General features: G+C 72.0%; 73 protein-coding genes and 1 pseudogene. 35 read left to right on the forward strand and 39 right to left on the reverse strand.

Annotation, left to right across the window (positions count from 1 at the left end):
• Nucleotides 1-401 precede the first annotated feature (401 nt).
• Genes IEZ31_RS09915 through IEZ31_RS09930 form a run of 4 tightly spaced genes read right to left on the reverse strand, consistent with a single transcriptional unit; the run spans nt 402 to nt 4593 of the window.
• Complete coding sequence (locus IEZ31_RS09915; RefSeq protein ID WP_190249480.1) at nt 402-704, reverse strand: hypothetical protein; 303 nt, start codon at nt 702-704, stop codon at nt 402-404.
• Nucleotides 705-726: 22 nt separating this feature from the next.
• Nucleotides 727-2928, reverse strand: coding sequence for an ATP-binding protein (locus IEZ31_RS09920; RefSeq protein ID WP_190249481.1), 2202 nt, complete (start codon nt 2926-2928; stop codon nt 727-729).
• 40 nt (nt 2929-2968) lie between these two features.
• Nucleotides 2969-3754 carry an ABC transporter permease gene (locus IEZ31_RS09925; RefSeq protein ID WP_190249482.1) on the reverse strand — a complete coding sequence of 262 codons (786 nt, stop codon included), beginning with the start codon at nt 3752-3754 and terminating at the stop codon, nt 2969-2971.
• Nucleotides 3751-4593, reverse strand: coding sequence for an ABC transporter ATP-binding protein (locus tag IEZ31_RS09930; protein ID WP_190249483.1), 843 nt, complete (start codon nt 4591-4593; stop codon nt 3751-3753). The genes IEZ31_RS09925 and IEZ31_RS09930 overlap by 4 nt, the downstream gene beginning before the upstream one ends.
• 69 nt (nt 4594-4662) lie before the next feature.
• Here IEZ31_RS09930 and IEZ31_RS09935 point away from each other — a divergent pair, with 69 nt between their 5' ends.
• The gene (locus IEZ31_RS09935; RefSeq protein ID WP_190249484.1) at nt 4663-6636 is read left to right on the forward strand and encodes an ethylmalonyl-CoA mutase; all 1974 of its coding nucleotides are present in this window, start codon (nt 4663-4665) and stop codon (nt 6634-6636) included.
• Between the two features lies 1 nt (nt 6637).
• Here IEZ31_RS09935 and IEZ31_RS09940 read toward each other — a convergent pair whose 3' ends face one another.
• On the reverse strand, nt 6638-7270 hold the full coding sequence (locus tag IEZ31_RS09940; RefSeq protein ID WP_190249485.1) for a DUF4126 domain-containing protein: 633 nt from the start codon (nt 7268-7270) through the stop codon (nt 6638-6640).
• 51 nt (nt 7271-7321) lie between these two features.
• Here IEZ31_RS09940 and nucS point away from each other — a divergent pair, with 51 nt between their 5' ends.
• Nucleotides 7322-7981, forward strand: coding sequence for an endonuclease NucS (gene nucS, locus IEZ31_RS09945; protein ID WP_190249486.1), 660 nt, complete (start codon nt 7322-7324; stop codon nt 7979-7981).
• A 92-nt stretch (nt 7982-8073) separates the two neighbouring features.
• On the opposite strand, the gene IEZ31_RS09950 is transcribed toward nucS, so the two are convergent.
• A complete protein-coding gene (locus tag IEZ31_RS09950) occupies nt 8074-9579 on the reverse strand; it encodes an aldehyde dehydrogenase family protein (protein ID WP_190249487.1) in 1506 nt (501 codons plus the stop codon).
• Between the two features lie 96 nt (nt 9580-9675).
• Here IEZ31_RS09950 and IEZ31_RS09955 point away from each other — a divergent pair, with 96 nt between their 5' ends.
• Nucleotides 9676-10485 (forward strand): alpha/beta fold hydrolase, encoded by an 810-nt coding sequence (locus IEZ31_RS09955; protein WP_229834607.1) that lies wholly within the window; start codon nt 9676-9678, stop codon nt 10483-10485.
• Here the strand turns inward: IEZ31_RS09955 and IEZ31_RS09960 are convergent.
• The 3 genes from IEZ31_RS09960 to IEZ31_RS09970 form a co-directional block, all read right to left on the reverse strand.
• The gene (locus tag IEZ31_RS09960; RefSeq protein ID WP_190249489.1) at nt 10482-11183 is read right to left on the reverse strand and encodes an SDR family NAD(P)-dependent oxidoreductase; all 702 of its coding nucleotides are present in this window, start codon (nt 11181-11183) and stop codon (nt 10482-10484) included. The genes IEZ31_RS09955 and IEZ31_RS09960 overlap by 4 nt on opposite strands.
• Before the next feature lie 192 nt (nt 11184-11375).
• The gene (locus IEZ31_RS09965) at nt 11376-11870 is read right to left on the reverse strand and encodes a MarR family winged helix-turn-helix transcriptional regulator (RefSeq protein WP_190249490.1); all 495 of its coding nucleotides are present in this window, start codon (nt 11868-11870) and stop codon (nt 11376-11378) included.
• Between the two features lie 56 nt (nt 11871-11926).
• A complete protein-coding gene (locus tag IEZ31_RS09970; RefSeq protein ID WP_190249491.1) occupies nt 11927-12283 on the reverse strand; it encodes a DoxX family protein in 357 nt (118 codons plus the stop codon).
• Nucleotides 12284-12407: 124 nt separating this feature from the next.
• On the opposite strand from IEZ31_RS09970, the gene IEZ31_RS09975 reads away from it, so the two are divergent.
• From IEZ31_RS09975 to IEZ31_RS10005, 7 genes are all read left to right on the forward strand, one after another.
• Complete coding sequence (locus tag IEZ31_RS09975) at nt 12408-12815, forward strand: DUF7144 family membrane protein (protein WP_190249492.1); 408 nt, start codon at nt 12408-12410, stop codon at nt 12813-12815.
• 94 nt (nt 12816-12909) lie between these two features.
• Nucleotides 12910-13851, forward strand: coding sequence for an alpha/beta hydrolase (locus tag IEZ31_RS09980; RefSeq protein WP_229834610.1), 942 nt, complete (start codon nt 12910-12912; stop codon nt 13849-13851).
• 19 nt (nt 13852-13870) lie between these two features.
• Nucleotides 13871-14371, forward strand: a complete 501-nt coding sequence (locus IEZ31_RS09985) for a DUF456 domain-containing protein (RefSeq protein WP_190249494.1) — start codon at nt 13871-13873, stop codon at nt 14369-14371.
• Between the two features lie 22 nt (nt 14372-14393).
• Nucleotides 14394-15164, forward strand: a complete 771-nt coding sequence (locus IEZ31_RS09990) for a maleylpyruvate isomerase family mycothiol-dependent enzyme (protein ID WP_190249495.1) — start codon at nt 14394-14396, stop codon at nt 15162-15164.
• A 45-nt stretch (nt 15165-15209) separates the two neighbouring features.
• The gene (locus tag IEZ31_RS09995) at nt 15210-15722 is read left to right on the forward strand and encodes a hypothetical protein (RefSeq protein ID WP_190249496.1); all 513 of its coding nucleotides are present in this window, start codon (nt 15210-15212) and stop codon (nt 15720-15722) included.
• Nucleotides 15723-15751: 29 nt separating this feature from the next.
• The gene (locus IEZ31_RS10000; RefSeq protein WP_190249497.1) at nt 15752-17539 is read left to right on the forward strand and encodes a 3-hydroxyacyl-CoA dehydrogenase family protein; all 1788 of its coding nucleotides are present in this window, start codon (nt 15752-15754) and stop codon (nt 17537-17539) included.
• 72 nt (nt 17540-17611) lie between these two features.
• Complete coding sequence (locus tag IEZ31_RS10005) at nt 17612-17941, forward strand: Rv1322 family protein (protein ID WP_190249498.1); 330 nt, start codon at nt 17612-17614, stop codon at nt 17939-17941.
• Nucleotides 17942-18030: 89 nt separating this feature from the next.
• Here IEZ31_RS10005 and IEZ31_RS10010 read toward each other — a convergent pair whose 3' ends face one another.
• The 14 genes from IEZ31_RS10010 to IEZ31_RS10075 form a co-directional block, all read right to left on the reverse strand.
• A complete protein-coding gene (locus tag IEZ31_RS10010) occupies nt 18031-19035 on the reverse strand; it encodes a glycosyltransferase family 2 protein (RefSeq protein ID WP_190249499.1) in 1005 nt (334 codons plus the stop codon).
• Nucleotides 19032-19853 (reverse strand): glycosyltransferase, encoded by an 822-nt coding sequence (locus tag IEZ31_RS10015; protein ID WP_190249500.1) that lies wholly within the window; start codon nt 19851-19853, stop codon nt 19032-19034. The genes IEZ31_RS10010 and IEZ31_RS10015 overlap by 4 nt, the downstream gene beginning before the upstream one ends.
• Before the next feature lie 22 nt (nt 19854-19875).
• Nucleotides 19876-21360 carry an O-antigen ligase family protein gene (locus IEZ31_RS10020; protein WP_190249501.1) on the reverse strand — a complete coding sequence of 495 codons (1485 nt, stop codon included), beginning with the start codon at nt 21358-21360 and terminating at the stop codon, nt 19876-19878.
• Complete coding sequence (locus tag IEZ31_RS10025) at nt 21357-22340, reverse strand: hypothetical protein (protein ID WP_190249502.1); 984 nt, start codon at nt 22338-22340, stop codon at nt 21357-21359. Before IEZ31_RS10025 ends, IEZ31_RS10020 begins: the two co-directional genes overlap by 4 nt.
• A gap of 30 nt (nt 22341-22370) precedes the next feature.
• Nucleotides 22371-23654, reverse strand: a complete 1284-nt coding sequence (locus tag IEZ31_RS10030; RefSeq protein ID WP_190249503.1) for a glycosyltransferase family 4 protein — start codon at nt 23652-23654, stop codon at nt 22371-22373.
• A gap of 63 nt (nt 23655-23717) precedes the next feature.
• A complete protein-coding gene (locus IEZ31_RS10035) occupies nt 23718-24545 on the reverse strand; it encodes a sugar transferase (RefSeq protein WP_229834613.1) in 828 nt (275 codons plus the stop codon).
• A gap of 105 nt (nt 24546-24650) precedes the next feature.
• Nucleotides 24651-25778: a DegT/DnrJ/EryC1/StrS family aminotransferase gene (locus IEZ31_RS10040; protein WP_190249504.1), complete on the reverse strand. Its 1128-nt coding sequence runs from the start codon at nt 25776-25778 to the stop codon at nt 24651-24653.
• Nucleotides 25779-25809: 31 nt separating this feature from the next.
• Nucleotides 25810-26838, reverse strand: a complete 1029-nt coding sequence (locus IEZ31_RS10045; protein ID WP_190249505.1) for a Gfo/Idh/MocA family protein — start codon at nt 26836-26838, stop codon at nt 25810-25812.
• Between the two features lie 407 nt (nt 26839-27245).
• Nucleotides 27246-28526, reverse strand: a complete 1281-nt coding sequence (locus IEZ31_RS10050) for a hypothetical protein (RefSeq protein ID WP_190249506.1) — start codon at nt 28524-28526, stop codon at nt 27246-27248.
• Nucleotides 28527-28579: 53 nt separating this feature from the next.
• Complete coding sequence (locus IEZ31_RS10055) at nt 28580-29890, reverse strand: glutamate-1-semialdehyde 2,1-aminomutase (protein WP_190249507.1); 1311 nt, start codon at nt 29888-29890, stop codon at nt 28580-28582.
• Nucleotides 29891-29897: 7 nt separating this feature from the next.
• Nucleotides 29898-31475 carry a lipopolysaccharide biosynthesis protein gene (locus tag IEZ31_RS10060; protein WP_190249508.1) on the reverse strand — a complete coding sequence of 526 codons (1578 nt, stop codon included), beginning with the start codon at nt 31473-31475 and terminating at the stop codon, nt 29898-29900.
• Between the two features lie 19 nt (nt 31476-31494).
• Nucleotides 31495-32454 (reverse strand): glycosyltransferase family 2 protein, encoded by a 960-nt coding sequence (locus tag IEZ31_RS10065; RefSeq protein WP_190249509.1) that lies wholly within the window; start codon nt 32452-32454, stop codon nt 31495-31497.
• Between the two features lie 2 nt (nt 32455-32456).
• A complete protein-coding gene (locus IEZ31_RS10070) occupies nt 32457-33641 on the reverse strand; it encodes a class I SAM-dependent methyltransferase (RefSeq protein WP_190249510.1) in 1185 nt (394 codons plus the stop codon).
• Nucleotides 33638-34669 carry an NAD-dependent epimerase/dehydratase family protein gene (locus IEZ31_RS10075; RefSeq protein WP_190249511.1) on the reverse strand — a complete coding sequence of 344 codons (1032 nt, stop codon included), beginning with the start codon at nt 34667-34669 and terminating at the stop codon, nt 33638-33640. Before IEZ31_RS10075 ends, IEZ31_RS10070 begins: the two co-directional genes overlap by 4 nt.
• 219 nt (nt 34670-34888) lie before the next feature.
• Between IEZ31_RS10075 and IEZ31_RS10080 the strand changes: the two genes are divergently transcribed.
• Genes IEZ31_RS10080 through IEZ31_RS10090 form a run of 3 tightly spaced genes read left to right on the forward strand, consistent with a single transcriptional unit; the run spans nt 34889 to nt 37567 of the window.
• Nucleotides 34889-36121 carry a class I SAM-dependent methyltransferase gene (locus IEZ31_RS10080; RefSeq protein WP_190249512.1) on the forward strand — a complete coding sequence of 411 codons (1233 nt, stop codon included), beginning with the start codon at nt 34889-34891 and terminating at the stop codon, nt 36119-36121.
• Between the two features lie 7 nt (nt 36122-36128).
• Complete coding sequence (locus IEZ31_RS10085; protein ID WP_190249513.1) at nt 36129-36938, forward strand: sugar phosphate nucleotidyltransferase; 810 nt, start codon at nt 36129-36131, stop codon at nt 36936-36938.
• The gene (locus IEZ31_RS10090) at nt 36935-37567 is read left to right on the forward strand and encodes a PIG-L deacetylase family protein (RefSeq protein ID WP_190249514.1); all 633 of its coding nucleotides are present in this window, start codon (nt 36935-36937) and stop codon (nt 37565-37567) included. Before IEZ31_RS10085 ends, IEZ31_RS10090 begins: the two co-directional genes overlap by 4 nt.
• A gap of 94 nt (nt 37568-37661) precedes the next feature.
• On the opposite strand, the gene IEZ31_RS10095 is transcribed toward IEZ31_RS10090, so the two are convergent.
• From IEZ31_RS10095 to mce, 5 genes are all read right to left on the reverse strand, one after another.
• Nucleotides 37662-39014, reverse strand: a complete 1353-nt coding sequence (locus tag IEZ31_RS10095; RefSeq protein WP_190249515.1) for a right-handed parallel beta-helix repeat-containing protein — start codon at nt 39012-39014, stop codon at nt 37662-37664.
• Between the two features lie 104 nt (nt 39015-39118).
• Nucleotides 39119-40924 carry a coiled-coil domain-containing protein gene (locus IEZ31_RS10100; protein ID WP_190249516.1) on the reverse strand — a complete coding sequence of 602 codons (1806 nt, stop codon included), beginning with the start codon at nt 40922-40924 and terminating at the stop codon, nt 39119-39121.
• A 123-nt stretch (nt 40925-41047) separates the two neighbouring features.
• Entirely contained in the window at nt 41048-42289 is a 1242-nt protein-coding gene (locus IEZ31_RS10105) for a coiled-coil domain-containing protein (protein WP_190249517.1), read from the reverse strand.
• Nucleotides 42290-42510: 221 nt separating this feature from the next.
• Complete coding sequence (gene ccrA, locus IEZ31_RS10110) at nt 42511-43860, reverse strand: crotonyl-CoA carboxylase/reductase (RefSeq protein ID WP_190249518.1); 1350 nt, start codon at nt 43858-43860, stop codon at nt 42511-42513.
• Between the two features lie 149 nt (nt 43861-44009).
• On the reverse strand, nt 44010-44471 hold the full coding sequence (gene mce / locus IEZ31_RS10115) for a methylmalonyl-CoA epimerase (RefSeq protein ID WP_190249519.1): 462 nt from the start codon (nt 44469-44471) through the stop codon (nt 44010-44012).
• Nucleotides 44472-44543: 72 nt separating this feature from the next.
• Here mce and IEZ31_RS10120 point away from each other — a divergent pair, with 72 nt between their 5' ends.
• The 12 genes and pseudogenes from IEZ31_RS10120 to IEZ31_RS56215 all read left to right on the forward strand — a co-directional run.
• Nucleotides 44544-45731 carry an acetyl-CoA C-acetyltransferase gene (locus IEZ31_RS10120; protein ID WP_190249520.1) on the forward strand — a complete coding sequence of 396 codons (1188 nt, stop codon included), beginning with the start codon at nt 44544-44546 and terminating at the stop codon, nt 45729-45731.
• Complete coding sequence (meaB, locus tag IEZ31_RS10125; RefSeq protein WP_190249521.1) at nt 45728-46699, forward strand: methylmalonyl Co-A mutase-associated GTPase MeaB; 972 nt, start codon at nt 45728-45730, stop codon at nt 46697-46699. The genes IEZ31_RS10120 and meaB overlap by 4 nt, the downstream gene beginning before the upstream one ends.
• A 57-nt stretch (nt 46700-46756) precedes the next feature.
• Nucleotides 46757-49795, forward strand: a complete 3039-nt coding sequence (locus IEZ31_RS10130; RefSeq protein WP_190249522.1) for an FtsX-like permease family protein — start codon at nt 46757-46759, stop codon at nt 49793-49795.
• Nucleotides 49792-50634 carry an ABC transporter ATP-binding protein gene (locus IEZ31_RS10135; protein WP_190249523.1) on the forward strand — a complete coding sequence of 281 codons (843 nt, stop codon included), beginning with the start codon at nt 49792-49794 and terminating at the stop codon, nt 50632-50634. Before IEZ31_RS10130 ends, IEZ31_RS10135 begins: the two co-directional genes overlap by 4 nt.
• Nucleotides 50631-51281, forward strand: a complete 651-nt coding sequence (locus IEZ31_RS10140; RefSeq protein ID WP_190249524.1) for an ATP-binding cassette domain-containing protein — start codon at nt 50631-50633, stop codon at nt 51279-51281. Before IEZ31_RS10135 ends, IEZ31_RS10140 begins: the two co-directional genes overlap by 4 nt.
• Nucleotides 51282-52336: 1055 nt before the next feature.
• Entirely contained in the window at nt 52337-53053 is a 717-nt protein-coding gene (locus tag IEZ31_RS10145; protein WP_190249525.1) for an Asp23/Gls24 family envelope stress response protein, read from the forward strand.
• A 116-nt stretch (nt 53054-53169) separates the two neighbouring features.
• Nucleotides 53170-54843 carry a coenzyme B12-dependent isobutyryl-CoA mutase large subunit gene (gene icmA, locus IEZ31_RS10150; RefSeq protein ID WP_190249526.1) on the forward strand — a complete coding sequence of 558 codons (1674 nt, stop codon included), beginning with the start codon at nt 53170-53172 and terminating at the stop codon, nt 54841-54843.
• 85 nt (nt 54844-54928) lie between these two features.
• Nucleotides 54929-57892 (forward strand): FtsX-like permease family protein, encoded by a 2964-nt coding sequence (locus IEZ31_RS10155; protein ID WP_190249527.1) that lies wholly within the window; start codon nt 54929-54931, stop codon nt 57890-57892.
• Nucleotides 57889-60915: an FtsX-like permease family protein gene (locus IEZ31_RS10160; protein ID WP_190249528.1), complete on the forward strand. Its 3027-nt coding sequence runs from the start codon at nt 57889-57891 to the stop codon at nt 60913-60915. The genes IEZ31_RS10155 and IEZ31_RS10160 overlap by 4 nt, the downstream gene beginning before the upstream one ends.
• Nucleotides 60912-61784, forward strand: coding sequence for an ABC transporter ATP-binding protein (locus tag IEZ31_RS10165; protein WP_190249529.1), 873 nt, complete (start codon nt 60912-60914; stop codon nt 61782-61784). The genes IEZ31_RS10160 and IEZ31_RS10165 overlap by 4 nt, the downstream gene beginning before the upstream one ends.
• Nucleotides 61785-61788: 4 nt before the next feature.
• Nucleotides 61789-62679, forward strand: coding sequence for a tetratricopeptide repeat protein (locus IEZ31_RS10170; RefSeq protein ID WP_190249530.1), 891 nt, complete (start codon nt 61789-61791; stop codon nt 62677-62679).
• A gap of 11 nt (nt 62680-62690) precedes the next feature.
• Nucleotides 62691-63591, forward strand: a pseudogene (locus IEZ31_RS56215) (arginase family protein); the annotation flags it as partial.
• Nucleotides 63592-64493: 902 nt separating this feature from the next.
• On the opposite strand, the gene IEZ31_RS10180 reads toward IEZ31_RS56215, so the two are convergent.
• Entirely contained in the window at nt 64494-69356 is a 4863-nt protein-coding gene (locus IEZ31_RS10180; RefSeq protein ID WP_229834659.1) for an NAD-glutamate dehydrogenase, read from the reverse strand.
• 206 nt (nt 69357-69562) lie between these two features.
• Between IEZ31_RS10180 and IEZ31_RS10185 the strand changes: the two genes are divergently transcribed.
• Nucleotides 69563-71452, forward strand: coding sequence for a penicillin-binding transpeptidase domain-containing protein (locus IEZ31_RS10185; protein ID WP_190249533.1), 1890 nt, complete (start codon nt 69563-69565; stop codon nt 71450-71452).
• Between the two features lie 231 nt (nt 71453-71683).
• On the opposite strand, the gene IEZ31_RS10190 is transcribed toward IEZ31_RS10185, so the two are convergent.
• On the reverse strand, nt 71684-73135 hold the full coding sequence (locus IEZ31_RS10190; protein WP_190249534.1) for a glycoside hydrolase family 3 protein: 1452 nt from the start codon (nt 73133-73135) through the stop codon (nt 71684-71686).
• A 182-nt stretch (nt 73136-73317) separates the two neighbouring features.
• On the opposite strand from IEZ31_RS10190, the gene IEZ31_RS10195 reads away from it, so the two are divergent.
• Nucleotides 73318-74490 carry an ROK family transcriptional regulator gene (locus IEZ31_RS10195; RefSeq protein WP_190249535.1) on the forward strand — a complete coding sequence of 391 codons (1173 nt, stop codon included), beginning with the start codon at nt 73318-73320 and terminating at the stop codon, nt 74488-74490.
• Nucleotides 74491-74550: 60 nt separating this feature from the next.
• Here IEZ31_RS10195 and IEZ31_RS10200 read toward each other — a convergent pair whose 3' ends face one another.
• Both IEZ31_RS10200 and IEZ31_RS10205 read right to left on the reverse strand, forming a co-directional pair.
• The gene (locus IEZ31_RS10200; protein WP_190249536.1) at nt 74551-75549 is read right to left on the reverse strand and encodes an ABC transporter permease subunit; all 999 of its coding nucleotides are present in this window, start codon (nt 75547-75549) and stop codon (nt 74551-74553) included.
• Nucleotides 75546-76553 (reverse strand): ABC transporter ATP-binding protein, encoded by a 1008-nt coding sequence (locus IEZ31_RS10205; RefSeq protein ID WP_190249537.1) that lies wholly within the window; start codon nt 76551-76553, stop codon nt 75546-75548. The genes IEZ31_RS10200 and IEZ31_RS10205 overlap by 4 nt, the downstream gene beginning before the upstream one ends.
• 79 nt (nt 76554-76632) lie before the next feature.
• Here IEZ31_RS10205 and IEZ31_RS10210 point away from each other — a divergent pair, with 79 nt between their 5' ends.
• Nucleotides 76633-77415 carry an ABC transporter ATP-binding protein gene (locus tag IEZ31_RS10210; RefSeq protein ID WP_190249538.1) on the forward strand — a complete coding sequence of 261 codons (783 nt, stop codon included), beginning with the start codon at nt 76633-76635 and terminating at the stop codon, nt 77413-77415.
• A gap of 438 nt (nt 77416-77853) precedes the next feature.
• Here the strand turns inward: IEZ31_RS10210 and IEZ31_RS10215 are convergent, their stop codons facing one another.
• A complete protein-coding gene (locus IEZ31_RS10215) occupies nt 77854-78639 on the reverse strand; it encodes an enoyl-CoA hydratase/isomerase family protein (protein ID WP_190249539.1) in 786 nt (261 codons plus the stop codon).
• A gap of 64 nt (nt 78640-78703) precedes the next feature.
• On the opposite strand from IEZ31_RS10215, the gene IEZ31_RS10220 reads away from it, so the two are divergent.
• The 4 genes from IEZ31_RS10220 (at nt 78704) to IEZ31_RS10235 (ending at nt 85024) form a co-directional block, all read left to right on the forward strand.
• The gene (locus tag IEZ31_RS10220; protein WP_190249540.1) at nt 78704-79174 is read left to right on the forward strand and encodes a DUF6232 family protein; all 471 of its coding nucleotides are present in this window, start codon (nt 78704-78706) and stop codon (nt 79172-79174) included.
• A gap of 209 nt (nt 79175-79383) precedes the next feature.
• Nucleotides 79384-81357 (forward strand): Hsp70 family protein, encoded by a 1974-nt coding sequence (locus IEZ31_RS56220; RefSeq protein WP_229834616.1) that lies wholly within the window; start codon nt 79384-79386, stop codon nt 81355-81357.
• Nucleotides 81358-81381: 24 nt separating this feature from the next.
• On the forward strand, nt 81382-83382 hold the full coding sequence (locus IEZ31_RS10230; RefSeq protein ID WP_190249541.1) for an Hsp70 family protein: 2001 nt from the start codon (nt 81382-81384) through the stop codon (nt 83380-83382).
• A 19-nt stretch (nt 83383-83401) separates the two neighbouring features.
• The gene (locus IEZ31_RS10235; protein ID WP_190249542.1) at nt 83402-85024 is read left to right on the forward strand and encodes an acetolactate synthase; all 1623 of its coding nucleotides are present in this window, start codon (nt 83402-83404) and stop codon (nt 85022-85024) included.
• 13 nt (nt 85025-85037) lie between these two features.
• On the opposite strand, the gene IEZ31_RS10240 is transcribed toward IEZ31_RS10235, so the two are convergent.
• From IEZ31_RS10240 to IEZ31_RS10250, 3 genes are read right to left on the reverse strand one after another with little or no spacing between them, the layout of a single operon-like run.
• Complete coding sequence (locus IEZ31_RS10240; RefSeq protein ID WP_190249543.1) at nt 85038-85718, reverse strand: phosphonatase-like hydrolase; 681 nt, start codon at nt 85716-85718, stop codon at nt 85038-85040.
• Nucleotides 85719-85769: 51 nt separating this feature from the next.
• Nucleotides 85770-87284 (reverse strand): phospholipase D family protein, encoded by a 1515-nt coding sequence (locus tag IEZ31_RS10245; protein WP_190249544.1) that lies wholly within the window; start codon nt 87282-87284, stop codon nt 85770-85772.
• Nucleotides 87281-88702, reverse strand: coding sequence for a phosphatase PAP2 family protein (locus tag IEZ31_RS10250; protein ID WP_190249545.1), 1422 nt, complete (start codon nt 88700-88702; stop codon nt 87281-87283). Before IEZ31_RS10250 ends, IEZ31_RS10245 begins: the two co-directional genes overlap by 4 nt.
• Nucleotides 88703-88786: 84 nt before the next feature.
• Here IEZ31_RS10250 and IEZ31_RS10255 point away from each other — a divergent pair, with 84 nt between their 5' ends.
• Entirely contained in the window at nt 88787-89530 is a 744-nt protein-coding gene (locus IEZ31_RS10255) for a DUF1206 domain-containing protein (protein ID WP_190249546.1), read from the forward strand.
• Complete coding sequence (locus IEZ31_RS10260; RefSeq protein WP_229834620.1) at nt 89527-90435, forward strand: diacylglycerol/lipid kinase family protein; 909 nt, start codon at nt 89527-89529, stop codon at nt 90433-90435. The genes IEZ31_RS10255 and IEZ31_RS10260 overlap by 4 nt, the downstream gene beginning before the upstream one ends.
• Here the strand turns inward: IEZ31_RS10260 and IEZ31_RS10265 are convergent.
• Genes IEZ31_RS10265 through IEZ31_RS10275 form a run of 3 tightly spaced genes read right to left on the reverse strand, consistent with a single transcriptional unit; the run spans nt 90410 to nt 91476 of the window.
• Complete coding sequence (locus IEZ31_RS10265) at nt 90410-90751, reverse strand: PLD nuclease N-terminal domain-containing protein (protein WP_190249547.1); 342 nt, start codon at nt 90749-90751, stop codon at nt 90410-90412. The two genes, IEZ31_RS10260 and IEZ31_RS10265, sit on opposite strands and share 26 nt — an antisense overlap.
• Nucleotides 90752-90778: 27 nt before the next feature.
• Entirely contained in the window at nt 90779-91060 is a 282-nt protein-coding gene (locus tag IEZ31_RS10270; protein ID WP_190249548.1) for a DUF202 domain-containing protein, read from the reverse strand.
• Between the two features lie 50 nt (nt 91061-91110).
• Nucleotides 91111-91476, reverse strand: coding sequence for a YidH family protein (locus tag IEZ31_RS10275; protein ID WP_229834663.1), 366 nt, complete (start codon nt 91474-91476; stop codon nt 91111-91113).
• A gap of 39 nt (nt 91477-91515) precedes the next feature.
• Between IEZ31_RS10275 and IEZ31_RS10280 the strand changes: the two genes are divergently transcribed.
• Nucleotides 91516-94050: an ABC transporter permease gene (locus IEZ31_RS10280; RefSeq protein WP_190249549.1), complete on the forward strand. Its 2535-nt coding sequence runs from the start codon at nt 91516-91518 to the stop codon at nt 94048-94050.
• The last annotated feature ends 713 nt before the right edge of the window (nt 94051-94763 follow it).

Below are 94763 nucleotides of genomic sequence, written 5' to 3' on the forward strand. Positions count from 1 at the left end.
GCGCTTTCCTCTGCTCCGCGATCTTGGACTTGTGGCGCGAAATATACGGCAAATTGGGCGCCACAACTCCAAGATCGCGGAGCAGAGGAAAGCGGGTGCGGAGCGCGGGTGGCGTGGTGCTGGGGCGGGTGCCGAGGGTGAGCGGCGCGGCGTAAGGGCGGGGTGTGGACTGGGTTCGCGGACTGACGCTGGCGCAGTGTGGGGGCGGCCCGACGTGAGGGCGGGTGCGCAGTGGGGCGGCAGCGGCGTTGGGGGCGGCGCGCAGTGGGGACGGCCCAGTGCGGGGGCGGGTGCGCAGTGGAGACGGCGCGGCGTGGGGACCACGCGCAGTGGGGGCGGCCCCAGCGTGGGGGCGGGTGCGGCGTGGGGCTGGTGTGGAGGTGGTGGGTGCGGGTGGGGGGCTAGAAGTTGATGAGGCGGCGGGCGCGGTCCAGCTCGTCGGCGAAGACCAGGACCCGCACCATGCCGTCGTGGCCCGTGGCCAGGGTGGCGCGGACGCCGTTGCGGCGGAGGCGGTCGCGTACGTCGCGGGCGAAGGCCAGGTCGCCCACCGCCGAGACCGAGCGGAGCAGGCCGTAATCATCGTCGCCGAAGGAGTCGTAGGCGCTCGGGGCGCCGCCGCGGTGCAGGAGCCGGATGATGAGGACGAGGGCGGCCAGCACGCCGGCCGACGCGGACCATCCCGCGAGGTACATGAGGGGCACGTCGACAGTGTGCCACCATCCGTTAACGCAACGTTGCCAGTTCGGACTCCTCGGCGGAGGTCGAGGAGGAGGCGGGCAGCGCCGGAGGCAGCGTTGTCGCGGCCGGCACCGTGAACGAGAAGCGGCTGCCGCCACCCGGGTTGTCGGCGACCGTGATCGAGCCGCCGTGCCGGTCGACGATCCGGCGGCAGATCGCCAAGCCCAGGCCGGTGCCGCCGTAGGGCTGGCCGGCGTGCGCGCGGTGGAACGATTCGAACACGTGCGGCTTGTCGGCGTCGGGGATGCCGATGCCGCGGTCGGCGACCTCGACCCGGACCCAGCCGGGGCCCGCGCTGCCGGCGCTGATGTCGATTTTCGGTATGCGGCCCGGGGTCACGTACTTCAGCGCGTTGCCCACCAGGTTGTCCAGGACGTGCCGCAGCATGGCCGGGTCGGCCTCGACGCGGGGGAGCGGCCCGACGTACACGTCCGGCCGCACCCGCAGGTGGTTCACCCGCTGGCCGACCACGTCGGTGACCAGCTCGGCCAGGTCGAGCGGCTGCGGCTTCAGCGCCGCGTCCCGCGCCGTCGTGTATGCGAGCAGGTCGTCGATGAGCCGGCGCATCCGTACCACGCCGTTGCTGACCCGCTCGATGCTGTCGATCGCCTCGCCCGGGTGTGGCGGGAGGGCGCTCAGCGCGTCGCGGGCCATCTCGGCGTGCGCGGCGATCACGGTCAGCGGGTTCTTCAGGTCGTGCGCGACGATCCCGGCGAACGCGGTCAGGTCGGCCTCCCGCTCGCGGGTCGCCGTGACGTCGTGGAACACCGCGATGGCGCCCCGGCGGCCGTCGACCTCCAGCGGGCGGCCGCTCACCGACAGCCACACACCCTCGGGCCGCCCGGGGTTGCGGATCACCATCTCGATTCGGTCGGTCGACCGACCGGCAAGCGCCAGCACGAGCGGCAGCTCCGCGGGCGGGAAGGGTGTCACGCCGTCGGGGCGGTAGATGCCGTAGTGCGCCTGCCAGTGCTCCGGGCCGTCGATGTCGGCAGCAACGCCGAGCATCGCCCGCGCGGCCGGGTTGTGGACCAGGAACGCGCCGTCCTCGTCGACCACGCCGACGCCGTCGCTGATGCGCTCCAGGATGCCGTTGAGCAGCGCCACCTGCCGGCGCGCGGTCCGCTCGGCCTCCCGCAGCTCGGCGGTGGCCGCCACGACCCGCGCCTCGGCCCGCCGCCGGCCGCCGGCGAGGGCCCACAGCATCGCGCCGACGAGCGCGGTGAGCCCGGTGCCGCCCGCCCCGACCAGCCACGGCAGCGCGAGTGAGGTGCCGCCCAGCTGGGCCGGGTCGGCCGACACCACCAGCCGCCACTCGCGGTTGGCGAGCGGGATGGCGATCTCCCGGCGCATGTCCAGCTCTCCCGGGTGGTCCAGGCGCGCGACCAGGGTGGCCCGGCCGCCGCCGTTGTCGGCCCACAGCCGCGCGTCGACCTGCCCCTGCACGGCCGCGCTGAGCACGCCGCCGACGAAGTCCTGCCCGCGCAGGCCCATGACCACCCAGCCCTTGAAGGCCCGCCGGCCGTCGGCGCCCGGGACGCCGTACACGGGCGCCGCGAGGACGAAGGACAGCTGCTGCTCGGCCGCCGGCAGGCCGCGGTCGCGCAGCAGGATGTACGTGTCGGAGACGGCCGGCGCGCCGGCGCGCCGGGCCTCGTTGAGCGCGGTCGTCGGCTCCGCCAGCTGCGAGAGGTCGGTGCCCGGCGGCACTCCCGAGCCGTTGGACAGCGGCCGGGTGAAGATCGTGAACTGGTGCTCGCGGCCGGTGCCCTGCGGGGCGAGCCGCAGGTCGGTCGCGCCGCGTTCTCGCCAGTACCGCTGGACCTCGGCCAGCTGCCCGTCCTCCGCCGGCACCGTGAAGACGAGCGACGTGGCCCCGGCCAGGCCCGCCTCCCGCAGCGGGAGCGTGATCGCGTCGAAGTCGCCCATCGTGAGCGTCTCGTGCGAGCCGATGGCCGACGCGACGGTGCGCAGCGTGTCGAGGTACCGGTGAATCTCCGTCCGGACGGCGATCTCGGACAGCGACGCGTCCCGGTCCAGGACGGCCTGCGCCCGCTCCCGCTGGCCGTCGTGGATGGTCTGGGCCGCGTGCCACGACGCCGCCAGCCCGAGCGCGACGACAACGGCGATCGCCAGGCTCCCGCGCGTGCCGGCCTGGCGGACCGCCCTGCCCAGCCGACCCGTCACCCCGCACTGTTCGGCAACCGGCCGGCAACCCTGAGAAGAATCAGTCCCGTTCCGTCCAGCGGAAGGTCAGCAGGCACAGGGCCAGGCCCACCACGACCCACCCGCCGAGCACCAGCGCGATCGTGCCGTGCTGCCAGGCGCCGCCGACCTCCCGCGCGGCGTACGAGTCGGGCAGGAACACCGAGCGCATGCCCTGGGTCATCCACTTCAGCGGGAACACCGCGGCGATGTCGCGCATCCAGGCCGGCAGGTCGGAGTACACGAAGAAGACGCCCGAGATGAACTGCAGCACGATCGCCACCGGCGTCACCACGGCCGGGCCGCTGCGCCCGGTGCGGGCCAGCGACGAGAACGCGATGCCGCACAGCGTGCAGGCGCTGATGCCGAGCAGCGTGACCCAGGCGAACGTGGCCCAGCGGGCCGCCGTCGAGGGCAGGTCGAGGTCGAAGAACAGCGCGGCCGTGCCCAGCAGCACCACGGTCTCGACGGCGCCGATGGCCAGGACCATGACGACCTTGCCGATGAAGTACGCCGTGCGGGGCATCGGGGTGCCGCGCAGCCGCTTGAGGATGCCCTTCTCCCGCTCCATCGGGATCTGGATCGCCAGCGACTGGAACCCGGTCGACAGCAGGCCGGCGGCGACCATGCCGGCGGCGAAATACTGCGTGAACGAAACCCCGGGCGCGATCTCGCCGCCGAAGATGGCCCCGAAGATGCCCAGCAGGATCAGCGGGAACAGCAGCGTGAACACCACCGACTCGCGGCTGCGCAGGAACTGCTTGATCTCCAGGCCGCCGCGCAGGAGGCCGAGCCGCAGGGTGTTCATTCGCCGACGCCGATCATCCGCAGGTACACGTCCTCGAGGCTGGGTCGGGTGACGGTCAGGCCCGGCACCTCGCCGCCGAACTGGGCGGCGAGCCGGGTCACGACCGCGGTCGGGGCGTCGGTCTGCTCGCTGGCCGGCCCGTCGGGCCCGAGCCAGCTCACGGTCGCCGCGCCCGTGCCGCGGTCGCCGAGCCGGTCCGGCGCGTCGACGGCGATGAGCCGGCCGCCGGAGAGCACGCCGACCCGGTCCGCGAGCGCCTCCGCCTCGTCCAGATAGTGCGTGGTGAGCAGGATCGTCGTGCCGGCCGCGGCCAGGCCGCGGATCAGGCCCCAGAACTCGCGGCGCGCCTCGGGGTCGAAGCCCGTCGTCGGCTCGTCGAGGAACAGCAGCTCCGGCCGGCCGATGATGCCGAGCGCGACGTCCAGCCGCCGCTTCTGGCCGCCGGACAGCACGCGGGTGCGGTCGTCCTGCTTCTCCGTCAGGCCGACGCGGGCGAGGACCTCGTCGGGATCGGCGGCGTCGGGGTAGTACTGCGCGAAATGATGCACCACCTCGCGCGCCGTGAGGTCGTCGAACTCGCCGGTGCTCTGCAGCACCACGCCCACCCGGCCGCGCCAGGCCGCGTCGGCGTGCTGCGGGTCGAGCCCGAGCACCGAGACCTCGCCGGAGGTCCGCTTGCGGAAGCCCTCCAGGATCTCGACGGTCGTCGTCTTGCCGGCGCCGTTGGGCCCGAGCAGCGCGAACACCTCGCCGGCGTGGACGTCGAGATCCACCCCGTCGACGGCGACAGCGCTGCGGTAGCGCTTGTGGAGCCCGCGCACAGTGATCGCATCCGCCACGGCGTACACACTAACCCCGTGACAACTTTCATTGTCCGGGTGTAGTTACCCTTCAGTAAGGTGCTGGTCATGAGGCTCCCCGAGCGCGATCGTCCGTGGGTCATGCGTACGTACGCCGGCCACTCGTCGGCTGCCGCGTCGAACGCCCTCTTCCGGCGCAACCTCGCGAAGGGGCAGACCGGGCTCTCGGTCGCCTTCGACCTGCCCACGCAGACCGGCTACGACCCCGACGCCGAGCTCGCCAACGGCGAGGTGGGGCGGGTCGGCGTGCCGGTCGCGCACCTCGGTGACATGCGGACCCTGTTCGACGGCATCGACCTCGGCCGGGCCAACACCTCGATGACGATCAACGCCACGGCGATGTGGCTGCTCGCGTTGTACGTCACGTGCGCCCGCGAGCAGGGCGTGCCGATCGAGACGCTGGCGGGCACCACGCAGAACGACATCGTCAAGGAGTACCTGTCGCGCGGGACCCACATCTTCCCGCCCGGGCCGTCGCTGCGCCTGACGACCGACACGATCGCCTGGACCGTCGCCAACTGCCCGAAGTGGAACCCGGTCAACATCTGCTCGTACCACCTCCAGGAGGCCGGGGCGACGCCGGTGCAGGAGGTCGCGTTCGCGCTCGCGACGGCGATCGCCGTGCTGGACGCCGTCCGCGACTCCGGCCAGGTTCCGTCGGAGCGCTTCCCCGACGTGGTCGCGCGCATCTCGTTCTTCGTCAACGCCTCCGTGCGGTTCGTGGAGGAGACGGCGAAGATGCGGGCGTTCACGGCGATGTGGGACGGCATCACCAGGGAGCGCTACGGGGTCGAGTCGGCGGGCGCGCGCCGGTTCCGCTACGGGGTGCAGGTCAACTCGCTGGGGCTCACCGAGGCGCAGCCGGAGAACAACGTCCAGCGGATCGTGCTGGAGATGCTCGGCGTGACGCTGTCGCGGTCGGCGCGGGCTCGCGCGGTACAACTGCCCGCTTGGAACGAAGCACTCGGCCTGCCGCGGCCCTGGGACCAGCAGTGGTCGCTGCGCATGCAGCAGGTGCTGGCGTTCGAGTCGGACCTGCTGGAGTACCCGGACCTGTTCGAGGGCTCGCACGTGATGACCGCGCTCGTCGACGAGATCGTCACCGGGGCGACGGCGGAGCTCGACCGGGTGCTGGAGCTGGGCGGGGTGGTGGCCGCGGTGGAGTCCGGCTACCTGAAGAGCGCGCTGGTGACCTCGCTGGCCGAGCGGCGCTCGCGCATGGAGCGCGGCGACGACGTGGTGGTGGGCGTCAACCGCTTCACCGAGACCGAGGCGTCGCCGCTGACGGGTGCGGGCGCCATCGAGCAGATCGACCCGGCGGTGGAGGCGGCGGCGGTCTCGTCGGTGGCGTCGTGGCGGGCGTCGCGGGGCGACGTGTCGGACGCGCTCGACCGGCTCCGTGAGGCGGCGGCCGGCTCCGCGAACCTCATGGAGGCGACGTTGGCGTGTGTCGATGCCGGCGTGACGACGGGGGAGTGGGCCTCCGTGCTGCGTTCGGTGTTCGGCGAGTACCGCGCGCCGACCGGTCTGTCCGGTTCGACGGTGTCGTCGCCGTCCGGGAACCTGGACAAGGTTCGCGAACGGGTCCGGTCCACCGCCGCCGAGCTGGGCAGCGGGCGGTTGCGGATGCTCGTCGGCAAGCCCGGCCTCGACGGTCACTCCAACGGGGCCGAGCAGATCGCCGTCCGCGCCCGCGATGCCGGGTTCGAGGTGGTGTACCAAGGGATCCGGCTGACACCGGCGCAGATCGTCGCCGCGGCGGTCGAGGAGGACGTGGACCTGGTCGGCCTCTCGGTGCTGTCCGGTTCGCATCTCGCGGCGGTGGCGTCGGTACTGCAGGGACTGCGCGCCGAGGGCCTGACCGAACTGCCGGTGGTCGTGGGCGGGATCATCCCGCCCGACGACGCGGAGGTGCTGCGGTCGTCGGGCGTGGCGCGGGTGTTCACGCCGAAGGACTTCGCCATCACCGACGTGGTGAACGAGCTGGTCACCGTCGTCCGCGAGGCGCACCACCTGCCGTAGTTCAGGGCGCTGGTCGCCAGCCTTGCGACTGGGCCCACCTGGCGGCTTCCTTCTCCTGCTTGCGGCGCTTGCGGCGGCGCATCAGCCAGCCGAACGTGAGGAACATCAGGAGCAGGAAGAACAGCACCAGCACCGGCAGGATGATCGCGACCAGCGAGAGCACCGCACTGATCCCGTCCTCGATGGTGCTGGCCACGGGGGCGCCGAAGCCGGCCGTCGTCGCGTTGATGACCGGGCGGGAGGCCGCCTTCATGCCGTGCACGCCGAGCGAGACCGCGCCGCCGACCACGATGGGTATCCACTGGTTGCTGGAGAAGAACGACCCGGGATCGGTGACCGTCACTGTCGAGGCGCTCGACGCGGCGCCGAACGCCAGGCCGCCGGCGGTCGGCCGCACGAACGTCTGGATCACGTCGTTGACGTGGTCGACGATCGGCACCTTGTCGGCGACGAACTCGATCGCGAGCAGTGCCGCGACGATCAGGATGGTCCAGCCGTTCTCCATCCACTGCCAGTTCGACGGCAGCGTGATGAGCTCGGTGTACCGCGCGAGCACACCGATGGCGAGCAGCGGGATGTACGCGTTCAGCCCGGCCGATGTGGCCAGGCCGAGACCCGTCAATGCTTCCAACACGCCCCTAGCATGACATCAGCCCGCCAATCGGGCCGGGATAGGCTGTCCGCCGTGCGTCTCGTCATCGCCAAGTGTTCGGTCGACTACGTCGGCCGGCTCACGGCCCACCTCCCGCTCGCGACCCGCCTCCTGCTGATCAAGGCCGATGGCTCGATCTCGATCCACGCCGATGACCGGGCATACAAGCCGCTCAACTGGATGAGTCCGCCGTGCCGCCTGGAGGAGGCCGACGGCCTGTGGCGCGTGGTCAACAAGGGCGGCGAGGAGCTGCGGATCACGATCGAGGAGATCCTGCACGACACGTCGCACGAGCTGGGCGTCGACCCGGGCCTGGTGAAGGACGGCGTGGAGGCCCACCTGCAGGAGCTGCTGGCGGCGGCCCCGCAGACGCTGGGCACGGGCTTCACGCTGATCCGCCGCGAGTACATGACCGCGATCGGCCCGGTCGACCTGCTGTGCAAGGACGGCGAGGGCGCCACGGTCGCGGTCGAGATCAAGCGGCGGGGCGAGATCGACGGGGTGGAGCAGCTGACCCGCTACCTGGAGCTGCTCGGCCGGGATCCGCTGCTGGCGCCGGTGAGCGGCATCTTCGCGGCCCAGGAGATCAAGCCCCAGGCCCGGGTGCTGGCCGAGGACCGCGGCATCCGCTGCGTGGTGCTGGACTACAACGCGCTCCGCGGCATCGAGCGCGACGAGCTCACCCTGTTCTAACCCCGTCGATCTTGCACTTGTGGTGCCCGGAAACTCCGTGAATGCGCGGGTTTGTCAGGCACCACAAGTGCAAGATCGACGAGGAAGCGGGGTCAGCGGGAGCGGCCGTGGACCAGGCGGACCACCTTCACGATCTGCGCCATCGTCTTCTCGGTGCGGTCGAACGTCGCCGCCGCCAGGACCGTCGGGCCGCGGCGCTTCACGATCGCCTTCGGGCGGGTGAACTCCCGCAGGCCGTCCTCGCCGTGGATGCGGCCGAAGCCCGAGCCGCCCACCCCGCCGAACGGCAGCGACGGCATGCCGGCGAAGGTCAGCGCCGAGTTGACCGAGGTCATGCCCGAGCGGACCCGGCGGGCCAGGTCCAGCGCGCCCGACTTGGCGAAGATGGCGCCGCCCAGGCCGTAGCCGGTGCCGTTGGTCAGCCGGAGCGCCTCCTCGGCGTCGCGGACCTTCGTGACCGTCAGCGTCGGGCCGAACGTCTCCTCCTGGACCGCGGCCGCGTTCTCCGGCACGTCGACCAGGATGGTCGGGCTGACGAACGGCGGCTGCACCGCCTCCGCGCCGCCCAGGACCGCCCGGCCACCCCGGGTCAGGGCGTCCTCGATGTGCCGGCGGATGATCTCGACCTGCGACGGCATGGTGATCGGGCCGATGTCGGAGTCCGCGTCGGCGCCGACCGTCAGCTTCGCGGCGCGCGCGACGATCCTGCCGAGGAACTCGTCGTAGACGGGGGCGGCGACGTACACGCGCTCGATGCCGACGCAGGTCTGGCCCGCGTTCGTCAGGCCGCCCCACACGCAGGCGGCCGCGGCGGCGTCGAGGTCGGCGTCGGCGGCCACGATCATGGAGTCCTTGCCGCCGCACTCCAGCAGGACCGGGGTCAGCGACTCGGCGGCCGCGGCCATGACCTTCTTGCCGGTCGCGGTCGAGCCGGTGAACGCGATCTTGTCCACGCCCGACCGGCAGAGCAGTGCGCCGACGTCGCCCACGCCGTGGACGATCTGCAGAACCGGATGCTCCGGAACGACCTCGTTGAACCGGTCGACCAGCCACTGGCCGACGGCCGGGGTGTACTCGCTCGGCTTGAAGACGACCGCGTTGCCGGCGGCCAGCGCGTAGGCGATCGAGCCCATCGGCGTGAGCACCGGGTAGTTCCACGGTCCGATCACGCCGACCACGCCGAAGGGCAGGTACTCGAGGTACGACGTGTGCTCCTTGAGCAGCAGGGAACTGCTGACCCGCCGGCGGCCCAGCACCTTCCGGGCGTGCTGCGCGGCCCACGCGATGTGGTCGACCGCGGCGATGGCCTCGACCAGGGCGTCGGCCGTCGGCTTGCCGCCCTCGCGGTGCATGAGATCGGTGAGCTCGTCCAGCCGGTTGGCCAGCAGGCTGCGGTAGGCCAGGAGGCGGCGCTTGCGTCCCGCGAAGTCCAGGCCGGCCCACCACGCCGCCGCATCCCGGGCCCGCGCGACGGTGCCGGTGAGATGATCGGCCGAGGCGACCGGGAAGCGGCCGACCTCCTCGCCGGTGGCCGGGCTGGTCGAGATCAGCGAGCCCTCGTCGACGGCGGGGACGCCGGGCGTTCGCGTGGCGGTCATGGCGCGAGTCTAAACCCGGAAATTACTGACGAGTAGATGTCGAGGACCGGGGGAATGCTCCGACCGGTCGGCAGAACAACGAGTCAGGAGGACCCGATGAGGACCGAGACCCTTGCCGTGCCGGGCGCCGCGCTGCACTACGAGGTCCGCGGCAGCGGCCCCGTGCTCCTGCTGGTCTGCGGCGGCATCTACGACGCCGAGGGCTTCGCCGGGCTGGCCGAGGAACTCGCCGCCGAGCGGACCGTCGTCACGTACGACCGCCGCGGCAACTCCCGGAGCCCGCTCGCCGGCCCGCCCGCGCCGCAGCGCGTCGAGGAGCACGCCGACGACGCGTACCGGCTGCTCGCCGCGGTCGGGGCGAGCGAGGACGAGCCCGCCGACGTGTTCGGCAACAGCTCGGGCGCCACGATCGCGCTCGAACTGGCCGCCCGTCATCCGGAGGTACTGCGGGCGGTCGTCGCCCACGAGCCGCCGGTCTTCGAGCTGCTGCCCGACTTCGAGCGGTTCCGCGCGCTGATGGCCTCGGTCGAGCAGACCAACAAGCAGGCCGGCTGGGGCGCGGCGATGGGTGTGTTCGGCGCCGGCCTGGGCATGGGCGAGGAGCCGTCGCCGGGCGCGCCGCCGTCGCCCGGGTTCGCCGCCCGGATGCAGCAGAACCTGCCGTTCTTCGTCACGTACGAGGTGCCGCCTTTCGGCGGGAACGTGCCCGACCTCGACGCGCTGCGGTCGGGCACCGTGCGGATCGTTCCCGCCGCGGGCGCGGCGAGCGTCGGCGAGCCGGCCAACCGGGCTGCGCTGGAGCTGGCGACCCGCCTCGACACGACCGCCGCGACGTTCCCGGGTGGGCACGGCGGCTTCGGCAACGCCAAGCCCTTCGCCGAGCGCCTGCGCGACGCCCTGCGCTAGGAAGCGTGCTCCTTGAGGATCCGCTCGGCCACGGCGATCGGGTCGGCGAGCCTGCCCTCGGCGGGTGCGTCGACCCAGTGCTGCTGGCCGGGGAAGTAGGCGCCCGAGGACGCCGCCCGGCGGATGTTCTCCTGCATGCCGGTGTCCATCTGGCCGGGGTCGATGTTGACGACGCTGATCCGGTCGTCGTCGCGCACCTGCGAGGCCACGGCGTCGAAGAACGTCTCGCCGCCGGCCTTCGTCGTGCAGTACAGCGCCCAGCCGTCGATGATGCGGTGCGCCGCGCCCGACGAGACGAACAGCACCCGGACCCGGGCGTCGTGCGGTGCCGCGCGCAGGAACGTGTTGGTGAGCACGATCGGCGCGGTGAGGTTGACCGCGATGGCGTTGGTGATCGCCTCGGTGGTGAGCTTGCCGACGGCGCCGATCGGCTCGACGACGGCCGCGTTGTGGATCAGCACGACGTCCTCGCTGCCGCGCAGGAAGCCGCGGAGCGTGTCGTTGTCGGGCAGCCAGTGCGCGTCGGCGATGTCGGTGGAGAACAGCGTGACGTCCTCGGGCCGCTCGTCGCGGAGTTGTTGCTGTTCGGCCGTGAAGTGGCGGCCGACCGCGAAGATCCGGTCGCCCCGTCCGGTGGACACGTCGAACAGTGCGGCACCCAGGCCGCGGGACACCCCGGTGATCACGACGGCACGCATGCGGTCACTCTATTCCTGTCGCAAGGTCATTCATACGGACCGAGCGCCTAACGCCTGTTTCACGACTGAGGTCGGAGCGAGGCGGAGTCCAGATTTCGTCTGGCGTCGCCCCGCGGAACTCTGGCTACCGGTGTTGTAACCCGGCTTTCGCGGGGTGGCGCCAGGCGGAATCTGGGCCCGCCGCAGCCGGCCTCAGTCATGAACAGGCCTTAGCCCCTTCGGTGCCCCCGGACAGGTGTCACCGAGCTTGCCCGCGACGGCGCCGAGCGCGTCGGCGAGCGCCTCGGTCTGCTCGCGGTCGAGGTGGTCGAAGATGAGCCGCCGGACGTCGGCGACGTGCGCCGGGGCGACCTGCTCGGCGAACCGCCGGCCGGCCTGCGTGATCCGGGCGATGCTGACGCGGCCGTCGCACGCGTCGCCGCTGATCTCGACATACCCCAGATCGACCAGCTTGCGCATCCGGTGGCTGAGCCGGCTGGGCGACATGTTCATCTGACCGGCCAGGTCGGACAGCCGCAGCCCGTCCTCGACGTTGCTCAGGGCGGCGAGCAGCCCATACTCGACGTGCACGAGCCCGTGCGGGCGGAACGTGCGCTCCAGTTCCGGGAAGCCGACGAGCACGACGGCCAGGAGCGACAGCCAAGCGCGCTGCTCGGTGTCGTCCAACCATCGTGGCTCGTCGTTCATGTCGTCCATGGTGCCCGGATCTTGCCCCGCGGAGCCAACAAGGGGTCCGAAACGCGTCAGAAGCGGCCGATCGCGATCACCACGGCAAGGGCGCCGAGGACCAGGTTGATCGGGATCACGGGGTACTCCTTGGCGCGCACGTGGTCGCCGATGGCGAGCACCATGACGAGGGCGAGACCGACGGCCGCGAGCGGCGTCAGGATCGTCGCGATGCCGGTGGCCCGGGGCAGGATCAGGCCCAGCCCGCCGAGGATCTCCATGACGCCGATGAACTTGACGGTGCCGGCGGAGCGCCGGTTGACCCAGGTCATGTTCCCCGCGAGCTTCTCCTTGGGCTGGGTGGACTTCATGACGCCGGCGCCCAGGAAGGCCACGCCCAGCACGATCTGCAGGACCCACAGGAACACGTTCACGGCGACTCCTTATGCTTGAAGCTTCAAATGAATGGGCGCACTGTACTTGAAGCATCAAGTACCTCGCAATGTCCTGACCGGCGGGTGACGGACCTTCACCCGCGACCGGCCGACCGTGGCGGGCATGGAGACTGGAATTCGCCGGTCCTCGCCCTGGGTCACCGGGTTCGCGGTGTTCGGCGGCAGCATGATGCTCGTCATCGGCATCTTCCAGATCGTGGTCGGGCTGACCGCGATCTTCGAGGACACGTTCTACGTGATGAGCGACAACTACCTGTTCGGCTTCGACGTGAGCACCTGGGGATGGATCCACCTGGCGCTGGGCGTCCTGGTCGCGGTCGGTGGCGGGGCGGTGCTCGCGGGGCAGCTGTGGGGCCGCATCCTGGGCATCGTGCTGGCCGCGCTGAGCGCGATCGCGAACTTCCTGTTCCTGCCCTACTACCCGCTGTGGTCAATGTTGATCATCGCCGCCGACGTCGCGGTCATCTGGGCCCTGACGAAGTATGGGCGCGAGGACGCCATCGCGCCCTAGGACAGTGTGGGTGGACCACATGTGACCGGGGCCCAGCCGGTGCGACCATGCGGTGATGCACGTCACCAGCCGCGGGCCCATCGACGGTCCACCCGTGTTGCTCATCCATGGCAACTGCTCTTCCTCGGGCTTCTGGGAGCCCCTTGTCCGGCACCTTCCGGCGCACTGGCGGATCGTCGCGCCCGACCTGCGCGGCTACGGCGATTCGCCGGCGCTGCCGGTGGATGCCACGCGCGGTGTGCGCGACTACGCCGACGACGTCGCTCCACTGTTGGCTTCGTTTGCCACCAAACCGGTCGTGGTCGGTCACTCCCTCGGCGGGGGTGTCGCCATGCAGCTTCTTCTCGACCATCCCGACTCCATCGCGGCCCTGGTCCTGGAGGCTCCGGTGTCGCCGTACGGTTTCGGTGGCACGAGGGATCTTGACGGTACCCCGACCACGCCCGACTTCGCCGGCACCGGCGGTGGCGCGGCCAATCCCGACTTCGTCCGCCTGCTGGCGGCGAAGGACCGCGGCACCGACGAGCAGGCCAGCCCGCGCAACGTGATGCGGGCCTTCTACGTCGCCTCGCCGGAGTCGTTCGGCGACGACGAGGAGCTGCTGCTCGACACGATGCTGTCGACGGCCACCGGCGAGGACAACTACCCGGGCGACGGCTCGGCCAGCGAGAACTGGCCGGGTGTCGGCCCCGGCACGCGCGGCGTGCTCAACACGCTGTCGCCGCGCTGGCTCAACCTGACCGGCATCGTCGACCTGCCGGCGAAGCCGCCGATCACCTGGATCCGCGGCGACAAGGACGCGATCGTGTCCGACGGCTCGTTCTTCGACCTCGCGCAGCTGGGCAAGCTGGGTCTGGTCCCCGGCTGGCCGGGCGAGGAGGCGTGCCCGCCGCAGCCGATGATCGGCCAGACCCGGGCGGTGTTCGAGCGGTACGGCAACTACCGCGAGGTGGTCTTCGACGACTGCGGCCACTCGCCGCACGTCGAGCGGGCCGCCGAGTTCGCCGGCATTCTGCAGGAGATCGTGGGGGCCTAGAGGCCCTAAAGTCGTCGGCGTGGACGTCACCGACAGCAGCGGGCTCGTCTCGTTCATCTCCGCCGTCGCCGTGATCGTCGGCGTCGTCGGCGTCCTCGTCCCCATGCTCCCCGGCCTGGTCCTGTGCTGGGCCGGGGTCATGGTGTGGGCGCTGTTCGGCGGGCACGGCGCGGTGGGCTGGACCGTCGCGGTGGCGGCCACCGTCGTGCTGGCCCTCGGCTTCACGGCGAAGTACCTGGTGCCCGGCCGCAACCTCAAGCGGGCCGGGGTGTCCAACCTGAGCCTGCTGCTCGGCGGCGTCTGCGGCATCGTCGGCTTCTTCCTGATTCCGGTCGTCGGGCTCGTCATCGGCTTCGTGCTCGGCATCTACCTGGTCGAGCAGGTGCGGCTCCGCGACGCCAGGCGGGCGTGGACCGCGACGAAGCACGCGCTCAAGGCGGCCGGCGTCTCGATGCTCATCGAGCTGGCGACGGCGCTGGTCATCGCCGGCATCTGGGTGGCGGGTCTGTTCGTCGCCTGACGTGGTCTGGCACAGTTTCAGGATGGAGATCGGTCGGCACATCGATGCGCTGGAGCGCGCCGGGCTGGACTTCGTCGATGCCGCGGAGAAGGCCGGGCTCGACGCGCCCGTGCCGACCTGCCCGGAGTGGACCGTTCGCGATCTGGTGCAGCACCTGGGGTATGTCCACCGCTGGGCCGCCACCTACGTCCGCGAGTGCCGCGCCGTCATCCTGACCGACGACGAGGAGGAGGCCGCGGTCGGGGGGATGCCCGGCGACGCCGACCTCGTCGAGTGGTTCCAGGCCGGGCACACCGCGCTCGTCGACACGCTGCGCGCCGCCCCGCCGTCGCTGGACTGCTGGCACTTCCTGCCGGCCGAGTCGCCGCTGGCGTTCTGGGCCCGGCGGCAGGCCCATGAGACCACCATCCACCGGGCCGACCTGCAGGGCGCGGTGGGCTCGATCGGCGGGGTCGAGGCCGACGTCGGCATCGACGGCATCGACGAGCTCCTCATGGGCTTCTACGGCGCGCGCGGCGGTCGGCTGCGCTCCGACTCGCCCCGCACGCTGGCGGTGGACGTGACGGACGGCGCCGCGTGCGAGGGGCCGCGGTCGTGGACGGTCCAGATGGGCCCGTCGGGGGCCGCCATCAGCCGCGGCGCGCCCGCCGCGGCGGACTGCACGCTGCGCGGCCCGGCGGGGGAGCTCTACCTGGCGCTGTGGAACCGCCGGCCGGCCGACGAGCTGGTCGTGGCCGGCGATCCGGCCGTGCTCGGCGTGTGGCGGGAGCGGGCGACGATCCGCTGGACCTGATCTTGGGCGTTTTTTTGTCGTACCCCGGTGGCAGTATGCCGGGGCATGAGGGACTTCGACTTCCTGTTCGGGACCTGGAACATCCACAACCGTAAGCTCCGTGACACCATCGACCCGGCCTGCGACGAGTGGGTCGAGTTCGCGACGCAGTCGGCCGCCGAGCCGATCTTCGGCGGCCTGGGCAACGTCGACCGGATCTGGGCGGACGACTTCGAGGGCTTCACGCTCCGGCAATACGATCCGGCCGAGGACGTGTGGCGCATCTGGTGGGCCTCGACCCGCAATCCCGGCCACCTCGACCCGCCCGTCGTCGGCCGCTGGTCCGGCGGGCGCGGCGTGTTCGAGTGCGACGACGTGCTCGGCGGCCACCCGGTGCGGGTCCGCTTCACCTGGACCCATGACGGGCCCGACAAGGCCCGCTGGGAGCAGGCCTTCTCCTACGACGCTGGCGCGTCCTGGCGCACCAACTGGATCATGGAGTTCACGCGCTCGGTGAGCGGTATTGCACAGGACGAGGCCGCGCGTCGATTCGGGCCGGCGTGGGAGACTCGCCGGTAACTTGACCGGTCGTTCAGAAGGGTCGTGCGATGGGGCGCGAGTTTGCATCGGTGGGCGTGGTGGGGCTGGGCACCATGGGCGCGGGCATCGTCGAGGTCTTCGCGCGCAGCGGGCTCAGCGTGACCGCGGTCGAGGTGAGCGACGGCGCGCTGCAGCGGGGCGAGGAGACCCTCCGCGGCTCGATCGACCGCGCGGTCAAGCGGGGCAAGCTCTCGGCCGACGACCGCGACACCCTGCTCGGCCGGGTGACCTTCGCCGTCGGCCTCGACGCGCTGCACGACGCCGACCTCGTCATCGAGGCCGTCCCCGAGCGCCTCGACCTCAAGCAGCGGCTTTTCGCCGAGCTCGACCGGGTCTGCAAGCCCGAGGCGATCCTCGCCACCAACACCTCGAGCCTCTCGGTCACCGAGATCTCGGTCGCCACGGGCCGGCCCAACCAGGTCATCGGCATGCACTTCTTCAACCCGGCGCCGATCATGAAGCTCGTCGAGGTGGTCCGCACGGTGGTCACCGCCGAGGACGTGGTCACCGACATCGAGGCCCTGTGCGCCCGGCTGGGCAAGGTCGACGTCACGATCAACGACCGGGCCGGCTTCATCGCCAACGCGCTCCTGTTCGGCTATCTCAACCAGGCCGTGTCGATGGTCGAGGCGAGGTATGCGTCGCGCGAGGACATCGACGCCGCCATGAAGCTGGGCTGCGGCCTGCCGATGGGGCCGCTCGCGCTGATGGACCTCATCGGTCTGGACACGGCCTACGAGATCCTCGACACCATGTATCGGCGGGGTGGCCGCGACCGCCGTCACGCCCCCGTGCCGCTCATCAAGCAGATGGTCACCGCCGGCCTGCTGGGGCGGAAGTCGGGCCGGGGCTTCTACACCTACGAGAAGCCCGGCTCGCCCGTCGTGGTGCCCGACGAGTTCACGCCCCGCGGCGACGCCGAGGCGGGCACGGCCGCGCGCACGGTCGCCAAGGTCGGCGTCGTCGGCTCGGGCACGATGGCGACCGGCATCATCGAGGTCTTCGCCCGGGCCGGCTTCGAGGTCGTCTCGGTGACCCGCGGCGCCGAGAAGTCCGCCGCCGTCTGCGAGACCCTGAAGACGTCGCTGAACAAGGGCGTGGTCCGCGGCAAGCTGACCGAGGAGCAGCGCGACGCGGCCATCGGCCGGGTGACCTGGTCGGCGACCCTGGAGCACCTGTCCGACGTCGACCTGGTGGTCGAGGCGGTGGTCGAGGAGCTGTCGGTCAAGAAGGCCCTGTTCGCGTCGCTCGACGAGATCTGCAAGCCGGGTGTCGTCCTGGCCACCACCACGTCGAGCCTCCCGGTCATCGCCTGTGCGGTGGCGACCGAGCGCCCCGCCGACGTGGTCGGCCTGCACTTCTTCAACCCGGCCCCGGTCATGGGCCTGGTCGAGGTGGTTCGCACGATCCGCACGTCCGACGAGACGGTCGCGACGGCCCAGGCGGTCTGCCAGGCGCTGGGCAAGCACGCGGTGGTCTGCGCCGACCGCTCGGGCTTCGTGGTCAACGCGCTGCTGTTCCCCTACCTGAACGACGCCGTCAAGATGGTCGAGGCCTCGTATTCGACGGCCGACGACATCGACCACGCCATGAAGCTCGGCTGCGGCTACCCGATGGGCCCCTTCGAGCTGCTCGACGTGGTCGGCCTGGACGTGTCGCTGGCCATCCAGCGCGAGCTCTACCTGGAGCTCCGCGAGCCCGGCTTCGCCCCGGCCCCGCTCCTCGAACACCTGGTGACCGCCGGCTACCTGGGTCGCAAGGTGACCCGCGGCTTCCGCGACTACTCCAAGCGCTGACCTCCCCGTCCGCCCGTCCTGGGCTGCTGTTGGGCTCGGTCAGCAGTGGTGGGGCGCCGGTAGGGTGAAGGTATGAGTCCCCGCCGCAACCACTCGCGCCGCGACGACGAGCCGGAGCCGCTCGACGTCGAGCGGCTGAAGCGTGGGGTCGGGGGCGTGCAGGCGTGGAGCGACGGGGATTGGCAGGTTCGGAACATTCCGGCGGGGGCGGCCGTCAAGGCGTACCGGTGCCCGGGCTGCGACCAGGAGATCGCCCCCGGCGTGCCGCACGTGGTCGCCTGGCCGGCCGACGGGCGGGGCGACCTCGGGGATCGGCGGCACTGGCATGCCGGGTGCTGGCGGGCCCGCGATCGGCGCACGCCCAACGTCCAGCGCTCCCGCAGCGCCCCCCGCTACGGCTGACCGCGACCCGGTCCGCCGCGGACCGCCGCGGTTGGACGAGGGGAGTGCCGACGGAGGCGGCGGCATCCCCGTGCGATGCGTCCGGTGGGTCAGGTGCGGTTGGCGGGCTGGGTGTCCGGCTGGGCCGGGGCCGCTGAGATCGGGGACGGCAACGACGGGGCCGGGATCGTGGGCGTCGGGGACGGCGCCGGGGTGGGCCAGCCGGCCAGCCACGTGGCCCGCTGGCGCCAGACCTCGCGCCAGCTCTTGCCGGCCAGGGCACGCAGGAGGACGCCCGCGGAGAGGAGGAGGCGCGCCGTGCGGGCGCGGGCGGACGGCCAGCGGAGGCGGACGTACGTCGTCTTGCCGCGCAGGACCATGATGCGCTTGTTCACCGTGCTGGAGGCGGCGCCGCCGACGTGCAGGAGCTGGGCGTCCGGGACCAGGAACGGGCGGGCGCCGGCCTCGCGTGCCCGCGCGCTGAGGTCGATGTCCTCGCTGTACATGAAGTAGTCGGGCGTGAAGCCGCCGAGCTGCTCCCAGAACGGGCGGTCGATGAGCAGCAGGCAGCCCGACACCGCGGGGACCTCGCCGCCGATCGCGCGCTCCAGGCCCGGCAGCTCGTCCGGGTTGAAGCGCGGCGACTTGCGGAAGACCGACGACAGGGCCGTCGCGAAGCAGACGTAGCCCCACAGGCTGGGCAGCGCGTGGACCGAGTGGCCGTCGTCGGTGCGGTCGGCGCGCAGGGTGCGGCCGGTGTAGATGCGGTGGTCGGGGTGCGTTGCCGCGAACTCGACCAGGGTGCGGATCACGTCGCCGATCGGCTCGGTGTCCGGGTTGATGAGCAGGATCCAGCGGCCGCGGGCGTACGAGGCGCCCAGGTTGACCGCGTTGCCGAAGCCGACGTTCGTCGGGTGCTGGATGACGCGCACCTCCGGGTACGCGTGCTGGATCGCCGCCGCCGAGTTGTCGGTCGACGCGTTGTCGACCACGATCACCTCGATCGGGACCACCGTGCCCGCCTGCAGAGCGGCGAGGTTCTTGAGCGTGTGTTCGCGGGTGTTGTACGAGACGAGGACGACGCTGACGAGCGGGTCCTGCTTGCTGGTGTTCACTGCGAGACTCCGACGCTTGTGCGGGTGGACGAGTCGTGGCCCCAGCCGACCTGGCTCCGGCGGGCGGCACGCGAAGCAGCGAAGGTCAGAGCGACGTAGCCGACGGCCGCCGGCAGAAGCCAGGGCCGGGGAAGGACCACGTCGCGCAGCCACGAGGAGCGCGCCGCCGGGCGGGCGGCACCCGCGGCGCGCAGGGCCGCATTACCCGCGCGCACCCGGGCCAAACGTCGAACCAGGTCGGACGTGCGGCGCGGGGTCTCGACCACGGCCACGACCGCCGGGGTCTCGGCCTTCTCGCCCGGCCCGAAGAGGCCGTCGAGGAACAGGTCGTCGGCGACGACCTCCGGGAAGGCGCCGAAGCGGGCGCGCCCCTCCTCCGACAGCATCGAGATCCCGCGGCCGTAGAGGGCGTTCCGGTACACCGGGAGCCGCCCGTTGATGGCACTGTGCGCCCTCACGAGCAGCGGCCGCCCGCGCGTGTCGAGCTTCCGGCTCGCGGTCACGGCCAGCAACCCCGGCGTCGACGTCAGGAACGCCGCCAGCGCGCGGACGTCGTCCGCGGTCAGCGGGATGTCGGCGTCGAGGTACACCCGCGGAAAACCCACCGCGACCGCGTCGCCGGCATTGAGGGCGGCGGACTTGCCCGGCTCGGGGCGGTCGACCACCCGCACCCCGGGACGGGACGCGGCCACGGCGGCGGTGTCGTCGGTGCAGCCGTTGGCCACGACCGTGATGTCCAGGTCGGGGGCGAGCAGCCCGTCCAGGCAGCGGCCGATGACCGCGGCCTCGTTGTGGGCGGCGATGACAACCGAGATCACGCGAGGCTCCAGGGGAAGAGAGTCAGCGATTGAGCGCGCCCACCGCCGCGCCGCGGGTCGTGCGCGCCGGGTGGGTGAACCGCCACATCGCGCCGGCGGCGCCGAGTTGCAGGCCGAGCACCACGACGAACGTGCTGAACGAGAACGAGTCGAACGTGAGGCCGGTCAGGGCCGCGACGAGCGGGACCGACGCGATCGCCGCGCACAGGTGGCGGTCGACCTCGGTCTCGGCCCGGCGGAACGCGATGATGGCCAGGAAGACGCCGGCGAAGTGCAGGACGACCATGGCGGCGATGCCGAGGTAGCCGTTGTTCATCAGCGTCATCAGCCACTGGTTGTCGAGGTAGCGGTACAGCTCGGGAATGAACGTGCCGGTGCCCCGGCCCAGCCATGGTCGCTCGGAGGCGTACTGGAAGACGACGTCGTAGTCCTCCGTGCGGCCCTTGATCGACGGATCGTCCTCCGCGTTGCTGAACAGCGATCGCAGCGTGCCGAGCAGTCCCGGCCGTACCACGGACAGCACCGCCAGCAGGCCCATCGTCACGACCAGGACGTTGAACCGGAAGCGCCAGTTCCAGGCCGGCCACATGCACACGATGGCGACGGCCACGGCCAGGATGCCGGTGCGGGACAGCGCCAGCGGGATCGACCCGGCGATGACGAGCGTGCAGAGCAGGAACAGCCGGCGCTCGACCTTGCGGGCGGCGTACCGGGCGTAGTGGATGCCCAGCGGGACCGCGAACGCCATCACCACGCTGAACTCGATGTAGTGCCCGGTGGTGCCGGCGACCCGGATCAGGCCGCCCCCGCCGCGGTCGGCCAGGCCGACCAGCTCGCCCTGCAACGTCAGGCCGGGGATGACGATGTTCTGGGTCAGGTCCTTCTTGGTGATGAACTGCAGGATGCCGAGCAGCGAGTTGATGGCGGTGCAGTACACCAGCACCCGCTGCACGTCGTCGAGCCGCTCCCGGGTGGGCACGCCGTCGGCGGTCATGAAGATGATGCCCATGAACGCGAGCGCGCCGAGCAGGGCGCGGTCGGCCGAGTTGGCCTCCAGCGTCGGCATGCCGCGGAACTGGCCGGCGGCATACGACAGCAGCAGCGAGAGCGCGTAGACGACGAACGCCCAGCGCATCGGCTGCGGGCCGACCATGGCCAGCCGCGGGTGCAGCTTCGACAGCAGCCACCAGACGGCCAGCAGCAGCCCGACGAGCAGGCCGGGCCGGCCGACCGAGGTGAGGTCGGGCACCACCAGCCGCGAGGGGAGCAGCTGGATGAGCACGACGATCAGGATCAGCAGCGACGCGGCGTCGACGTGGCTGTGCCGCCGGCGCGACGCGTAGGTGCCTTCGTCGACGAGGACCGGCAGCAGGTCCGGGGACGGGCGGTACGCATTCGGCCGATTCCGCTTCGGCTTGCGCTTGAAGATCCGCAGATCGTCCGGCGCCACCGGCTTCGGTGGCGCCTGCGCGGTGCGGGTCTGCCCGGCCATCGTGCTCGAGGTCAACGCTTCCGCGTCTCGGCGTCCGCGTCCCGGCCCTCACGGCCGGCCCACGGGGTGTTGCCGAGCGGCAGGATGATCGTCGCGTCGTCGGGCTCGACCCCGCGCCGGTCGTCGTCGGGCTCGGCCGACTTGTACGAGACCGTGAGGCCGGAGCCGTTGGTGTCCGTCGTGGCCGGCGCCTTCTTCCCCCTGCCGTTGGTCGTGACCACGGTCGTCGGGTCGTCGGAGACGTTGATCGCCCGTCGTGGCTCGGCACCGTTGACCGGCGCCGGTATCCGGTTCCTGCCGGAGCGGTCGCTGTCGGCGATGACGTCGGTGTCGCCGTCCGGCTCCAGGTCGCCCTGCGCGGCCAGCGCGGCGGCGATCTGGCGGGCCCGGGCCCGGCGGCGCAGGATGTTGTCGCCCACGATCGTCACCGCGGCGGTGAGCAGCAGACCGACACCGACGATGACGACGGCGGCGCGCTTGACCTTCGACGAGACGACCTCGATCGTGTCACCCGGGTCGAGCACCTGCGTGGTGATGGCGCGGCCGGGCTTCGGCTTGTAGCGCGCCTGCATGTTCTCGACCTCTTGGGTGATCTGCTTCTCCAGCCGCTGCACGGCCGCCTTGGCCGCCTCCGGAGTGGCGGCGGTCGCGGTCACCGTGAGGATGCTGGAGCGGTCCTGGGCGGCCACCTCGAACGCGGGGGAGAAGCCCTCCGAGGCGATCTCCTTCTTGGTGGCGTCGGTGTTGAGCGAGATCGACACCGCCGTGGCCATGATGTCCTCGCCGACCTCGACCCAGGTGTTGGTCGAGGCCAGCTCGGCCTGGGTCAGCGGCGTGCGGTCGGCGGGCGGGATGAGCATGATCGTGCCGGTCGACGTGTAGTCCGGTTTGATCGTGACAAGGGCCCAGGTGGTGGCGGCCAGTGTCAGCAGGATCATCGGTGCCATCAGGTACCACCGGCGACCCATGAGCTTGGCGAGATCCCAGAGGTCCACGTCATCCCCTCACACAAGCGCTGGCGCTTGTCACTGTCGGTGCTCTGCCTGACTGACCTCGACGGGTCCGCCGGGCCCAGCTTGCCGAACGATTGAAGTCGTTTTGTACCTGGCCCGGCGGGTCGACAGCAAGTCGTCCCAGAGCCGGACGTAGGCCGCTGCCTGGTGTTCCCAGGCGAGGGTGTTTCGGAACCGGGCCAGCGCGACATTTCGCATCGACGCGCGAGCCACGGGGTCGTCGAGGAGGCGGTGCAGGACGGCGGCGAACTCTTCGGGGGTGCCGTGTTCAACGTAGACCCCCGCGTCTCCGGCGCTGCGGCGGGTCTCCCGCATGTCGACGCCGACGACCGGGAGACCGCGCGCCAGGTACTCGACAGTCTTGGCCATTGTGGACACCTCGGCGTGGGCGCTGCGCGGATCTGGCTGTAATCCGACGGATGCGGTGCGGAGCAGCCGATCGATCTCCTCGACGCCCAGCCAACCGGTGAACTCGACCACGTCGTCGAGCTTCCGTTCGGTGGTCAGTGCCCGCAAACTCTCCAAACATTCCCCGTCACCGGCGACAACCAGCCGCCAGCCCAGCCGGCCGCGCAGCTCGACGAGCTTCTCGGCGGCCAGGATCGCGTTGTCGACGCCGTCCTGCGCGCCGAGAACGCCGAGGTACACGATGGTGTGGTCGTCGACGTCGGCGGGTGCGGCGTCGACCGGCTTGACCTCGCTCGCGGACGGGCCGTTGCGCACGACCACGACCCGCGACGGGTCGCAGCCGCCGCGGCTGATGGCCAGCTCACGGTAGGACTCGTTGGTGGAGACGACGGCCGAGGCGCTGCGCTGCGACCACTTCTCCAGCTTGAGCAGGATCCGGTCCAGGGCGGAGCCGGGGCGGCCCCCACGCGCCTGGTAGACCTCGGGCGACAGGTCGTGGTGGTCGAAGACCCACGGCCGGCCGATCGCGCGCATCGCCAGGGCCAGCGGCCAGAAGACGTCCGGCGGGTTGCAGACCTGGGCCGCGACGGCCTTGTCCCGCAGTACCGCGGCCGCCAGATGCCAGCCGATGCACATGAACGACCAGGCGAACTCGACCGCGAACGAGACGGCGCCGCCGGTCGACTCGTACATCTTGTACGAGCGGATGCGCGCGTCGAGCGTGCCGGGCACCTGCGTGAGCTTCTGCTTGCCCCGCGGGCAGATGACCGTCACCCGGTAACCGGCCGCCTCCAGCGCCTTGACCTCGCGGATGACCCGCCGGTCGCGCTCGACCGGCAGGTTCGCCACCGCGATGACGACGTGGAGACGAGGGTCCTTCTTGCTCACGCTTCTCCTCCGCTGCGCTCCGGACCGCTCACCGCGCTTCTCCTCCGCTTCGCTCCGGACCGCTCACCGTGCCACCGATCGGTTGAAGACCACGCCGACCGTGCGGCAGAGGATCTTGATGTCGTACCACAGCGACTTGTTCTCGACGTACAACACGTCGAGGTCCAGCGCGGCCTTGAAGTCCAGGGTGCTGCGGCCGGAGACCTGCCAGAGACCGGTCATGCCGGGGCGGGCCGCGAAGCGGCGCTCGGCCTCCGGCGGGAACAGGTCGGCCTCCCAGGCCAGCACCGGCCGCGGGCCGACGAGCGACATCTCGCCGCGCACCACGTTCCACAGCTGGGGCAGCTCGTCGATGCTCGTGCGACGCAGGAAGCCGCCGATCGGCGTGATCCGCGGGTCGTTCACGAGCTTGTAGACGCCCTGCTCGCCGCCGTCGACGTCGTCGTTGGTCGTGAGCATCTTCTTGACGAACTCGCGGTGCTGGGCGTCGCTGTTCTTGTTCGACATCGTGCGGAACTTGATGATCTTGAAGGTGCTGCGGTGCAGGCCCAGCCGCTCCTGCCGGAACAGGATCGGCCCGGGGCTGGTCCACTTCACCGCCAGCGCCACCACGATCAGCACCGGCGACAGCGCGATGAGGATGCACAGCGCGGCGAAGCCCTCGACCAGCTGCCGCAGCGAGCGCCGCGGGATGAGCGAGCGGCTGTCGCGGTGGCCCTGGATCAGGCCCCAGCCACTGCCCACGACCCGCAGGACGCGCTGCGGCATCGGGATCTCGATGGTCGCGTCGTCGGCGAGCTCGACGGTGGGTTGCTTGGGAAGGGACGAGATCTCAACGGTTGCGTCGCCAGTGTCGACGACTGAGTCGGGAACAGCCTGGGGCGCTGTCAACAGCGACACCTCCTCACTGCGCGTTGGTGCGACAACGAACGAGCGAGCACATGGAGCCTGCGGGCTTCGACCGGGTGCGGAGCCGATCGGCCCCGACCAGATCAGCTAGACGGTGGCGATCGCCTTCGCGAGGTTGTCCGCGACGTAGGCGATTTCGTCATCCCGCATATGTGGGAAGAACGGCAGGGACAGGATCTCGGTGGCGGCCCGTTCGGCCACCGGCAGGTCGGGCGTACGGTCGGTCAGGTAGGCAAGCTGGCGGTGGCACGGCACCGGGTAGTGCACGCCCGTGCCGATGCCGGCCTCGTTCAGCAGGCCGCGAACGGTCTCGCGGCTCGGGACGCGGACGACCAGCAGGTGCCAGGCGCTGTCCACGCCGGACAACGGCGAGACCAGCGGGATGCCGTGCGCGGCCAGGGCCTCCGAGTAGAGCGACGCGACGCGCCGGCGCTGCACGTTGGCCTCCGGCAGGTCGGCCAGCTTCCGCCGCAGAACCATGGCCTGCAGGGCGTCGAGCCGGCTGTTCCGCCCGATGTACCGGTGTTCGTAGTGGTCCGTTCCCTCGGTGCGGCCGTGGTTGGCCAGCGACCGGATCCGCGAGGCGAGTTCCGCGTCGTCGGTGACGACGGCGCCGCCGTCGCCCCACGCGCCGAGGTTCTTCCCGGGATAGAAGCTAAACGTCCCCGCGACCCCGTAGGACCCGGCCCGGACCTTCTCACCCGAGCCGTCATTCGGGGCGTCGGCGCCGTGCGCCTGCGCCGAGTCCTCGACGACGACCAGGTTGTGCCGCTCGGCGAAGGCGAGCACGTCCGCCGGCGGGACCATGTGCCCGAAGAGGTGCACCGGCATGACCGCGCGCGTGCGCTCGGTGAGCCCGGCCTCCAGCGTCTCCGGCGTGATGAGCAGGCTTTCCGGGTCGACGTCGACGAAGATCGGCGTCGCGCCGGCCGCCGCCACCGCCGAGGCGGTCGCGATGAACGTGTTGGCCGGGACGAGCACCTCGTCGCCGCCCCCGACGCCGAGCGCGCGCAGGGTCAGTTCGATCGCGTCGGTGCCGTTGGCCACGCCGACCGCGTGCGCGGTGTTGCAGAAGGCCGCGTACTCCTGCTCGAAGGCCTCCACCGCCGGCCCGCCGATGAACCGCGAGTTGGCGGCCACGGCCCGGACCTCGGCCACGACCTCCTCGACGATCGACGCGTGGGGTGTGGCGAGGTCGTTGAACGGGATGCGCACGAAGAAGGTCCTTTCCAGCTGGTTCAGCAGATTACGCGAGGACGGCGTCGGAGGCAGCGGTCAGCTGGGCGGTCAGCTGCACGGTCCGGCCGGTGGCCATGGACTCGGCGGCCGCCTCCAGGACCTCCACGACGGCCAGCCCGCGCTGCCCGTCGACGGCCGGCCGGCGGCCGGTGACGGCCGACTCCACGAAGTCGCGGTCGACCTCGGCGAGCGGCTCGGTCATCGGGATGTGCGGCGAGACGATGCCGCCGTAGCGATACGACATCGGCACCGTCCCGTCAAGGGGTGCGCCCTGCACGCCCTTGTCGTAGATGCGGAGCCGGCCCTCGTCCAGCATGTCGTCGTAGACGGCCATCCGCTGGCTGCCCACGACCGTCACGCGGCGCACCTTCGAGGGGTCGAGCCAGCTGACGTGGATGTTCGCGGTCGCGCCGATGTTGCCGTACTCCAGGCGCAGGTAGGCGACGTCCTCGAACGGCGTGCCGGCGTGGCTGGCGCCCCAGGCGCTCACCGCGGTGGGCGTGCTGCCGAGGACCATGTTGATGATCGAGATGTCGTGCGGCGCGAGGTCCCAGACGACGTTGACGTCCGGCTGGTACAGCCCGAGGTTCAGTCGCGCGGTGTCGATGTAGTAGATCTTGCCGAGCTCGCCGCCGGCGACCATGTCGCGCAGGTGCTTCACCACGGCGTTGTGCTCGAAGGTGTGACCGGTGGCCAGCGTCAGGCCGTTGCCATCGGCCAGCGCGACCAGCTCGCGCGCCTCCGCGGTGGAGGCCGTCATCGGCTTCTCCACCATGACGTGCTTGCCGGCCTGCAGCAGCCGCTTGGCCAGCGGCGCGTGCGACCGGGGCGGCGTGGCGATGATGGCCGCGTCGATGAGGTCGATGACCTCGTCGAGGCTGGTGACGCACAGGGCACTGGGATACATCCGGCGCAGCGGCTCGATCCGCTCGGCCTGGGCGTCGATCGCGACCACCAGTGATACGTCTGGTAACGACGACAGCACGCGAACGTGCTTGGCTCCCCAGTAACCGCAGCCGATGACGCCAACCTTCATGACCGACCCTGCTCCCGAAGAAGAAATCATCGCGCGCCCCCCACGGGCAGTCGCCTAGGAACCCTCGCGGATGACGCAGTCGCGAGGCAAGTGGGCTACGGCAATCTCGCCGTGTCGCATTTTTTACAACGCGTCTTTTAACTCAGCATGAAATGCCGCGAGCGCCTTATCAAATCGTCCAACCATGGCAATTCACATATTTGTTACCTTTACCCCGAACCGGACAGCAGTGATCTTTCTTCGCACTGCTCAGGGCGCATGTGGCCCAGGGTTCACTCGTGTTCCGTCAGGTTGGCGCCACCTCGATCGTTCCGTCGGCCAGGACTGGCCGAACGGACGACTAAATAGAGTCTTTAAACCGCTGGACGCCGTTCGGATGGATCATAAACGCACGCGGAAATGTCCCGTCAATTTCTGTCTACATAGTCACAGGGCAGAGTGGCGTGCCAGCCGGGCGCGGCCAGCGGCGGCACTTCGATCTCCACTGAGCCGCCGGATCGTTGCGCGCACGCCACCTGAGCTGATTCAAGCCCGTCATCCCACGCCGGACCGTTGGCCCGGGCGTTGCCCACCCGGAAGTTCACCACCAGCACGACGGCGAACAGCAGCGCGAACACGGCCAGCGGCGTGCCCTCGCCGGTCTCGTGCGGCAGCAGCAGGCTCGCCACGGCGACGAGCAGCAGCAGCGCCGGCGCCACGTTGTAGCGGGGCGTTGCGACGCCGCTCAGCGCCACGGGCAGCACGTAGAGGCCGACGCTGTGCAGAGCCGCGGCCAGGGCGAACCACCAACGGGCCGTCGTGAACCCGCGCCAGGCCAGCAGCAGCACGGCCGCGAGGACCAGCAGGGACAGGCCGGTGAAGATGAGGCTGTGCGTGGTGACCTGGGCGCCGACCCACCGCTCGCCGAAGAAGGTGCTGGGAATCGCGCGGAACACGTAGCCCTTGACGCCCAAGACCGGGGCCGGCGCCAGCCCCTCGCGCTCGCTCTGCCCGGTGAGCAGGCCGAGGACCTGCAACCCGAACGGCACGGCGAAGGCGACGGCCTTCACCACGGCGTAGCGGTCCCGGTGGAACCAGATGATGAAGGCGGCCAGCGGCACGTAGATGGCGGTGAGGATGTCGCTGCCGGCGACCAGCACGATGCCGGCACACGCGAACACCTTGCCGGTCATCGTCGGCGGGCGGGACACGAGGAGCCAGAACAGCAGGTACAGCCCGGTCCAGTGCAGGTTCGCCGGCGAGTTCAGCACGTCGCCCTGCGACATCGGCAGCAGCGCGACCGGGACCGACACGAGCAGCCGGGCGAGCGGCGACGGCAGGTACTCGCCGCTGAGCCGGTAGACGGCGATCGCGAACAGCGTCGTGACCAGCGCGGCACCGAGCGCGAGCGTGGCCGCCGCCCAGCTCGCCGGCAGCGCGGCCGCGATCGCGGCCACGATCCGCGCGACGAGGTGGTAGTAGCCGGCGTACGAGGTGGTGAAGGCGCCGACGCCCTTGTCGACGGCCTGGGTCAGGAAGATCTGCCCGTCCTCGGCCCAGATCGTGTTCAGGGCACCGGCGCCGCCCTGGCGCAGGATGCCGGCCGCCGTCCCCACGACGGCCACAGCGGTGATGCCGAGCGCCGTCCGCCAGGGCCTGGCGGGCGGTGCGGTGGTCGATTGGGCCTGTTCCCGCTCGGTCAGGGCCATCTGCACCAGTTCCTTAGCTTTCCCTCGGGTCGCGGCCTTCGGCTCTTGGCCGGCTAGACGTACGGGCGGAAGACCGGCTTCACCGGCCGACCGACGAGATACCCTTCGACGCCGTCGCTGAGCGCCTTCGCGTAGACGGCGAGCGCGCCGTCGACGGCCTCGATCGTGCGGTCGATGTCGGCGTCGGTGTGCGAGTAGCTCATCACGAACGACGGCGCGATGACCCCGCGGCGGATGAGCTCCTGCAGGAACAGCGTCCGGAACGCCTGCGACCGCTCGCCGTCGGCGTCCTTCGTCATGTAGATGAGGTTGCTGTCGCGGCCGGCGATGTCGACGAACTCGCTGACGCCGTGCGCCCGCGCCGCCGCCCGGACGCCCGCGGCCAGCCGCGCGCCCTGCCGGTGCAGGTGCTCGATGACCGGCTCCTGCTCGTACACGTCGAGCACCGCCATCGTCGCGGCCAGCGTGTGCGTGTCGGCACCGTAGGTGGTCGACAGCAGGAACACCCGCTCGCGGTCGGTGCGCAGGCCGCCGAGCTCCATCAGCTCCGGCGTGCCGACGAGCGCGGCCACCGCGAAGCCGTTGCCGAGCGCCTTGCCGTAGGTGGTCAGGTCGGCGAGGACGCCGTGGACGTGCGAGGCGCCGCGGACGTGCCAGCGGAAGCCGGTGATGATCTCGTCGAAGATGAGCACGATGCCGTGCCGGTCGCAGAGCGCCCGCAGGCCCTCCAGGAAGCCCGGGGCCGGCGGCTCGGTCGTCTCGACCTCCTGGACCAGGCAGGCGATGCGGCCGGGGTGCTCGGCGATGAGCGCTTCCACGCTCGCGAGGTCGTTGTAGCGGTACTTCAGGGTCAGCGCCCGGATCGCGTCCGGGATGCCGCCGGGCATGCCGGTGGTACCGATGAACCAATCGTCAGTGGAGAAGAACGGGTGGTCGCCGCAGACCGCGACCAGGTCGCGACCCGTCGCCGCCCGGGCGAGCTTGACCGCGGCGCTCGTCACGTCGGAGCCGTTCTTGGCGAACTTCACCATGCGGTCGCCCTGGCCCAGCGCGCTTCGCAGCCGCTCGGCCGCGGTCAGCTCGATCGCGCCGGGTCGGCTGAAGTTCAGGCCGTGCTCCAGCTGCGCCGCGGCCGCCGCGACGACCGGCGCGAAGGCGTGGCCGAGCGTGACCGCGCGCAGCCCCATGCCGTACTCGACGAACTCGTTGCCGTCCACGTCCCATACGTGGCAGCCCGCGCCGCGGACGATGAAGCCGGGCGCCTCCTCCGGGAACTGGTCGTCACCCTTGGCATACGTGTGGGCACCGCCGGGGATGACCGCGTGCGCCAGTGGCCGCAGGCGGTTGGACTCCTGGAACTGCAACGCTCTCCTACGCTTTCTTCAGCAGGGGCCGGATCTTGCCCATGACCATCCCGGACAGGCGCCGGTCGAGCGCCAGCAGCACGCCGCCGGAGATCGCCGTGGCGAGGACCCCGTAGATCACGAACTTGAGCGTCCACGGGCCGTCGACGAGGCCGAAGCGGTCGACGCTCCAGGTGATGCCGAAGCCGAGCAGGCTCGCGAACAGCGCCGGCATGGTCGGCCGGACGACCCGCCAGCTGCTGACCTTCAGCACGCGGTTGAAGGTGATGTACGCCATGACGACGGTGATCGTGAACTCCAGGCCCGCCATGCCGAGCGCGATGGCGGCCACCTGCTTCCGGTCGTCGGCGGAGCCGTTGAGCAGCTGCCCGATGACGTAGAACGTGGCGATGCCGACGGCGAGCTGGATCCAGGCGAGCGCGGTGTTGATGCCGACCCGCCCGACAGCCTGCAGGGCCGGGCCGAGCAGCACGCCGTAGACGTTGACCGCGCCGACGATGCACAGCAGCTGCATGCCGACGCCGGCCGGCGACCACTCCGGGCCGAGCAGCGCGACGAGCGGCTTGGCGTCGGCGGCCAGGATGCCCAGGGCGGGCAGGCCGACGACGGCCGAGACGTGCAGCATCTTGGCGAGCCGGTCGGCGAGCACGTCCGGCTCGCGCTGCAGGCGGGCCAGCTCGGGCAGCGACACCTGCTGCAGGGAACGGCTGGTCACCTCGGTCAGCATGTCGGGCAGGCGCTGGGCGATGCGGTACAGACCGACCGCGACCGGGCCGAACCACTTGGCCAGCACGAGCAGGTCGATGCGGATGGCGAGGAAGACGCCGATGCCGCCGAGCGCGGACTGGGCCGAGAAGCCGCGCAGGTCCCGCCAGGCCTGCCGGGGGAACCTCCACCGCGGCCGCCAGTCGGTGACCGTCCAGAGCACGATCGCGCCGATGACGCCGGTGACCAGCTGCTGGGCGACCAGGGCCCAGGCCTGGAAGCCGGCGAACGCGAGCGCGATGCCGACGACGCCGCCGATCGCGGTGGCGATCAGGGTCCGGATCGCGAGCGGCCGGAAGGTCATCTTCCGGCGCAGGATCGCCTCCGGTACCACGGTGAGGCCCTGCAGCAGGATCATCGGGGTCAGCGCGATGCAGATCCAGGTGATCTCGGGCTGGTCGTTGAACCAGGCCCACAGGGGCGCGGCGCCGGCGGCCAGCCCGGTGAGGCCCAGGCTGCCGCCGATGACGACCCAGAACCCGGCGTCGAGGTGGTCCTCGTCGAGCTGCTCGCGCTGGATGATCGTGGTGAGCAGGGTCTGCTGCAGCAGCATCTGCGTGATCATCACGAAGAGCAGCGCCGTGGCCACGACGCCGAAGGCGTGCGGGCCGAGCATGCTTGCGAGCACGAACGTGACGATCGTGGTGGTGCCCAGTCGTCCCGCGGTCAGCGCGTACGACCAGAAGATGGCGGACTTGAGCCGTTTCCGCGGCGCCTCTTCGCGCTCAGGCTGGTGCTCGGGTGCCTTGATCTCGACGGTGCGGTCCAGTTCGACGGTCCGGTCAAGTGGATCGACGGACTGGTCGACGGTCTGGCTCATGCAGGCTCCGCTCGCTGCGTCAGGACTGCGGGGACTCGCCCGCCCGAGGCTCTTCCCACGGGGGCGGAGCGATGGGCGTGCGGGTGATGGTGCGCCGGATCCGGCCCAGCTTGGCGCGCCCGCGACGGGAGCCCCAGGAGGTCAGGAACGCGGCCGTGCCGGCCGCCCGCTCGGCGACCGGGAGCTCGTTGTTCATGAGCGCCTTGGTGATCTCCCAGGTCATGCGGGTGTGGTGGCTCTGGTCGGAGGCGGGCTTGCGCTTCTTGGACTTCTTCGCGCCCGGCTCCAGCCACTCCAGCACCTCGTCGGTGTCGCGGCTGGCGCCGAAGGTGTTCGTCGCGTGCATGCGCCGGAAGAACAGCCGCTCCGGCACCTGGACGAACTCGCCCCGCAGGGCCAGCTCGTGCAGCATCCGCACGTCGCTGGAGAGGAAGGGGCCGAGCAGCCGGGTCCTGCGCAGCACGTCGGTGCGAACGACGCCGAAGACCTCGTTGCAGAGGTTCCATTTCCGGGCGTACCACGAGACCCGGCTCCGGGAGCGCAGGTCCGCGGTGTTCATGTTGTCGTCCCACGGGCCGATCTCGTAGCCGTCGCTGTCGATCAGCATGGTCTGCGGGAACGCCAGGATCGCGGTCGGGTGCGCGTCGAGCGCGGCCACGCACCGGCTGATGAGCGTCGGCGCGGCCAGGTCGTCGTGCGCGGCGAGGCGGAACAGCTCGCCGCGCGCGAGCGAGACGACCCGCCGGAAGTTGCCGGCTTCGCCCAGATTCTCCGGGTTGCGGTAGATCCGCATCCGGTCGTCCTTGCGCGCGTAGGTCTCCAGGATCTCCCACGTGCTGTCGGTCGAGAGGTTGTCGCACACGACGATCTCGAAGTCGCCGTAGTCCTGCGCGAGCATCGACTCCAACGCCTGCGGCAGGTACCGCTCGACGTTGTACGTCGTCATGCCGATGGTCACGCGAGGCGCGGTGTCAGCCATGGTCAGGCCACCAGGATCTCTGCTGTCACGCCGAGGTCGGCGAGCGACTTGGCGATCTCTTCCTTGTATGCGGGGTTCGTGATGACTACGGCCTTGGGCTGCAGCGCCGTCAGCGTCGACGGCGGATCGACCCGGTGGCCGGTGACCGGCAGGAACCGTCCCCACTTGCGCGGGTTGAGGTCGACCACACCGTGCAGGCCGAGCTCGCGGTCGGCGAGCGTCAGGAACTGCACGCCGCGCGAACCCGCGCCCCACAGCACCGGCTTGGCGCCCTCGGCGTTGAGCCGGGCGATCGTCGACCGCCAGCGCTCGCGCTCGGCGTGGTGCCGCTCGGCGAAGCCGGCGATCGCGGCCAGTTGCTTGTCGCGGGCCCGCAGCGACGGCAGCTCACCGGTGTGGGCGACATGGCCTCCTGCCCGCGGGCGGTTCGCCGAAACCTCGATGTATCGGAACATTCCCTGGAACAGCGTGCCGGTCGACTCGACCGTCCAGCCGGCGCGGCCGAAGATGCTGGCCAGCGAGTAGGCGTCGAAGTACGACACGTGCGGGTAGATGACCTCCCAGCCCGCGGTGGCCAGGTCGTAGACCGCGTCCGGCACCTCGACGTAGCCGAACACCTCGCGCCCCTTGGCCTGCTCGCGCAGGTCGACCAGGAACTCGTAGGGGTCGTCGAGGTGCTCGAACCAGTGCCGGGACGTGAAGAAGTCGTACTCCGGCAGGCCGCTGCCCCGCGGCGCCAGTCCACTGTGGAACGTCGTGACGCCCTGCTCGCCCTCCTCGCCGGCATACATCGCGTCGTAGCCGACGCCCCGGGCGCCGCCGACGTGGGTGAGCTCGCGAAGGAACTCGCCCTGCCCGCAGCCGATGTCCAGCACGAGCTTGCCGCTCAGGTCGTACCGCTCGCTCAGACTGTGCACGAGGTCGCTCGAGAACCGCTGGAAGGCGGGGGAGAAGTGCAGGTTGGTGTCCATCGCCGTGTCGTAGACGAGCTTGTCCTGCTCGAACGCGACATTGCGGACGTAGGCGCAGGTGGGGCAGTTGGCCAAAACCATCTTGCCGACCGGCGAGGCCACGGCGTCGCCGTGATCCTCCCAGTGCACGCCGCACAGGACCGGGATCTCGCCGAGGTCGGCGAACTCGACCAGCCGGTCCTCGCCGCAGGCGTCGCAGATGCGCCCGGTCGTCATGCGGTCACCCACCGCAGCTCGTTGTCCAGCTTGCCCTGCTCCATCAGCGAGCGGATGCGCTTGATCCGCATGTGGTTCTCGCTGCCGAACTGCTCGATGGTGAGCCCGTGCCGCTGGTAGGCCTCGACGAGCTGCTCGACGCCGAGCTTCACCGTCCACTTCGGCTGGAACTCGGGCACCTCGGTCGCGATCAGGTCGCAGGTGACCCGGTAGTTGCGCAGGTCGGTGCCGGCACCCTCGGCGAACGTGACCTCGCTGCCGGGCACGACCTCGGCGACCAGGTTGGCGACCTCGCGGATCAGGTAGTTCTCGGTGGACCGCCCGACGTTGTAGGCCTTCGCGTGCACGCGCTCGCGCGGGACCTCCAGCAGCGCCAGGAAGGCGGCGGAGATGTCCTCGATGTGCACCAGCGGCCGCCAGGCCTTGCCGTCCGACAGCAGCCGGACCTGGCCGGTGAGCAGCGCGTGGGCGGCGAGGTCGTTGACCACCAGGTCGCCGCGCAGGCGCGGGGAGAACCCGTAGGCCGTGGCGTTGCGCAGGAACGTCGGCGAGAAGTCGTCGTCGGCCAGCTCCAGCAGCCCCTGCTCCGAGAGGATCTTGGACTCGCCGTAGGGCGTCACCGGCTGGAAGCCGGCCGTCTCGTCGAGCGGGGTGTCGTCCTCGCCCTTGCCGTACAGCGAGCACGACGACGAGAACAGGAACCGCTGGACGCCGGCGGCCTTGGCGGCCCGGGCCAGGCGGAGCGTCGAGCGGTGGTTGACGTCGTAGGTCAGGTCCGGGTTGAGGTTGCCCAGCGGGTCGTTGCAGAGCGCCGCGAGGTGCAGCACCGCGTCGAAGCCGGTGACGTGCTCCGGCTCGACGTCCCGCAGGTCGACGCGGAGCGTCTTGACCTCCTCGGGGGCCGGGCCGAGGACGCAGTCCGCGAACAGCCCGGTGTCCAGACCGACCACCTCGTGCCCGGCTTGACGAAGTATCGGCACCAGCACGCTGCCGATGTATCCGTCGTGACCAGTGACGAGTACGCGCATGGCAAAGCTCCCGAACGCTCGGCGGGTGGAAGGCGAGTCTATGAGGACGCCAAAACGCCCTCGGTGGTGTGTCGGACTTCTTACTCTGGCGTTTACCGGAAGGACCTGGTGACCGCTAGCTTCTTGCCTTGGATTTTGCCTTAGGCTGACGCGTCGGTGATCAGAAAATCTGCGGTTTCCGTGATGGAGCCTAGCGCCAGCGACAATTTGGGGGGACGCATGCCCGTAGTCTCGTGCCGGCTGTGTGGGGCCGAGCTGACCGAGACCTTTGTCGACCTTGGGATGTCCCCGCTCTGCGAGAGCTACGTCCCCGCGGAGAAGGTCGACGCGCCGGAAACGTTCTACCCGCTGCACGTGCGGATCTGCTCGGACTGCCTCTTGGTGCAGCTCCCGGCGTACGTGGCGGGTGAGGAGATCTTCTCCGACTACCTGTACTTCTCCTCCTACTCCACGTCATGGGTGGAGCACGCGCGCCGCTACGCGGTCGCGATGACGGAGAAGCTCAACCTAACGGCCGACAGCCTGGTCGCCGAAGTGGCCAGTAACGACGGATACCTTCTGCAGCATTTTGTGGCCGCGGGTATCCCGGTCATCGGCGTTGAGCCAGCCGGAAATGTCGCAGCGGTCGCCCGGGAAAAGGGCGTCCGGACCGAGGTGTGCTTTCTCGGACCGGAAACGGGCGCGGCGGTCGCGACGCAATACGGCCGGGCCGACCTTGTCGCGGCAAATAACGTCTATGCCCACATTCCGGACATTATTGGCTTCTCGCAAGGTCTCGCAAACCTGGTTAAATCGGACGGATTGGTCACGCTGGAGTTCCCGCACCTGCTCCGCCTGATCGAGCGCCGCCAGTTCGACACGATCTACCACGAGCACTACCAGTACCTGTCGCTGCTCACCGCGTCGCGGGCGCTGGCCAAGGGGGGCCTCAGCGTCGTCGATGTCGAGGAGCTCAGCACGCACGGCGGGTCGCTGCGGGTGCACGCTCGTCATGCCGACACGGCGGGTGAGCCGTCACTTGCCGTGAAGACCCTGCTGGAGGCGGAGGCCGCGGCCGGGCTGCACACGTTCGAGGGGCACAAGGGCTTCGCCGACGCCGTCTTCCAGATCAAGAAGAACCTGCTCGACTTCCTGATGACGGCCCGCGCCGAGGGCAAGCGGGTCGTGGGCTACGGTGCTCCTGGGAAGGGCAACACGCTGCTGAACCACTGCGGCATCCGTGAGGACCTGCTGGAGTACACGGTCGACCGCTCGCCGCACAAGCAGGGCATGTTCCTGCCCGGCACCCACATCCCGATCCACGCGCCGGAGCGCATCGCCGCGGACCGGCCCGACTACGTCCTGGTCCTGCCGTGGAACCTGCGCACGGAGATCAGCGCGCAGCTGTCGTACGTGCGCGACTGGGGCGGCAAGCTGGTGTACCCGATTCCGGCCCTGGATGTAGAGGGGTAGCCCGTTCATGAAGGTTGTGCTGTTCTGCGGCGGTCTCGGCATGCGGATGCGCGAGGGCACCAACAACGCGCCCAAGCCCATGGCCATGATCGGTGACCGTCCGCTGCTGTGGCACGTCATGCGCTACTACGCACACTTCGGACACACCGACTTCATCCTCGCCCTCGGCTACGGCGCCGCCGTGGTCAAGGACTACTTCCTGCACTACGACGAGACCCTGTCCAACGACTTCACGCTCGTCGGCGGCAACCGCGACGTGCAGCTCTTCTCGACGGACATCACCGACTGGAACATCACGTTCATCGACACGGGTCTCAAGGCCACGATCGGCGAGCGGCTCATGCGCGTGCGCAAGTACGTCGAGGACGAGCCGATGTTCCTGGCCAACTACGCCGACACGCTCACCGACGCGCCGCTGCCCGAGATGGTGGAGCGGTTCCGCAACTCCGAGGCCGCGGTGAGCATGCTGGCGGTACCGCCGGTGTCGACCCACCACGTCGTGGAGATGGGCCCCGACGGCTCGGTCTCGCGGGTCCGGGACTTCCGCGAGCTGATGACGTGGGAGAACGGCGGCTACTTCATCATGCGGCCGGAGATCTTCGACGTGCTGCGCGAGGGCGAGGACATGGTGCCGCACGCCTTCGACCGGCTGATCCCGAACCGCAAGTTGCTGGCGCAGCAGTACGACGGCTTCTGGCGCGCGGTCGACACCTTCAAGGACCGCGCGGAGATGGAGGAGGCCTACAACCACGGCAACTGCCCGTGGATGCTGTGGGACTCGGCCCGCCGCCCGATCGTGCCGGCGCAGCGTTCATGATCGGCTTCAGCCTCGCCGGCGTGCGGTCCGTCGTCGCCCTGGGTGCCCACCCGGACGACATCGAGATCGCCGCCGGCGGCCTGCTGCTGTCCCTGCCCGCGGGCGTCGCGGTGGACTACGTCCTGGCCACCGGCGTGCCGGCCCGCCAGGACGAGGCCCGCTCGGCCGCCGCCGCGTTCCTGTCGCAGGCGGCGGCGTTGCGGTTCCACCTGCACGACCTGCCCGACGGTCGCCTTCCCGCACACTGGAACGCGACGAAGGAGATCGTCGAGGCGGCCGCCCGGCTGGGCAAGCCCGACCTGGTGCTGGCGCCGTCGCGCGAGGACGCGCACCAGGATCACCGCCTGCTGGGGCAGTTGGCGTCGACGGCGTTCCGGGACTCGCTCGTCCTGCACTACGAGATCCCGAAGTGGGACGGCGACCTGTCCCGCCGCAACGTCTACGTGCCGCTGACGGTCGAGCAGGGCCGCCGGAAGGTGGCGCTGCTGCACGAGCACTTCCCGTCGCAGAAGGCGCGCGACTGGTGGGACGACGAGATGTTCCTGGGGCTGGCTCGCGTTCGCGGGATGGAGTGCCGGGCGCACTACGCCGAGGCGTACACGGTCGACAAGGCCGTGCTGACCTTCTGAGGCGCGCTGGTGGTCGGAGTGCTTCCATGATCAAGGGAAACTTCTGGCTGTCAGGGCAGCCAGAAGTCTCCCTTGATCAAGGCGCCCCGGCGCGTCAGCCGTGCGTCACCGGCTTGCCGCCGTCGGCGTAGACGTTCGACGGGTCCCAGGTGACGCCGGGCAGGTCCTCGTTCGAGGATGCGCCGTAGCGCGAGTTCTGCACGAACACGTTGTTGCGGAAGACCACCTTCTCGGCCTTCGTGTCCGGGCGGAAGTTCACCGTGTAGTTGCCGCCCGTGAACAGGTTGTCCTCGACCAGCAGGTCGGTCAGGCTCGGCGCCGTCTCCGAGCCGAGCTGGAAGCCCGCGTTGAACGGGTCGTTCGTGGCCGGGTTGAAGGCCTCCAGCGTGTTGTGCCGGACCACCATGCCCGTGCCGCCCGTGGTCTGCAGGATGTCCTGGTGGTCCTTCTCGTCGGTGAAGATGAGGTCGTGGATCCAGCTGTCCTCGATCAGGGCGCCGTCGGAGACGCGCGGGCCCTCGTTCAGCGTGTGCATGTTGACCCGGCGCATCGTGTAGTGGCCGAAGCCCAGGCCCAGGCCCTCGCCCTCGCCCTGGATCTCGGAGTCCTCGACGAGCAGGCTCGCGTCGGGGACGACGTCGTCGAACACCCGGATGATCATGCCGCCCTTGTTCTTGCAGGTGATCTTCGAGCGCTTGATCGTGACGTTCTTCGCCTTGATGTCCAGGCAGTCCGTGAGGATCTTGCCGTCGATCACCGTGTTGGGCTCGGTGATCGCATATGGGCCGGCATACGGCGTGAGATCCGTCCCCGCCGGGACGCCCGTGTTCTCCGGTCCCGGCCACGGCTTGCCCGACGGCGCCCTGACCGGGCCGGGCACCAGGCCGGCGCCCGCGGTCGGGTGCGCCTTGCCCGGCTCGTCGAAGCTGTACTTCGCCTTGTAGGGCTTGTCGTCCACCGACGAGTCGGTGACGAGCGCCGGCGCGGCCGCCGAGTGTGAGAAGCCCTTCGCGCAGCCGTGGACCTTGACCTTCGTGGCGGTGTAGTTACCGTACCCCAACCCGGTCATCTCCGGCCGGCCGCAGAACACCTCGGTGTTCTCGACGACCGTGCCCGTGAAGCCCGCGAAGACCTTGATCCCGACCGCGCCGGAGTGCCGGACGGTCGTGTTGGTCACCTTGACGTTGTTCGCCTTGATGTACAGCGCGGTCGTGAGCTGCTGACCGTCGACCGTGGCGCCGTCGGTGCTGATCACCGTCGCGTCCTCGTCCCGGTCGGCGTCGCTGTCCTTGCCGCTCAGGTTGAGCACGACCACGACCGCGCCGGCGATGATTGCGAGTCCGCCCCCGATGGCCGTCGGCAGAATCCAGCGGCGCCGTTTGCGGTTGGTGGCCTGCCCTGAGGCATGGCGCCCGGGTTGCCTCCGTTCGACCTGCTCAGTGCTCACGCCGCCTCCGCTTCGCTCCGGCGGCGCTCACTTGCGCAGAGCCCCTGGTGAGCGGCCTCTCCGCTCCGAACCGCTCACGCCGTCTCCCCCCAAAAAGCCCGGCCTCAGCGCGGGCTGCCGTTCGCCTCCACAGTTACCTTGCCATTCGACGCGGTCGCCGTGGCGGGTTCTTCGAGTTCCTTGGCCTTCTGTTCGGCCGCGCGCAACCGCTCCTCGGCGGCGGTCGCCTTCGCGGCCAGGGCCTCGGCGCCGGCGGCCTGCTGCTGCAGCTCGGCCAGGCGCACCTCGGCCGCGGTCACCTGGCTGGTCAGCTCGGTCTCCTGCGCACGCAGGTCGGTGAGCTGGGCGCTGAGCGCCGACTCCGACTCGCGCAGCTCGGCGGCGCGGGCCTCGGCGGCGCTCGCCTGCTCCTCCAGCTCGGTGGCGCGGGACTCGGCCGCGGCGGCCCGCTCCAGCAGCTCGCGGGCGCCGGCCTCCTTGGCCGCCAGCTCGGCGAGCCGGGCCTCGGCGGTCTCCTGCTCCCGCTGGAGCTCGGCGAGGCGGGCCTCGGTCGCGGCCGCCTCCTTGAGCTGCTCGCGGAGCTCGGCCTCCTCGGCCTGGGCCCGGGCAACGCGGGCCTCGGCGTCGGCCGCCTTCGAGGTGGCCTCGGTCGCCGCGGCGACCTCGGCGCGGGCGGCGGCGGTGAGCGAGTCGGCCTCGGCCTTGGCGGTCGCGCGCAGCTCGTCGGCCTCGGTCGTGACCGCGGCCCGGGCCGCGGTCACCTCCCGCTCGGCGGTGGCGCGCAGCTCGGCGAGCTCGGCGTCGTGGATGGTGCGCAGGTCGCGCAGATCCTGCTCGACCAGCACGCGGCGGGCGGCGGCCTGCTCGTCGGCCGCGGCGCGGGCCTGGCCGGTCTCCTGCTCCAGCTGCTGCTGGGCCTGGATGGCCTGCTGCCGGGACTGCTCGGCGAGGGCGGCGGCCGACTGCTGGGCCTGCGCGGCGACGGCGTCGGCCGCCTCCCGCGCCTGGGTGGTGACGGTGGCCGCGTGCTGCTCGGCCTGGGCGGCGACCGCGTTCGCGGCCTCCTGCGCCTTGGCGGCCACGGCCGCGGCGGCCTGCTGGGCCTGTGCGTTGAGCGCCTCGGCCTGCTGCTGGGCCTGGGCGACGACCGTGGTGGCCTGCTGCTGCGCGGCGGCGGCGTGCTGGTCGGCCTGCGCGCGCACCTGCGCCGCGTGCTGCTCGGCCTCGGCGCGGAACGCCGCGGCCTGCTGCTCGGCCTGCGTGCGGACGGCGTGGGCGTGCTGCTCGGCCTGCTGGCGGGCCTGGTCGAGCTGGGTGGTGGTGGCCTGGGTGATCCGCTGGGCCTCGGCCAGGGCGGCGCCGACGATCTGCTCGGCCTCGCCGCGGGCCTGGGTGGCGCGCTCGTCGACGGCGCGGGCCTCGGCGTCGATCGCCCGGCGGCGCTCGCCGACCTGCCGCTCCTCCTCGGCGCGGCGGGCGGCCAGGGCGAGCTCGAAGTCCTCGTTGGCCTTGGAGGCACGCCCGCGGGACTCGGCGAGGAGCCGCTCGGCCTCGCCGCGCAGGCCGGCGATCTCCTGCACGGCGGCGGCGCGGATGTCGGCGGCCTGGTCCTCGGCGAGCCCGAGGATCTGCTCGACCCGCGGGCCGAGGTGCCGGAACGAGACCTCGCCGCGGTGCCCGCCGTGGCGGCGCAGCTCGGCGAGCTCCATCTGCAGGTCCTGCACCTGGGAGGCGAGGGCCTGGACCTGGCCCCAGACCTCCTCGTTCTCGAGCTTCAGGGCCGCGATCTCGTTCTCGGACTGGGTCCAGTACTTGTCGACCTGGTCTCTGCGGTATCCGCGGATCGCCGTCTCGAAGTCGGGCTCCGAGGAGACTCCCGACCCGGTCCCGAAGAGATCGCCGTCAGCCATAGCCCCATCCTCACACGCAACGTCCCGCCACGCGCAATTACACACTGCGCGTGACGGGACGTGCGATCGAACTCCCCGTGAATGAATCCAGGAAGCGGCACGATCGCCGCGACCCGCCGAACGTCAGGCGGAGACCTTGTCCCCGTCTCCGGACTTGCCCTTCTTGGCGTCGCCGCCGCCCTGCTGCTGGCCCACCGACGGCATGATGCCGGCGAGGCCGGAGAGCATCTGGCCGAGCTGGGAGGTGACGGCGTCCTTCTGGCGCGTGAGGTCCTCGACCTCGCGCCGGGCACGCTGCGTGGTCTCCTCGGCCTCGGCGCGGGCCTCGCTGAGCACCCGGTGCGCCTCGGCGCGGGCCTCGTTGACCGTCTTGTCGGCGAGCGCCTTGGACTTGTCGATCGTCTCGGCGGCGCTGCGCTCCGACTCGACGCGGCGGGTCTCGGCGCGCTGCTCGATCTCCTTGGCGCGGTCCTCGGCGGCCCGGGCGCGGCCCTCGGCCTCGTTGACCAGCTTCTGGGTCGCGGCGACGGCGGAGGCGTGGCGGGCGGACTCGTCGCGCTCCGCCTTCTCCTGCCGCTCGGCGATCTCCAGCGCGAGGGACTGCAGGTCCTTGTCGCGCTTGTCGCGGGCGTCGGTGAGCAGCTTGGTCGCCTCGGCGCGCTTCTCCTCAGCCTCGCGGGCGGCCTTGGCTCGCAGCTGGGTGATCTCCCGCTCGGCGGTGGCCCGCAGCGTCGCGACCTCGCGCTCGACGGTCGCCTTGAGCTCGGCGACCTCGTGGGCGGTGGCGGTGCGCAGCTGCTTGGTCTCGCGCTCGGCGTCGGCCCGCAGCGTGTCGGCCTCGCGCCGGGCCTGCACCCGGACCTCGGCGGCCTCACGCTCGGCGGCGGTGCGCAGGTTGCCGGCCTCGCGCTCGGCGGTCGCCTTCATGGCGGCGGACTCGGCCCGCGCCTTGTCGGTGATCTCGCGGGCCTCGAGACGCGCAGCGGAGATGATGCCCTCGGACTCCCGCTTGGCCTCGCCCCGGTGGTCGTTGGCCTGCTCCTCGGCCAGGCGCAGGATCTGCTCGACCCGCGTGCCCAGGCCCGACAGCGTCGGCCGGTTGTTCTCTTCCAACTGCTTGTTGGTGTCGCTGAGCTTCTGCTCCATCGTGCCGAGCCGCTGCTCGGCCTGACGGACGCGACGCTGGGCCTCGGCGAGTCGGCCCTCGGCCTCTTCGCGGGCCTGGTTGGCCTGCTGGAGCTGCGCGTTGATCCGCTGCAGCTTGGCGTCGACCTGCTGGCGGTCGTAACCGCGCAGGACCACGCTCAGCTCTTCGTGATCCGAGCCGTTTTGGAAGAAGTCGACCGAGGACTGAGGCTGGGGCATTGGCACATACTTGCAGACCACCCGGGGGCCTTCGCAAGGGTGCAAGGGCTAACTTCCTCGACCCCGGCATGGTCAACTTCAGCGGCCCAGGACACGCCACGTTTTTGTCACGCTTTGCGGGCGTGTCGGCTGTCCGTCCGGACACGCTCAGCTCGCCGAACGGCGGGCATGGAAACCGCCCCGGGGAGGCCACCCCGTCGTGGCCGCCCCGGAGCGGGGCACTAGCGGTCGCGGAACCGGTTGATCGCCTGCTCGTGCCGGGCGCGGAACCCCGGGTCGCGGACGCCGAGGCCCTCCTCCGGGGCCAGGCACAGCACGCCCACCTTGCCCTGGTGCAGGTTGCGGTGCACGTCGTACGCGGCCTGCCCGGTCTGCGCGAGCGGATACGTGCGGGACAGCGTCGGATGGATTCGGCCGCGCTCGATGAGCCGGTTGGCCTCCCACGCCTCGCGGTAGTTCGCGAAGTGACTACCGACAATGCGTTTGAGGTTCATCCACAGATATCTGTTGTCGTACTGATGCATGAAGCCCGACGTCGACGCACAGGTGACGATCGTGCCGCCGCGGCGCGCCACGTAGACGCTCACGCCGAACGTCTCGCGGCCCGGGTGCTCGAACACGATGTCGGGGTCGTCGCCCCCGGTCAGCTCCCGGATCTCCGCGCCGAAGCGGCGCCACTCCGCGACGTCCTGGGTCTCCTCGTCCTTCCAGAAGTTGTACCCCGAACGATCGATCACCAGCTCCGCGCCCATGCCGCGGCAGATGGCCGCCTTCTCCGGGCTCGACACCACGCACACCGGCGTCGCCCCGCCGTTGAGCGCGAACTGCGTCGCGTAGGAGCCCAGGCCGCCCGACGCGCCCCAGATGAGCACGGTGTCGCCCTGCTTCATCTGTGCGCCGTGGTGCGAGACGAGCTGCCGGTACGCCGTGGAGTTGACCAGCCCGGGACAGGCCGCCTCCTCCCAGGAGAGGTGGGCGGGCTTCGGCATGAGCTGGTTCGCCTTGACGAGGGCCAGCTCGGCCAGGCCGCCGAAGTTCGTCTCGAAGCCCCAGATGCGCTGCTGGGGATCGAGCATCGTGTCGTCGTGGCCGGCCGCGTCCTCCAGCTCGACGTTGAGGCAGTGCGCGACGACCTCGTCGCCGGGCTTCCACTTACTCACGCCGGGGCCGACCTTGAGCACGACGCCGGCCGCGTCCGAGCCGACCACGTGGTACGGCAGGTCGTGACGCTTGCTGAGATCGTTGAGCCGCCCGTACCGCTGGAGGAAACCGAACGTCGAGACCGGTTCGAAGATCGAGGTCCAGACGGTGTTGTAGTTGACCGCGCTCCCCATCACCGCGATGAGCGCCTCACCCGGCCCGACGGACGGGGTGGGCACCTCCTGCACGTGCAGGGACTTGCGCGGGTCCTTGTCGCGGGTGGCGAGGCCGTCGAACATGCCCGTCTCGTCGGCCCGCACCACCACGCCCCGGTAGCTCTCGGGCACCGGCAGGCCCGCCACGGCCCGGAGCTCCGCCGCGGGGTCGGTGGCCCCTTCCGCCTGCATGATCGCGTCGAGGATGTGCTGCACCGCTACCACTCCTAACGTCCACGATTTCCAAGGGCAGCGTCGCCGCAAGAAGAGGGGACGACCATGGGGATCAGCGACACATTCACGTGTGCCGACGCGGACGTTACTGGTCGGTAGCTAGATCGGGAACCGGCTTGTGAAAAGTTGCACTAGCTGGGCCGATGCGGCTCCACCAGCTCGACGAGCACGCCGCCCGCGTCCTTCGGGTGCACGAAGTTGATGCGGGAGTCGGCGGTACCGCGGCGCGGCTCGTCGTAGAGCAGCCGCACCCCGCGGGCGCGCAGCTGCGCGCAGGCCGCGTCGACGTCCTCGACCGTGTACGCGAGCTGCTGCATCCCGGGGCCGTTGCGGTCCAGGAACTTGGCGATCGTCGACGCCGGCGAGAGCGGCGCGAGCAGCTGCAGGCAGCCGCCCTCGGGCGTCGGCCCGACCGACAGCATCGCCTCACGAACCCCTTGCTCCTCGTTGACCTCTTCGTGCACGCAGTGCATGCCGAACACCCGGCCGTAGAACTCGATCGCCGCGTCGAGGTCGGCCACCGCGATGCCGACGTGGTCGATCCTCAGGATGCCGATGGGTGATATATCCAACTTCTGAGTGGCGGTCTCCATAGCGATAGTCTGAACCGAACAATCGTTCAGGTCGCGACGGTGCGATGTGAACCTTCTCTCGGAGGCCTCCCGATGACTCAGTCGGTGATTGTCAACGGCGCCCGCACGCCGATGGGTCGCCTGCTCGGCGCGCTCAAGGACTTCCCGGCGACCAAGCTGGGTGAGATCGCGATCAAGGCGGCGCTGGAGCGCTCCGGCGTGTCGCCCGAGCAGGTGCAGTACGTGATCATGGGCCAGGTGCTGCAGGCCGGCGCCGGCCAGATGCCGGCCCGCCAGGCGGCCGCCGGGGCGGGCATCCCGATGAGCGTGCCCTCGCTCACGATCAACAAGGTCTGCCTGTCCGGCCTCGACGCCATCGCGCTCGCCGACCAGCTCATCCGGGCGGGTGAGTTCGACATCGTGGTCGCCGGCGGCATGGAGTCGATGACCAACGCGCCGCACCTCCTGCTCGGGCAGCGCCAGGGGTACAAGTACGGCGACGTCGTGATCAAGGACCACATGGCCCACGACGGGCTCACCGACGCCTACGACCAGGTGTCCATGGGCGAGTCCACCGAGCGGCACGTGGCCCGCCTCGGCATCAGCCGCGAGGCGCAGGACGCGTTCGGCGCCGCGAGCCACCAGCGGGCCGCCGCCGCGCAGAAGAACGGCCACTTCGCGGAGGAGATCGTCCCGGTCGAGATCCCGCAGCGCAAGGGCGACCCGCTGCTGGTCACCGACGACGAGCAGATCCGGCCCGAGACGACCGTCGAGTCGCTGGCCAAGCTGCGGCCGGCCTTCACCAAGGACGGCACCATCACCGCGGCCACCTCGTCGCCGATCTCCGACGGCGCCTGCGCCGTGGTCGTGATGAGCCGGGCCAAGGCCGAGGAGCTGGGCCTGACCTGGCTCGCCGAGATCGGCGCCCACGGCAACGTCGCCGGCCCGGACAACTCGCTGACCAGCCAGCCCTCCAACGCGATCAAGCACGCCCTGAGCAAGGCCGGGCTGAGCGCCGCCGACCTCGACCTGGTCGAGATCAACGAGGCGTTCGCCGCGGTCGGCGTGCAGTCGACCGCCGACCTGGGCATCGACCCGGCCATCGTCAACGTCAACGGCGGCGCGATCGCGCTCGGCCACCCGATCGGCATGAGCGGGGCCCGCCTGGCCCTCACCCTCGCCCTGGAGCTGCGCCGCCGCGGCGGCGGGCTCGGCGCGGCCGCGCTGTGCGGCGGCGGCGGCCAGGGCGACGCGCTCCTCCTGCGCGTGCCCAAGCAGTGACGGGCGTACGCCGCTCCCGGGACGTCCCCGCGCTGGTCGAAGCGGCCCGCGCGGGCGACCCACGGGCCGTGGCGCGCCTGATCACGCTGGTGGAGGACGGCGACGAGGTGCTGCCGCAGCTGGCGGCGGCCCTCGCGCCGCACACCGGCACCGCACAGGTCATCGGGCTCACCGGGGCGCCCGGCGTGGGCAAGTCCACGACGACCAACGAGCTGGTCCGCGCCTTCCGCAAGGCCGGCAAGCGGGTCGGCGTGCTCGCGGTCGACCCGTCCAGCCCGTTCACCGGCGGCGCGATCCTCGGCGACCGGGTCCGGATGCAGGACCACGCCACCGACCCCGGCGTCTACATCCGCTCCATGTCCAGCCGCGGGCACCTCGGCGGGCTCTCCGCCGCCACCCCGCAGGCCGCGCGGGTGCTGGAGGGCGCCGGCTGCGACCCGGTCGTCGTCGAGACGGTCGGCGTCGGGCAGGCGGAGGTCGAGATCGCCGGGCTGGCCGACACCACGCTGGTGCTGCTCGCGCCGGGCATGGGCGATGCCATCCAGGCGGCCAAGGCGGGCGTGCTGGAGATCGCCGACATCTTCGTCGTCAACAAGGCCGACCGCGACGGCGCCGACGCCACGTACCGCGACATCCAGGGCATGATCGGCCTCGGCGAGCGGGCACCCGGCGAGTGGCGGCCCCGCGTGGTGCGCAGCGTCGCCGCCCGCGCCGAGGGCATCGACGACGTGGTCACCGCGATCGACGAGCACCGCGAGTGGCTGGAGCGCTCCAGCGAGCTGCGCCGCCGCCGGGAGCGGCGGGCCGCCGCCGAGGTCGAGGCGCTCGCCCTCGGCGCGCTCCGGGCCCGCATGAAGGACCTCCGCAGCGGCACCGAGCTCGCCGCGCTGGCCGCCGAGGTAGCGCAGGGTCGACTGGACGCTCACGCGGCCGCCGCCGCCCTCCTGGCGCAACTCGACCTGGCCTGATCCGGCTGGCTAAGGTCTGCGGGTCAACCTTCAGCTAGACCAGCACAGGGGGCTCACTTGACGGCCTGGACCGTCATGTTGCGCGGCATCAGGTACCGGGCCGGCCGGTCGTTCGTGGTCTTCATCCTCGCCGTCACGGCGACCACGGCGGCCGTCCTCGCACCCGCGTACAGCCGGGCCGCGCAGCAGTCGGTGCTCACCGACGGGCTGTCCGCCGCGTCCACCGACGCGACCGGGCTGACCGTCGGCGCCAAGGGCACCGGCGACAGCGCCGCCTTCATGGACCTCGCCGAGATCCGGCTCGCCATGAACGCGGCACTCGACAAGGACCGGCTGCTCGCCGACCGGCTCGACCGGCCGGTGGCAGCGCTCGACACCGAGATCACCTTCGGCGAGACCGGGGCGAAGCTCGCGTACCGCGACAACGCCTGCACCCAGCTCGCCGTCGAGGGCACCTGCTCCGACGACCCCGGCGAGGTGGTGGTCAGCAAGCGCACCGCCGCCGCCCACGGGCTCAAGGCCGGCGACCCGCTGGCCGTGCACCTCGGCCCGCGCACCGGCGGCCGGGACAAGACGTTCACGATCACCGGGCTCTACACGCCCAAGGACGCCAACGCGGCCTACTGGGGCCGCACCGCCTACTTCAGCGCCGACGGCACCGGGCAGACCGGCGACGCGTTGTTCACCATGTCGGAGGAGGACGTCCGCGCCGACCCGTCGGCGACGGTCTCGACCCGGCTGGAGTACCCGCTGCTCGGCTCCCGCGTCCACCTCGACGACGTGGCCGGGCTGCGCGACGGCGTGCAGACCCTCGGCGACCGGCTGCGCGGCCAGGAGCTGGAGGTGACCACCTCCCTGCCGGCGGTGCTGCGCGACATCGACGCCGACCAGCGCGCGATCGCCCGGACGGCGCCCGTCATCGCGGTACCGCTGCTGCTGTTGTGTTGGTTTGTCCTCTTCCTGCTGGTGGCGTCGCTCACCGAGGAGCGCGGGCCGGAGATCGCGCTGGCCAAGCTGCGCGGCTATCCGGCCGGGCGGGCCGCCCGCTTCGGCCTGGGCGAGGTCGTGCTGCTCACGGCGGCCGCCCTGCCGGTCGGCGTCGTGGCCGGCCTGGCGCTCGTCGGGGTCGCCGCGGACGCGCTGCTCGCGCCGGGCGTCGGCGTCGAGGTGCGCTGGCCGGTGTTCGCCGCGGCCGGCGTCGCGTTCGCCGCCGGGCTGGTCGCCACCGTCCTCGCCGCCCGGCAGACCCTCGCCCGGCCGGTGCTCGGCCTGCTGCGGCGGGTGCCCGAGCGCGGCGGCTGGCGGGCCGGCGTGACCGAGGGCGTCGCCGTGGCGCTCGCCGCGGCCAGCCTCGTGGCCGCCGTCAGCGACCGTGGCTCGCCGCTCGCCCTGCTCGCCCCGCCGCTGCTCGCGGTCGTCGTGGGCGTCGGCGCGGCCCGCCTGCTGAGCCTCTGGTCGGCGGCCCGGCTGCGCATCGCCCGCCGCCGCGGCCGGATCGTGCCGCTGCTCGCCGCGGCCCAGCTGGCCCGCCGCCCCGGCGGCCAGCGGCTGGTCGTGGTCGTGACGGTCGCCGTGGCGCTGCTGTCGTTCGCCGCGACCGCCTGGGACGTCGCCGCCACCGCGCGGCGCGAGACCGCCGAGGCGACCGTCGGGGCGCAGCGGGTGCTGACGGTCAACGCCGCCCACCCCGCCGCGCTGGCCGAGGCGGTCGGCAAGGCAGACCCCGATGGGCATTCGATGGCCGCGGTACGGGCGAGCCAGCGCTTCGACAACAGCCCCGTCGAGCTGATCGGCGTCCAGGCCGATCGGTTCGCCGACGTGGCCGTCTGGAGCGGGCACTCCCGCGCGCAGGTCGCCGAGCTGGCCGGGCGCCTGCACCCGCGGGTCGCGGACCCGCTGCGGCTCGGCAAGGACCTCACCGCCGAGGTGTCGGTCGACACGCTGCCGGCCAAGCCGCCGCTGCGGCTCGCCGCGATCGTCGCCAACCCGGGGCAGCCGCCGCGGACGGTGACGCTCGGCGCGCTGGCCAAGGGCACCCGCAGCTACCACGCGGCGCTCACCGGCTGCACCGCCGAGTGCCGGCTCGTCGGCCTCGCCGTCGGCCGGGCCGCGGGCGGCAGCGACCCGTTCTCGGTCAGCGTCGCGGTCCGCGCGCTCTCCACCGACACCGGGCCGCTCGCGCCCGGCTTCGACCTGGCCGGCCGCTGGCAGGCCCGGCACTCCGCCGGTGGGGCGCAGGTCACGGTACGGTCGGGTGCCGCGCTCGGCATCGACGTCTCCGGCAACGACCCGGCCGACGCCGTCGTCGAGCACGTCGACACGCCCGACGCGCTGCCGGCGGTCCTGGCCGGCGGGGCACCCACCGACGACGCCGAGGCGGTGACGTTCGCGCTGCCGGGCTTCTCGGAGCAGCCGCAGCCGTTCACCGTCGCGGCCCGGACCGACAGCCTGCCCCGCGCCGGGCGGCACGGGGTGCTGTTCGACCTCGACTACGCGACCCGCATGGCCGAGCGCTCCGCGAGCCTGGCCGACAACGGGAGCCTCCGCTATGAGGTGTGGGTCGCTTCCGGGGCGCCCGCCGATCTCGATCGGCGGCTCGAGGCGGCCGGCATCCAGATCCTGGGGACCGAGACGATCGACGGCGCCCTCGATCGGCTGGCCCGGCGAGCTCCCGCTCTCGGGCTGTGGCTCTACCTGTTGGCCGGGGCCGCGGCGATCCTGCTGGCGCTCGGTGTGGTGCTGCTGACCGCATACGTCGGGGTCCGTGCCCGCCTCTACGAACTGGCCGCGCTCCGGGTCGCCGGCGTGCGGGCGGGGCAGCTGCGACGTTCCGTCTTCCGGGAGTATCGAGCCCTGCTCGGGCTACCGTTCCTGGTCGGCTTGGCGGCCGGGGTGATCGGGGCGTTCGTGATGCTTCCCGGCATCCCGCTGGTGACGGTCGGCGAACCCGCCGGGTCGTTCGACCTTTCCCTCGGGCTGGGCGCCCTGCCCGTCGCGGTCGGTGTCACCCTGCTCAACCTGCTGCTCACCGTCCTGCTGGTGCTGCGCCTGCTCGGGCGAGCGACGCCGCTGCGGCTCAAGGACGGTGCCTCGTGAGTCTCGCTGTCACGTGCCGGGGGCTGGTGTACATCTACCGGCTCGAGGGCTACGACGTGGTCGCGCTGTCCGGCGTCGACCTGGACATCTCCCCGGGCGAGTCGGTCGCCCTGCTCGGGCCCTCCGGCTCGGGCAAGTCGACGCTGCTGTCCCTGCTGGCCGGGCTGCTCCCGCCGTCGGCGGGCCGGCTCACGGTCGGCCGGCACGACCTGGTGCGGGCCACGCCGGCGGAGCTGCAGGCGCTGCGCGCGACCGACGTCGGCGTGGTCCTGCAGGGGGCGTCGCGCAACCTGCTGCCGTACCTGACGGCGGAGCAGAACATCCGGTTCGCCCAGCGCGGCGTGCGGGGCCGCGACCTGCCCGACCCTCGCGAGGTGCTCGCGATGGTGGGCCTCTCGGCGCGGGGACGCAACCGCCAGCGGCCGCAGCGACTCTCTCCTGGTGAGCGTCAGCGGTTGGCGCTCGCTGTGGGGCTGGCCGCTCGGCCGGGCCTGCTGCTCGCGGACGAGCCGACCAGCCAGCTCGACACCCGGGCCCGCGACGAGGTGCTGACGGCCCTCGACGCGGTCCGCCGGGCGGGCACGACCGTCGTGGTCGTGACCCACGACCCGGACGTCGGCCTGCGCATGGGACGCACGGTCACCATCCGCGACGGCCGGGTCGGCGCGGAGGGCCGGCGCGGAGAGGACTACGCGGTGGTGGGTCGCGACGGTACGGTGCACCTGCCGCAGGAAGTCCTGCGCATGCTGCCGCCGGGCACGCTGGTGGGCGTCGAGCCCCAGCCCGACGGCACCGTCCTGCTGGTCCCCAGTCCGGCTTCTGTGGAGGATGTGCAGTGAAGACGCTGACGGTTGACGGCGTGACGGTCGCGTACGAGCGAGACCACCCCGTGCTGCGCGACGTCTCGGTCATCGTGTCGCCGGGTCAGATCCTCGCCGTGACCGGCCCCTCGGGCGCCGGCAAGACGACGCTGCTGTGGGCGATGGCCGGCCTGCTGCGCCCGGCCGCCGGCACGGTGGCGATCGACGCCACCCCGCTGCGCGACCGCGACCACGCGGTGGCCGAGCGCGTGGTACTGATCCCACAGGACAACGGCCTGGCCGCGATCCTCACCGCGCAGGAGAACATCCAGGTGGCGATGATCGCCGGCGGCGCGGCCCCGGCCGACGCCCGCCGCGCGACGGTGTCCTCCCTGGAGCGCCTGGGCCTGGCCGGCCAGGCGGACCAGCTGGTGGAGGAGCTCTCGGGCGGCCAGCAGCAGCGGACGGCGATCGCCCGCGGCCTGGCCCTGCACGGCGCCGTGGTGCTGGCCGACGAGGTGACGAGCGAGCTCGACGCCACGAACCGCCAGCGCGTCATGGAGATCCTGCAGGAGGAGGCCCGCCGCGGCGCCGCGGTCGTGTTCGCCACGCACGACCCGGACGCGGCGGCCGCCTGCGACCGCGAGCTGCACTTGTCGGACGGCGCCGCCCAGCTGGTCCGCTGACCTACCGAGCTCGACGGCGCGTGCCGGCGGCCACCTGCGCCGGCCGCCAGCACGCGCCGGCCAGCCCCGCCCCGCCGCCCCGTCGGACGGCGCCCGCCGCCCAACGCTCCGCCGCCCCACCACCGCCCAGCGCCCACGCCGTCCGCAGCCCGGCGGCGACCCGTCCGCAGCCCGGCCGCAGCCCGGCCGCAGCCCGGCCGCAGCCCGGCGGCAGCCCGGCGGCGACCCGTCCGCAGCCCGGCCGGATCACGGCGGCGATCTTGGAGTTGTGGTCCTGGCTTTATGGCGCTATTTCGGACATTCCCGGGACCGCAACTCCAAGATCGCGCGGAACTGGGGTCGCGACAGGGGGACCGGTTGGGGTTCCTCGGCGGGCTGCGCCAGGTCGCGCTGAACGGCGGGGTGGTGGAACTGGATCAGGCCGCGCCGAGCGGCGGGGTGGCCGGGCCGCGCTGGGCTGAGCGGTGCCCGACCGGTCCATGCTGAGCCCGTCCGTGTCGTGCCGGTCCATGCCCTGCGGTGCCCTGCGGTGCTGGGCGGTGCTGGGCGGTGCCGGGCGGTGCCGGTCCGGGTCGTGCTGGGCCGGGTCGTGCCGGGCCGCGTCGTGCCGGGCCGCGTCGTGTCGGTCCCGCGCCGTGTTGGGCTGGGCTGAGGGGCGGGGTGGCTGGATTGGCTGGATTGGGTGGCTGGGCGGGGCGCGATTCCCCCGGGTTGCTCACCCGGCTCCATGATCAAGGGACGTATTTGGCTGTCCCAGCGACCAGAAGTTTCCCTTGATCATGGGCGACCCCCGGTCGGCGGGCTGTCGGCGGGCGGGCAGCGGGCAAAAGGGGGTGCCGTGGGCGACAAATCGGAAATGTCCGCCACGACCCGAACCAGACACCCCGAGACGTTGGTCGATCTACCCCCACGACCGCCGTCGAAAGTGAGGGTAGATCGACCAACGTCAAAGCTGGCGCGGCGCGTCCCAGGACGGCCGGTTGGGGGGTCCCTCGGCTGGCGGCGCGCGAGTACGCTCGGCCCCGCCTACGAACCGGGACAGGGAGAGAACTGCCATGACCGAGGCGACCGCGGGCTTCCCCGCGCGCACCGATGTTGACGATCCTGACATGACCGGCGACGCGCTCGCGGCCGTCGAGCCGGCGGCCCCGGCCGCGCCCGCGGCGGTCGTGCCCGCGCAGCCGGCCGCCGAGCAGTCGCGGCTGCGGGCCGCGGCCGACGACGCCGCGGAGCGGGTCACCACGTTCGCCACCGAGACGGCCGAGAAGGTCGGCGAGTTCGCCTCCAGCACCGCCGCCGCGTCCGGGCGGATCGCCTCGCAGGTGGTCGACCGGCTGCGCAACAACGCCGAGCTGGCCGCCGAGCGGGGCACCACCACGATCGCCGACGAGGTCGTGGAGAAGGTCGCCGGGATCGCCGCCCGCCAGGTGCCGGGCGTGTACGACCTGGGCGGCGACGTCGCCCGGGTGTTCGCCGCCGTGCGCGACCGGATCGGGCTCGGCGACGGCGATGGTGAGTCGTCCAACCGCGGCGTCCAGGTGCGGCTCGAGGGGCGCACGGCGACCGTGCGGGTGACGCTCGTGATCGAGTACGGGTTCGTCGTGTACTCCGTGGCCGAGAAGGTGCGGACCAAGGTCATCAGCTCGGTCGAGAACCTGCTCGGGCTGGAGGTCACCGCCGTGGACATCGTCGTCGACGACGTGCACGTGGACGACAAGGATGCCCAGCGGGTGGGTAGCGACGAGGAGCGGGCCGCCGAGTACGCCGGCTGAGACGCATCAGACAGGCGGTGCCCGGGGAATCCGGGCACCGTGCCTTAGCGATCGTTCAGGTTGCCGATAGCATCGGAGAGACGGAGATCCCGCCGACCCGAGGAGCGCCGACACCCATGGACGCCCACGATATTGCCGAAGGCCGCGACCGCTGGCAGCGCCGCTACGACGAGGCGCGCAAGCGCGACGCCGACTTCACCACCCTGTCGGGGAGCCGGGTCGAGCCGGTCTACGGGCCGCCCGAGGGCGACGACGTGCCCGGTTTCGAGCGTATCGGCTGGCCGGGTGAGTTTCCGTACACGCGCGGGCTGCACGCCACCGGCTACCGGGGGCGCACCTGGACGATCCGCCAGTTCTCCGGGTTCGGCAACGCGCAGCAGACGAACGCGCGGTACAAGATGCTGCTCGGCGCGGGTGGCGGCGGCCTCTCCGTGGCCTTCGACATGCCCACCCTCATGGGCCGGGACTCCGACGACCCGCAGTCGCTCGGCGAGGTGGGGCACTGCGGGGTGGCGATCGACTCTGCGGCCGACATGGACGTGCTGTTCGACGGCATCCCGCTGGCGGACGTGACCACGAGCATGACCATCTCCGGCCCGGCGGTCCCGGTGTTCTGCATGTACCTCGTGGCCGCCGAGCGCCAGGGCGCCGACCTCGGCAAGCTCGACGGCACCCTGCAGACCGACATCTTCAAGGAGTACATCGCGCAGAAGGAGTGGCTGTTCCCGCCCGAGCCGCACCTGCGCCTCATCGGCGACCTCATGGAGTACTGCAACCGCCACATCCCGCGGTACAAGCCGCTGTCGGTTTCCGGTTACCACATCCGCGAGGCCGGCTCGACCGCCGCGCAGGAGCTGGCGTTCACGCTCGCCGACGGGTTCGGCTACGTGGAGCTCGGGAAGAGCCGAGGCCTCGACGTCAACACGTTCGCGCCCGGGCTCAGCTTCTTCTTCGACGCCCACGTTGACTTCTTCGAGGAGATCGCCAAGTTCCGCGCCGCCCGGCGGATCTGGGCCCGCTGGATGCGTGACGTCTACGGCGCGACCAGCGAGAAGGCGCTCTGGCTGAAGTTCCACACGCAGACCGCCGGCGTCTCGCTGACCGCCCAGCAGCCGTACAACAACGTGGTCCGCACCGCCGTCGAGGCGCTCAGCGCGGTGCTCGGCGGCACCCAGTCCCTGCACACCAACGCGCTCGACGAGACGCTCGCCCTCCCGACCGACCAGGCCGCCGAGATCGCGCTGCGGACCCAGCAGGTGCTCATGGAGGAGACCGGCGTGACCAACGTCGCCGACCCGCTCGGCGGCTCGTGGTACGTCGAGGCCCTCACCGACCGGATCGAGGCCGAGGCCGAGGCCATCTTCCAGCGGATCCGCGACATGGGCAGCGACGGCACGATCACCAGCGGCATCCTGCGCGGGATCGAGGACGGATGGTTCATGTCGGAGATCGCCGACAGCGCATTCGTCTACCAGCAGGCCGTCGAGAAGGGCGACAAGCGGGTCGTCGGCGTCAACGTGCACACCGGCTCGGTCACCCGCGACCTCGACATCCTCCGCGTCTCGCACGAGGTCGAGATCGAGCAGAACCGCCTGCTCGGCGCCCGCCGGGTCGGCCGCGACGCCACGCTGGTCAAGGAGCGGCTGGAGCGGATGGTGGCGGCCGCGCGCACCGACGAGAACCTCATCCCGGCCATGCTCGACGCGGCCCGGGCCGAGGCCACGCTCGGCGAGATCTGCGGCGCATTGAAGGACGTCTGGGGCGTGTACCGCGAGCCAGCGCGCTTTTGATCTTAACGTTACCTATTCGCAATGCAACCGGCCCCTCTCCCGGCAGGTCTACCTACGAACGACTTGACCACACGGGGGAGGGGCCTTGCTGGCACTCGTGCTCGCGGCGTTGCGAGCGAGGCGCGCGCAGGCGCTGACACTGCTCGTCCTCAGCACGCTCGCCGCGGCCGCCGCCGCGGCGGCCCCCTGGTACGTGCTGGCCTCCACCGAACGGGTCGCCACCCGGCACATGGAGACCGCGCCGATCCAGGAGCGGGCGCTGGAGACCATCGGCGAGGGCAAGATCGAGGGCGGCTCGATCACCGACATCGTCGCGGCGCAGGCCGAGCTCACGCAGCGAGTCGTCGGGCTGGGCGGGTTCACCACCTACACGCAGGCGCACGTCACCGGGCAGGCGTCGACGGTGCCGGCCGCCGCGAGCAACGAGGCGCGCTCCACCGGCTCGCCGCTGGTGATGCGGACCGGCGCGTGCGAGCACGCCGTCATCGACGGCCGCTGCGCGACTTCGGCGGACGAGGCGATGCTCAGCTACCGCACCGCCCGCTTCATGCGGCTGAAGGCCGGCGATCCGATCGTCTTCACGTCGACCAACCTCAACGAGCCGGTCAAGCTGACCGTCGTGGGCGTCTACCGCCCCGACGACCCCGGCGACCCGTTCTGGAGCAGCAACTCCCAGCTCGTCGCGCAGTCCCTGCCGACCAGCCCGCCCCCCGAGATCACCGAGCCGGTCGACGATGCCGTGCTCGTCGGGCCGGCCGCCCTCGACGCGATCAAGCCGAAGAGCGTCCGCACGATCACCGACATGGTCGCGCAGCCGGTGCTGTTCGTCGACCACCAGCCCGACGTCGTGGGGGCCTACCTCGGCGCCGCGACGGTGGAGGCCGCCAACAACCGGCTCACCCTCACCACCTCGATCTACGACGTCATCGAGCGCATCGAGCGGGACCGGCAGCTCGTCTCCCTGGGCGTGCCGGTCGGCGCCTTCCAGCTGCTCATCCTGTGCTGGTTCGCGCTGTACCTCGCGGTAAAGTACACCGGCGTCGAGCGCCGGCCCGACATCGGGCTGGTGAAGCTGCGCGGCGCGTCCCGCGGGCGCACCTGGAGCCTGGTCGGCGGGCAGAGCGGGCTGCCGATGCTCGGCGGGGCGGTGCTCGGCCTGCCGCTCGGGTACCTCGTCGCCACCGCCGTCAACGGATCGATCCGCGAGCCGGCCGTGCGCGATCAGGCGTTCCAGCTCTCGGTCGGCGCCGTCGCGCTGGCGGTCGTCGGCGCCCTGCTGGCGGCCCTGCTCGCCGAGCGCCGGTCGCTCGGGTCGAGCGTCGCCGAGCTGCTGCGGCAGAGCCCGGCCCGGGCCGGCGCCTGGCGCGACCTGCTCGACCTGGTGCTGGTCATCGTCGCGGTCGCCGCGCTCTGGCAGCTGCGCAACCGGGCCGAGGGCGACGTCGCCGGCCTGGCGCTGCTCGCCCCCGGCCTGGCGGCGCTGGCGTTCGCCCTGGTCGCCGCCCGGCTCATCACCTACAGCGCCGCCCGGATGGTCGAGAGCGCGCTCCGCCACGGCCGTCCGGCCCGGGCCCTCAGCGCGATCTACCTCGCCCGGCGCCCGGGGGTGCACCGGCTGGCCGCGCTGATCATCGTCACCGTGGCCCTGCTGTGCACGTCGTTCTTGACCTGGCACGCCGGGCAGGAGGCGGGCCGGACCCGGGCCGAGCTGGAGGTCGGCGCCGACCGGGTGCTGACGGTGCGGGCCGAGAACCGGCTGGCCCTGCTGGAGGCGGTGCGCCGCGCCGACCCGGGCGGGAAGTCGGCGATGGCCGCCGTGCAGTCGCTGTCCAGCGGCAACGACCGGGTGCTGCTGGTCGACAGCACCCGGCTGGCGGCGGTGGCGGCCTGGCGCCCGGAGTACGGCCTGAGCGCCGAGCAGACCGCGGCGCTGCTGCACCCGAAGGCCCCCGACCCGGTCTACGTCACCGGCGGCCAGCTCACCCTCGACGTCACCAACCACTACACGGTGCTCGACCGCCAGCGGGTGGTCGTGCTCGACGTCGTGATGGCCGACCCGGCCGGCACCCGCACCGTCGTGCGGCTCGGCCCGCTCGCCGAGGGCGCGCAGCAGCTCACCGCGCCGGTGCCCGCCTGCACGAAGGCGCCCGGCTGCCGGCTGAGCTCGCTGAACATCATGCAGAGCACGCTGGAGCAGAAGATCTTCTTCGCGTCGCGGCCCGGCATCGAGGTGACCGTCCACGGCATCACCCAGAGCGGCCCCGACCAGACCCTGGTCGGCCGGGAGATGCTGGCCGACCGGTCCCGCTGGCGGCTCGACGTCAACGGGGTGCCGCCCAACCTGATCGTCACCCCGTCCGCCGACGGGCTGCTGCTGAAGGTCGCGCCGATCCGCACCGGCGGCGCGACCGACCCGGGCGTCTACCCGCTCGACGCGCCGGCCCCGATCGTGAGCGTGCGGGCCCGGCTGCTCAAGCCGCGGCTCCTCGGCGACCAGCGGGTCAGCTACGGCACCACCACGCTGACCGAGACGGTCGGTGCCACCGCGACCCGGCTGCCGCGGCTGGGCGAGCTGGGCGTGCTGGTCGACCTGGAGTACGCCGACCGGCTCGGCGCCGACTTCGGCGCGGGCGAGTCGCTGCAGGTCTGGCTGGCCCGCGACGCGCCGCCCGACCTGCCCGACAAGCTGCGCAAGGAGGGCCTGATCATCCTCGGCGAGGAGTCGATCGACGGCGTCGCCGAGCGGTACGCCTCCTTCGGGCCGCCGCTGACGCTGCAGTTCATGCTGCTCTCCGCCATCATCGGGGTCGCCCTCGCGGCCGGGGCGGCCACCGTCGTCGCCGCCGTCGAACGCCGGCCGCGCGCCCGCGAGCTCACCGCGCTGCGCCACCAGGGCGCCTCGGCCCGCCTGGTCAAACGGGTGAGCTTCGAGGGGTACCTCGTGCTGGTCGGCGTCTCGGTGCTGCTGGGCCTGGTGCTGGCCGCGCTGATCCACGCCTACGTCGGAGACGTCATGCCCTACTTCGCCGACGGATGGAGCGCGCCGTGATCGGGCTGGTCCTGTCGATGATCCGGGCCCGCCCGGGCCAGGCGGTCACGGCCTTCCTCCTCGCCATGTTCGCGATGGCGGCGGCGGTGAGCGCGCCCGTCTATACCACGACCGCCGACCGCGCCGTGGTAGCCAGCGAGGTCGCCTCGGCGCCGATCGAGGAGCGGGTCGTGCAGGCCCGCCGCCAGTCCGAGGCCAAGGACCGCGGCTTCGAGGACCTGGTGCCCGAGATCTTCCGCGTGCCGGGCTTCACGAGCGTCTTCAGCACCGAGATCAACACCTACGTGTCCACCGGCGCGCCGGGCGTCGACGACATCGCGCCGCGGCTGGTGTACCGCGACAACGCCTGCGCCCACCTGCGTCTGGTCACCGGCCGGTGCTTCATCAGCGAGACCGAGGTCGTCGTCGGCAAGGTGACGTTCGACAAGCTCAAGCTCGCCGTCGGCGGCACCCTGGAGACGAGCTACGGCGCCTACGACAACGAGGGCCAGGAGTGGGTCCGCAACGGCCCGACGCTCACCCTCACCGTGGTCGGCGCCTACGAGGTGGTCGACGCGTCCGAGCAGTACTGGTCCGACCTCGACTACTTCGACCCGCGCCCGACCGACCGGAAGGCGACCGAGCCGATTCTCGCCAGCCGCCGCACCGTCGAGGCGATCGAGCACGCGCGGGAGTCGCAGGCGCTGGACGTGGTGATCGACAACGACGCGATCACCGGCGAGACCCTGCAGGCGGTCAACGACGCGGTGAAGCAGGGCCGCGACAAGCTCGTCGGCCTGCCCGGCGGGCCGACGGTCAGGACCGAGCTGCCCGCCCTGATCGAGCGGATCGACAAGAACCGGTCGCTGGTCGGCCAGGTGGTGCCGGTGGCCGCGGTACCGCTGGTGCTGCTGTGCTGGTTCGTGCTGTTCATCGCCGTCGCGTCGGCGACCCAGGAGCGGCGCCTGGAGCTGGGCCTGTTCGCCCTGCGCGGGGTCAGCGCCCCGCGCCGCTGGTGGCTCACGGCCGGCGAGAGCATCCTGCCGATCCTGGTCGGGGCGGCCGCCGGCTTCTTCCTCGGCCACTACCTGGTCCGGCTCGCGGCCTGGCTGCTGCTGTCCAGCTCGGCGAGCGTGCCGCTGTCGTCCGGCGCGAACTGGTGGGCCCTGACGGCCCTCGGCGGCGCCCTGTTCGCGGCGCTGCTGGCGCAGCGGGCCGAGCTCGCCAAGCGCACCGTCGACCTGCTCCGCAACGTGCCGAGCCGGCTGTCGCGCTGGGGCGCCCCGGTGTTCGAGGTCGCCGTGATCGCGCTGGCCGTGGTCGCCGTCGTGCAGCTGCGGCAGGGCGGCGGCGGGCTGACCGGGTTCGCCGTGTTCGCGCCGTCGCTCATCGTCATCGCGCTGGCCCTGGTGGCGGCGCGGGGCGTCCTGCCGATCGCCGAACGCGTCGGCCGGCGCGCCATCCGCGAGGGCCGCATCGGCCGCACCCTGGCCGCCTACGCGATGTCCCGCCGGCCGGGCAGCCAGCGTGTGCTCGCACTGCTCGTGGTGGCCGTCGCGCTGATCTGCTTCGCGGCGACCGCGGCCAGCGCGTCCGGCGACACCCGTGACGAGCGGGTCCGCGTCGAGCTGGGCGCGCCCCGGGTGCTCACCGTCGAGACGATCAGCCGCGCGGCCCTGCTGGCCAAGGTGCGCGCGATCGACCCCGACGGCAAGTTCGCAATGGCGGCCGCCGAGGTCCCGGTCGCGGAGGACACGGGTGTACCGCCGATGCTGGCCGTCGACAGCCGGGCGCTGGCCGCGACCGCGCTGTGGAACGACACGCACCTGAGCGCCGCCGAGGTCGCCGGTCTGCTGCACCCGGCCGGGCCGCGCGACCCGGTCATCGTGAACAACAAGGAGCTGTCACTCGACGTCACGATCGACAAGACGGTCGACGCGTTCCGGGTCCGCTGGACCGCGGTGGTCGTACCGCTGGACGGCTCGACGGCCGGCGAGGTCGACCTCGGCCCGATCCAACTCGGCCGGCACACGTACATCCGCAACCTCCCCATGTGTGTGGAAGGCTGCCGCCTCGTCTCCCTCCAGATGGACCAGCCGGAGCGCCGAGGCTTCGACATCACCATGACGCTGCACGGCCTGAGCCAGGCCGGGAAGGTCATCGCCGACGCGGCCGGCTTCGCCGACACGACCCAGTGGCGGGTGCCGGAGACGCCGGGCCCGAAGCTGCTCGTGCCGACGCTCAGCTCGGCCCAGGACGGCCTGCGCGCCGAGGTCGCCAACTACCGGGGCGCCGACGTCGCGGTCAAGATCATGCCGACCGACGTGCCCTCGCCGCTGCCGGTGGTCATCGGCGGCAGCGCCAGCATGGGCGACCACATGAACGGCTTCGACGGCGCGCAGGTGTCGACCAGCATCGCCGGCGAGGTGGGCACCCTGCCGCGGCTGGCCGACCGGGGCGCGCTGGTCGACCTCGACTACGCCGAGCGGATGTCGACCGACGCCGGCGACGCGCGGCAGCCGCAGATCTGGCTCGGCCCGGCCGCCCCGCCCGACGTGCTCGACCTCGTCCGCGGCCAGGGCCTCACCGTCGCCTCCGACCGCTCGATCGAGCCGCTGCGGGCCGCCCTGGACGAGCAGGGTCCGGCCGTGGCGCTGCGCTTCCACCTGCTGGCGGGTGGTTTGGCGGTACTGCTGGCGGTCGGTGCGCTCTGGATGGTCGCCAGCCTCGACCGGCAGCGCCGCATCGGGGAACTGCGGGCGCTGCGGGCCCAGGGCGTGGCCCGGCGCGACGCGGCGGCCAGCGGATATCTGGCCCTGGTCGGCACGGCCGTGCTCATCGGCCCGTTCGCGGCGCTGGTCAGTTGGCTGCTCGTGCGGGAGTATCTCCCGGTGTTCACCGACGACCCCGGCACCTTCAAGGTGTCGTACTGGCCGTCGCCGATCCCGGTCGCCGTCGCCTGGCTGGCGGCCGGCCTGCTACTCGCGGGTGCCGCCGTCGTCGCCGGCGCCCGGCTCCGTGCCGCAACGAGGGGGAAGCGATGAACGGACTGGCGGTCGCCTGCCGGCGGGTGGTGCACATCTACCGGGCCGAGGCCGGCGATGTCGTCGCGCTGGCGGGCGTCGACCTGTCGATCGGTCCGGGCGAGACGCTTGCGCTCGTCGGGCCGTCCGGCTCGGGCAAGTCGACGCTGATCGCGCTGCTCGCCGGGCTCATGCGCCCGTCGGCCGGCCGGGTCAACATCGGCACCTACGACATGGGCAAGCTCTCCGACAGCGAGATCGCCCGGCTGCGCGGCACCGAGATCGGCGTGGTGCTGCAGGGCGCGGCGCGCAACCTCCTGCCCTACGCGACGCTGCACCGCAACATCTGGCTCGCCCAGCGCCGCGCGGCCCGCACCGAGGGCATCAAGCTCGACGACCCCGACCGCATCCTCGACCTCGTCGGGCTGCCCGGCCTCGGCCGGTCGCGGATCGACGACCTCGCCCCCGGCGCCCGCCAGCGTGCCGCGCTCGCCGTGGGCATCGCCGCCGGGCCCGGCCTGCTGCTCGTGGACGAGCCGACCAGCCAGCTCGACACGCACGGCCGCGACGAGGTGCTGGAGGCGCTGGAGACGGTCAACCAGGAGCGCAACACGACCATCGTCGTCGTCACCCACGACAGCGACGTGGGCACCCGGCTGGGCCGCGCGGTGACCATCCGCGACGGTCGCGTCGGCGCCGAGGGCCGCGACGGCCAGGACTTCGCGGTGGTGGCCGGCGACGGCACGGTGCAGCTGCCGCCCGAGGTTCTCGGCGACTTCCCGCCCGGCACGCTCTTCACCGTCGAGCACATCGACGGACAGGTCACACTGGTCGCGGGTGGATCCGACCGGTCACTTGCGGCGGACCACCTGGGGCACGTGCAAAACTAGGGCCATGAGCGACCCACGGCAGACCCAGTCGATCTTCACCCGCGGGGCGGTGGACCTCGGCGCCCTGGCCCGCAGCAACGCGGCCGGCGCGCAGCGATCTGCCCAGCCGGCCCCGGCCGCCAGCAGCGCCAACGTCGTCGAGGTCAGCGAGGCCACGTTCCAGAACGACGTGTTGCAGCGCTCGCTGACCACGCCGGTCGTGGTCGACTTCTACGTCGCCGGCAGCCAGCCCGACCAGCAGTTCTCCCCGCTGCTGCAGAAGCTGGCCGCCGAGGGGCAGGCCGCGTGGGTGCTCGCCCGGGTCGACATCGAGCAGAACCCGCGGCTCGCCCAGATGTTCCGCATCCAGGGCATCCCGTTCGTGGTCGCGATCGTCGGCGGCCAGCCCGTCGACGCGTTCAACCAGATGCTCCCCGAGCAGCACCTGCGCCAGTGGGTCGACGCGGTGCTCAAGGCCGCGGGTGTCGAGGTCGAGCACCCGGAGGACCCGCGGCTGCTCGCCGCCGACGACGCGCTGATCGACGGCGACCTCGACGGCGCCGAGGCCGCCTATCGCAAGATCCTCGCCGACGCACCCGGCGACCCGATCGCCGAGGCGGGCCTGGCCCAGGTCGCGCTCCTGCGCCGGGTCACCGGCGTCGACGTGCCGGCCGTGCTGGCCGCCGCCCAGGCCGCGCCCGGCGACGTGCCGGCCCAGCTGCTCGCCGCCGACGTCGAGGTGCTCGCCGGCGAGGCCGAGAAGGCCTACCAGCGCCTCGTCGACCTCATCCGCCGCACGGCGGGCGACGACCGCGAGACGGTGCGCAAGCACCTCGTCTCGCTGTTCACCGTCGCCGGCCCCGACGACCCCGCGGTCGCCAAGGCCCGCCGGGCGCTGGCGAGCGCGCTCTTCTGAGCCGGGCGCACATGCGCCGGATCGCCGTCGTCGACGCACCGAGCAACCTGGGGTTGCGGCCACCGACCGCCACCTCCGTTCCCGGCTGCGCGAAGGCGCCCGGCGCCCTGCGCGACCACGGCCTGCTCACCCGCCTGGGCGCCCGCGACGCGGGCTGCATCACCCCGCCGCGCTACGACCCGGCGGGCTGGCAGCCCGGCGACGGCGTGGCCCAGGCGGCGGAGATCGCGGTCTTCGTCCGCCGCCTGGCCGACCGGATCGGCTCGATCCTCGCCCAGGGCGACTTCCCGGTCGTCCTGGGCGGCGACTGCTCGATCCTGCTCGGGGCCGGCCTGGCCATGCGCCGCCACGCCGCGACCCTCGACGGCCGCGTCGGCCTCGTCTACGTCGACGGCCACTCCGACTTCCGCCACGAGGGCAACGCCTCCTACGTCGGCGCCGCCGCCGGCGAGGCGCTGGCCCTGGCGACCGGCCGCGGCCAGGCAAACCTGGCGTCGATCGAGCAGCGCCGCCCCTACTTCCGCGACGTCGACGTGGTGCTGCTCGGCATCCGCACCCACGACGAGTACCGTCTGGATCTCCAGGCCGCCGGCATCGTCGCCCGCGCCGTGCCGGAGCTCCGGTCGAACGGCGCCGCCCGCTCGGCCCAGTGGGCGCGCGACCAGCTCCGCGACTGCGCTGGCTACTGGGTCCACGTCGACGTCGACGTCCTGGACCCGGCGGTCATGCCGGCCGTCGACGCCCCGGACGTGGGCGGCATCGCCTACCGCGAACTGGAGATCCTCCTCAGCAACCTGGTCGCCGACCCCCGCTGCGTGGGCGTCCAGGTGACGGTCTTCGACCCCGACTACGACCCGGACGGCCGCTACGCCGCCGAGGTCACCGACGTGCTGGTCGCAGGTCTGGAGCCGCTGGTGACGTCGACCGCGCTGGTGGCGTCGGACACGATGTTCCCGGTGTCGGGCGGCCCGGTGCCGGGCTTCCCGGTCTCGGCCCCACCGGTCTCCGCCCCACCCCTGCGCGTCCCGGCCCCGCCGACGGTGACCCCGCCGCGCGTCCCGGACAGCGCCTTCGCGGCCGTCGGGCACTCCTCCGTGGACGAGGCGGTGGAGGTTGCGGCCATCATCGACGACGGGCCCGACCCGTCGCCGGATCGGGACGAGCCGGACATTCCGCCCGAGCCCGATGTCCAGTCTGAGCCCGACATCCAGTCTGAGCCCGACATCCAGGACGAGCTCGACATCCAGGACGAGCCCGAAGCCGAGGCTGATCCCGAGCCGGAAGCTCGTTTTGAGCCGGATCGTCTCGAGCCCGAAGCTCGTCCCGAGCCGGAAGCGCTTCGTCCCCAGCCGGAAGAGCCTCGTCCCGAGCCGGAAGAGCCTCGTCCCGAGCCGGAAGAGCCTCGTCCCGAGCCGGAAGAGCTGAGTGTGGTGGCCCGGACCCGTGGCCGCGTGTACGGCACCGAGGCCCGCACGAGCGCTCTCCAGGGCCTGGACCTGGCCATCCCGGCCGGCCTGCGTGGCGGCGCGGCCAGGACGGATGCCGCCGACGGCACCCCCGACGGCCCCCAGGAGAACGCCCGGGGCCGCGGGAAGCGCCGCACCGGTCCGCTGCTGTCCCCATTCGTCCCGGCCCAGCCCGCGTCCCGCGAGCCGAGCGACGACGACACGCCGGAGTCGCCGTTGTCCGACGTCGTGCCGGCCGCCCGCACCCCGATCGACGACGAGCAGACCAAGCCCGCCGGCTGATCCACCCGAAAGCCACACCGCCCCCGGGCCGGGACGGCTCGGGGGCGGCGCGTCGTTCACCGACCGTCAGGCGGCGCTGGCGCGGACCAGCGTGCGGATCTGGCGCAGGAGCACGGACAGCGCGGCCAGGTCGCCGGGCGACTCGCCGAACTCGCCGATCGAGTTGCGGGTGCGGGCGATCGACGTGGCGTTGCTCTGCTCCCACTCGTGGACGCGGGACTCGGCGTCGCCGTCCGGAGAGGTCGCGTTGAGGACCTCGCCGGTCAGGGCGGCCAGTGCCGCATACAGGTCGTAGCGCAGCGCCATGCGGGCCAGCGTCTGCCAGCGGTCCTCCCGCGGCAGGTCGGAGATGCGGGACAGCAGATCGTCGACCCGGAAGCGCTCCGAGAGGACGTAGTAGACCGTCGCCACCTCGTTGACGTCCCGCCCGGTCTGGGCCGCGACCTCGACGATGTCGAGGAGGCCGAACCCATACATGATCCGGGTCGTCGCGTCGGCCAGCTCCGGCGACAGGCCCAGCTCCTGCAGCTTGACCGTGTTGGCGTGCAGAGCTTCGCGCTCGCGGCCGCGGAACAGCGTGTCGAGCTGCGGCAGCAGGCGGGAGACGCCGGGGCGCAGGCGGGCGATCTCGCCCGGCACGTCGATCGGGAGCCGCCGGTTGGACAGCAGCCAGCGGACGGCGCGGTCGAGCAGGCGGCGGGACTCCAGATACACCGCGGTCTGCGCCTCGGTGCGGACCTGGTTGTCGAGGGACTCCGCGGCGCGGCGGAGCTCGCCCAGCCCATACACCTCCCGGATCACCACGGATGCCCGCAGGACGTCCGCGGCGCCGGCGCCGGTCTCCTCCGACGCGCGGTGGAAGAACGACGTGCCGCCGCGGTTGACGGCCTCGTTGACCACCGCCGTGGTGACGATCTCGCGCCGCAGCGGGTGCTCGGCCATCGCCTCCACGAACCGCTCGCGCAGTGGGGTGGGGAAGTAGGCGACGAGCACCTCGTTCGTCCAGTCCTCGTCCGGCAGGCCGGAGTCGAGGATCTCGTGCTCGAGCACGATCTTGACATACGAGAGCAGCACCGCGAACTCGGGCGACGTCAGCCCGACGCCCGCCTCGGCCCGCATGTCGATCTCCTCGTCGGTGGGCAGGCCCTCGAGCGTCCGGTCGAGCTGGCCGCGGTGCTCCAGGTCGGCGATGAGCCGCTTGTGGACCGGCAGCAGCGACCGGGACTGCGCGCGGGCGTTGCCGAGCGCGGTCGCCTGGTCGTAGTTGTCCTTGAGCACCAGCTCGCCGACCTCGTCGGTCATCTCGGCGAGCAGCGGGTTGCGCTCGCCGGGGTCCAGCTCGCCGGCCGCGACCGCGCGGTCGAGCAGGATCTTGATGTTGACCTCGTGGTCGGAGCAGTCGACGCCGGCCGAGTTGTCGATGAAGTCGGTGGCGATGCGGCCGCCACCCAGCGCATACTCGATCCGGCCGCGCTGGGTCAGGCCCAGGTTGCCGCCCTCGCCCACGACCTTGGCCCGCAGCTCGCGGCCGTTGACCCGGATGTAGTCGTTGGCCTTGTCGCCGACCTCGGCGTGCGACTCGCTCGTCGCCTTGACGTATGTGCCGATGCCGCCGTTCCAGAACAGGTCGACCGGGGCCGACAGGATCGCGTGCATCAGCTCGTTGGGCGTGAGCGCGTTGATCGAGCCGGCGATGCCGAGCGCCTCGCGGGCCTGGTCGGTGATCGGGATCGACTTGGCCGTGCGGGGGTAGACGCCGCCGCCCGCCGAGATCAGCGACTTGTCGTAGTCGTCCCACGACGAGCGGGGCAGCGCGAACAGGCGCTCCCGCTCGGCATACGAGACGGCCGCGTCGGGGCTCGGGTCGATGAAGATATGCCGGTGGTCGAACGCGGCGACCAGCCGGATGTGCCGCGAGAGCAGCATGCCGTTGCCGAAGACGTCACCGGACATGTCGCCGACGCCGACCACGGTGAACTCGTTGGTCTGGGTGTCGACGTCCATCTCGCGGAAGTGCCGCTTGACCGACTCCCACGCGCCCTTGGCGGTGATGCCCATCTTCTTGTGGTCGTAGCCGGCCGAGCCGCCGGAGGCGAACGCGTCGCCGAGCCAGTAGCCGAACTGCAACGAGATCTCGTTGGCGGTGTCGGAGAAGGTCGCGGTGCCCTTGTCCGCGGCGACCACGAGATAGGGGTCGTCGGGGTCGTGGCGCACGACGTCGGGCGGTGTGACGACCTTGCCGCCGTCGAGGTTGTCGGTCACGTCCAGCAGCGCCGAGATGAACAGCCGGTAGCAGGCCAAGGCCTCGTCCCGGTCGCCCGGATTCTGCTTCAGGACGAAGCCGCCCTTCGCGCCGGTCGGCACGATCACCGCGTTCTTCACCATCTGTGCCTTGACCAGGCCCAGGATCTCGGTGCGGAAGTCCTCGCGCCGGTCGGACCAGCGCAGGCCGCCGCGGGCGACCGAGCCGAACCGCAGGTGCACGCCCTCGAACCGCGGCGAATACACGAAGATCTCGAACCGCGGCCGGGGCGCCGGCAGGTCGGGGATGGACTGCGGGTCGAGCTTGAACGCCGTGTAGGACTTCGGGCGGCCGCCCTCACCCCGCTGGTAGAACGAGGTGCGCAGCGTCGCCTGGATGAGGTGCAGGAACGAGCGCAGGATCCGGTCCTGGTCGAGGCTGGTCACCGCGTCGAGTTCGGCGTTGACCGCCGCGACCATCTCCTTCGACCACTCCGACCGCGCCGTCTCGGACAACTGCAACCGCGGATCGAAGCGCGCCGTGAACAGGTCCACGAGCTTCGCGGCGATCGAGGGATAGGCCAGGAGCGTCGTCTCCATGTAGTCCTGGGAGAACACCGTGCCCGCCTGGCGCAGGTACTTCGCGTAAGCCCGCAGGACGACGACCTCGCGCCAGGTGAGGCCGGCCTTGAGCACCAGCGCGTTGAACCCGTCGACCTCCGCCTCACCGTGCCACGTCGCCGAGAACGCGTTCTCCAGGTGGGGCCGCACTTCGGTGATCGCCCGAGCGTCGTGCGGCAGCTGCAGGCCGAAGTCGTAGAGGTAGATCGTGCCGTCGGAGCGGACGATCTCGTAGGGCCGCTCGTCGGTGACCCGCACGCCGAGCGAGTGCAGCACCGGCAGGACGGCGGAGAGGATCATCGGCTCGCCGTATCGGAACACCTTGAACCGGATGTCGGACTCGGCCTGGCGGCGCCGGTAGACGTGCATGACCAGCTGGCCCGGCTCGTCGAGCAGCTCCAGCTTGGCGACGTCCTTCACCGCTTCGTTCGGCGTGTGCTCGTCCTTGTAGGTCTCTTGGAGCGCCTGCACATAGCGCTGATGGAGCTGCTTGGCCTGGTGCTCGTCGTCGAGCTTGCGCTCCAGCACCATGTGGAAGTCGTCGTCCCACAGTCGGGTGGCCTCGGAGAGGCGCTCGGTGAGCCGGTCGACGTTGATGTCACCCGGCGGGTTGCCGGGCTCGGTGCGCACGATGAAGTGCACGCGGGCGAACTTCGACTCGCTGACCCGGGTGGTGTAGTCGACGCCGATGCCGTTGAGCTCGGCGAGCAGGATCTGCTGGATCCGCAGCCGGTTGGCGGTGGTGAACCGGTCGCGGGGCAGGTAGACCAGGCAGGAGATGAACCGGCCGTAGGCGTCGCGGCGCACGAAGAGCCGCAGCTGGCGGCGGCCGGCCAGGCGCAGGACGCTCATCACCGCCTGGTAGAGCTGGTCGGTCGTGATCTGGAACAGCTCGTCGCGCGGGTAGGTCTCCAGCGTGTCCATGAGGTCCTTGCCGGAGTGGGAGCGCGGCGACAGGCCGGACCGCTCGACCACCTCGGCGACCTTGCGCTTGACCACGGGCAGGTCGCGCACGCTGGTGCGGTAGGCCGCGGAGGAGAACAGCCCGAGGAACCGCTTCTCGCCGACCACGTTGCCGTCGGCGTCGAACGTCTTGAACCCGATGTAGTCCAGATAGGCCGCCCGGTGCACGGTGGCCCGCGAGTTGGCCTTGGTGATGATCAGCAGGCGCTTCTCCAGCGCCTTCGCATACGCCTCGGCGGTCATCGAGGACAGCACCCGCGGCGTCGTCTGGTCGGCCCGCAGGATGCCGAGGCCGGTGCCGAGCACCGCCTGCAGGAGCAGCTCACCCGAGTCGGACTCGACCAGCCGATACTCCCGGAACCCCAGGAACGTGAAGTGGTCGTCCACCAGCCAGCGCAGCAGCTCGACGGAGTCGGTGATGTCCTTGTCCGGCACCGGCAGCTGGGCGCTGCCCAGATCGTCGGCGAGGGCCAGCGCCTGCGTGCGCATCTTCGGCCAGTCCTCGACCGCCTCCCGCACGTCGTTGAGCACCCGCGCCAGGTCGGAGCGGAGCGTCTCCAGGTCCTCCTCGTCGCGGATCCGGTCGACCTCGATGCGGATCCAGCTCTCGACGATGTCGCCGGGCTCCGCGTCCTCCGGCTCCAGGCCGACGCGGACCTCCTCCAGCGCGCCCAGCGGGGCCCGCCGGACGACGACGAGCGGGTGCACGAGCAGGTTGATGTCGATGTCGCGCGACGACAGGGCGCTCGTGACGGAGTCGACCAGGAACGGCATGTCGTCGGTGACGATCTCCACCGACGTGCCGCCGGTGACGCTCATGCCGAGCCGCAGCTTCAGCTCGCCGGGCACGCGCTGCTGGGCCAGCTCCAGGTGCGACGCGGTGGCGGCGACCATCTTCGCCACGTTGCAGCTGGCCAGCTCCTCGTCGGGGACGAGGCGCCAGTAGTGCGCGACCAGCCGGGGCTGCGCGTCCTGGGCCGTGGCTAGCACCACCGCCTCCGCGACCAGATGCTCTGCGTTGAGCACGTGCTGTCCTAACTCGTCGTCCTCGACCGTGGGCTCGGTCGTCGGCTTCGTCTTCCTGACGCTCGCCGGGGTGGCCATAGGCCGGTTCATCGGTTGTTCTCCCCTCACCCACGACGCTGTGGGTTGTCCTCGGACAGCCTAAGACGTACCCCTGACAATTCCGTTCGCCACGTGGTGCATCAACGTCGGTTACCCGATCGACCGGCGGACCCGTGTGACAATTGTCCTACTTGTTCGATCTTGGGGCGTGCGGATCCGGGCTTTCATGGCGCAGAATCGCCCCCATGGCCGTTTCACCCCGCCGCGTCACCGCGCTGCTCGCCTCCCTGGCGTTGCTCGCCACGCTGCCCGCGTGTTCGAGCAAGCCGCCGGACGACTCGTTGAAGACTTTTCTCGGTGCCTGGGAACAGGGCAACATCGCCGGGCTGAAGTTCTTGGGTCAGGATGGCAAAGCGCTCAGTGGCGACGCGGCGCAGCAGCTCCTGACCACCGTGGAGGGCGATCTCGCAGCTCAGCAGCCCAAGCTGTCGCTGAAGGGCGCTCCCGCCGTCAAGGACGACGAGTGCACCGCCATCGTGACGGTCCAGTGGCCGGTCTCCGGCTCGACCTGGGAGTACGACACGACGGTCAAGGCCAAGCGCGTCGACAAGCAGTGGACGGTGATCTTCAGCGCGAAGACCATCCATCCCGACCTGGAGAGCACCGACAAGCTGGCCGTCAAGAAGGCCTCCGGCACGCGGGGCAGCATCCTCGACGCCGCCGGCCAGCCGATCGTCAGCAGCAAGCCGGTGGTCACCATCGGCGTCGAGCCGCGGCAGGTCACCGACATCAACCTGGTCGTCAAGAACCTCGGCGACGCGTTCACCGCGGCCAAGGTCTCCGTCGACCTGTCGACCCTGCCCAACCGGGTGAAGTCGGCCAAGCCGGACGCGTTCGTCGAGATCATCACCCTCCGCAAGGAGATCTTCGACCCGATCGCCAACAAGCTGAACTCGACGCCGGGCGTGGTCACCCGCAACTCGACCCAGTCGCTCGCCCCGTCGGCGCAGTTCGCGCGGGCGCTCCTCGGCACCTCCGGCCAGGTGACGAAGGAGATCATGGACAAGAACCCGGGCAAGTACAAGGTCGGTGACGTGGTCGGCCTGTCCGGGCTGCAGCAGAAGTACGACGAGATCCTCCAGGGCAGGCCCGGCGTCTCGGTGGTCATCCCCAAGCCCACCGGTACCCCCGACGTGAAGCTCTTCTCGGCGGACCCGGCCGAGGGCGCCAAGATCAAGCTGACGCTCGACGTCAACATGCAGAACGCCGCCGAGGCGGCCCTGGCGCTCGACACCCGCCGCTCCGCCCTGGTCGCGATCCGGATCAGCGACAACTCGATCGTCGCCGTGGCCAACGGCCCGGGGGCGGCCGGCAACAACTTCGCGCTGGTCGGCCAGACCCCGCCCGGCTCGACGTTCAAGACGATCACGGCGCTCGGCGCGCTGGACAAGGGGCTCACGGGCGACTCGATCGTGGCGTGCCCGAAGACGCTCACGGTCGATGGCCGTACCTTCAAGAACTCCCATGACATGGAGCTCGGCAACGTCCCGCTGCACACCGACTTCGCGAAGTCGTGCAACACGGCCTTCGCGTCGCTGGCGCCGCAGCTCGGGCCCGACGGCCTGGCCAAGACGGCCCAGTCCGTGGGCATCGGCATCCCCTGGGACCTCGGCGTCGACGTCTTCACCGGCAAGGTCTCGGCGAACGGCTCGAAGTCGGAACAGGCCGCGGCCGCGTTCGGTCAGGGCACGACGCTGGCGTCCCCGGTGATCCTGGCCGGGGCGGCGGCCGCCGTGGCCCGCGGCCAGTGGAAGCAGCCGCAGCTCGTGCTGGACCCGGCCCCGAAGAACCCGGCCGCGGACGGCCCGCAGCTCAACCCGGCGTCGCTGGACGCGCTGCGGCAGATGATGCGGGAGGTGGTGACGGCGGGAACGGCCGACCAGCTGAAGAACCTGCCGGGCGACCTGCGGGGCAAGACCGGGACGGCGGAGTACGACAACGACCCGGCGCACACCCACTCCTGGTTCATGGGGTACCGCGGCGACATCGCCTTCTGCGTGTTCGTCGAGAACGGCGGCGCGAGCACCGCGGCGGCGGTCCCGATCGCGGGCAAGTTCTTCCAGACGATCGGCTGACGCCTCCGGCTCCAAGATCAAGGGAACTTCTGGTCGCCTCCGGGCCAGAAGTTTCCCTTGGTCATGAGCGAGCCCCGAACGAGGGCAGGGGCGATCAGCCGGTGAGCACGGCCCCGGGCCGGCGACGGCGCCGGCGGGAGCGTGGTTGCGGGTTGACCGTGGAAGTTTCACGCGGCCCTGGCTGCGCAGAACCTCCACGGTCAACTTCGAGCAGCGGCGAAAGCCGACAAATCAGGCGGCCAGGCCCAGCGTCTCGGCGGCCGCGCGGCCGTTGGCGTGACTCGCGCCCCACGTCGTGATGAAGGCCCGTGCCCCCGACGGGCGCCACGACGACGGCCAGCCCATCTCGACCACCGTCACCGCGTGCGTCTCGGTCAGGGACTCGACCAGGGAGCGGGCGCCCGCCAGGCGGTGCACGTTGCGGCCCACGACCACGATCGGGCGGGCGCCGGCCCGCGACCGGAGCTCGGCGGCGTCAGCGCGGTCGGCGACCACCCGGACCTGCTCGGTGCCGTTGATGTGCGGGCCGAGGCCCCACGGCACGCGGCCGGCGGCGATCGACGACTCCGACTCCAGCTGGACGATCAGCGGCGCCGCGGCGCGGTCGACGGAGCCCTCGATGCGGATCGCGCTCAGCGCCGCCGGGTAGCCCAGGCCGGGCTCCTCGCGGTCCGTGCGGTCGCCGGAGCGGGTCCAGGCGGCCAGGGACCGTACGCGGGCGGCGGCCTCCTCCAGGCGGGCCGCGGGCAGGCGGCCGTCGCGGACCGCGGACACGATCTCGTCGGCGCAGGCCAGGGTCAGGGCCTCGTCGACGTCGGCGCCGATGCAGAGCAGGTCGGCGCCCGCCGCCAGGGCGAGGACGGCGCCGGCGGGGATGCTGCCCGCGTAGCGGGCGGCGCCGAGCATCTCCAGCGCGTCGGTGACGACGACGCCGTCGAAGCCGAGCTCGTCGCGCAGCAGGTCGACGAGGACGGCGCGGCTGAAGGTGGCGGGGGCGTCGCCGGTCAGCGCCGGGACGCGGATGTGCGCCGTCATGATCGATTTGGTGCCCGCCTCGATCGCGGCGACGAACGGCGGGAGCTCCCGCTCACGCATCACAGCGGCAGAGATGTCGACGGTGGGAAGCTCCAGGTGGGAATCCGCGAGCGTGGCCCCGTGGCCGGGGAAGTGCTTCGCGCAGGCGGCCACGCGGGCGCTCTGCAGCCCGAGCACCGCCGCGGCGGCGTGGGCGGCCACGGCCTGCGGATCGGCGCCGAAGCTGCGCGTGCCGATGATCGGGTTGTCGTCGGCCGTGTTCACGTCGACGGTGGGCGCCAGGTTGAGGTTCAGGCCGAGCTCGTCCAGCTCGGCGCCGATCGTGCGGTACACCCGCCGGGTGATCGCCGGGTCGCCCAGCGCGCCGAGCGCCGCGTTGCCCGGATAGGGGCTGCCCAGGCGATGGGCCAGGCGCGTGACGTCGCCGCCCTCCTCGTCGATGCCGATGAGCACGCCCTCGCGGGCGGCGTGCAGGCTCGCGCTCAGCGCGGCGAGCTGCGCGCGCTCGACGATGTTGAACCCGAACAGGACGTGCCCGGCCAGCCCCTCCGCGAGGAGATCCACGGCCCACGACGGGGCCTGCTCCCCCCGGAAGGCGCTCAGCAGCGTGCCCAGGGCCAGCCTGCGGAGTCCGGGATCGGTCGACACGAGATGTCCCCCCTCAGCGTGGACGAATGCTGCACACTCGTCCGATGCGCTATCCACGATCGTAAGAGCTTCTTGACCGGTTGTGCGTAGGCCGACCGGTTGGCCGAACGTACGCTTTCCCAATAGGTTGCTTGTGGCACGCTAATAGGAAAGTTTCCTAAATACTAGGGGTCTACGTCACGATGAGTTCCGCCCGACTGCCCGGCACGCCCCGGTTACTGCGCGCCCTCAACGACCGTGCCGCCCTCGAGCTGCTGCTGAGCCGCGGCCCGCTGACCCGCGCCCAGCTCGGCGAGCTGACCGGCCTCTCCAAGGTCACCGCATCGCAGCTGGTGGAGCGCCTGGAAGAGCGCGGGCTGGTGGCGCGGGTCGGCGAGCAGGCCGGCGGCCGGGGACCCAACGCCCAGATGTACGCGGTGGTGCCCGCGACGGCCTACGTCGTCGGCGTCGAGGCCGGCCCCCAGCACGTGGTCGCCGGCGTGGCGGACATCACCGGCAAGATCGTCGGCCGGACCGACGTCTCGATCGGCGAGGGCGACGACCCGGTCAAGGTCGTGCACGCGGCGGTCGTCGAGGCCGCCTCGGCCGGCGGCGCGCCGATCGAGCGGATCCGCCGGATCGTCCTGGGCACCCCGGGCCTGGTCGACCCCAAGAGCGGCGAGATCACCTTCGCCTGGGACCTCCCGCGCTGGCACCGCGGCCTGCTGACCGCACTGCGGGAGGACCTCGGCCGCCCGGTCATGTTCGAGAACGACGTCAACCTGGCCGCGATCGCCGAGCAGCACAGCGGCGCCGCCGTCGGCGCGCAGGACTTCGTGCTCGTCTGGCTCGACCGGGGCGTCGGCACCGCGGTGGTCCTCGGCGGGCGGCTCCACCGGGGCAGCGTCGGCGCCGCGGGCGAGATCGGGTACCTGCCCGTGACCGGCACCACGGTCAGCCGCGACGCCTCGCGCAAGCAGAAGAGCGGCTTCCGTGCCCTGGCCGACGCGGCGGCCGTCAAGGCGATCGCGAAGGAGCACGGCTTCAAGGCGGCCGGCGCGGCCGAGTCGGTCCGGGCGGCCATCGCGGCAGGCACGGCCGGCAGCCCGTTCCTCGACGAGCTGGCCCGGCGGATCTCGCTGGGCGTCGCGTCGGTGGGGCTCGTGCTGGATCCGGAGTTGGTGGTACTGGCGGGTGACGTCGGTCAGGCCGGCGGAGCCGACCTGGCGCAACGCGTGCAGCACGAGGTGGCCGCGATCGCGGTGGTCTCCCCGCGCGTCGTCGCCACCGAGGTCGCCTCCGAGCCGGTGCTGAACGGCGCCATCCTGACCGGGCTCGACGCCGTCCGCGAAGAGGTGTTCGGGAGCACCGCCTGAGGGCTGATGCCCGTTCCTGACTGAGGCCGGGCTGCGGCGGGCCTCAGCCATGAACAGGCCTCAGCGTGGCGCGTCGCGGCGGTGCATCGCCGCGAAGGCGCCGGCCAGCACCACGGCCACCACGGCCGCGATGATCACGCCGCCCTGCTGCCAGCTGCCCGAGAAGCCGGCCGCCGGCACACAGCCGCGGCCGGCGCACGCCGCCACGTCGGCCTCGAACGTGTAGCTTTTGGTCAGCCAGGCGGAGACGTAGCTCGACAGCCGGTACTTCTCCGAGTAGTCCGTCCCGATCAGGCCGAACAGGACGAGCGCGCCCAGCTCGTAGACGACCAGGTAGGCGATGCCCACGCCGAGTGCCGCCGACGTGTGCCGGCCGATGGACGCGATGGCGAACCCGAGCGACGTGCCGGCCACCGCCAGCAGGACCACCCGCATGCCCGTGAGCAGCATCGACAGCACGTCGCCGCCGCTCAGGGAACTCACCGACCCGTTGCCGGCGGCGACCGCCAGGAACGCCAGGGTCCAGACGGTGAGGTACACGACGGAGATCAGCGTCACCCCGGTGCAGACCGCGACCAGCTTCGCCCCGAGCACCGAGGCGCGGCGGGGCGCCCACAGCAGCAGGTTGACCATGCCGCCCGAGCTCCACTCCACGCCCACGAACGACGCGCCGAGCACGAATCCGGCCACGGCCAGGACGATCGCGGCGGTGTAGTACAACTCGGGCCACTGACGATGGAACGAGAAGCCGTAGTCGAGCATCGAGTCGCGGGTCGGCCGCGGACCGTAGTCGCAGCCGCGCGGGAACGTCTGGCCGGGCTGCGGGTTGTCGAGGCCGCTCTGCACCCTTTCGCACTGCTCGACGTTGCGGTCGTAGATCTCGGCGGCGCTGGCCGCGCGTTCGTCCGCCAGCCGGGTCTCATTCTCCGTGGGTGTACTGCGGGTCAGCGTGAACCCGAACGTGAGGATCGCGAGCAGCATCCCGATGAGCACGAGCGTCACGACCGTGACCCGGCGGCTGAACAGCCTCGTCCACTCGGCGGACAGCAGTGAGGTCATGATGCGTGCCCCTGTTCGATGACGTCGCCCTGCGGGACCGGCAGCGGGTCGGCCGGCCACTCGGAGTTGTCGACAGGACGCAGCTGGCCGCGGCGCGGGCCGCCGCCGGTCAGGTTCAGGAACGCGTCCTCCAGCTGCGCGACCGGCGACAGCTCGCGGACCCAGAAGTCGTTGACGCCCAGCGCGCGGGAGATCCACGCCGGGTCGGCCAGGTCGTGCACGATGATGTGGTCCGCCGCCAGCGTGACCTGCGCGCCGGCCTCGCTGAGGATGTGCGCGGCCTCGCGGTGGTTGTCGACGCGAACGCGATACGTCCCCTGGTCGTTGGCCGCGAGCACCTGCGCGACCGGCCCGGCGCCGACCCGGCGCCCGCGGGAGATGATCGTGACCGAGTCGCAGATCTGCTGGATCTCGGCCAGGATGTGGCTGGAGATCACGATCGTCATGCCCCGCTCGGCCTGCTCGCGCAGCAGGTCGCGCATCTCGCGGATGCCGGCCGGGTCGAGCCCGTTGTTCGGCTCGTCGAGGATCAGCAGCTCGGGGTCCTTGAGCAGGGCCGAGGCGACGGCCAGCCGCTGGCGCATGCCCAACGAATACGACTTGATCTCGTCCTCGGCCCGGCTGGCCAGCCCGACCTGGTCGAGCACGATGCCGATCCGGTCCTTCGGCACGCCGCCGGCCTTCGCCAGGATCGAGAGCGTCTTGTACCCCGAGAAGTTGCCGAAGAACGCCGGCGCCTCCACGATCGCGCCGACCCGCGGCGCCACCCTCGGCAACGCCCGCGGAACGGTCTCGCCCAGGATGCTCATGTGCCCGGCGTCGGGCCGCAAGAGCCCGAGCAGCGTCTTGAGCGCGGTGCTCTTGCCGGAGCCGTTCGGACCGAGGAAGCCGTGGATCTCTCCCCGCTCGACCACCATGTCGAGTTTGTCGAGCGCCACCCGCGGCTTGCCGAACAGGCTCTGGTAGGTCTTCACGAGACCGGAGATTTCCAGTGCGGCAGTCATCAGCGCGCACTGTACGTGTTCTTTGTCGCTTGTGGTGCCCCGCCATCCATCTACGCCTGTCGCGTGGTTGGATTGGCACGTGTCAGATGACCTTGTCATCGCGGTGGAGCAAGCGACGGTCACCCGCAACCGCACCGACCTGATCCGGTCGGTGAGCTGGCAGGTGGAGCTGGACGAGCGCTGGGTGGTCCTGGGCCCCAACGGCGCCGGCAAGACCACGCTGCTCAACCTGGCCGGCGCCCGCCTCTACCCGTCCCGCGGCACGGTCAAGGTGCTGGGCGAGAAGCTCGGCCGCACCAACATCAACGAGCTCAAGACCCGTCTGGGCTTCTCGTCGGCGGGCCTGGCGCTACCCCCGGACGAGACCGTCCGCGACGTGGTCCTCACCGCATCGTGGGCCGTGATCGGCCGATTCACGGAGCGTTACGACAAGGTCGACATCGCCCGTGCCGAGGCCCTGCTGGACCAGTTCGGCGTGGCGGGGTTGGCCGACCGGCTGTACGGCACACTGTCGGAGGGCGAACGCAAGCGCGTGCAGATCGCCCGCTCGCTGATGACCGACCCGGAGCTGCTGCTGCTCGACGAGCCGACCGCGGGCCTCGACCTGGGGGCGCGGGAGGACCTGGTCCGCCGCCTGTCCGACCTGGCGGCCGACCCGGACTCCCCGGCGATCGTGCTGGTCACGCACCACGTGGAGGAGATCCCGCCCGGCTTCACGCACGCGCTGCTCATGCGCGACGGCGGCGTGGTGGCGGCGGGCCTGCTGCGTGACACGGTGACGGCCGACAACCTGTCGAAGGCGTTCGGCCTGCCGCTCCGCCTGTCGACGATCGACGGCCGCTTCCACGCCCAGGCCGCGTAACCCCCGCGAGCCTCGCGGCCACCCCCTCGGCCCGCTCTGCGCCGCGCCGAGGGGTCATCCCCGCGCCGGCACGGCCGCCCGTCGCCCGCCCGTGCCCACCGCGCGCCTGCCCGTGCCCGCCCGCGCCACCGCGCGCCTGCCCGTGCCCGCCCGCGCCACCGCGCGCCTGCCACGAGCGCGCGATCTTGAAGTTGTGGTCCCGGACATATCCGACATCGGCCGATAAAGCGGGGACCACAACTCCAAGATCGCGGGCCGCAACGGCGGCGCGCGCAACGGCGGGCCGCAGTGGCGTGGCGTGCAGCGGCGGGGGCCGCAGTGGCGTGCCCTGGCGTGCCGTGCCGTGCCCTGGCGTGCCGTGGCGTGCCGTGGCGTGGCGTGGCGTGCCGTGGCGTGGCGTGCAGTGGCGGGCAGTGGGCGGGCGGACGTGCCGGCGCGCTAGCGGCCCGTGAACTTCGGCTTGCGCTTCTCGACGAAGGCGTTCATGCCCTCCGCCTTGTCCTCCGTCGCGAACAGCGCCGCGAACAGCTCGCTCTCCCAGCGCAGCGCCGACGCCAGGTCCAGGTCCAGGCCGCCGTCCACGGCCAGCTTCGCGGCGCGCAGGGCCAGGGCCGGGCCGTCGACGTAGCGGCGGACCATCTCGACCGCCGTCGAGTACACCTCCTCGGCCGGGACCACCTTGTCGACCAGGCCGATCGCGAGCGCCTCCTCGGCCTTCACGAAGCGGCCCGACATGACCAGGTCCTTCGCGCGGGCCGGGCCGATCAGGCGGGCGAGGCGCTGCGTGCCGCCCGCGCCCGGGATGATGCCGAGCGTGATCTCGGGCTGGCCCAGGGTCGCGTCGGCGGCGGCCACCCGCCAGTCGGCGGTGAGGGCGAGCTCGCAGCCGCCGCCCAGGGCGTACCCGTTGATCGCCGCCACGACCGGCTTGGGGATGCGGGCGACGGCGTCGAAGGCGCTGCTGAGGTTCTGGGCCCGCGCGGCCATCGCGGAGTAGCCCATCAGGGCCATCTCCTTGATGTCGGCGCCGGCCGCGAAGACCTTCGGGCCGCCGTAGATGACCACGGCCCGGACCTCCGGGTCCGCGGAGAACTGCCGCGCGGCGTCCCGCAGCTCCTCCTGGACCTGCGTGTTCAGCGCGTTCATCGGCGGACGGTCCAGGCGGATCGTGCCGATGCCATCGGCAATCTCCAATTGGACGAGCGGGGTCTGCTTCTCGGTCATCCAGTGTCTCCTCAACGTCGTTGTCGTTGCCCGCAGCGTATTCCGGCGTACCGTCAGAGATGCGATGGCTACCACTTACTACCGCGACAACGTGGTGCACGTCAGCTCCGGCGGTGTGCAAGTCGACACCGCCTGGTATCCGCTGCACAGCCTCGACTACGTCTGGCACCGCCGGACCGGCCGGCTCCGGCACGGCCTCTACATGCTGTTCACCCGCGGCGGGGCGGTGGTCGTCGTCATCGGCCTGCTGGTCGGCGCCGGCCTGCTCGCCCGCCGGATCGACTTCTCGGGTGAGGAGCGGACGATGCACATCGCCGGCGGCATCCTCGGCGTGGTGGTCATCGGCGGCATCGTCGCGTTCAGCGTCGAAGGGCTGCTCGACCTGCTCGATCGCGCCCACGACCACGGCAAGGGCGTGCACGAGATCTGGGTGCGCACCGGCGGCGGAGAGATAATGATCTATTCGACCACCGACTCCCCGAAGTTCGGTCAGATCTACCGAGCCCTGCAGCGGGCGGTCGAACAGGCGGCCTAAGGCCTGTTGCATCACTGGGGCGGGCTGCGGCGGGCCCAGTTTTCCGTCTGGCGCCACCCCGCGAAAGCCGGGTTACAACACCGGTAGCCAGGCTTCCGCGGGGCGACGCCAGGCGAAATCTGGACTCCGCCTCGCTCCGACCCCAGTGATGCAACAGGCCTTAGCCGCGGGCCGGTCTGATCGGCAGGGCAGGGCCTACACTCGCGGGCATGGTGGCCTTGGGTGTCGACTTCGGTACGTCGCACACCGTGGCGGTCGCCCGCTGGCCGGACGGGCGGGTGCGGCCACTGCTGTTCGACGGGTCGCCGCTGCTGCCCTCCGCCGTGTTCGGGCCGGCGGACGAGACCGCGCTCGTCGTCGGGCGTGACGCAGTCCACAGCGCGCGGCGGGAGCCGTCGCAGTTCGAGCCCAACCCGAAGCGGCGCATCGACGACGGCACCGTGCTCCTCGGCGAGCGGAGCGTCGCCGTCCAGGATCTGATGGTCGCGGTCTTCGAGCGGGTCCTCGCCGAGTTCAGCCGCACCGCCGGCGGGCCGCCGTCCGCGGTCACGGTGACCCACCCGGCCGGCTGGGCCGCCACCCGGCGCAAGGCGTTGTCGGATGCGGTGCTGGCGGCCGGCCTTCCCGATCCCGCCCTGGTCCCCGAGCCCGTGGCCGCCGCGACGTACTTCGTCCGGGTCCTCAAGCACATGGTGCCGGTCGGTTCGTCCGTCGTCGTGTACGACCTGGGCGCCGGGACCTTCGACGGCAGCGTCGTCGCCCGCACCGCGGAGGGCTTCGAGGTCCGCTCCGTCGGCGGCCGCGACGACCTCGGCGGGCTCGACTTCGACGAGGCCGTGCTCACCCTGATCGGGCGGTCGGTGCCGGCCGACGGCTGGCGGCGCCTCACCGCGCCGGAGTCGATCGAGGAGGCGCGGGCCGCCCGGGTGCTGCGTGACGAGGCCCGCGAGGCGAAGGAGCGGCTCTCCCGGACGTCGGCGGTGACGGTACTGGTGCCGCTCCTCGATCTCGACGTGCCCCTCACGCGCGAGGAGTTCGAGGCCGCCGCCCGCCCGCTCGTGGAGCGCTCGGTGCGGGTCCTCACCGAGACGGTCCGCCTGTCGAAGGTCACGTCCGACCAGCTCGCCGGGATCTTCCTGGTCGGCGGGGCCAGCCAGATCCCGCTGGTCGCCACCGAGCTGCACCGCGCCTTCGGCCGCGCGCCGGTGATGATCGAGCAGCCGGAGCTGGTCGTCGCCGAGGGCAGCGTGCTCGTCGGCCCCGCCGTCCCGCCGCGCCCGAGGAAGGCATCCGCCGTCCGCCCGCCGCACGTCACCGGCGGCCAGGTCCTGCCCGGCGCGGCACCGCTCACCACCGGCAGCCCGATCCACGCCGGCCCCTCGCCGCACGTCACCGGCAGCCCGGTGCCGCCGGCCGCGACCAGCCCCGCGCCGCCCGTTCCGGCCCCGCCGGCCGCCGCGAACCCGGCGCTGCCGGTCCCGATCAGCCCGGTGAGCCCGGCCAGTGGTCAGGTCCGGCCGATGAGCCCGCCCGCCCAGCGGCACCCGGTCTCGCCGCCGCCGATGCACGGCCGGCCGATGCCGCCGCGGCCCGGCCCGCCGATGTATCCGCAGCCGATGTACGCGCCGCCGCCGCAGGTGGTGTACGTCCCGCAGCCCGTCTACGTGCCGGTGATGCCCGTGGTGCCGATGGTGCCGCCGATCCCGTGGCGGCCGCCGCCGTGGACCATCCGGGTGCCGGCCGGGTTCATGACGCTGTACGCGGTGCTGCTGTTCATCGTCCTGCCGTTCGCGGTCATCCTTGGGGTGATCGACCAGCCACCGACCGACCCGACGCCGCGGGCCGAGTGGGACGCCATGCAGCAGGACTCGCTGACCACCGCCGTCCTCTGCGTGATCCTCGCGTCCCTGCTGATCCACGCCGCCCGGTGGCTGCGGCGGGGAAAGAGGGGCCACCTGTGGTACCCGCTGGGGCTGTGCATGTTGTTCGCCGTGGTGGCGGTGTTCAACTCGTACTCGCAGATCGCCGTCCAGATCATGGCCGTCGCGTTCCTGACCTCGTCGCTGTTGCTGCTGCTGCCGAGCGCCCGGGCGTGGGTCCGCCGGCCGCCGAAACCGCCCAAGCCCCCGAAGAGCACGCCGCCGCCACCCGTGGGCGACGCGGCCGAGGGCGCGGCCGGGTAGTGCCCGCGGCCTAGACTCCAGGGCATGCCTACGCCAGGGATCCGGCTCGGTGTCGACTTCGGCACCTCCAACACCGTCGCGGTGGTGCGGTGGCCGGACGGGCGCTCGCGTCCGCTGCTGTTCGACGGCTCGCCGCTGCTGCCCTCGGCCGTCTACGCCGAGCCCGACGGGACGATCGTCGTCGGCCGCGACGCGGTGCACAGCGCGCGGCGGGAGCCGGCGCGCTTCGAGCCCAACCCGAAGCGGCGCATCGACGAGGGCACGGTGCTGCTCGGCGACCGCGAGCTGCCGGTCGGCGAGCTGGTCGCCGCCGTGCTGCGGCGGGTGTACGACGAGTGGACCCGCACCGTCGGCGGCGCCCCGCCGGACGTCACCGTGACCTGCCCGGCGTCGTGGGGCGCGACCCGCCGGCTGGTGATCTCCGACGCGGCGGCCGCCGCCGGGCTGGGCAACGTGCGGATGGTGCCCGAGCCGGTCGCCGCCGCCGCGTACTTCACCCAGGTCCTCGGCCACGACGTGCCGGTCGGCTCGGTCGTCGTCGTGCACGACTTCGGCGCGGGCACGTTCGACGCCAGCGTCGTCGCCCGCACCGCCGAGGGCTTCGAGGTGCTCGCCGTCGACGGCCGCGACGACATCGGCGGCATCGACGTCGACAACGCGATCGTCGCCCACTTCGGCACGATCTGCGCCCCGGAGGCCCCCGAGGGCTGGCAGCGCCTGATGCAGCCGGCGACCATCGAGGACCGCCGCCACCGCCGGATGCTGTGGGACGACGCCCGCGTGGCCAAGGAGCGGCTGTCCCGCCAGCCGGCCGCCGACCTGAACATCCCGCTGCTCAACCGCGACGTCCACCTGACCCGGGAGGAGCTGGAGCGGCTGGCCCAGCCGCTGATCAAGCAGACGGTCCGGGTGACCCAGGGCGTCATCCGCTGGTCGCAGCTCGCCCAGGACCGCATCGCCGGCGTGTTCCTCGTCGGCGGCTCCAGCCGGATGCCCCTGGTGGCGACGTTGCTGCACCGCGAGCTCGGGAACGCTCCGGTCGCCATCGAGCAGCCCGAGCTCGTCGTCGCCGAGGGCGGCACGCTCGCCGGCTTCACGGCCACCCCGGCCAGCGCCGCGCCGCCGGTCCCGGGCCCGTCGACGGGCCTCTTCCCGCGCCTTCCCGGATTCGACGCGCCGCCCCCGCCACCGGCTCAGCCGCCGGTGGGTCAGCCCGTCAGCCCGGTCGCCGTGCCCGCCGGCCCGGTGTCGGCCCCGCCGTCGAGCGGCCCGCCGGTCGCCGAGCCGCTGTGGCCGGACGCCCCCGATATCACGCCGGTCTCCGGCACCCCGGTGTCGAGCGGCTCGTCGCCCGCCCATCCGGTGTCGGCCCCGCCGCCGGGCGGGGGCGGCTACTCGACGCCGCCACCCGGGAACTTCGCCGCACCGCCGGTCTCGGCCCCGCCGGGCGCCTACGCACAGGGCGGCCCGGTGTCGGCGCCACCGGCAACGTACGGCCAGCCACCGATGAGCGCCCCACCCGCGAGCGGCCCGCCGGCAACCTACGCCCCGCCGCCCAGCAGCGCCCCGCCGGCGAGCTACAGCCAGCCACCCGCGAGCTGGGGCCAGCCGCCGAGCAGCGCCCCGCCCGCCAACCCGCCGCGCGGCGGGCAGACCTACCGCTCCGGCCAGCAGCAACCGCCGAAGGCCGGCCCCGTGTACCAGGCCGGCGTCGCCTCCGGCCGCCCGGTGTCCCCGGCCGTCCCGCCCGAGCCGGCCACCCGCTACGACGAGCGGGGCATGCCGCTGCGCCTCGACCCGGAGCCGGTCCCGACCCGCATCGCCCAGCCGGCAAAGCCGAGCCGGCCCGCCCCGCGCGAGCCGTATCGGCGCAAGCGCGGCCCGTTCGCCCGCTTCATGCTTGGCCTGTTCGTCACCGTGCTGCTGGTCGTCACGCCGCTCACCGCGGGGTACGTGGCCTACTACCTCACCACCGACGAGTGGCCCCCGCCCGTCAACGGGTGGATCGACAGCACGGGACGGTGAATATGAGTAGCATTCGCGCATGACGCTGATCGACGGGCACGGCGGAGACCTGGCGCTGGCGGCGCTGCGGAGCTTCGGGGTCGCCGAGATGTTCACGCTCTCCGGTGGGCACGTCTTCCCGCTGTACGACGCGGCCAAGAAGGCCGGTGTGCGGATCGTCGACGTGCGGCACGAGCAGTCCGCCGTGTTCGCCGCCGAGGCCGTCGCCAAGCTGCAGCGCCGCCCCGGCCTCGCCGTCCTCACCGCCGGGCCGGGCGTGACGAACGGCGTCTCCGGGCTCACCAGCGCGATGTTCAACGGCGCCCCGATCGTCGTGCTCGGCGGCCGCGCCCCGCAGTTCCGCTGGGGCTCGGGCAGCCTCCAGGAGATGGACCACCTCCCCATCGTGCGGGCGGTCACCAAGCACGCCGAGACCATCTTCTCGACCGACGAGGTGTACGCGCGCCTGCAGGCCGCCGCCCTCACCGCGCTGACCCCGCACCGCGGACCGGTCTTCGTCGACCTGCCGCTCGAGGTGGTCTTCTCCACCGCGGACGGCATCGATGCGGCGGATGCTCCGGCGGTACCGTCGAGTGAAGCGGATCCCGAGGAGGTCCAGCGCGCGGTCAGCCTGCTCGGTGCGGCCGAGCGGCCGGTGATCATCGCGGGATCGGACGTCTGGACCGGCGACGCCACCGCCGCGCTGCGGGAGGCCGCCGAGGCGCTGCGCATCCCCGTGTTCGCCAACGGCATGGGCCGCGGCACGCTCCCGCCCGACCACCCGCTCGCCTTCGCCCGCGCCCGCAAGGCCGCGTTCGGCGGCGCCGACGTGATCGCCGTGATCGGCACCCCGCTCGACTTCCGGCTCAACTTCGGCGACTTCGGCAGCGCCCAGGTCGTGCACGTCACCGACGCCCCGTCGCAGAAGGCCTCGCACGTCAGCCCGGCCGCCGCGCCGGCGGGTGACCTGCGCCTGATCCTCTCGGCGTTCGCGTCGTACTCCGGGCTGGTGGCCGACCACGAGCCGTGGATCGCCACCCTGCGCGACGCGGAGAACCTGGCGAAGGCCAAGGAGACGGCCGCGCTGGAGGCGGACGCCGACCCGATCAAGCCCAGCCGGGTCTACGGCGAGCTGCGCAAGGTCCTCGCCGACGACGCGGTGACCATCGGCGACGGCGGCGACTTCGTCTCCTACGCCGGCAAGTACCTCGAGCCGGCCCGCCCCGGCACCTGGCTCGACCCGGGCCCGTACGGCTGCCTCGGCACCGGCATGGGCTACGCGATGGGCGCCCGGATCACGTACCCGTCCCGGCAGATCTGCGTGCTCATGGGCGACGGCGCGGCCGGCTTCTCGCTCATGGACGTCGAGTCGCTGGTCCGCCAGGACCTGCCGGTCGTCATCGTGGTCGGCAACAACGGCATCTGGGGCCTGGAGAAGCACCCGATGCGCAACATGTACGGCTACGACGTCGCCGCCGACCTCCAGCCCGGCCTGCGCTACGACGACGTCGTCAAGGCGCTCGGCGGCGCCGGCGAGACGGTCGAGAAGCCGGGCGACCTGGCCGGCGCGCTGACCCGGGCGTTCGACGCGGGCGTGCCGTACCTCGTGAACGTGCTCACCGACCCCGAGGACGCCTACCCGCGCTCGTCGGTCCTGGCCTGAACGTTCCTCGGCCCTACTCGAGCCCGAGCAGCCGAGGAAGCGACCCGATCGAGCCGATGACCTCGTGGGCGCCCGCCGCCATCAGGGCCTGGCGGTCGCCCGCGCCGGTCAGCACGCCGACCAGCAGGCCCGCCCCGGCCCGCTGGCCGGCGATCAGGTCGAGCGGGGTGTCGCCGACGACGACCATCCGCCGCACGTCCTCGACGCCGAGCTTCAGGGCCGACACGAGCATGAAGTCGGGGAACGGCCGCCCACGGCCGGCGTCGGCGGGGGAGAGCACCAGGTCGACCTGCCCCCACCAGCCGAGCGCGTCGATGATGGCCTCCTGCGTGGCCCGCGCGAACCCGGTCGTGAGCGCCACCTTGATCCCGCTGGCGCGCAGCGCCTTGATCGCCTCGATCGCGCCGGGGATCGGCAGCACCGCGCCCTCGTCGACGAGCAGGCCGTAGGCCTCCTCGAACGTCTCGTTGGCGGCCTGCGCCCGCTCCTCGTCGCCGTCGAGCAGCAGGCGGAACACCTCGATGCGGCTCTGGCCCATGGTCTTGCGGACGACAGCGAGCATCCGTTCGTGCTGCGGGGTGCCGGGCGCCACACCCTCGCCGGCGAAGGCCACCGTGAAGGCCTGTTCCACCAGGCCGTCGTCACGCACCGTCGTGCCTGCCATGTCGATGCAGGCGAGTTGCCACGCTGTCATCGCGCAATGGGAGCACGCTCAAGCGGCGATTCGGTGAACGGCACAAAACGCCTAGAAGCTACCGGCCCGTCGCATCGTGCGGGGGCGGCCGTCGGGGTCGTGGACCGTGCGGTACACCAGCGACGACCAACGGGACGTCCACGCCGAGAGGTGGGGTGACTCGTACGGGCGGAGGCGGCCCGGTGGGCGCGGGCCCCGCCGGCCCGCCGCGTGCCAGGCCTCCAGCGCGCGGGCCGAGGACTCGAACTCCTCCACGGCGGCGAGCGGGTCGTCCGGCACGTCGTCGTGGCCGAGGTGCTCGCGGGCCAGGCGTAGGCGCAGGTCGCGGGCGTAGGCGCCGGTCGGGTCGAGGACGGCGCAGGTGAGCTCCGAGTCGTGGGTCCACGATCGCAGGGAGACGTTGTCGGAGCCCACCGTCGCCCACGTGTCGTCCACCACGCAGACCTTGGCGTGCACGTAGATCGGGGTGCCGTCGGCGTTCTCCGGGCTGAAGACGTGCAGCCGGTCCCCGCCGGCGTTGTGCAGCATCGACAGGGCGCGTTCCCGGCCGTACAGCTGCGGGAACCGGCCCAGTGCGCCGGGCTGGTCCGGGTAGCGCGGCACCACGGCGACCAGGTGCAGGCCGGGGTGCTCGCGCAGGGCGTCGGCGAAGCAGCCGGCCACCTGGGGTGACCAGAGGTACTGGTCCTCCAGGTAGATGAGCTGCTCGGCCCGCGCGACGGCCTTGCGGTAGCCGCGGGCCACCGTGCGCTCGCCCTCGGGGGCGAAGGGGTAACCCCGGCGGCGGTACGGGTAGGTGCGCAGCAGCTGGACGCTGAGGTCGCCGGCCGGGGCCGGGTCGGGCAGCTGCGCCGGCAGCGGGTCGGCGTGCGTGTCCTCGTGGAACAGCTTGTCGTGCAGCACGAAGAACGGGTTGCGCGACAGCGGGGCCGGGTCCTCCCAGCGCTCCCGGAACGTCGCCTCGACCTGGCCGACGACCGGGCCGCGCAGCTCCAGCTGGACGTCGTGCCAGGGCGCGCGGTCGCCGTAGACGGGTGCGATGGCCACCGCCTGCGGGTCGCCGGAGTGTTGGCTGTCGTCGCCCCGGCCGTGACAGAGGTCGATGCCGCCGACGTAGGCGACGTCGAGCGACGGGCGGCCGGGGTGGCGCAGCACGACGAACTTCTGGTGGTGGGAGCCGCCCGCCCGCACCCGCATGTCGCGCAGGCACTCGCCGCCGGCGGCCTCGATCGCGTCGCCGAGGTGCTGGTTCTCCTCCTCGCTGAACTGGAGGCGGTCCCAGTGCGAGCGCCAGACCAGGCCCTTGACGACCACCCCGCGCTCGGCGGCGGCGCACAGGACCCGCGAGATCGTCTCGTCGCCGGCGCCGAGCCGCTCGTCGGGGTCGCCCCGCCAGTCGGTGAAGAGCAGCAGGTCGCCCCGCACCATGCGGTTCACGGCGGGGAGGAGCTCGGCGTAGTACGCGCGGCCGTCGACGAGCGGCCGGACCGCGTTGCCGTCCGTCCACGGGAGCAGGCGGGTGTGCGGGTTGCCGCGCTCGTCCTCGGTGAGGAACCAGTCGCTCACCGTGCGCCGACCTTCTCGCGCTCCCGGTCGGCGGCCGTCTCGGCCAGGTCCTGGTTCGGGCGGATCAGCCGGACCAGGGCGGCCACCCACAGGCCGGCCAGCAGGCAGCTGCCGAGGATGTCGGTCGGGTGGTGCATGCCGCGGTACATCCGGGCGACGGCGACCCACAGGGGCATCACGACGGCGGCGGCCACGAACAGCCACCGCCATTTCGTGGTCGTGCGCGGCACCAGCAGTACCGCTGCCACCACCCAGATGCAGATGGTCGCCGCGACGTGGCCCGACGGGAAGCTGGAGGTGGGCATCGGGCCGTCCATGTTCTCGACGTCCGGCCGCGCCCGCCCCACGACCGCGGCCGAGGCGAGGAACAGGGTCAGCTCGCCGAACATGACCGCGAGCAGGAACACGACCGGCCGCCAGCGGCGGATCGCGGCCAGCGCGATCGCGCCGAGCGCCAGGCCGATCGCCAGGATCGCGTGGGTGTTGCCGACCTCGCTGCCGACGAGGCTGACCTCGCCGAGCCAGCCGCGGCGGTGCTCCGCGAACCATTGCGGGACCGTACTGTCCCACAGCACGTTGCCGTTGCCGCCCTCGTGGCGGGCCAGGGGCAGGCCGAGCGCCACCAGGGCGCCGAACCCGAACACCCAGGCGACGAGCGCGCCGGCGGCAATGCGGACGGCGTGGTTGCCCGAACGGTCGTGGGGCTCGACCGGGCGCAGGTCGTCGGCGGCCTCGGGCTCCAGGCCCTCGTCGAGCGGTTCGGTGACGCGTTCGCCCTCGTGGTACCGCAGGAGCTCGAACGCCGTGACGCAGAGCCCGAGCCAGGCGACGCCCAGCGACCAGGCCCCGACGACGTCGGACAGGAAGTGCACGCCGAGCGCCAGGCGGCTGAACCCGACCAGCACGACGAGCGCGCCCACCGCGACCAGGACCGGCCGGCGCCACCGCTCGCGGAGCACCGGCAGGAAGACGACCAGCAGCGCGGCGTAACAGATGAGCGAGTTCAGCGAGTGCCCGCTCGGGAAGCTGTTGCCGCCGCCGTGCGCGATCGGCTGCTCGACGACCGGGCGCAGGCGGCCGATGGCCAGCTTCAGCGTGGGGTCGAGAACGAGGCCGCCGACGGCCGCGACGACCAGGAACGCGGCGAGCTTCCACTGCCGGCGGACGGCCAGCAGGGTGGTCCCGATGGCGACCAGCCAGAACAGCACGCCGAAGCTGCCCAGGCGGGAGATGCCGCCCATCAGCTGGACGAGGAGGTCGCTGGGCGCCACCACGGCGTTGAGCCGTTCGGCGAGGCCGCGGTCGACGGACTCCAGGGGTACCCACCGGACCCGGACCGCGATGACCAGCAGGCTGAACAGCAGGGCCGCGGCGCCGAATCCGGCCATTCTTCGCAGAGCGGCCCGATCGTTCCTCACGTTTGCACCCATGCCCAGTTTGGGGAATCACCCAACATGACCGCCGTGAATACCGCTTCCCCCGCGTTACGGAACCTCAGCCGCGTGGGCTTCGTCGGCTACGGGCTGCTGCACCTGGCGCTGGCCTGGGTGGCGGCGCAGATCGCGCTGGGCAGGTCGGCGGAGGGCGACCAGTCGGGCGCGTTCCGGACCCTGGCCGAGCAGCCGTTCGGCGAGCTGCTGCTGTGGTTCGTCATCGCCTGCCTGGTGGCGCTGGCGATCTGGCAGGCCGTCCTGGCGATCTGGGGCCACCGTGACACGCAGGGCAAGCACCGGATCGCGGAGCGTGTCTTCTCGGCGGCCCGGGTGATCGTCTACCTGGTTCTGGCGTTCACCGCCGGCAAGGTCGTCACCGGCGCGCCGCAGTCCAGCGCCCAGCAGCAGCAACAGGCCACCGCCGGGCTGATGGCCAAGCCGGCGGGGGTGTGGCTGGTCGGGCTGGTCGGCCTCGGGGTGCTGGCCTTCGGGATCGGGATGCTGTGGTACGGCCTGAAACGCAAGTTCGAGCGCAAGCTGGAGTTCGGCGGGGGACGGTCGCGCAGCGCGGCGATCCGGGCCGGGCAGGTCGGCTACGCGGCCAAGGGCGTGGCGTTCGGCATCGCGGGCTACCTGCTGGTCGAGGCCGCCGTCAAGAACGACCCCGGCAAGTCGCGGGGGCTGGACGCGGCGCTGCACACGGTCGCCGGGCAGCCCTACGGCAAGTTCCTCCTGCTGGCCATCGCGCTCGGCCTGGCCGCGTTCGCCGTCTACTGCGTCTTCCAGGTCCGGTACCGCAAGGCCGGCTCGTGACGACGTCGGCCGTCATCGTCAACCCCTCGAAGGTCGTCGATCTCGAAGGACGCCGCGCGGAGATCTGCTCGGTGCTGGCCGCGGCCGGGTGGGCCGAGCCGCTCTGGCTGGAGACCACCCCCGACGACCCGGGCTGCGGCATGGCCGAGCAGGCCGTCGAGGCGGGGGTCGAAGTCGTGCTGGCCTGCGGCGGCGACGGCACCGTCATGGCGGTCGCGTCCGTGCTCGCCGGCACCGACGTCGCCCTCGCGCTCATCCCCTCCGGCACCGGCAACCTGCTGGCCACCAACGTCGGCGTCACCCGGGACGTGGCCGCGGCGCTGGCGGTGGCGACCGGCGGGGAGCGGCGCCGCATCGACGTCGGCGTCGTCGAGGACGCGGGCACGTTCACGGTGATGGCGGGGATGGGGTTCGACGCCGCGATGGTGGGTGAGACCCCGGATGACCGCAAGGCCCGGTTCGGCTGGGTCGCGTACGTGGTGACCGGGCTGCGCAACCTGCGCCGGCGCCGGATGCGGCTGCGGATCCGGCTGGACGACGGGCCGTGGCTGCGCCGCCGGGCGAGCACCGTGCTGGTCGCCAACGTCGGGCGGCTGCAGGGCGGCATCCCGCTCCTGCCCGACGCCCATGTCGACGACGGCTGGCTGGACGTCGCCGTGCTCTCCCCGCGCCACCTCACCGACTGGGCCAAGCTCGCGTGGGGTGTCCTGCGGCGGCGCGAGCGGCCGCCGCGGCTTGAAACGTTCCGGGCCCGCTCGGTCGAGGTCCGCACCGGCCGGGAGGAGCCGCGCGAACTCGACGGCGACGTCGTCGCGCCCGCACGCCGCCTCGTCGCCCGGGTCCGGCCGGGCGCGCTGCTGCTCTGTGTGCCGGGCGCGACTACTTCTCGTCGTCCCGGCGTTTGAGGTCTTCCTCCCAGCGGCGCAGCAGCTCAGCGTCGTTGCGTGACTGCGTTGTGTCGATGCCGCGCAGGAACTCCGGGTCGTCGTCCGGCGCCGTGGGCCGCTTGGTGGCCCGGCTCGCCACCCCCGCCCGTTCGAGCGAGACCGGTCGCCCGGAGAAGAACCACGCGATCGGACCGACGACGGGCAGCAGGAGGATGGCGAGGACCCAGACGGGCCGGGGGAGCCCGCGGATGTCCTCACGTTCCGAGGACAGGCAGTCGATGAGCGCGACCAGCGTCGCGACCAGCACGATCAGGAAGGGCAGTGCGCGTCCCATGCCGCCATGATGACTCAGCAAACGGGCTCATGACACCAGCAAGAGGGTGCCCATCACGCAGTACAGCAGGATCAGCGCGACCATCGCGGGCAAGGTCCTCCCGATGGGGGTAGCCACCCGGGCCGAACGGCGCTGGATGACGACCACGGCGGCCGACCACACGACGGCGGTCGCGGTGAGGGCGACGGCGGCCGGCCCGGCTCCGAGCTCGACCACGGCGAGCCTTCCGAGCAACAGTGCCACGACGGTGACGCTCACCAGGGTCCGCCGCCAGGCGAGGACCGTGCGCTCGTGGGCTGCTCCGTTCATGCGTGGGCCGCTCCGTTCACAGGGCCGCTCCGTTCATAGGGTCGCTCGGTTCATACGAGGGTCGCGATCAGGAGGGCGGTGGCGCCGAGGGTGATCACCAGGGCGAGAATCGCGGGGAAACGCGACGGGGGGAGCGCCTCACCCAGCCGCATCGCCCGCTCGCTGCGGGACCAGTGGTCCACCCCGCGCAGCGCGACCAGCGCGCCCAGCGCGAACAGCGACACCGCGATCACCAGGCGTAGCCGGTGTCCCGGCAGGAACTGGGCAACAGCCAGCCCGCCGCCGACGAGGGCGAGCGCGGTGCGCAGCCAGGCGAGGAACGTGCGCTCGTTGGCCAGCGAGAACCGGTAGTCCGGCGTGGTCCCCTCCGAGCGGACCTCGGCGGGGTCGAACCAGCGTCGGATCATTGCCCACACGGACATGATTGTCAGACTCCCTCGGTACAGTCTCGCGCGATGCTGCGAACAACTTTCGCCGGACTCCGCGCGCACAAGCTGCGGCTGCTGCTGACTGCCACGGCAATCATGATCGGTGTCGGGTTCCTGGCCGGCACGCTGGTGTATGGCGACACGGCCAAGGCGGCGTTCTTCGACGACCTGGCGCGCGCCGCCAAGAACGTCGACGCCTCGGTCGGCACCTCCAACGCGGTCAGCTTCGCCGAGACCTCGCGGCGTCTCGACGACGGCATCCTCGACGACGTGCGGGCGGTGCCCGGCGTCGCGCACGCCGACGGCCGGATGGCCGAGCGGCTGCCCATGCTCGACCCGAAGGGCCGGCTCATCTCCAACCTGGGCCGGATCGGCTGGGCGCTGTCGACGCCCGGCGACGGGCACCTGTCGATGTATGACGTCGGCGCGGGCCGCCTGCCCGCCCGCCCCGGCGAGGTCGCGATCGACGACACGACCGCCGAGATCTACGGCTTCAAGGTCGGGCAGCGCGTCTCCGTCGTCGGGCCCGACCAGCAGCCGGTCGCCCTGGACCTGGTCGGGATCATGGACCTCGGGGCCAACAAGCGGTTCGCGGGCCTGACCGTCGCCGCGCTCACCCCGGCCGACATGCGCACGCTGACCGGTGCCGACGGCTACGCCGAGGTGGTCGTCTCCGCCTCGCCCGGCGTCACCCAGCGCGAGCTCGCCGACCGCCTCCAGTCGAAGCTCGGCGGCCGGGCGCGGGTGCTGACCGGCGACGAGGTGCGGGCCGACTACGCGGTGGCCGCGGCGAAGTACGTCGACGGGTTCCTCGTCGTCATCTTCGGCTTCGGCCTCATCGCGCTCGCCGTCTCGGTGTTCGTCATCTACAACACGTTCGCCATCCTGGTCGCCCAGCGGGTCCGCGAGCTGGCCCTGCTGCGCTGCGTCGGCGCCTCGCGGCCGCAGATCTTCGGCTCGGTCGTGCTCGAGGCGGTCGTCGTCGGCGTCGTCGCCTCGCTGGGCGGGCTGCTCGTGAGCACCGTCGTGGGCGAGGGCCTGCTCATCGGCCGCAACACGGTCGGCAGCGGGGTGCGCGTCGACCGGCTCATCGTCACCCCGACGACGGTCCTGGTCGGCGTGTGCGCCGGCACGTTCTTCACCGTCGTCGCCTCGCTCCTGCCCGCCGTCACCGCCTCCCGCATCCCGCCGCTGGCCGCGCTGCGCGCCACCACCCTGGAGGCCGCCGTCCCCGGTCGCCGCCCGCTGCGCACGATCGTCGCCGGGGTGATCGCCGCCGGCGGCGGCCTGCTCATGCTGTTCGGCACCCGGGTCCCCGGCTTCAACGGCGTGCCCATCGTCTTCGCCGGCGCGATCGCGGTCTTCACCGGCATCGTGATCGCCTCGCCGCTCATCGTCTCCCGCCTGACCTCCTGGGCCGGCTGGCTCCCGGCCCGCCTCCTGGGCGCCCCGGCCCGCCTGGCCGTCACCAACGCCCTGCGCAACCCGAAGCGCGTCGCCGCCACCACCAGCGCCCTCATGATCGGCCTGGCCCTCATGAGCGTCTTCAGCGTGCTGCTGGCCACCGCCCGCGCCCAGGCCGAGCAGGAGCTCGACGAGAACTTCGCGGTCGACTACATCATCAGCGGCGTCTACACCCCCGGCGGCCAGGCCCGCCGCGTCCCGCTCGCGGTGGCCGAGGTGCTCCGCTCCCACAGCGAGCTGGCCGCCGTCGCCGCGGCCCGTAGCCGCGACGCCGACGTGGGCGGCCGGCGCGCCGAGGTCTGGTCGATGGAGCCCGGCGCCCTGGACACGGTCCTGCGCCCGGAGATCACGGCCGGCTCGGCGGCGGCCCTGCAGCCCGGCACGGTCGCCCTGAACCGCTTCTTCGCCGACGCGATCGGCGCCCGCGTGGGCTCCTCGGTGGAGGTCCGCTCCCGCACCCTGCGCGTGGCCGCCCTCTACGACGACGCCCCGATGGACGGCCAGGCCCTGGTCGACTGGAGCGACTACGCGGCCATCTTCGGCACCGGCGACCCCGACCAGGTCCTGGTCAAGGCGGCCAGGGGGGTGAGCCCCGAGGCGTCCCGCGCGGCGGTGGACGCGTCGCTGTCCTCGGCCCCGCTGACCCAGGTCTCCAGTCAGGCCGAGTGGCGCGCAAGGGTGACGGGCACGCTGGACGAGCAGCTGGGCGTCTTCTCGGCCCTGCTGGGCATGTCGATTGTGATCGGCCTGACGGGCATCGCCAACACGCTGGCGCTGTCGGTCCTGGAGCGCACCCGCGAGTCGGCCCTGCTGCGGGCGCTGGGCCTGTCCCGCGGCCAGCTGCGGGGAATGCTGGTCCTGGAGGCCATGCTGATGGCCGTGGTGGGCGCGGTGGTGGGCGTCGGCTTCGGCGTCCTCGTGGGGGTGGCGGCGTCGGTCGGCCTGATCCGGCAGTATGGTCACGGCCACCCCGTCCTGCCGTACGGACAACTGCTCCTGTACGTGGCCCTGGCCGCCGTGGCCGGCGCCGTGGCCGCCCTGCTGCCGGCCCGCCGAGCGGCAAAGACCGAGGTGGCAGCGGTGATGGCAGCGGACTGACCGACGGCGCGACCAGATCTTTCCCACGATCATGAGACGGCCGGCGTTTGAGCGCCCTACTGCCTCCGTCGCGCCAGCCGCGTGCCCGACGTGCCCAGGGCGTCCTTCCGGATATGTCCGGCGCTGCGCGCCTGACATATCCGACATTTCGGTTATGTCCCCCAGCGTGCAGACCACGCATCCGCGCACGCCGCCGGCGGGAGGGGTTTCGCGGGACGGCCCGCCGCAGCGGCTCATGACGCTTCTATAGAGGTGGTGATCGAGCCCGGGGTTTCGTGATCGATGGAGAATTCTGGCTGTCATGGCGACCGGAACTCTCCATTGATCATGGGCTGGTCCGCGGTGATCGGCGTTTCCGGTGATCACCGTGGACCGGGCCGCCTCTCCTTGAGCTTGGCGGGTGGGGATAAAACGCCCAAAGGTGCGTTCAGGCCCGGAAAGCCTTGAGGGGGAGCGGCAGCAAGACCACAGGTCGACTCGCGGCGGTGGTGTGTGTGACCTTTTCCGCAGCGTGTTGGGCCCCCGCGGCGGAGAGTGGTTGAGCCGGCTTCACTGCCTGGGCTTTTTCCGACATTTCCCCCACCCCCGGCTCCAGAATGCGCACGGTAGGTGACGCTTTTCACCGCCACTCCGAACCTACTCATGAGTAGCATTCGGGTGGCGGCCCTGTTACCGCGCGGGCTGAGCCGTAACGTGGGGCGCAAGTCTCCCGC

It is taken from the genome of Dactylosporangium sucinum (genome assembly GCF_014647515.1).
GTDB lineage: Bacteria > Actinomycetota > Actinomycetes > Mycobacteriales > Micromonosporaceae > Dactylosporangium > Dactylosporangium sucinum.

Excerpts from the sequence above, each read along its gene's own strand:
- IEZ31_RS09925 (WP_190249482.1), bottom strand. The coding sequence starts at position 3,754 with ATGAACACCCTGCGGCTCGGCCTCCTGCGCGGCGGCCTGGAGATCAAG.
- IEZ31_RS09935 (WP_190249484.1), top strand. The coding sequence starts at position 4,663 with ATGAGGCTCCCCGAGCGCGATCGTCCGTGGGTCATGCGTACGTACGCC.
- IEZ31_RS09950 (WP_190249487.1), bottom strand. The coding sequence starts at position 9,579 with ATGACCGCCACGCGAACGCCCGGCGTCCCCGCCGTCGACGAGGGCTCG.
- IEZ31_RS09955 (WP_229834607.1), top strand. The coding sequence starts at position 9,676 with ATGAGGACCGAGACCCTTGCCGTGCCGGGCGCCGCGCTGCACTACGAG.
- IEZ31_RS09960 (WP_190249489.1), bottom strand. The coding sequence starts at position 11,183 with ATGCGTGCCGTCGTGATCACCGGGGTGTCCCGCGGCCTGGGTGCCGCA.
- IEZ31_RS09965 (WP_190249490.1), bottom strand. The coding sequence starts at position 11,870 with ATGAACGACGAGCCACGATGGTTGGACGACACCGAGCAGCGCGCTTGG.
- IEZ31_RS09975 (WP_190249492.1), top strand. The coding sequence starts at position 12,408 with ATGGAGACTGGAATTCGCCGGTCCTCGCCCTGGGTCACCGGGTTCGCG.
- IEZ31_RS09990 (WP_190249495.1), top strand. The coding sequence starts at position 14,394 with ATGGAGATCGGTCGGCACATCGATGCGCTGGAGCGCGCCGGGCTGGAC.
- IEZ31_RS09995 (WP_190249496.1), top strand. The coding sequence starts at position 15,210 with ATGAGGGACTTCGACTTCCTGTTCGGGACCTGGAACATCCACAACCGT.
- IEZ31_RS10000 (WP_190249497.1), top strand. The coding sequence starts at position 15,752 with ATGGGGCGCGAGTTTGCATCGGTGGGCGTGGTGGGGCTGGGCACCATG.
- IEZ31_RS10005 (WP_190249498.1), top strand. The coding sequence starts at position 17,612 with ATGAGTCCCCGCCGCAACCACTCGCGCCGCGACGACGAGCCGGAGCCG.
- IEZ31_RS10045 (WP_190249505.1), bottom strand. The coding sequence starts at position 26,838 with ATGAAGGTTGGCGTCATCGGCTGCGGTTACTGGGGAGCCAAGCACGTT.
- IEZ31_RS10050 (WP_190249506.1), bottom strand. The coding sequence starts at position 28,526 with ATGGCCCTGACCGAGCGGGAACAGGCCCAATCGACCACCGCACCGCCC.
- IEZ31_RS10060 (WP_190249508.1), bottom strand. The coding sequence starts at position 31,475 with ATGAGCCAGACCGTCGACCAGTCCGTCGATCCACTTGACCGGACCGTC.
- IEZ31_RS10065 (WP_190249509.1), bottom strand. The coding sequence starts at position 32,454 with ATGGCTGACACCGCGCCTCGCGTGACCATCGGCATGACGACGTACAAC.
- IEZ31_RS10070 (WP_190249510.1), bottom strand. The coding sequence starts at position 33,641 with ATGACGACCGGGCGCATCTGCGACGCCTGCGGCGAGGACCGGCTGGTC.
- IEZ31_RS10075 (WP_190249511.1), bottom strand. The coding sequence starts at position 34,669 with ATGCGCGTACTCGTCACTGGTCACGACGGATACATCGGCAGCGTGCTG.
- IEZ31_RS10080 (WP_190249512.1), top strand. The coding sequence starts at position 34,889 with ATGCCCGTAGTCTCGTGCCGGCTGTGTGGGGCCGAGCTGACCGAGACC.
- IEZ31_RS10085 (WP_190249513.1), top strand. The coding sequence starts at position 36,129 with ATGAAGGTTGTGCTGTTCTGCGGCGGTCTCGGCATGCGGATGCGCGAG.
- IEZ31_RS10090 (WP_190249514.1), top strand. The coding sequence starts at position 36,935 with ATGATCGGCTTCAGCCTCGCCGGCGTGCGGTCCGTCGTCGCCCTGGGT.
- IEZ31_RS10100 (WP_190249516.1), bottom strand. The coding sequence starts at position 40,924 with ATGGCTGACGGCGATCTCTTCGGGACCGGGTCGGGAGTCTCCTCGGAG.
- IEZ31_RS10105 (WP_190249517.1), bottom strand. The coding sequence starts at position 42,289 with ATGCCCCAGCCTCAGTCCTCGGTCGACTTCTTCCAAAACGGCTCGGAT.
- mce (WP_190249519.1), bottom strand. The coding sequence starts at position 44,471 with ATGGAGACCGCCACTCAGAAGTTGGATATATCACCCATCGGCATCCTG.
- IEZ31_RS10120 (WP_190249520.1), top strand. The coding sequence starts at position 44,544 with ATGACTCAGTCGGTGATTGTCAACGGCGCCCGCACGCCGATGGGTCGC.
- IEZ31_RS10145 (WP_190249525.1), top strand. The coding sequence starts at position 52,337 with ATGACCGAGGCGACCGCGGGCTTCCCCGCGCGCACCGATGTTGACGAT.
- icmA (WP_190249526.1), top strand. The coding sequence starts at position 53,170 with ATGGACGCCCACGATATTGCCGAAGGCCGCGACCGCTGGCAGCGCCGC.
- IEZ31_RS10165 (WP_190249529.1), top strand. The coding sequence starts at position 60,912 with ATGAACGGACTGGCGGTCGCCTGCCGGCGGGTGGTGCACATCTACCGG.
- IEZ31_RS10170 (WP_190249530.1), top strand. The coding sequence starts at position 61,789 with ATGAGCGACCCACGGCAGACCCAGTCGATCTTCACCCGCGGGGCGGTG.
- IEZ31_RS10180 (WP_229834659.1), bottom strand. The coding sequence starts at position 69,356 with ATGGCCACCCCGGCGAGCGTCAGGAAGACGAAGCCGACGACCGAGCCC.
- IEZ31_RS10185 (WP_190249533.1), top strand. The coding sequence starts at position 69,563 with ATGGCCGTTTCACCCCGCCGCGTCACCGCGCTGCTCGCCTCCCTGGCG.
- IEZ31_RS10195 (WP_190249535.1), top strand. The coding sequence starts at position 73,318 with ATGAGTTCCGCCCGACTGCCCGGCACGCCCCGGTTACTGCGCGCCCTC.
- IEZ31_RS10200 (WP_190249536.1), bottom strand. The coding sequence starts at position 75,549 with ATGACCTCACTGCTGTCCGCCGAGTGGACGAGGCTGTTCAGCCGCCGG.
- IEZ31_RS10205 (WP_190249537.1), bottom strand. The coding sequence starts at position 76,553 with ATGACTGCCGCACTGGAAATCTCCGGTCTCGTGAAGACCTACCAGAGC.
- IEZ31_RS10215 (WP_190249539.1), bottom strand. The coding sequence starts at position 78,639 with ATGACCGAGAAGCAGACCCCGCTCGTCCAATTGGAGATTGCCGATGGC.
- IEZ31_RS10220 (WP_190249540.1), top strand. The coding sequence starts at position 78,704 with ATGGCTACCACTTACTACCGCGACAACGTGGTGCACGTCAGCTCCGGC.
- IEZ31_RS56220 (WP_229834616.1), top strand. The coding sequence starts at position 79,384 with ATGGTGGCCTTGGGTGTCGACTTCGGTACGTCGCACACCGTGGCGGTC.
- IEZ31_RS10230 (WP_190249541.1), top strand. The coding sequence starts at position 81,382 with ATGCCTACGCCAGGGATCCGGCTCGGTGTCGACTTCGGCACCTCCAAC.
- IEZ31_RS10235 (WP_190249542.1), top strand. The coding sequence starts at position 83,402 with ATGACGCTGATCGACGGGCACGGCGGAGACCTGGCGCTGGCGGCGCTG.
- IEZ31_RS10240 (WP_190249543.1), bottom strand. The coding sequence starts at position 85,718 with ATGACAGCGTGGCAACTCGCCTGCATCGACATGGCAGGCACGACGGTG.
- IEZ31_RS10265 (WP_190249547.1), bottom strand. The coding sequence starts at position 90,751 with ATGGGACGCGCACTGCCCTTCCTGATCGTGCTGGTCGCGACGCTGGTC.
- IEZ31_RS10270 (WP_190249548.1), bottom strand. The coding sequence starts at position 91,060 with ATGAACGGAGCAGCCCACGAGCGCACGGTCCTCGCCTGGCGGCGGACC.
- IEZ31_RS10280 (WP_190249549.1), top strand. The coding sequence starts at position 91,516 with ATGCTGCGAACAACTTTCGCCGGACTCCGCGCGCACAAGCTGCGGCTG.